A 115,343-nucleotide genomic window follows, 5' to 3' on the forward strand; every position below is an offset into this window, starting at 1 on the left:
CACTAAAAACAATGCTCAAGTATAAATGCGAGAACGCAGGCGTATTGTTTGAAGAAGTCCAAGAAGCCTATACCACCCAAATCTGTTCGTGCTGCGGTGAGATCACCTCAAGTAGTCCCAAAGGTAGTACAGATCTTGGAATAAGAGAATGGGAGTGCATGAGCTGTGGTACAGCTCATGATCGAGATATAAACTCAGCTCTAAACATTCTTGCGCTTGGGCATAAGCGTCTAGCTGTAGGAATCACCCTCTTTTAAGGGGGGGAGGATGTCAATTCTCCTGACTGTGTTTTCATCTGTTTGGTGCGAGTGGTTCAGCTGCATCTCGCAATCAATCGGTGTGCATTTTTTTGCATCCATCCCGCAAAAGACAATCTGAAATTGTGTTCATCTTGCCTAGAATTGTGTAGGCAGTGAGTGATGCATAAATTGTCGGCAGAGTATTGCTGTTTTGATAAAAAGCCTGTGAAAAACGTGCAGGAAGGTGCAAATTTTCATACAATAAGCCCACCTTGATATTGGTGCAGACCATGCTTGATACCCAATCAGATTTCCAAAGTGATGAATTTTTGTTAGATCATTATGTGGGCAAAACCCCATTGGTGCGTTTGCAGCGTTTGGCAAGTCATACGCAGGCAACGGTTTTGGCAAAACTGGAAGGCAATAACCCTGCGGGTTCTGTTAAAGATCGTCCTGCCTACAACATGATTATGCAGGCAGAAAAACGCGGTGAAATTCAACCGGGCGATACTTTAATTGAGGCAACCAGTGGCAATACCGGCATTGCTTTGGCGATGGTTGCAGCTATGCGTGGCTATAAAATGCAGCTGATCATGCCTGACAATATGAGCCAAGAACGTAAAGATGCCATGCGTGCCTATGGTGCAGAATTGATTGAAGTGACTAAAGCACAAGGCATGGAAGGCGCGCGCGATTTGGCTTTGCAAATGCAACGCGAAGGCAAAGGCTTGGTGCTGAACCAATTTGGTAACCCAGATAATGTTGAAGCACATTACCTGACCACAGGGCCTGAAATTTGGCAGCAAACGGGCGGTAAAATTACCCACTTTGTCAGCTCTATGGGCACAACAGGCACCATTATGGGGGTGTCTAAATACTTAAAAGAACAAAATCCAGAGATTCAAATTATTGGTTTACAACCTTCAGATGGTTCAAGTATTGCAGGGATTCGCCGTTGGCCTGAAGCATATTTACCAACCATTTTTGACCGTAGTCGTGTTGATCGTATTATTGATATTCCGCAAATTGAAGCGGAAAAAACCATGCGCAAATTGGCGCAAAAAGAAGGCATCAGCGCAGGCACATCATCGGGCGGTGCGGTATGGGCAGCTTTAAAAATTGCCGAAGAAAATCCAGATGCAGTGATTGTTTGTATTGTTTGTGACCGTGGTGATCGTTATTTATCGACAGGTTTGTTCTCTGTTCAAGATACTGAATTGTGATATTCATTTTTCTATCACCCATTGAGTAAGATTTTATGCGTTTACCTGTGCTGATTTTCGATATAGAAACCGTTACCGATTTGAAGTCAGGCGCGCATTTATATCAACTCGATTTACCCGAAGCAGAGCTTGAACAAGCATTAATGAAGTTGCGTCGCCAAGAGGCAGGAACCGATTTTCAGCGTTTGCCTTTGCATGAAATTGTGTGTATTTCAGGCTTGTGGATTGATGAACACGGCATGAAGCTGTTTTCCTTTAGCCGTGAACACGACAGCGAAGCGACAATGCTGAAAAAGTTTTTGTCTATTTTTGATAAGCGTCATCCGACTTTGGTCAGTTGGAACGGTTCGCAGTTTGACTTGCCAGTGATTTTATTCCGCGCCATGTATCACGGGCTGTCTGCACCAAGTTTATTTGATCAGGGCGAGATTGATCAGCAAAAGCGCTATAACAATTATCAAAACCGTTACCATCAGCGTCATGTCGATTTAATGGATGTGATGGCAATGTTTAATGGTCGTCATTTTCAAAAGTTGGATGACATTGCGTATTTGCTAGGTTTTCCGGGTAAACGTGTAGATGCGGGCTATCATGTTCCTGCATTTATGCAAAGCGGCGAATGGTCAAGGCTGACGCGTTATTGTGAAGGCGATGTCTTAAATACTTGGTTGATTTATTTGCGTTGGCTGCTGCTCAAAGGGCAATTGCTGCTTGAAGAGCATACTTTATGGGTACAGCATACCATTCAATATTTGCATACTCAGCCGCAGCATGCAGACTTTTTAAGCGTGTGGCAGCACAGTTCGCAGCAAACTGAATTTACCCGTACAGATTTTCCTGAACAAAGTGTCACCACGCCTTCAAATGAATCCGTGATGCCTTTTCAATCTTCCCCATCTTCCGATATTTAGACTGATATGAAACATCGCAGTAAAAACCGTACCACGCAGCAGGCTGAATATTGCTTTCAGGTGGAATCGTTGTCACATGAAGGGCGCGGGATTGCACACTACACAGCTCAGTCGGGTCATCCAGCCGAGAAGCAGGGGAAAACAGTTTTTATAGAGGGCGCATTGCCTGGTGAAACAGTACGCGCCAAAATTACGCATAGTAACAAACGCTTAGAAGAAGCCGAGTGTCTAGAAGTGCTGGGTGAGCCTTCGACATTACGGGTTACGCCACAATGTCCACATTATCAGCGTTGCGGTGGTTGTAGCATGCAGCATATTCAGTTGGATGAGCAGATTCATCTCAAACAACAGGTGTTGCAGTCGCATCTGCAACATTTTGCGCAAATTCAGCCTGAAGAATGGTTAGCGCCTTTGCGTTCACAGCGTGAAGATTATCGCCGCAAAGCCCGTGTTGGGGTGCGTTATATTGCCAGTCAAGACAAATTGGTGGTCGGTTTTCGTGAGCGCAATAGCAATAAACTGACCTCAATTGACCGCTGTATGGTGTTGGATCAGGCATTTGGTTCGTTAACACGAATCAAGCAGCTACTCCAAAGTCTAACAGGCAAGGCCCATATTGGTCATATAGAATTGGCGATGGGAGATCAAGAGATTGCTTTGGTGGTGCGGCATACAGAACAACTATCTGCAGCCGATATCAACCAGTTACAGCAGTTTGCGTTACAGAAACACTGGCAATTGTATTTGCAGCCTGAAGGTCCAGACAGTTTGCATCGGGTTGATGATCCGCATGCAGCAATGCGTTTGCATTATCGTTTAGATGATTTTGATGTGAGTTTTGGCTTTCATCCCCAAGACTTTACCCAAGTCAATTCTACAATTAATCCACAAATGGTTAAGCTGGCATGTGATTTGCTTAACTTAAAATCAGGTGATCGGGTGCTTGATCTGTTTTGTGGATTAGGCAACTTTTCATTGCCGCTTGCACGTTGTGTAGGTGCAACAGAAAAGGTGGTTGCTGTAGAGGGTTCAGAGCAAATGGTGCAGCGTGGTGCAGAGAATGCACAACGTAATGATTTAGACAATGTTAAGTTTTATTCACAAGATTTAACAAAAGATTTTTCGCATCATTCTTGGGCAAATCAAGGATTTGAGGCATTATTAATTGACCCTCCGCGTTCAGGCGCAGAGGAAGTGATGTATTATGTGCCCAAATTTGGCGCAGATAGAATCGTTTATGTGTCTTGTAATCCAGCCACACTCGCAAGGGATGCAGGTGTATTGGTCAAGCAGGGCTATCAATTGAAAAAAGCAGGCGTGATGGATATGTTTCCGCATACGGGGCATGTCGAATCCATTGCCTTGTTTGAGAAAGAAAAGCAAATAAACGATTTATAATATGAAGTACATAGAGGTAGGAGAAGGGTATGGTCACAGTACGTGAACAACTTCCTGGACGTTTAAATGAACTGTCTGAGGAAACGACTGTAGAACATGCCGAGCAAGCCCGACAGGATTTAGCAGAATGGCTAGACCGAGTACGCGGGATTTACGATGGGGCGGCACTTGAACAATTAGAACGCGTTGCCAATTACACCCTGAAAAAAGAGCTGGAAACAGACGTCAGTCATCCATCGCATACCTTATATACAGGTATTGAGATGGCGAATATTTTAGCGCACTTGCATGTCGATGAAGACACTTTGTCTGCAGCCATGCTCTATCGTAGCGTGCGTGAAAATGTCATGCAGTTAGATGAAGTGCGTGAAGAATTTGGTGAAGCAGTTTATGGCTTGATCAAAGGCACCTTGTCGATGGGTAAGTTGTCTGAACTGATTGAGAAAAATAAGCGTTTAGAAGACCATTTTAATAATAACCAGCGTGAACATTTAACAGGCATTTATAAAATGCTGATTTCCATGACGGAAGATGTGCGCGTGGTGCTAATTAAACTGGCAGAACGTACCTATTCATTACGTGAGTTGGCAACCGCTTCCAAAGAACGTCAGGAGCGTGTGGCGCGAGAAATTTTAACCATTTACTCGCCATTGGCACACCGTTTAGGCATTGCCCAACTGAAATGGGAACTCGAAGATTTAGCCTTCCGTTATTTGGCGCCAGACCGTTATAAAGAAATTGCGACGTTACTGAATGAAAAGCGTTTGGAGCGTGAAAACTACATTCAAAACGTAATTGAGCAATTGCGTACAGAGCTGGGCAATAATGGTATTCATGCCGAAATTAGCGGGCGGGTGAAACACATTTATTCGATTTATCGAAAAATGAAGAGTAAAAACCTCAGCTTCGATCAGCTCTATGACATTCGTGCTGTACGTGTTTTGGTGAAAACCATTCCAGAGTGTTACCACTCTTTGGGCATCGTACATCAATTGTGGCGGCATATTCCGCACCAGTTTGATGATTACATTACCAATCCAAAAGCCAATGGTTATCGCTCATTGCATACTGCCGTAATTGCAGAAAACAAGTCGCTTGAAGTGCAAATTCGTACCCTAGATATGCACGAAGAAGCCGAGCTTGGGGTATGTTCACACTTTAATTATAAAGAAGGTTCTAAAGCCACAGACCATTCGTTTAATCATCGTTTACATTCCTTACGTTCTGTTTTGGAGCACTATCAGGAACGTAACGATGCCAGCGCACATAAAGAAGATGACGATTCTGAAAACTTTGAACAAATCCAAGAGTTTGAAGATTTTGAGAAAATTTATGTGTTCAGCCGTGATGGTGATATTAAAGAATTGCCACGTGGCTCAACGGTATTGGACTTTGCTTATCATGTGCATACCGAAGTCGGCAATAAATGCTATGCCGCGCGGGTCAATCAGCGCTATGTGCCGCTTACCTATACCTTAAAAACAGGTGAGCAAGTCGAGATTCTAACCAAAAAAGACCGTGAACCGAACCGTGATTGGTTGGTGAATTCTTTAGGTTATATTAAAACAGCACGTGCGCGCGATAAGCTGCGTCATTGGTTTAGACAGCAAGACCGCAGTAAAAATCTGGAAGTCGGGCGTGAAGTGCTCAACAAAGAACTGTCACGTTTGGCGATTCATCCAAAAAGTATTGATTTAAATGATTATTGCAATCACTTTAACGTCAAAACAGGTGAAGACATTCTGATTGGTTTGGTGAATGGTGATATTAGCCTGCATGCCTTAATTAATCAGGTCAATCGTCACATGCACTTAGATCAGGATGAACCTGAACTGGTGTTGAAGCCAACCTTGAACCCACGTGCCAGCCATACCTTATCGGCACATGGCATTTTGATTGATGGTTTGGATAACGTTGAACTGCATATCGCACAATGCTGTCAGCCTGTGCATGGTGAAGCGATTGCGGGGTATATTACCCTGAACCGTGGTGTGAGTATTCACAAAGTGGCGTGTTCGGACTATGTGCGTATGATTGGCAACGAACCTGAACGTGCGGTAGAAGCCGATTGGGAAATGCAGCCAACCCGTGGTCAAAGCGTGCAAATTGTGGTGGAAGCCTATGACCGCCGTGGTTTGCTCAAAGACTTAACCCAAGTGATTTTTGCCGATCAAATTAACATTCGTCAGGTGAATACTATTTCTGAAAGTGATGGTATCGCCAATATGAAATTGTTAATTGAGGTTAAAGGCTTGGCGCAACTTTCTCGTTTGTTGGCACGTTTAGAGCAGCAACCAGGGATTATCAGCGCACGTCGTTTGGTGCAAGGCAGCTAAGCGAGCACGCTTTAAAAAACCAGCATGTTTGCTGGTTTTTTTCTATCGTATTTCAGCCAAAATGGAGAAGGGCGGATGAATAAAACACCTAAAAAAATTTGTGTGAATGTTAGCCGCATTCAGCAGATTTTTAGTCCCGATCCAAGTGCTGTACGCAGTGAACAGATTCAACAGCAAAAACAGGCTATTTATCGGCATCGGAATCAATTGCTTTCTGGATACTTAGAACACGATATTCAAAACAGCGATATTGAGCGTAACCCACATGGCAAGCCATTTTTGACAGCATTCCCTCAATTGCAGTTTAACCATAGTCATAGCCGTCAGCATTATGCTTTGGTAAGCAGTTTTGAATTACTCGATGTTGGCGTAGATGTCGAGGACTTAGACCGTAAGGTGCGTTTCGATGCCTTGGCACAACATGCGTTTCATCCCAATGAACTCCAATACTGGCAAGATTTGGAACACGACGCTGATTATTGGTTTCGTGTCTGGACAACTAAAGAAGCAGTGCTGAAAGCATCAGGTTTAGGGATTCGTTTAAGCCTGAATGAGTTGGATACTCGTATGCATCCCAATGCACAGGGCGGCATTTGTCATCATCCACAGATTGGGCATTTTGCCTATCAAAACTTTCGTTTATCAGATTGTATGTTGACCGTAGCATGGCGAGCAGCGCCATCTTGCGTAGGCTTTCAGTTTCCACAGATTCATATTATTCAGCATTAACATCGCAACGTCAGCGTAAATATCGCAATGCTAAGGCACAAAAAAGCCTATCCGAAGATAGGCTTGAATGTTGGTGTCAGCAGAAATGCATTAAGGAATTTCTTGCTCTTCACCTTCAAATTCAGGTTTGACTTGAACAATGAAGTCCTGACGGTTCAAACCGCGCCATAAGGCAAAGGCTGTACCAATGTAAATAGATGAATATGTTCCGACAAAGACACCCACAAACATCGCAATCGAGAACCATTTCAGACCATCACCACCCATGAGCATCATCGCGACTACAACCAATAATAGGGTCATAGAGGTGTGAATGGTACGACGTAAAGTTTCTGTCAGCGCAATGTTTACCACTTCAAGTGGTGTTGCACCACGGATTTTACGGAAGTTTTCACGAATACGGTCAGATACAACAATGTTATCGTTGAGTGAGAAGCCAATAATCGCCAATAACGCTGCCAATACAGTCAGGTCAAATGGCCATTGCATCATGGCAAAAATACCCAGTGTCACCACAATATCGTGGAACAATGACAGTACCGCACCCATTGCCAGTTTGAATTCAAAGCGAATGGTGACGTATACCAACATCAATAACAGCGCTAAAGCTACAGCGCCCGCAGAACGTACGTACAGCTCATTACCGACTTGACCACCAACCACATCTACCTTTGGCACAGTTGCCGTGTTATTTGGTAGTTGTACCGCAGCAGTAATTGCTTTGGTTAAGTCTTCTGCTTCAACATCTTCTTGCACAGGCATACGTACCATTAGGTCGCGGTCTGAACCAAGCGTTTGTACCACAGGGTCGTTAAAGCCTGCTTTGACCAATGCGTTAGAAACATCGGTGGCTTTTACTGGATTGCTATAGTTGAGTTCTGCAGCAATACCCCCAGTAAAGTCCAAACCTAAGTTTAAACCTTTGGTGGCAATGAAGAAGATACTGGCAACCGTTAATAGAATAGAAAGCAATGCCGCAGGCAAAGCAATCTTCATAAACGGAATCACGCGCTCATCATCAGGGCGGCCATATTTTTTTGAAGGCAGTTGAGTATTCTCAGTCATCAGTGATCTCCTTAAATGCTCAACTTTTTCAAGTTACGTTTTTTGCCGTAGATGATTTGTACAATTGCACGGGTCACTGTAATTGCAGTAAACATCGAGCAGACAATACCAATCATGAGCGTCACAGCAAAGCCTTTGATTGGACCTGTACCAATCGCAAACAGAATGAATGCCACCAAGAATGTGGTTAAGTTCGAGTCGAAAATAGTGTTATACGCTCGGTCATAACCCGCCACAATGGCTTGTTTGGGCGAGGCCCCCCACTTAATTTCTTCTCGTATTCGCTCACAAATCAAGACGTTGGCATCTACCGCCATACCAATGGTAATTACGATACCCGCAATACCCGGCAAGGTGAGTGATGCACCAATCCAAGACATGACGGTTAAAATCATGGCTAAGTTAAACACTAAAGCGAAGTTGGCAATCAGACCAAACAGACGGAAGAACACCACCATCCAGATTGCAACCAAAATGAAGCCAATCTGAGTCGACAATACGCCTTTATCAATGTTTTCTTGACCCAAGCTTGGACCAATCACACGTTCTTCGACAAAGTACATTGGCGCTGCCAAGGCACCTGCACGAAGCATTAAGGCCAATTCAGAGGCTTCTTGTGGGGAATCTAGACCTGTAATACGGAACTGCGAACCCAATACCGCCTGAATGGTTGCAGCATTAATGACGACAGATTCGGTATATGGGGTGCGTACTTCAGTTTGTGTGCCAGTTTCATCGGTCACATAGCTAATACGTTGTTTGTTCTCAATAAACAATACCGCCATACGTTTACCCACAGCGTTACGTGTCGCATCTGCCATGAGTTTACCGCCCGCAGCATCAAGGGTAATGTTAACTTCTGCACCGCCTGTATCTTGGCTAAAACCACTCGACGCATTTTGAACACGCTCACCCGTTAAAATACGGCTGCGGTTCAATAATAACTGACGACCACTGTCCAAAGATTCAAAGGCAAACGCTTCTGTGCCAGGTGGTACTGTACCTGTAGTCTGACCTGTGTACGGATCAATATATTGATCATTTAAGTCAGACACCAAACGGAATTCGAGGTTCGCAGTACGACCGAGTACACGCTTCGCTTCAGCCGTATCTTGTACGCCTGGCAATTCCACTACAATACGGTTGCTACCTTGAGTTTGTACCAAAGCTTCAGCCACACCTAACTCGTTAATACGATTACGTAAAGTAGTTAAGTTCTGATTGACCGCATACGACTGAATTTCCTGTTTACGGACATCGGTATAGTTCAGACGTAAGCTAGAGCCTTCTGTGGTGGCTACAGCTTGCTGTGTGTATTCATTGCCGTTACGACGTAAGAAATCCATCACTGCATCACGGTCTGCATTATTGGCAAACTGTAGGGTGATGGTGTTGTTATTCAGCGAAAGGCTATTAAATTTCAGCTTGTTGTCACGCAATTGACGGCGTAAATCGGTGGCTGAAGTTTCCATACGCTGGCTGATGGCCTTGTCCATATCCACTTCTAATAAGAAGTGCACACCACCACGTAAGTCCAGACCGAGTTTCATTGGTTTTGCACCAATTTTTTGTAGCCATTCTGGTGTGGTTGGCGCAAGGTTCAGTGCCACGACATAGTCATCACCTAAACCGCGACGTAAAGCTTCTTTGGCTTTGAGTTGGGCTTCTGAGGTGTCTAAACGCAACAATGCAGCATTGTTGGTAAAGCTGTTGTCATGACTGGCAATATTTTCTGATTGTAAAATTTGCTCTGCTTTTTGTATGATGCTTTGATCAATTTGGGTACCAGCTTTGGCACCTGAAATTTGAACAGCAGGTTCATCTGGATACAAGCTAGGCAGGGCATATAATGTACTCACCACAAGAACAACGAGGATGAGCAGATATTTCCATGCTGGGTAACGCATTTATTTTCTTCTTAAAATGAAAAAGTCGTGCGTGAGCACGACTCTTTTTGATTAGAGGTTGTTTAATGTGCCTTCAGGAAGAACTGAAATGACACTCGCGCGTTGTACTTTTACTTCTACACCACGGTTCAGCTCTACCACTGCAAAATCACCTTCAATTTTCGTGATTTTACCCATAAGACCACCTGCGAATACCACTTCACTGCCTACGCCCAAGCTTTCAATCAGTGTACGATGCTCTTTGGCACGCTTTGATTGTGGACGCCAAATCAGGAAGTAGAAAATTGCAATGAAGACTGCAATCATTAAAAGGTTAGCCACAAGGCTTGGTTGTTGTGCAGCTTCACCTGCTGCGTGAGCGGTCGAAATAAAAAGGCTCATTTCATTTTCCTAAACTAAAAACTGGCGATCAGTGATCTGATAATAAATTGGGTTTGTTCTGCAATTTACCTTGTCTTTTTACTCAGCGCAAATACTGAAAAGACTAATCTTCAGGACAAGGCGGTACTTGTAGGCCACGACGGGCATAAAAGTCCTGTACAAATTCATCGAAAGTGCCGTTATCTAAGGCATTGCGAATATCTTGGGTAAAGCGTTGGTAATAACGTAAGTTATGAATAGTGCCCAACATTGACCCCAACATTTCGCCACATTTTTCTAAATGAAACAAATAAGCGCGGGTAAAGTTCTTGCAAGTATAGCAATCACAATGCGGATCGAGCGGGCTTTGGTCATGACGATACTTACTGTTACGAATACGCACCAAGCCATCGGTTACAAAGTAATGACCATTGCGCGCATTACGGGTTGGCATCACGCAGTCGAACATATCGACGCCACGACGAATTGCTTCCACAATATCTTCTGGCTTGCCGACGCCCATCAAATAACGTGGTTTATCTTCTGGCATTTTAGCTGGCAAATAATCCAGTACTTTGATCATTTCTTCTTTCGGTTCACCCACCGAAAGACCGCCAATGGCATAACCATCAAAACCAATTTCAAGTAAGCCGTTTAAAGATTCAACACGTAAATCTTCGTACATACCGCCTTGAATAATCCCGAACAGCGCGTTGCTGTTTTGTAGTTCATCATGGTGATGTATTTTACAGCGTTTTGCCCAGCGTAAAGACAATTGCAAAGATTTTTGTGCTTCTTCATGCGTTGCAGGATAAGGCGTACATTCGTCAAAAATCATCACGATGTCAGAGTTCAAAGTTTTTTGAATTTCCATCGAGATTTCAGGCGAAAGAAAAACCTTTGAGCCATCAATAGGCGAACGGAAGGTCACACCTTCTTCTTTAATTTTACGCATTGCGCCTAAGCTAAACACCTGAAAGCCACCAGAGTCAGTCAAAATAGGCTTATCCCATTTGATGAATTCATGTAGACCGCCGTGTTGCTGAATCACTTCTAGCCCTGGACGCAAATATAAATGAAAGGTATTGCCTAAAATAACCTGTGCCTGAATTTCTTCAATATCGCGTGGCAGCATGCCTTTGACTGTGCCATACGTCCCCACAGGCATAAACACAGGGGTTTCTACCACACCATGAGCAAGTGTTAAACGACCACGACGGGCGCGCCCCGACTGACCTAATTTCTCAAACTTCATATATGTTCCAAATCAAGGCGAAAAAACAGTTCGCTGATTGTTCATGCTAAAAGTGCAATATTTTCCTAGATTCTGCACGGAATTGCCAGTTGAGATACGTTTTCCTTGGTAAAAATTGCGAGTAAATATTTTGTTCAAATCCATTGTGCTTACATGGCGTAAAATTGCTGAATACGTTGGGTAATTTCTTTATGTAAGGCAATTTCACCTTGTTCATGATTGTCCATTGCAGCAACGTGCTGAATTAAACGCTGAATATATAAATTACTGTCAATAAAACTCGGTTCTAATGTGAGCAAATAGGCTTCATGTGCAATGCTCAAATAATCATACGGTTCCACTTCTAAAAGTTGTGCCAGATCAATCAGCAAGTCTTTATCCACTTGTTGTAGTTTGAGCTTGGGTTGTGCGGTGGATTGTTCCATCGTGGTTTGAGGCGCTTTGTTGTGCAGGAATTCATCGAGCAAAGCACTTGGAGTGTTTAGAAATTGCGCTGAGTGGATCTCTACATCGACCTGTTTGGGCACATGAATAAAAAACAGAATTTGGCTTAAATCTAAGCCATAAGCGCCCGATAAAGATTGTTTAGCCTGCTGAAATATATCCAGTAAAAGTTCAAGATGGTTGTATTGCAGCGTGTCATTGGAATTCAGCAGAGGATTGCCATAGATATGTCGCTGTTTAAAATAATCTGCAAAAATATTTTTAAATTGATGCAGACCGCTAGAATTGTTGGCTTGAGTGCGATAACGCCATTTTTCTATATTCCATTTATTTACTTCAGATAAATATTGTGCTTCATCTTCCTGTTCATTAAACAGGCTGCGTTGGCTTGAAACAGCTAAATAATCGACCCCAAGATATTCATTAAAGACCAGTACACAGGCATAAATTTGGTCTTGTTCATATTGCTCATAGAGTTGGAAAAACTCTTGAATGAGGGTGTTTTTCAGGTTCTGAATATGTTCTAACATTTTATCGGCTTACTTTTTATTTTGGGATTTATGTTTTGAGCAATTGTTGTTTATATTTTGCTCAACCTCATGATTGTGTCAAAGCTGAGAAAAATGTCAATAAGACAAAACAAATTGTAGTCAAAGCTCACTTAAGTTGTTAAATTGTAATTAAAATCAATTCATAGAGGTGGGCTATGAGTGAATTAAACAGTGCACTAAAAGAAGACCAATTCTATAAAACACTTTTGGAAACCACGAATGCAATTCCGTGGCAGATTAACTGGAAAACCAAAGCTTTTAGCTATATTGGCCCACAAATTGAGTCTTTACTGGGTTGGACGCAAGACAGCTGGAAAACTGCACAAGATTGGATTGATCGGATGCATCCTGAAGATCGGGACAAGACCGTGAATATGTGTGTGAGTCTGTCCGATCAAGGCACAGACCACGAAGCGGATTATCGTGCCTTAACCGCTACAGGAGATTATGTCTGGATTCGTGATGTGGTGCATGTGATTCGTGAAAATAACGAAACTGTGGCGATTATTGGGTTTATGTTTGATATTTCTGCGCGTAAACAAATGGAGTTGGAACTCGAAGCGTTGAGTCGCAAAAATCTGGCTTTGAGCTTACAAGACCCGCTGACCTTGGTTGCCAATCGAAAGGCGCTCAGTGAGCGTATAGAAAACGAATTTAAACGTGCTGTGCGTCATCAACATGCATTGTCTCTCTTGTTTATCGACATCGACCATTTCAAGCCTTATAACGACAATTATGGACATTTACAGGGTGATCATTGTTTGATTAGTGTGGCGCAGTTGCTTAAACAACACTTTGAGCGTGCATCTGACTTTGTGGCTCACTTTGGTGGTGAAGAGTTTGTGGTGCTATTGCCTGAAACACCATTGGCAGATGCTGTACAACTTGCTGAAAACTTTAGGCAGGCAGTATATGCGCTGGAAATTCCACATACCAAGACAGGGGAGATTACCCAAGTCACTGTGAGTATTGGCGTAAATAGCTATCATCAAAATCAGCAATATTACAATGTGGTCGACTTTCTGCATTCAGCCGATGAGTTGTTGTATCTAGCAAAAAACAAGGGACGCAATCAGGTGCAGTATTTGACACAGTCTTTTGTTTAGTTGAAATCTAAAAAAACAGCAAGCTTCGTGCTTGCTGTTTTTATTTATGCGTTGAAAAATAATTTTAAATGAGCGGTTTAGAATTAAATGGCTTAAAAGTTTGGACGATAATCAAAACTTTGTGCTGCACCGTTGTCCCGAAAGGCACGCACAGGCTTTTTCGCTGTGGTTGCAGTGTTGATCATGTTGTTGGGAAAGACCTGAATATAGTTATTAAACAACTCGACATTGCGGTTATAAATAGTAATCGCAGCACCGACATTTTCGTTCTGCTCATCAATTTCATGCATCATTTTTAAATACAATTGGTCGGCTTTGAGTTCAGGATAATTTTCGACCACCACATTCAAGCTGCGCATCAATTCTTTGCTCAAGGCTTCAACACGTTGTAATTGGCTGACATCGGCATTGTTGATGTTTAGGTTCATAATATTTTGGCGCAGTTCAGTCACTTTTTCTAAAGTGCCTTTTTCCATACCTGCATATTGTTCGACCACTGGCGCAAGTTCTTCAAGCGTTTTTAACTTCTGTCGTTCAAAACTGGTCACATCTGCCCAAGCGCGGATGGTGGCGTTGTGGTGGCGTACGATGTTGTTACGAATCATGATGCCCAGCATCACCAAGACGATGACAACCAAAAGAAAAATTGCGATACCCATGTTTTGCCCCAAGATGATTTTCTTAGTCCAGAAAATCAACCAAATCTGTCTGTAATTGTTCTAAATAAGGTAATTTAAAAGTGCGTAAGTGTCCACGCAATGCGGAAATATCTTGAATATTTTTTGCTTTACTGGAAATTTCAAACAGGTTGCGATTGCCTAAAAAACAGAGCGTGTTCCGCTCAGGGTGAAATAACAAATCACCTTGCTGATGCTGAAAAAAATCATCCAGTTTTAACACCATTGCAGGGCTGAGGGTGCGCGCCAGTTGAATTGCATCACTACCAAAAAAGTTGAGTTTTTGATTCAGGCGAATGTCACTGGTATGCCACGGCACATGATAAGGAGCACCAAAAGTTTTATTATTTGAGGTAACGGCTAAACCTTGTAGCTGCACATCAAAGACAAATACGCCCGATAAATGCCGCACCACTTCACGCACTTTATAGTCATTGCCATTTTGATCTTTAATGCGGGTTTCACTGACATAGCGATATTCAAAGACCAAAACCTGATGTTGCTTGCCTTGTTGATCTTGCCAAACAGTACTGGCGTAACGGCGAATTTCATTGGACAGATTCCCCAAATTAAACAAGGGAAACAGACTTTTTAAATGAGCAATCAAATAAACGGGTTGTAGGGTTCGGGCAAGATGTTGCGGTGGTTGCTGCCATGCCAGTTGATAGCGCTGTGCAATGCTTTCTTGTTCTAAAAAAGTGATGACTTCTTCAATGGGGTCGTCTTGTTCATAGGTAATAAATGCCCAGAAGATACAGCCTAACCCAATCAGCAAGCAGAATTGCAGCCAAATATTACTCGGTTGAATCAAGAGCAATAAACAGAACAACACACCTATAATGCCAAGCAGGACAGGCAAAACATTTTCAAACTTGAGGGTGATGTCATCTTGCCAAGGGTGTAAGCCATCTAAAATATCTTGATGGCTTTGTGCTTTTTTTCCAATATCCCATAACCGCGCGATATTACGAAATACCCGTTGATTCTTCTTGCGTCGAATATGAATGGAGTGTTGCACGGTATCGAGCGGCATGGTGGTTTCTTTTACAGTTTGAAAATTAAGTCTGAGCTTGATCAATCAGCATGGCATCGCCATAGCTAAAGAAACGATAGCGTTCCGCCACAGCATGTTGATACGCCTGCATGACATTTTCACGGCTTGAAAGCGCAGATACCAACATTAATAAGGTGGATTCAGGCAAGTGGAAATTGGTGATTAGACGATCCACCACTTTAAACTGATAACCTGGGTAAATAAAAATTTGCGTATCACCCGACCACGCTGCAAGTTTGCCTGCATGGGCTTGGGCAGCACTTTCCACGGCACGGGTGGCAGTTGTGCCCACTGAAATAACTTTGTTGCCTCGTGCTTTGGTTTCACGAATCAGCGCTACGGCAGCTTCAGAAACTTCACACCATTCACTGTGCATGATGTGATTGGCAATATCATCGGTACGTACAGGCAGGAATGTACCTGCGCCCACGTGCAAGGTCACAAAGGTTTTTTGAATGCCTTTATCTGCTAGCTGTTGCAGTAAGGCTTCATCAAAGTGCAAGCTGGCAGTGGGTGCGGCAACACTAGCAAGTTTTGTTGGGTCGTTAAATACGGTTTGATAACGCTCGGTATCAATCGCTTCGGCTTCACGGTTAAAGTAGGGGGGAATTGGCAGCTGACCGTAGGCATCTAACACGTCTAAAATAGGCTGTGAAAATTCGACAATAAATAAGTTTTCATGACGTCCTTGAACGGTCACTTTTACAGCATCAGGCCCAATAAACAGTTCTGCACCTGCTTTTGGTGAGTTGCTGGCTTTAATATGACAATGGGCAATAAATTGATCTTGCAGACGTTCAACCAAGACTTCTACCGCACCGCCTGTGGCACGTTTACCTTTAAGACGTGCTTTCATGACTTTGGTATCGTTAAGTATCAGTAAATCGCCTGCTTCGAGTAAATTCAGTAGGTCGGTAAATTGATGGTCATGATACTGACCTTGAGCATCAAGATGCAGCAGACGAGAGGCGCTACGACTTGCTAGTGGGTAACGAGCAATGAGTTCATCGGGGAGATTAAAATTAAAGTCAGAAAGCTGCATGATAAAAACAAGTTAGAACACTGGGAAAACTGCGCCTAGTATATGCTTTTTTAGGTTTTATGGATGAAATTGGTCGATTATAAATCAAAAAAATGACAGCTGATTTAATTTTAAACAATTGCAAAAAACTTGCGTTGACAAGCTGTCAAAAAAGTTTATTATACCCATCAACACCTACCCGAGGTGGTGAAATTGGTAGACGCGGCGGACTCAAAATCCGCTGTCAGAGATGACGTGTCGGTTCGAGTCCGACCCTCGGGACCATATAAAGGAAAAGCCCTCAAGCATATTAAGACTTGGGGGCTTTTTTATTGTCTGTATATTAATGGGTTGTGCCATTTTTTAGCTCCAGTCTTAATGATTCCATTAGCCACAATTCAGGTGGTCACTTTGGAAAATGAGTACCCAAATGAGTACCTGATTTTTCATTGGTACTCATGGTGGAATCAGATGCTAAGCTTAAATTATTAGATCAATACAATAATCAAATGTGATTGATCGGGTGTCTTATAGGGCTTGTAGTACTTAAAAGCTTTATTCACTATCTAAAGCTACTTTGATGACATCTGCAATTGTCTCAGTGGTGATGCCTCTTTTTCGAGCATTCTCAGAATGGAGCCAAGTTGCTAAGTCTTTATTGCCTTTAGATGCATTGCAGCCAATACAGCACAATGCAATATTGGATAAGGTTGTAATTCTTATATCGTTGATAATGTGTTCCCAAGACTTCTTATTAGCTCTTTCAGTGCCAAACTTTTTGCCGCAATATACACAGCACAGGTCTCGCTCCGAGACCGCATCTTCTATGTGCTTTGGTATTCCCCACGAATTTGCCATTTTAGGTTTTCCTTATTTTATGGCTCTAGTTGAATGAAAAATCCTAACCTTTGATAACTCACATTCATAAAATTTAGATCTAAGCATAAAATGAAATAGTTGTCATAACACTATATAAATGAGGGTGTAAAAAAACCAGCGCCGAAGCGCTGGTTTTTTACATCACTAACTTAGGTTAGTTTTGCATCATCTTATTGAGCTGCATCAAGAGCAGCATTGAATGTTGCGCTTGGACGCATTACTGCATTCACTTTAGCTTGATCTACTGCGTAGTAACCACCGATATCAACCGATTTACCTTGTACTTCCGCAAGTTCAGCAACAATTTTGTCTTCGTTTGCAGCTAAAGCTTGTGCAAGTGGTGCAAACTTCGCTTTCAACTCAGCATCTTCATCTTGAGCAGCAAGTGCTTCTGCCCAGAATTTTGCCAAGTAGAAGTGGCTGCCACGGTTGTCCAGTTCGCCAGTACGACGTGATGGAGACTTGTCGTTATCAAGTAATTTGCTGGTCGCTTGATCAAGAGTTGATGCAAGTAATTTCGCACGAGTATTATCTTCTTTAATACCCATTTCTTCTAAAGAAGCAGCAAGCGCAAGGAACTCACCTAATGAATCCCAACGTAAGTGGTTTTCTTCAACAAGTTGTTGTACGTGTTTAGGCGCAGAACCACCCGCACCAGTTTCGTACATACCACCACCCGCCATTAACGGAACGATAGATAACATTTTCGCAGAAGTACCAAGCTCCATAATTGGGAACAAGTCAGTGAGGTAGTCACGTAAGATGTTACCTGTTACAGAAATGGTGTCTAAACCACGCGCAACACGCTCAAGTGTATAACGCATCGCACGAACTTGTGACATGATTTGAATATCTAAACCAGTCGTGTCGTGATCTTTTAAGTATTTTTGAACTTTCTTGATCACTTCGTTTTCGTGTGGACGGTACGGGTCTAACCAGAAAATTGCTGGCATACCAGAGTTACGTGCACGTGTTACTGCAAGTTTAACCCAGTCGCGAATAGGTGCATCTTTCACCTGACACATACGCCAGATGTCGCCTTCTTCTACGTTTTGAGTCATCAACACTTCACCCGTGTCAATGTCGGTGATGTTTGCAACACCTGCAGCAGGAACTTCAAAAGTCTTGTCGTGTGAGCCGTATTCTTCAGCTTTTTGCGCCATCAAACCTACGTTTGGCACAGTACCCATCGTACGTGGGTCGAAGTTACCATTCCACTTACAGAAATTGATCATTTCTTGGTAAATACGCGCGAAAGTAGATTCAGGCATTACTGCTTTACAGTCGTAAGGTTTACCGTCAGCACCCCACATTTTACCGCCACCACGAATCATTGCAGGCATAGAAGCATCTACAATTACGTCGTTTGGAGAGTGGAAGTTGGTGATGCCTTTTGCAGAATCCACCATTGCAAGTGCAGGGCGGTGTTCTTGGCATGCGTGTAAATCTTCGATGATTTCTTCACGTAAAGAAGTTGGTAAGGTTTCGATCTTTTCATAAAGACCTGCCATACCGTTGTTGACGTTAATGCCAAGTTCTTCAAACAATTTACCGTGTTTTTCAAACGCTTCTTTATAGTAAATTTTCACACAGTGACCGAATACAATCGGGTGTGAAACTTTCATCATGGTCGCTTTTACGTGTAAAGAGAACAAAATGCCTGCTTCTTTACAATCATCCAATTCTTTTTCATAGAAGTCGCAAAGCGCTTTCTTGCTCATGAACATAGAATCGATGATTTCGCCATCAAGTAACGCTACTTTTTCTTTCAATACAATGGTTTCACCAGAATGAGTGATGAGTTCCATTTTTACGTTACGTGCGCGGTCAAGCGTCATTGATTTTTCGCCATGGTAGAAGTCACCTTCATCCATGTGTGAAACGTGAGTTTGTGACCATTGCTTCCATTCACCCATAGAGTGAGGGTGTTTTTTTGCATAGTTTTTCACTGCAGCAGGTGCACGACGGTCAGAGTTACCTTCACGTAATACAGGGTTTACTGCTGAACCTAAGCATTTACCAAAACGAGCGAGTAAAGCTTTCTCTTCTTCAGTATCCGCATTTTCAGGATAGTCAGGAATTGCATAGCCTTTTGCTTGTAATTCCTTGATACATGCAATTAACTGAGCAACTGAAGCACTGATGTTCGGAAGTTTGATGATATTGGTATCTGGATCTTGCGTGAGACGTCCAAGCTCTGCGAGGTTGTCGGCTACCTTCTGTTCTTCGCTTAGGTATTCCGAGAATTCAGAGAGTACGCGTGCTGCGACAGAGATATCACTCTTGACAATCTCGATGCCAGCAGGCTTAGTAAAGGTCTCAATGATCGGCAGTAGAGAGTAGGTCGCCAACAATGGCGCCTCATCGGTCAGTGTGTAAATGATTTTTGACTTTCCACCAGCCATATATAGCCCCTTGCTTTGATTGAGTTTTTTAGGAGCGAGATGATGACTCAGCCCCTGCGAACCGATTTGCCTAATTTAACCTTGAGAGTATCGACTCTCAATGCATTTCAGTCAACGTAATTACAGTGATGACGCCATTTCGCTACGAAATGATGTGTCGCATTTGTGCGAGTCAAGACACGGCTTAATGTAAAAATGAGCCTATTTAAACCTAAAAATCGCCTTGAGTATTTAGTGTTGAAATACTAATCAAATCGTATGATGAAGATATGACATCAAAAATATATGTATATTTTATTATAAATTAACCAGTTGAGGGTTCGACTTAAGTCGAATGTTTGATAAATAACCGATGAAAATGATAGGTGGATATATTTATTCTATTTATTTTATAGGTTTATCAATATGTTGCTTCTATTTTTTACAGTGTGATGCAATGTAAACTCTTGTATAGAAGTTGAGATTTTCTTCAAAAACGGAGGGAAATCTACAGATAAAAAGCCTGATTTATATTTTAAAAGTTTAGATCTATTTTTATGGTCCAAATTTTACAAAAATAAGCGTATTTTTTAGCGGGTTTGTAGCACCGTTTGATCCATCAAAAATCATAATCAAGCGTGAGCTAAACCCTTGTTAATCCATAGATGAAAAAATCAAGTAGTAAAGAAGAAATGCCGAGTTGTTACGCAGTTTTTTAAATTAGTTTGAAAGCTTATGTTTTGTGTTAAAGTTTGTAGGTTAACTCTGAATTCAATGGACGAATTTTGAAGAGAAAATAATTCATAACGTGTCAAACTTTAATTAACGAGGCAAAAATGAAAATACAGTTGCTTGAAATTGGTCCCGAAACGGAGCAACTCAGTGCTTGCACACTCTCGTTATTATTGGGCGTACATACGCCAACTAACCAAATTGATGGTTTTTTGAAGTTTGCCCGTCAAATGTTGCAAGTCGATCATGCCATTTTGACTTTTAAAAATGAGCCATATATCTGGTATTCCACCAATCAAGTTTTTAAAGCTTTTCATGCCAATCCAACCGCACAGTTAGACGTTTTCTTTCAAGGTCAGCAACTGATTGAACCTCAACATCCTCAATATGCGAATTTTGTGCAGCATATTGCAAGTTTGGGGATAGAAGCGGCTCGTTTAATTGCACTGGATTTACTCAAAACCGATGGCGAGTCGATTGGGCAGTTGTTGTTATTTGATCATCGTGAAGAAGCGTTTAGTTTAGGTGCTTTGCCGACAGTGGCGGAGTTTGCTGCAGGTTTGGTGCGTTATATTGAATTAAAAGTTGATTATGCAAGCTTAAAAGAACTGTATGAACAGCAGTCTGCATTGAATTTTAGTAAAACCAAATTTTTCCAAATTATTGCGCATGATTTGCGCGCGCCATTTCATGGCTTATTGGGGTTTTCGGAAGTTTTAGCGCAAGAGCGCGAAACTTTGGATGATTCTAGTATTCAAAATATTGCCGACTATTTATTCGACACAGCACAATCGACCTATAACTTGCTAGAAAGTTTATTGAATTGGGCGATGGCAGAGGGTGGACGCTTTGTGTATCACCCAATTAATTTTGAGTTAAAGCAATCGACCAAAATTGTTTGCGATGTGTTGAAAAGTTTGGCAATCAAGAAAAATATTGAACTGATTGATCAAGTTGAAGAAGGCATTAAAGTTTATGCCGACATCAATATGATTACCTCGGTGATTCAAAATTTGGTGTCGAATGCGCTGAAATTTACCTTTACCGATGGCACAGGCAAAGTCATTTTACGTGCAGAGCAAACAGAAACCAGTGTGGATATTTATATTCAAGATACGGGTTTGGGCATGACTGCACAACAACTCGAAACGCTGTTCGAGCCTAAACTTACTGTTAGTTTTAAAGGCACTGCAGGTGAAAAGGGTATTGGTTTAGGTTTGGTGTTGTGTAAGCGTTTTGTCGATTTGAACCACGGGCAAATTGTGGTGGAATCGAAAGAAGGTGTGGGAACGACTTTTAAAGTCAGTTTGCCAATTGCGACCAGTAGCCATCAAGTATTAAGTAAAGAAGCGTTATTATCTGAGAAAACTTAATTTCAAAGTTTATATACAAAGCAAGCAAAAGCCTGTGGATGTTTAAAATCATCCACAGGCTTTTTTTATCGTGATCAATTTAGATCAACTCTTGCATTATTGAATGTTTTGAATCGGACTACCACCCAACGCTTGCAATAAAGTCACATAGGCGTTGTATTGGTTTTGCTTGGTCTGCAATAAACTTAAACGTGCATTGCGGGTGGTTTCTTGTGCATCTAGCAGGTTTTTTAAGGCAATCGCACCATGCCGATAACGCACCTCAGTTAAGCGTTCAGTTTTCTCTGCCAGTGCTAAATTGCGGCTTTGCAGCGCGACTTGTTGATTCAGCGCGGTTCGTGCTGACAGTGCATTTTCGACATCGGCAAAGGCTTTATATAAAGTTTGTCGATATTGCACAATGGCTTTTTCATATTCCAAAGCATTCACTTTTAGATCGCGCTGCATATCATTCCATTGCAAAAATGGCAGGGTTAAACCTGCACCTAAAGTGGCAATTGGGTTTTTTAGGGCATCGCTTAAAGAGGTATGCGCGCCTGTACCGACACCTGTACTGAGTGTGCCTGTAAGACTGATGGATGGGTAATAACTGGCTCGATTGGCATCTTTATTGGCCAAGGCTTTACGTAAACGTAATTCGGCTGCACGTAAGTCGGGACGACGTGACAGCAGTTCTGCAGGTAAGCCAGCAGTAATATTCGGTAAACGAACAGCGGCTAAACTCTGTGGTTCATTGATATTCAACATTTGCACAGGTTGATGCAGTAAAACTGCCAAGGCGGTGCGTGTTTCAACTTTTTGCTGTGCAATTTGGCTCAAGGTTGATTTTTGACTTTGCAGGGCTTGTTCGGCTTGGTTTAAATCCAATCCTGAAACTGCACCCGCGCGATATTGCGCACTGACCAATTGATACGTTTTTTGCGTACTGGCAAGGTTTTGTTGTGCGACAACATAGCGTTCATTTAAATAACCCAATTGCCAATATAAATTGGCAGTGGTTGCAATCAGGCTTTGTGCGGTGGCTTGTAAGTCTTGTTCGGTGGCTAAGGCTTCCCAACGTGCAGCTTCAGTCTGATTGGCAAGTTTACCGAATAAGTCCAATTCATAGCTCAGTCCAGGATAATTCAGCGAAATCCCACGCGCTGTATCACCATTGCCCTCTAAACTAAATTGATGCCCTGTAGAAATACCTGCATTGCCAATCCGGACACCTTGCTGACTTTGGCTTTGTTTGGCTTGTAATCTGGCTTGTTGTAAATTCAGTCCTGCAACCGCGAGGTCACTGTTACGCGCCAAGACTTGTTCAACCAATTGATTTAAAGCAGCATCGTGAAAGAGTGTCCACCAACGGTCTGTATTTAGTTGTGCAAGGACTTGCTGGCTTTTTTGCTGCTGCTCAAACTGTTGAGGAATATTTGCAGCAGGTGCCTGATAAGGTGTTTTGACTACGGCTGCACAACCCACTAAGCTGCTGCCAAGAAAAAGCGCAGTGACGAGTTGGCTGAATTGTCGTGACTTCTGGTTAAATCGCATCATCATTCCTTACTCTAATTCCTTATTCTCTAGATAGCGCATCGACAGGGTTCAGTTGGGCAGCATTACGTGCAGGAATAAAACCGAACACAATTCCAATCAGGCTTGAACAGACAAAAGCGGCTACAATCGAGGTGGTGGAGTACGCCATTTGAAAGGTTCCACCTGCCACATGATTAATCAATTGCCCAATTCCGAGTGCGAGCAAGACGCCAAGTACACCGCCTAAAATACACACTAAAATGGCTTCAATTAAAAATTGCTGCAAAATATCGCTTTGTCGTGCGCCGACTGCCATGCGTACCCCAATTTCTTGGGTGCGTTCTGTGACAGAGACCAACATGATGTTCATTACGCCAATTCCACCGACCACCAGTGAAATCACTGCAATAGCAGAAACCAGTAAGGTCATGGTGGCGGTAGTTTGTTGGATGGTTTCACGGATACTGTCGGCATTTTGAGTAAATACATCCTGCGCACCATGACGCTGTACCAACAGACTTAGGATGGCATTTTCTGCTGCAGCACTTGGATATTCATCTTTGACTCGTACAATAATGCTGCGCACATGGCTTTGGCCAAGCATGCGGCTCATTACCGTAGAGTAGGGCAAATACACATTTAAGCTGTCGGCATTGCCCATCATGCTTTTTTGTTCTTCGACCACGCCAATAATACGGCTGGGTACGCTGCCCAATAAAATTACTTGCCCGACAGGGTTGCTGCCATCACTAAAAAATGTATTTTTGGTGTTGTGATCAATCACCACATCTTGCGCTTGTTCCAGCACGCTGTGTTTGTCAAAAGGCTGACCCGACTGGAAGTTCATGCCGCGCACATAGAAAAAGTCTTCGCTCACACCATTGACTGTGGCAGAAGCCTCGGTGTCTTTAAAACGTACTGTGACGTTGCTATTGACCGATGGGCTGACCCCATCCACATAAGGTTGTTCTGCCAAAGCATCGGCATCGGCAGGAATTAGGGTTTTAAGCTGAGATGAGCGCGAGGTATCACCAAAACCACGCCCTTGAAACACGGTGATGGTATTGGTGCCTAAACTGCTGATGTTTTCTAAAATTTGTTTCTGTGAACCATTGCCCAGTGCCACAACAGATACAACCGAAGCGATCCCGATAATAATCCCGAGCATGGTTAAAAAGGTGCGCATGCGATGTGCATTCATCGCCAGTAGCGCCATGCGGAAGGCTTCACCTAAACGATCAAATACAGAACGCCAAGCTGAAGTTCTTTTTTGTGGCGGATGTTGCAAGGTTTGTTGGGTAATATCATCTTGATCGGCAGGTGTGTTGGGCTGATCAGAAATAATAAGCCCATCACTGATTTCAATAATCCGTGTGGCATTTTTAGCGACATTATGGTCATGTGTGACCAAGATGATGGTGTGACCTTTGGTATTTAGCTCACGCAAAATCCGCATCACTTCAATACCGCTATTCTTGTCGAGTGCACCTGTGGGTTCATCGGCAAGAATCACATCGCCACCATTCATCAAGGCACGTGCAATGGATACACGTTGTTGTTGCCCACCTGAAAGCTGACTTGGGCGGTTTTGGGTTTTATCGGCTAGACCTAAGTCACTGAGCAGCGCAGTCGCGCGTGCTTGTCGTTCTTCAACATCGGCACCTGCATAAATTGCAGGCACTTCGACGTTGCCTGCAGCGCTTAAATCGCCTAATAAATGATAGCGTTGGAAAATAAAACCAAAATATTCACGACGCAACTGTGCCAGTTCATCGGCTTCAAGTTGTCGGGTTTCGCGTCCTTTGACTTTGTAGCTGCCTGTGGTGGGTTGATCCAGACAGCCCAAAATATTCATGAGAGTGGATTTTCCCGAACCCGACTGACCTACAATCGCAACCAATTCACCTGGGTAAATCTTCAGATCAATGCCTTTGAGAATCTGCACTGTAGATTCACCCGCAGGGAATTCACGGGTCAGATTGGTGACCTCTAACAGAGGTTGTGACTGACTCATCTTACATTCTCACTGATGGGCCAACACGACCACCACGCTTCGCCGCATCGTTTGAGGTATCGGAGCCATCGGCAATAATGACTTGATCGCCCAGTTTTAAGCCACGAATGACTTGTACTGTTGCACGGTTATTTAAGCCAAGCAATACCGATTGAGGTCGAGCTGAGCCATCGGCTTGCAGTACACGTACCATGCCTAAAGAGGCTTTACCTTGATCAATCAAGGCTTTTTCATTGGCAGTCAATTCCAAACGGGCAGGGCGTTTGGCAGAACTGGCATCGGTATTGTCGCGCTCAGCACGTGCGTTGCTGTCAGAATTATTGCTGTTGCCACGACTGCGTGAACGGTTTGCACCTTGCACCGCAGCAGCAGGAATGGTCAGCACATTGCGCGCTTCTGCCAAAACAATGGACACTTGTGCGGTCATATTGATGCGTAGCTTGCCGTCTTCATTTGGTACGTCAAATAAAGCGTTGTAGTACACGGCAGAACTTGAAGATGATGAGGTGTTGTTATTGCTTTCGGTATTGATGGATTTGGGTGCAGGTTCTACCTGACGTAAAGTAGCGTAATGTTTTTTCTCACTGTTGCCCAAGGTGGTGAAATAGACCGTTTGTCCCTCTTCGACCTTCATTACATCCGCTTCAGAAATTTCTGCTTTTACAGTCATGGTGTCAAGTTTGGCTAATTTAACAATCGTGGGCGCACTTTGATTGGCGTTCACGGTTTGACCTTCTTCGGTCACAATTGCGACGACAGTGCCATCCATTGGGGCAAGAATACGGGTATAACCTAAATTTTCTTTAGACGTGTCTAAAGTTAGGCGTGACTGTTCAATTTGAGCGTTAATGGCAGCAATTTCTGCTTGTGAAGTTTTATAGTTGGCTAAGGCAGTTTCAAGTTCGGCACGTGAGGTCGCATCTTGCGCATACATGGCTTGTTGACGCTGATATTCTGCTGCGACTTTGGCGAGATTGGCTTGTCGAACCGCCAATTGTGCCTGTTGGTTTTTAATACTGGCCTGCGCTGTTTTAAACTCATTTTCCTGTCGTACGGAGTCAATTTGGGCAATCAACTGTCCTTGTTTGACTTGATCGCCTAACTGAACATACATTTTTTTGACTTGACCTGAAACTTGCGCACCAACACTGACCATTTTGGTGGCTTCAAGTACGCCTGTTGCCAACACCGCACTTTCAATATCTCCACGGCTCACTTCGGCAGTAATGTATTGCGGTTGTTGTTCTTTGGGTTTTAAAAAATACCAAGCGGCAAATGCCAGCATCAGCGCAATGATAATTCCCGCAATAAGTTTGGTCGATTTTATTTTTGGCATGAGTCAAAAAACAGAAAAAGAAATTAAAAGGATTATAGAAGTGAAATAAGGATAAATCGTGAATTTTTTGAAGAAACTGCAAATGAGAATTATTTATTAGTGGTTTGAGCTAGATTTAATACAGTCTGAGTACGGTATTACATCCATAAAAAAAGTGAAAATAGCATCTGTTAACGAGGTGGGGTAGTTTGTTTCATCTCTATGATAATTTTATGAATTTTTATGATAAATGCTGAAAAATACAACTATGGTCTAAGTTGCTTAAAAAACCTTATTTTCTATATGGATTTAAAAATTAAAAGCGGCTAGTATCAAATTCCATAAAATAATTATGGATTTAATCATTAGGATAATACGGCATCGGGACGATGCAATAAAACACGACTTTAAGCAAAAAATCTGAGGGGTAAATCATGGAATGGAGTGAGAAATTTAATATTGGAATTGATGTGATTGACAATCAACATCGACAAATTCTGGACTATATTAATGCGCTGGAAAAAATACGAGCGACAGGTGCGCGGGAGCAAATCAAAGAAGTCTTGGATGACTTGATTGACTATACGCAATCGCATTTTAGCTTTGAAGAAAACTTGTTGTCACAGGTCAATTATCAATACTTACCATCGCATCGCGGTATTCACGAACTCTTTGTGAAGCGTTTGAATGATTGCCGTCAACGTTTTGCCAATGGCGAATCGGTAGAACATGACTTGTATCGTTTATTGTCTAAATGGTTGATTAACCATATTCAGCATGATGATCAGGATTATGTCGATGCGGTACGCGACAATATGCTGCATTATTTGCGTTCACAGGAACAGAAAAAAGGCAAAAGTTGGTTTGCACGTTTCTTTAGCTAATCCTCTGAAAAGCAGATGATTTTAAAAATTATTTGATGAAGTCTGCTTAATTAAGCCGAGTGAGAAGCAAACAGCGTTTTACCACAGAGTTCTGTAATGGCTTGTAGCACCAAATGTTCAGGGTTTTCCTTGGACATCCCTTTGATGGCGGCATCAATACGCAATAATAGGGCGGGCCATTGCAAGAAACTATTTGGATTTAAACGTCGCAAAGCTTGCTGATAAACACTGACTTTGTTTTTCCAAATACCCAGTTGCAAAGCATTTTGTGGTTGTTCAAATAATTGCATCAGTAAGCGCATTTCTTTGCTGATGCTCCACAAAATTAAACTCATGGCTTCACCCGAAGCCATGAGGTATTGAAAAATTTTCATAGCTTGCGCTAGATTTCCCGTCAGTAAAGCATCATTTAAATCATAAGTGCTATAACGAGATTGATCTTGTAAACAGGCATGTAAATGTTCAATCTGAATCTGCTGAATTTCAGGAAAGGTGTCACTGACCCGCATCAAGCTGTTTTTGGCAGCCAAAAGGTTGTGTTCATGGTGTTGTTCCAACCATTGCCACGCATCATGTCCCAATTGGATGCCAAGCTTTTCTGCTTCCAAACCTAAAATCTGCTGCCGATCTTTAGGATAATTCGCCGTGAGTGCAACATTGACCCCATTGGCATCAATCAACTGAAAAAAACTGGATTTCAGACTATTGTTGTCTTGTTTCGGCATTACCACCAACAGCAAGTTTTGTTCATTGTGTTGAATATAACTTTTCAGTTGTTTTAGTGTGCTGGCATCAGGCTTGATATTGCCGTGTACTTCAACCGCCAATTGACTCGAAAACAGTGACAGACTGTTTAAGGCATTGAATACATTTTTCCAATCGCTAACGCTATTTAAATCATAACGCTGACGTTCAATATCCTGTTTTTGCCAACTGGCACGAAAAGCATCCAACAAGTTTTGTTCGAGTAAGGGTTCTTGACCATGCAAAATCCATGCGCCGCGTGCTTCATCGACACGTTTGAGGGCTTGTAGATAGTCAAGTTTCATAAAAAAATCGCACTCGAAAACTTATTTAGGGTTTGAATACACAGGTGGATTGACCAAAGGTAAACGATTAGATGAAATTTGACGCACAATTTGCTGTGCTACATCATCAATAATGACTTCTTTTAAGAATTTTTGTTCCTGATCATCGGTATTCACAGTTGCGACATCGTATTGATAACTGCGCGTTGCCATGACGGTACGAGGTTCGGTGATCGGGTTGCCTTGCGCATCTTCAATACGGAAAGTCACACTCAAACGTAATAAGGTTTCTACCAGTTTGCCATTCAATTCCAAGCGACGTGGCGTATAGTCAAGTACACGCAGTACATAGGCATTAGGGTCATTGCTGAGTTGTACGCCCGCTGTACCCATGTGAATGGAAAGTTTTTCTTCTAATTCTTCAGCATTGCTCGGTAAAGCCAGACTCATTTTTGAATAAGCCACAGGTGCAATGCTTGGATTGGTGCCTTTAAGATGAAAACCACAGCCGACTAAGCCAGCACTGAGTCCACAAGTTAAAACAATGACTGCTAGACGTTGGCTAAAGTGCATGTGCTGTCCTCTGTAATATTCTTGAAAGTTTAAAAGCGGAAGTTGAGAATATTTTGATTGTAGGTGCAAAGCCCATTGACTGACAACGGGCTTTGTTTGGAAATTGTTTTAATTCCTTTTTTGTAGGAGGGTTTAGGGGGATTGTTTTATAAAATCCCTCCAAACCTCCATTTAAAAAGGGAGGCTTAAAAGCACTTAAACCACCAAATTCACTAACTTATTCGGTACCACAATTTCTTTCTTGGTTGGCCCAGTCAAGAATGGTTGTACTTCAGGTAAGGCTTTGGCAAGTGCAAGAATGTCTTCTTTAGATGCATCTACTGCTACATCAAGCTTGCCACGTAATTTACCATTTACCTGCACCACAATCGTTTGAGTATTGCGGGTTAATGCAGACTCATCGACCACAGGGAATAGGGTGGAGGTTAATTCAATTCCGAACTCTGCCAACAAGGTTTGGCTCAAGTGTGGTGCAAATGGCGCAAGCAAGGTCAATAACGTCACAATTGCTTCGCGTTCAACCGCAAGGTCTTGTTCATTCTGTGCTTCAAACTTGTTGCAAGCATTCAAGAGTTCCATCAATGCTGCAATTGCAGTGTTGAACGCATGACGACGTTCAATATCATCGCCCACTTTTTGAATGGTTTCATGGGTTTTGCGACGTAAGTCTTGTGCTGCTGTAGCAAGTTTGCTGCTGTCTATTGCAGTTGCATTGCTGCCTTTTTCAAGGAAACCTGCCGCCAAACGCCAAACACGTTTTAAGAAGCGGTTCGCACCTTCAACACCTGCATCTGACCATTCTAAAGACTGATCAGGTGGTGCAGCGAACATCATAAACACACGTGCAGTATCTGCGCCGTATTGGTCAATAATGGCTTGCGGGTCGATACCGTTATTTTTCGATTTCGACATTTTTTCCTGACCGCCAACAATCACAGCTTGACCATCGCCCATGTATTTTGCAGAAAGAACACGACCTTTTTCGTCTTTTTCAAGCTCAATATCGGCAGGGTTGAACCAAGTTTTCTTGCCGCTTTCTGCTTCGCGATAGAAGGTGTCAGCCAAGACCATACCTTGGGTCAGTAAGTTGGTAAATGGTTCATTGCCTTGTACCACGCCTTCATCACGCATAAGTTTGTGGAAGAAACGTGCGTACAACAAGTGCAAGATGGCGTGTTCTACACCACCAATATATTGATTGACTGGCAACCAAGTTTGTGCAGCTTCAGGCTTGACCATGCCACCTGTAAAGTCTGGAGATGCGTAACGTGCGTAATACCAAGATGACTCTACAAAAGTATCTAAGGTATCGGTTTCACGACGTGCTTCGCCACCACAGCATGGGCAAGTGGTTTGATAGAATTCAGGCATTTTATTTAACGGGTTGCCTGAGCCATCTGGCACAACATCGGTAGGTAAAATGACAGGAAGTTGATCTTCTGGAACTGGAACTTGTCCACATTTTTCACAGTTGATCATTGGAATTGGGCAACCCCAGTAACGTTGGCGTGAAACACCCCAGTCACGTAAACGGAATTGTACTTTTACGTTGGCTAAACCTTGTGGCTCTAATTTCGCTAAAAGTGCATCAAAAGCCGCTTGGAAATCTAAACCATCAAATTCGCCTGAATTGACCAGTTTACCTTCTTTAGAACCGTACCATTCTTGCCATTGGGTTGTGTCAAAGTCCGCATCGTCTGCACCTTTGGCATCAATCACCTGAATAATTGGCAATTGGAATTTATTGGCAAACTCAAAATCACGCTCATCGTGCGAAGGTACAGCCATCACCGCACCAGAACCGTAAGACATCAACACATAGTTGGCAATCCACACTGGCAATTCTTTACCCGTTACTGGATGCTTCACAAACAAGCCAGTCGCCATACCTTTTTTTTCGGCAGTGGCAAGGTCAGCTTCTGCCACAGAACCCATGCGGCATTCTTCAATAAAGGCTTTTAATTGTGCATTATTTTCTGCTGCTTTTAACGCCATTGGATGTTCTGCAGCAACAGCCACATAAGTTGCACCCATTAACGTGTCAGCACGCGTTGTAAATACAGTCAGACCATCTGCATAAATTTCAGGATTTGCCGATGGGAATGTGATTTCCATCCCTTGCGAACGCCCAATCCAGTTGCGCTGCATGGTCAAGACTTGCTGTGGCCAACCATCTTTTAAAGTTTCTAAATCGTCTAATAATTCTTGGGCATAATCGGTAATGCGGAAGTAGTACATTGGAATATCGCGTTTTTCTACCAATGCACCTGAACGCCAACCACGACCATTTTCGACCTGTTCATTGGCCAAAACTGTTTGATCGACAGGATCCCAGTTGACTGTCGAGAGTTTGCGATAAATTAACCCTTTTTTATACAGTTGCACGAATAACCATTGTTCCCAGTGATAATACTCTGGGGTACAGGTGGCAAATTCACGATCCCAATCTACCGCCAAACCCAATTTTTTCAATTGGTCACGCATGTAGGCGATATTTTCAAAGGTCCATTTAGCAGGTGCAACCTGATGGGCAATGGCCGCGTTTTCAGCAGGTAAGCCAAACGCATCCCAACCCATAGGTTGTAATACGGTTTCGCCTTTTAAACGGTGGAAACGACTAATCACATCACCAATGGTGTAGTTACGCACGTGACCCATGTGCAGTTTGCCGCTTGGGTAAGGGAACATCGAGAGGATATAACGATGTGGACCTTCGACAGTGTCGGCAACTTTAAAGGCTTTGCGAGATTCCCAGTCATTCTGGACTTGAGGTTCAATCGCACTGGCTTGATATTCAGGGTCAATGTGAGTAGTCATAAGGTTAAATCAGGAATAAACGGTTAAAAAAGTGTGTTGCACAGCATAGCGCAAAATGCGGTAAAAAGTGAATTTTGCGCGCTGGATTGTGCAGGAAAATTTAAGTAGCCAATATTTTGCAGGCTAAAAATTAGAAAATGGCTGGATTGGCTCGTTCTTGTTGTGCCTTATTCAAAGCATCATTGGCTTCACGTTGCTGCTGATCCATTACGGGTGTGGGAGTAGTATTGTTGTTAACATTTGCAGGCGTTGTGCCATTTGCAGTTGCTGTCGTGGCATTTGTAGTTTGATTTGGAATGTTCGGCGCAGAATTTCTCCAGCCGTAGGTATCGACCTTTCCTTGTTTTTTTGCAGTTTTAGGTGGAGGTGTGGTGGTGTAATGCGTCGAACCTTTTGCATCGACCCATTTATAGTATTGTTTTGCAGATACCGCACTGGTGCCTAAAATTAACATCAAGCTTGCAGAAAGACAACTCAAGCGGATCATTGGCGTTTTCATGTTTGGAAGTCCTGAGCAAAAAAGAGTAATGGCAGAAAACCAATTACAAAAATCATGTTGGCTAAATTTTAGCAATAATTCCCCGTGAAGCTAGGGTTTGTTGACAATTTTTCGATGATTTTTATCTGCAATAGTGCCTATTTAAAATTGGAGCATTAGCTTGCCTATTTGCGAGTTAAAATAAGCTGAAATGCGTTGGCGAATCATAACCAAGTGATTTATATATTTTTTAATTCATTCTTTATTTTTATGTATGTGATATGAAAAAATTATAAAAAATTCAGCAAATATCTGAAATTATTTGTTTTATATGGAAATATTAGACTTTGGATTAAATTGTGATGGATGACACAAAGCGCAAAAAATACCCAGTTTATAAATAAAGCAGAAAAAGCCGATTTTTAAACTTGACTTTAGTCGGGTAAACTACAAAAATGCACACTTTAGTTTTATGTGCCTTAGATCGATCACCCTTCGAATAAGTGTCATGTCATGCAATGGGCAACTTCTCTAGCCGAGAAGCTGAACAAAGCTTATAAAATGTGTTTACCCCAACACGTTTTAGATCTCATATTGCTTATACGGTAATCAGATCAGAAATTTTTCCTATTGCCATGAAAACTATGAAATATGTGTGCTATAACAGTGCAGGAATTAATGAACAAAACACTGCAGGTGTCTCCCATTTTGCAGTGACAAGACTAGGGTGAATCACGTTGGAACTTTTATCTGGTGGTGAAATGCTCGTTCGCGCATTGGCGGACGAAGGCGTTGAGCATGTTTTTGGATACCCAGGCGGCGCAGTACTTCATATTTACGATGCGTTCTTTCAACAAGACAAAATTAATCATTATCTTGTGCGCCATGAGCAAGCTGCTGGTCATATGGCAGATGCCTACTCGCGCGTAACAGGTAAAACCGGTGTGGTACTGGTGACTTCAGGTCCTGGTGCAACCAACACGGTAACTCCAATTGCAACGGCTTATATGGACTCAATCCCAATGGTGATTTTGTCTGGTCAGGTTGCAACACACTTAATTGGTGAAGATGCCTTCCAAGAAACCGATATGGTGGGTATTTCACGTCCGATTGTAAAACACAGTTTCCAAGTGCGTCATGCAAGCGAAATTCCTTCAGTGATTAAGAAGGCATTCTATATTGCATCTTCAGGTCGTCCTGGTCCTGTGGTGGTTGATATTCCTAAGGATGCAACCAACCCAGCAGAAAAATTTGCTTACGAATACCCAGAAAAAGTGAAGATGCGTTCGTATCAACCACCGCATCGTGGTCACTCAGGTCAAATTCGCAAAGCAATTGATGAGCTATTAAATGCCAAACGTCCTGTGATTTATTCAGGCGGTGGTGTTGTACAAGGCAATGCTTCTGAGCAATTGACTGAACTTGCACACATCTTGGGCTTCCCTGTAACCAATACATTAATGGGCTTGGGCGCGTTCCCGGGTAATGATCCACAATTTATTGGTATGTTGGGCATGCATGGTACGTATGAAGCCAACATGACCATGCACAATGCCGATGTGATTTTGTGTATTGGTGCACGTTTTGATGACCGTGTAACCAATAACCCTGCAAAATTCTGTCCAAATGCCAAAGTCATTCATATTGACATTGACCCTGCGACAATTTCAAAAACCATCATGGCACACATTCCAATTGTAGGTGCGGTTGAACCTGTACTTCAGGAAATGTTGGTTCAATTGAAGCAATTAAATGTGTCCAAGCCAAACCCTGAAGCGATTGCTGCATGGTGGAATCAGATCAATGAATGGCGTAAAGTTCATGGTTTGAAATATGACAAACCAACCGATGGCACGATGAAGCCGCAACAAGTAGTTGAAGCTTTAGACAAAGTGACCAATGGTGATGCGATCATTACTTCTGACGTAGGTCAGCACCAAATGTTTGGCGCGAACTACTATAAGTACAAGCGTCCACGTCAATGGTTGAACTCTGGTGGTCTAGGTACTATGGGTGTAGGTTTACCGTATGCTATGGCGGCTAAACTGGCTTATCCAGATCAACAGGTTGTATGTATTACAGGTGAAGCATCTATTCAGATGTGTATCCAAGAGCTTTCTACCTGTAAGCAATATGGTTTAAACGTTAAGATCTTATGCTTGAATAACCAAGCTTTAGGTATGGTTAAACAATGGCAAGATATGAATTATGAAGGTCGTCACTCAAGTTCTTATGTTGACTCATTGCCTGACTTCCCTAAATTGATGGAAGCTTATGGTCACGTTGGTATTCAAATTAACCATGCCGATGAGCTTGAGTCTAAGCTTGCAGAAGCGATGGCGATTAATGACAAATGCGTATTCATTAACGTAATGGTTGACCGTACAGAGCACGTTTATCCGATGCAAATTGCGGGTCAATCCATGAAAGATATGTGGTTAGGTAAAGGGGAGCGCACAGAATGAGACACATTATTTCCGTTCTCGTTGAAAACGAATCAGGTGCGCTTTCTCGTTTAGTGGGTTTATTCTCTCAACGTGGTTATAACATTGAGACTTTAAACGTTGCGCCAACCGAAGACCCAACACTTTCACGTTTAACGCTTACAACTTATGGTGATGATCATAAAATTGAGCAAATCACCAAACAACTGAATAAATTGGTTGAAGTGGTTAAAGTGGTCGACCTGTCAGAAGGCCCGCATATTGAACGCGAATTGATGCTGATTAAAGTCAAAGCATCGGGTGCTGCACGTGCTGAAATTAAACGTACTGCAGACATCTTCCGTGGTCAAATTGTGGATGTCACACCAACGACTTATACGGTGCAGCTTGCGGGTACAACTGAAAAACTAGATGGTTTTATTGACGCGATTGCTGAAAACACCATTTTAGAAGTTGTGCGTTCAGGTGTGTCAGGTATCGCACGCGGCGAAAAAGTTTTAACCATTTAACTAAATTTCATAGTTAATTTTACTCATCGAATTCATTCCATCTCAAAGGATGGAGAGCTTACTGAAGTACTGAATAGACAAGTACTTGAGTAAGATAGGAATCCTAAGCATTTTAGCGGAGACAGCAATGCAAATTTTTTACGATAAAGACTGCGACTTATCTATCATTCAATCTAAGAAAGTAGCGATCATTGGTTACGGTTCACAAGGTCACGCGCACGCGCTTAACCTTAAAGATTCTGGCGTAGACGTAACTGTAGGTTTACGTGCTGGTTCTGCTTCTTGGAAAAAAGCTGAAAATTCGGGTCTTAAAGTTTCTGAAGTTCCTGCTGCTGTTGCTCAAGCTGACTTAGTTATGATTTTGACTCCAGATGAGTTCCAATCACAACTTTATCGTGACGTGATTGAGCCAAACATCAAGCAAGGCGCAACTTTAGCATTTGCTCACGGCTTCTCTGTACTTTATAACCAAGTTGTTCCACGTGCAGACTTAGATGTAATCATGGTTGCACCTAAAGCACCTGGTCACACTGTACGTTCTGAATTCCAACGTGGTTCAGGTGTTCCTGATCTTATCGCGATTCATCAAGATGCTTCTGGTAATGCACGTAACGTTGCACTTTCTTACGCTTCAGGTGTAGGTGGTGGTCGTACAGGTATCATCGAAACTTCTTTCCGTGAAGAAACTGAAACTGACTTATTTGGTGAGCAAGCAGTTCTTTGTGGTGGTGCTGTTGAATTGGTTAAAATGGGCTTCGAAACTCTTGTTGAAGCTGGTTATGCACCAGAAATGGCTTACTTCGAATGCTTACACGAGCTTAAATTGATCGTTGACTTGATGTTCGAAGGCGGTATCGCTGACATGAACTATTCAGTATCTAACAACGCTGAATATGGCGAGTATGTAACTGGTACTGAAGTGATTAACGAACAATCACGTGAAGCAATGCGCAATGCACTTAAACGTATTCAATCTGGTGAATATGCGAAAATGTTCATCCAAGAAGGTGCGTTGAACTACCCATCAATGACTGCTCGTCGTCGTCAAAACGCGGCTCACGGTATTGAAGTAACGGGTAACAAGTTACGTGCGATGATGCCTTGGATTCAAGCGAACAAGATCGTAGACAAAGAAAAGAACTAAGGTTGCGTTACGTGCCTTAAAAAATGGGAAAGCAGTGCTTTCCCATTTTTTTCGTACCTTGGTTTCAAGCAAATAAAATCGTAGACAAAGATAAAAACTAAGTTTTAGTTTAATCTTAAAAAAAAACCTTATTTGATATAAGATTTTTTTGCGTATGAAGTAAATATTGCTGCGTGCTTTGCGCTTCATTTAAAGCAGTGATTTGAATTCCTTGTGCTTCATTCACAGTAGGGTTTTGGGTCCTTGTGCATTAATTCTAATCATCCATCCCAAATACGTCGCGCGTATAGACCTTGTTATGCACATCATGAAGCAGTGAACATTTACGGTTACAGACAATTAAATCGGCACGTTGTTTAAACTCGGCTAAATCGTGAATCACTTTGGAATTCAAAAACTTTTTTTGATCTAATTCAGGTTCATAAATAATCACTTGTATGCCATAGGCTTTGAGATATTGCATCACGCCTTGTATAGCCGAGGCGCGGAAATTATCTGAACCACTTTTCATGGTCAGTCGATAAATTCCAACCACTTTGGGTTGTTGTTTACGAATCGATTCTGCAATAAATTCTTGACGGGTTTGATTGGCATCCACCACGGCTTTAATCAAGTTGCTCGGAACTTGAGCATAGTTTGCCAGTAATTGTTTGGTGTCTTTGGGCAAGCAATATCCGCCATAACCGAAGGATGGATTGTTGTAAAACTGACCAATTCGTGAGTCTAAACAGGCACCATCAATAATTTGCCGTGTGTCTAGGTTGTAGATTTGAGCATAGGTATCTAACTCATTGAAATAAGCCACACGCATCGCCAGAAAAGTATTGGCGAATAGCTTAATCGCTTCGGCTTCGGTAGCGTCGGTAAACAGCACCGGACAGTCTTTTTTGATTGCACCTTCTAACAGCATATTCGCAAAAAGTTTGGCACGTTCTGATTTTTCACCCACAATAATCCTCGAAGGATAAAGGTTGTCATGTAGCGCTTTACCTTCGCGCAAAAATTCAGGTGAAAAAATAATATTTTCGGTGTGATATTTTTGTTTGATGTGTTGGGTAAAACCTACAGGTACAGTGGATTTAATCACCATGGTTGCTAAGGGGTTAATAGACAATACATCTTGAATGACTGCTTCAACGCTTTGTGTATTGAAGTAATTGGTTTCTGGGTCGTAGTCGGTAGGCGTGGCAATAATCACAAAATCAGCATGTTGATAGGCATCGACTTTGCAATGTGTGGCTTGAAAATTTAATTCAGGTTTTGTTAAAAACTCAGAAATTTCTTGGTCGCGAATGGGCGAGATGCGTTGATTGAGTAATTTAATTTTTTCTGCTTGTAGATCATAAGCCACAACTTGATGATGTTGAGCAAAAATCATGGCATTAGATAAACCGACGTAACCTGTGCCTGCAATTGCGATTTTCATATTCAATCAAATTTCTTATTATTTATATGTGTTTAATGTGGTGAAAAAATATTCAAACCCTGTGACAGTTCAATGAAGTTTATATTTCGAGTCATTGAGGATATGTAGCTTTGCTTACTTTAAATGCTTTGATCTAGTAAAATGATGCTATTCGTGCTTTAGATCTGGTGGGTGAATATGCATATTTTATATGTGAGCGATGGTAAGGCAGGTCATCGCTCTCAAGCATTGGGTCTTTTTAAGGCAATGCAGAAGCAAACACATATTGAGCTCACTCTTGAAGAAATTTCGATTGATCAGTTAGCACTGTTGAGTTTGTTGACTGCATATAAAAAACAAAAACTTGCAGCAGTATCGCAGCCACCAGATTATATTTTTGGGGTAGGCAGTCATACCCAATTACGTGTTTTTTTGATGGGCAAGGTTTTTCCGCAAGCGAAAACCGTGATTTTAATGAAGCCAAATTATCCATTGTCTTGGTTTGATTATGTGGTTATTCCTGAACATGATGGTGTTGCTGAACAAGGTAATGTGATTGTTACACAAGGTGCGCTGAATCCAATTGAAAATGAGCAGCGACACATAGCAAACCGTATTTTGATTGCGTTAGGTGGTTCATCTAAACGGCATATTTGGAATGCAGATAAGGTGATGTCTGCGATTCAGCAGATTGTGCAGCAGAACATGCAGTGTGACATTATTTTGACGAGTTCTAGGCGTACACCTGCTGATTTTTTACCTGCAGTGGCTCAGCAAAGTTTTGCTTCACAACTGCAAATTTTTCCAGTTGAAGAAACGCCGCAGGGCTGGATTTTTGAAGAGATGCAAAAAGCGGAAGCTGTATGGGTGACTGAAGATAGTGTGTCTATGATATATGAGGCACTCACCGCAGGTTGTAAAGTCGGGCTTATTCAGATAGATCGAGCGAAAGAGGATCGTATCACGCGTTCGGTACAGCATTTGATTGATCAGAAACTTGTATCGAATGCTAGACAAATTGCTGAATTATATTCTACTACTGCTTTTAAAGAAGCTGAGCGTGTGGCAACATATCTTTTAATCAAGTAGCTGTGATTTAACCGTGATTTATATTCTGATTGTTTTATTTATCTTGTTGTTCGCATTCAGTTATAAGTACGCATGGTGGAAGCCAGCAGTAGATTGGGATAGACCACGAATTTTAATGTATCACATGGTACGTGAGCATATAGATGGTGCAAAGTTTAATAAATTACGAGTTAAGCCTACTGAGTTTGAAAAGCAAATAGCATGGTTAAAAGCAGAAGGTTTTAACTTTGTAACTATGCAGGAATTACAAGACCATTGGGGGGAGCATCCTGCAAAAACTGTTGCAATCACTTTTGATGATGGTTATTTAGATAACTTGGAAAATGCTTTTGCAATTTTAGAAAAATACCAAGCCAAAGCGACGATTTATGTAGTGGTAGACCGACATGATCGAGATTGGTCAACATATAAGAAAGCGCACCATAACAGTGGTGAGTTGGCGCGTGAACCAAAGCTGAGTGATGAGCAAGTCTGGTTTTTAGCAAATTCTGGTTTGGTGGAAATAGGTTCTCATACACTAACACATGCCAATTTGGATAAGCTGAATGATGAAGAATGTTTACATGAGCTGGTTGATTCGAAAATTCAGCTAGAGCATTTAACACAAAAATCTGTAAATAGTTTTGCTTATCCTTTCGGCATTTATTCTGAGGGCGATGTGCGTTTAGCTAAGCAGGCAGGATATAGCAATGCAGTAACAACACAAGAAGGTATAGATGAAAAAATGCCTGATTTTATGCAGTTACAGAGGATTAAAGTCAGCGGAAAAGATTCATTATTTGCTTTTAAATTGCGAATGAAATTGGGGAAGCGGGAAGGTTAGGTGATGAAAGTAACATTGGTCATGGCAGGTGATGAAGAAGGAGGGTTAGAAAAACATGTTGTTGAATTGGCTAACTGTCTAATGAAACATCACCAAGTCACAGTTGTTGCACATGAAAAGTACCGTAGTCGATTAAAAACAGAATTTATCGCAATTGATCTGTCGAAGAGCAGAAGAAATATTATTGTTCTGTTTCAAGTTTATAGAGCATTGAAAGCACTTCAATCTGATATTGTACATGTACATGGAAATAAAGCTGCTGCAATGGTGGGTAGTATTTTAAAATTTCTACCGACTAAAAGTGTTGCCACTTTACATAGCCGTAAAAAAAATACCAAAATGTTTAAGGGTTTTGATGCGGTGATTGCAGTGAGTCCCAATGCCGCAGAAACTTTAGAACATCCTAATAAGTACATTATTCTAAATGGAATTGAACCGCCTGAGCTTAATTCCGATATTAATAAAATAACTCCACCTGTCGTTTTGGCTGTAGGAAGATTAGTGCCCGTTAAGGGTTTTGATCTTTTAATTCAAGCATGGCAAGACATACCAAATGCACAGCTTTGGATTGTAGGAGAAGGTTTTGAAAAGCAAAAGTTGGCAACACTTATTAATGAGCTTGCTCTGGAAAAGAGTATAAAGTTACTGGGTTTTCGTAATGATATTACTGATTTGATGCAGCAAGCTTCTCTTTATGTGATGTCATCTCATTATGAAGGATGTCCATATACCATGATAGAGGCTTTGCTTTGTAAAACACCTATGGTATCAACAGCTGTAGGGGCAATGGCTCAAATTTTACCTAAGCAATATCTCTGTGCTGAAAATGATGCAAATGCATTGCATCATCTGATCGCATATGCTTTAGAAAATTTAAAGCAAGTAGAGCGGGATTTCATTCCAGTATTTGCTGATGCAGAAAAAAACCTAGTTTTAGATGGAATGGTCAATAATATTGAAATGGTCTATCGTGAGGTGTTAGATGGAAAATAGTCACCTGATGATTTTAGCTTTAACGGATGGTAAAGCAGGACATGAAACACAAACTAAAGGGATAGTCACCTTACTGAATAACGGCAACCAATATGAAGTGCAGTGGCTTAAGATATACAAAGTCAGTAAATTAACTAAGCATATACTCAAAGCTTTTTTGGCTATTGTAAGCCCGAAATGGGCATTAGGTTTTTATTTGGATACTGTTCAATTACAAGCTTTTCAGTCAGATAATATTCTCCTGGTTTCAGCTGGTGGGGAGACACTTCTGCCAAATGCCTTGCTTAAAAAGTATTTTCAGCAGCAGGGGAAAGCTACCAAGAATGTGATTGCAACCTCATTAAGAGGGATTCCAGCTTGTTATTTTGATGCTGTATTTACTATTGATGATAAATACAAAAATCAAAAACCTTTTATTTATTACCCAATTGCACCAAATAAACAACTTACTTTTCAATTGGAACATAGAGTTCAGCAAGCAAAGCAAAATCTGGATTGTATGGAACAGAAAGTACTGATTATTTTAATTGGTGCAGATACTAAAACATCCAAAATTGGGACTTCTTATGAATGGATTGAGTGGATTAAGTACCTGGCGCGGAACTATCCAAATTGGAAAATTCTGATCAGTACATCCAGGCGTACACCCGAAGATTTTGAGAAGGATCTACAGCAGGCCTTCACTAGAAATCCACAGATAGCTTTAACACTAGTCAATCATGGTCAGCAATGTGATATTGCTGATTATATTTATGCAGCGGACTTAATCATTTGTTCACCTGAATCAACCTCGATGATCAGTGAGGCGTTGGTGAGTGAAAAGAAAGTGTTGATTCCTGTATTCAAATCCAGTGTATTTGATAAGGAACTTGAAAATTATCTAGCTAAGTTTGAGCAAGAGCGATGGCTTAGTAAGGTTTATATAGATAAAATGGCAGACCTAATTGGAGTTGTTGAGAAGATTACACCACAGAAACATAGAATGAATTTGCTCGATCAATTCAAAAATATTTAACTCTCACCATAGAAGTTAACTATTTATGTCGATGTTCTAAAAATTCTTCTTTGATATGATTTGTGTGCTCTAGATTTTTTTGGGGGGAAAATGAGATTTTTAATTACAGGTGGTGCAGGCTTTATTGGATCTGCAGTGATTCGCCATATTATTCAGAATACAGAACATGAAGTCTTAAATGTTGATAAACTAACCTATGCCGGTAATCTAGAATCGTTAAGTTCCATTTCTAATTACTCTCGTTATCAATTCTCCCAAACCGATATTTGTAATCGTGCCGCACTAGATCAATTATTTACAGATTTCCAACCTGATGCAGTGATGCACTTGGCTGCAGAATCCCACGTAGACCGTTCGATTTCTGGGCCTTATGCTTTTATTGAAACCAATATCATCGGCACTTATCAAATGTTGGAAGCAAGCCGCGCTTACTGGTTAGGCTTAAATGAAAAAAAGAAGGCTACATTCCGTTTTCACCATATTTCAACAGATGAGGTCTATGGTGATTTAGAAGGAACAACGGATTTATTTACAGAAAAAACCCCTTATTCTCCTAGTTCACCTTATTCAGCAAGTAAAGCGAGTTCAGACCATCTGGTTCGTGCTTGGAATCGGACCTATGGATTACCGATTTTAGTGACCAACTGTTCCAATAACTATGGTCCTTACCATTTTCCAGAAAAACTCATTCCATTAATGATCTTAAATGCTTTGCAAGGAAAAGCACTTCCAGTCTATGGTAATGGCCAGCAAATTCGTGACTGGTTATTTGTGGAAGATCATGCCCGTGCACTTTATACTGTCGTGACTCAGGGGCAAGTAGGTGAAACCTATAACATTGGTGGTCACAATGAAAAAGCCAATATTGATGTAGTTCTTACCATTTGTTCTTTACTCGAAGAACTGGCTCCTAATAAACCACAAGGTGTTGAACGTTATCGAGACTTAATTACGTATGTAAAAGACCGCCCAGGCCATGATGTACGTTATGCGATTGATGCTTCAAAAATTGAACATGAATTGGGTTGGACACCGAAAGAATCATTTGAAACGGGATTACGTAAAACGGTTGAATGGTACTTAAACAATAATGAATGGGTTGAACACGTTCAAAGTGGTGAATATCAATCCTGGTTAAATAAGCAATACCAAGGATAAGCATGAAGATTTTATTGCTTGGAAAAAATGGTCAGGTTGGGTGGGAACTACAACGTGCTCTAGCTCCTTTGGGTGATGTTATTGCATTAGACCGGCATGGTCTAGCGGGACTGTCTGGTGATATGACCCAGCCACGGGCGATTTATAACACGATCATGACGGTAAAACCTGATGTGGTCGTGAATGCTGCTGCCTATACAGCCGTGGATTTAGCTGAAACAGAGCAGGATCAAGCCGATTTAGTGAATCATCAAACGGTAAAAGCTGCAGCTGAAGCGTGCCAACAAGTCAATGCACTGTTTGTGCATTACTCGACAGACTATGTTTTTGATGGCTTAGGTCAGACTTCATTTCTTGAAACGGATCGCATTGCACCCTTAAATGTTTATGGTCAAACCAAAGTGCAAGGTGAGCAGGCAATTATTGCAAGTGGTTGTGATTACCTAATTTTCAGAACCTCATGGGTCTATGCTGCTCGAGGAAAAAATTTCTTGAAAACTATGCTGAATTTGGCTCAGCAGCGAGAAGAACTCTCTATCATTGATGATCAAGTGGGTGCCCCTACCTCGGCTGAGTTGATTGCGGATATTACGGCACAGGCCATTCCACAAACAGCGGCTGACAGCATGAAAACAGGGGTTTATCACCTTGTAGCAAGTGGTGAAACTTCATGGTTTGGGTATGCCAATTATGTTTTTGAGCAGGCACGAGTCTTTGGATTGGAATTGGCTGTACAAAAGGTCAATCCCATTCCTACCATGGCGTATCCAACTCCAGCCACACGACCACATAATTCACGATTAAACAATCAAAAGTTACAGCAAACCTTCAGATTGAATTTGCCGCATTGGCAAGAAGGTGTAAAACGAATACTAGCGGAGCTATTAAGCAAATGAGTATAAAACGTAAGGGTATTATTTTAGCAGGCGGTTCCGGTACACGCTTACATCCGATTACCAAAGGTGTGTCCAAGCAACTTCTACCAATTTACGATAAGCCAATGATTTACTATCCGCTTTCTGTATTGATGCTGGCGGGTATTCGTGAAGTTTTAATTATTTCAACACCTGAAGACCTTCCAAACTTTGAAAAATTATTGGGCGATGGTTCCCAATTTGGTATTGAATTGAGCTATAAGGTGCAACCTTCTCCTGATGGTTTGGCACAAGCATTCCTGATCGGTGAAGAATTTATTGGTCAAGACAATGTCTGTCTAATTTTGGGTGATAATATTTACTACGGTCAGCACTTCAGTGAGCAACTTGAGGCCGCGAATGCACGTGAGCATGGAGCCACAGTCTTTGGCTATCATGTTACAGATCCTGAGCGTTTTGGTGTGGTTGAATTTGACAAAACTGGTAAGGTACTCAGTATTGAAGAAAAACCTGTACAGCCAAAATCTCCTTATGCGGTTACAGGTTTATATTTCTATGACAATCGTGTCGTTGAATTTGCCAAGCAAGTTAAACCTTCAGCTCGTGGCGAACTTGAAATTACCGACATTAATAATGCTTACTTGAAAGATGGTTCACTCAATGTCGAACTACTTGGTCGTGGCTTTGCCTGGCTGGATACAGGTACGCATGAATCTTTGCTTGAAGCAGGGCAGTTTGTTTATACCATTGAAAAACGTCAATCGTTGAAAGTGGCTTGTCTTGAAGAGATTGGTTTTAACCAAGGTTGGATTAGTAAAATTCAATTACTAGACAGTGCTAGTGCTTTAAAGAAAACAGAATACGGTCAATATCTGTATAAAATTGCGGATGAAGCACAATGAAAATTGAACAAACCAAAATTGAAGGCTTGCTGATTATACATCCACAAGTGTTTGGTGATGATCGTGGCTGGTTTATGGAAAGTTTTAATCATCAACGTTTTGCTCAAGCACTTGAAGAGTTAAATTTACCCGTACCAACATTTGTTCAGGATAATCACTCATTGTCGCAAAAGGGAGTGCTACGCGGTTTACACTTCCAAAAAACTCCATATGCTCAGGGCAAATTGGTTCGAGTTGTGCAAGGCCGGGTATGGGATGTGGCTGTGGATATTCGCCCTGAATCTAAAACTTATGGTGAATGGGTCGGTCTAGAACTTAGCGCTGAGAATAAAACCATGTTCTGGATTCCAGAAGGATTTGCCCATGGTTTTATTGCATTAGAGGATAATACCCAGTTCTTGTATAAAACTACCAATTACTATAATAAAGAAAGTGAAGATGCCATTATCTGGAATGATCCCACACTCGCAATTGATTGGCCTTTAAATCAGGTTGATAAAGTGTTGGTGAGTGAGAAAGATCAGCAAGCAAATCAATTCAAATAAAAAGAGGAGCAGTAGCTCCTTTTTTTATTTTGGTTTATTAAAAATAATTTTATAAGGTGCAACTAGGATGATTGAAATTAGAAATTGTATGCACAATTTTAGAATATAAAAAGGCACAACATAAAAGGGGATTGTACGTAAAGCAAGCATACTGGTTGGGATAATTCGGTCATAATATCTACGCCGTATTGCTAGAGATGCATTCTTGCGTAACTCTTTAGACAATGCCTTATTATTTTTTAAATAGATTGTATTGGCTAGAGGTTGTTTCTTTCTATACTCATTAAGAAAAGTATTCATACTTTCACGGAATAGAATGACCTGTCGACGGACCTCAAAGTGATCTTTCTTCTTTTTGGCTTGGGCAATGACACTCGTATCGTGGTAACGGAAATAATTTAAACATTCTGCTGTATAGAAAATATCACCTTGAGATATGATTTTAGCCCAAATTTGCCAATCTCCGATAAATCTTAAGCGTGGATTTGCTCCACCGACATCAAGATAGGTTTGTTTTTTAAAAACTACGGCACTCGCATTTGGAATAGTATTTCCTGTGTTTAAAAACTTTTCAAAATATTCTAAGCCGCACATCTCAAAATCATTTTCAAATAAAGTCGGGTTAAGATGATCTGTAGCATCTTTCCATGAACCTGTCACTATGCCATTTTCATTCATGCGATAAGATTGACTATAGGCTAAGACTAACTTTTTATTCTTATAAAATGGAGCAACCAGCTTCTCTAAAAAGTGTGGATCAGCAACATCATCTGATTCTGCAATCCAGATTAAATCTCCTTTTGCCAGTTCAATCCCTTTATTCCATTGAAAAAAAGTTGAGCCGGAGTTTTTTTCATTGATAATACAATGCGAAACTTTTGGGTGGTTGGAATATCTTTTTAATATTTCAGCACTGTTATCTGGAGAGAGATCATCAAGTAGAATAATTTCGAAGTCGGATAAAGTTTGATTAAGAATGCTTTTAATGCGTTCTTCTAAATATTTTTCATGGTTATAACAAGGAATAATGACGCTAACAAACACGGAATGGGTAACCTATCTAGATCTATTGTGAAATTTTTGAATCAAGTAACAATTCAACCAGAGTTTTTAACCTATTTTTATAGGTGTGGTGATAATGGACTTTATCTTTTGCTAATCTAGCATTAATTATGGTTTCTTTAAGTTTACTTTTCAATTCTTGGGGATTTGAAAAGTAAATAATTTCCTCATCAATTTTAAATACTAATTCTAAATCCTCAACATATTCACTGACTAATATACATCCACATGCAGGTGCTTCGAAGCATCGCATATTCATACCTTGCCTAATATTTTTTTTGTTAATCAGATTCAAAATATATTTATGTTTTCGGTAAAGATTTGCTACTTGCGTTAAAGGAATATTGTATGGATGAATAATACTATCTGCTTTTTTGAGTTTATCCCAACCTTTACCATAAATTGTAAGAGGAAGAGGAATTTGTTCAATCAGTTCCTGTCTGTTAGGTGACCACGCACCAATAAATAATAAGCGTTCAGCTTTCGACTCATTGCCTTCAAAAAAGATATTGGGATTATAGGCTAATGGCAAATACAGGCTATTTGTAATACCTATTTTTTTTGCATCCTCCATGAAGCTGGAATCTGTAAAGCAAAATAAATCGATAATCTCTTTAGATTTAGCTAATCTTTGATCAAAGAAGTCACCAATCCAATGCGCTTTTTTACATGGATATTTTGATAAAACCTTTATTAAAGAGGGTGAGAAGTAAAATAAATCGACAATTAAAATTAAGTCTGGTTGAAATGAATATAACTTTTTCTCTAGTAATTTCGCTGTGTATACGTCTTTGTTGGGAATAATTTTTTTTAAAAAACGTTCTAGTGTATTGTTATGATTGAGAGCAAAGCCTGAAATTACATAGTCAGCGCTTTGATCATTTGAGTCCAATATATTTTCATACCATTGGAGAATGCCATTTCGTTTGCCAATCACTAAAATCTTTAATTTTGCCATTATTATTTATCCAGATTCCTATTCAACACTATATAAACTATCCTATAAAATTACCAGTGCACCTAAAATACTCTTTAAGAAATAATAGACTAATGGGGTATTAGAGTATAAAGATATCATTCGCAAGTATAGAGTACATAAATAACCACTGAGCGACTAAAAAATCAGCATGATTCTATGGTTGTGTATGGCAATATAGCATCGCTATTTATCCAGTGCCTGAGATGTATAAAGATTTTTATTCCCTTCAACATTTCTAAACCGCTTATAAGACCAGACATATTGCTCGGGTGCGATATTAATCATGTCTTCTAAATTTTGATTCAAGCTATCCACTGAAGTTTGTAAATCTTTCGATAAAATCTGATCGGATAGTGGTGAGCAATACACATTAAAACCTGATGTTTCATCACGAATACAACTGAGGCCTACTATATTGCATTGGGTCTTACTGGCCAGTTTTGACACCAGCGTAGTAGATAAGGTCTTTTGCCCAAAAAATTCTGAATAAATACCTCCCGATGCTTTAGGAAGGTGATCCGGTAAAATGACCGTTAATCCTCCTTGCTTCAGATGTTTAAAGATGGCACGCACGCCATTTTCATCGGTGGGGACAAGCGTGGCATTCAATCGCTGGCGCGCTTCTAGCATAAAGCGATCGACCGCTTTATGCTTATTGGGCTTGTACATGATCATCGGGGCGGCATGTAAATTCAGCCATGCATTTAAAAACTCCCAGCAGCCCAAATGTGCAACCACAACTATAACGCCTTTTTTGTTGGCTAAGGCTTCTGTAAGATGCTGTTCTCCGTAAATATTTTTGATCTGATTTAAGCTGTATTCAGGTGGCATACCCCAACATTTGATTGATTCTATATACGTCATGCATTGACTTTTTAAGCTTTTTTTGAGGAGAGCCTGGTAGGCTGTTTCATCCAGTTCGGGATAAGCCAGCTTTAAATTGATGCTGGTAATTCGTTTGAGTGAGGAATTGAAGGAATACAGCAGAATTGCAATGCAGGATGCCAGAAGCTGTAAAAAAAACAACGGAAATCGGGAAATGACTTTGAGGAAAAAATACATAATGTTGTAACTCTTTGAAAACTACACTGGTTATAAGAAGAAAATTTTGCAAAGAGTTTTATTACAGCAAGGATGATGCTGCCCTTATGTCTAAATCACAGATAAGGAGTTAAACATTTTCAGAACAAAATAAAACGAGATAAAACCACTGAGGAAAGTCACCACTCAGTGGTTAAAGAAGGGAATTATTCGACTTTCTCTGCGTTGCCTTTTAAAACCATATAAATCAGCCCCACAAAAATCACAAATGCGCCGCCAATAGAACTTAAGCTAAAGTACAAAATACGGTCATTGGTGTCTAAGGCAAATAGGTTATTGGCCAGAATATAACGCATGAATAACCATTGAGCGACAGCAAATACAATTAGCATAATGCCACGATTACGAACTGCAGGACGCATAGCCATAGTAACGCTCAACTTAAAATTCAAAACGAAGCGCTATTATGCCACTAGCTAGATCATATCTCAATTCATAAAAAACCCTGCAAATTTGCAGGGTTCTTCTCACATTCTCAAAACTTATTCTTAAGATTCAGCTTTTGGTTTTTCACGTAGACGAATACCCAAATCACGCAATTGAGTCGCTTCAACTGGTGCAGGTGCTTGAGTCAATGGACATTCAGCTGTCTTGGTTTTCGGGAAGGCAATCACATCACGAATAGACGAAGCACCTGTCATCAACATCACCAAACGGTCTAAACCAAATGCCAAACCACCGTGCGGAGGTGCACCGTATTTCAACGCATTCAGTAAGAAGCTGAATTTCTCTTCGGCTTCTTCTTCTTCAATACCTAAAGCTTCAAAAATCGCTTTTTGCATTTCTAAAGTATAAATACGCAGTGAACCACCACCAATTTCAGTACCGTTCAATACCATGTCATACGCGACAGATAAAGCTTCACCAGGGTTGCTTTTCACATCTTCAACGCTTGATTTTGGTAAAGTGAATGGGTGATGCACAGAGGTCCATTTACCATCATCAGTTTCTTCAAACATTGGGAAGTCAACCACCCAAAGCGGTGCCCATTCACAAGTTGCAAGGTTTAAATCGTGACCGATTTTGACACGAAGTGCGCCCATCGCATCGTTGACCACTTTGGCTTTATCTGCACCAAAGAACACGATGTCGCCATTTTCTGCGCCTACACGTTTTAATAAATCAAGCACGATTGGCTCAATAAATTTCACGATTGGAGATTGTAAACCTTCAATGCCTTTTTCAAGTTCATTGACTTTAATATACGCCAAACCTTTTGCACCGTAGATGCCAACATATTTGGTGTATTCATCAATCGCACTACGTGGCAATGAACCCGCACCAGGCACACGAAGTGCAACAATACGACCTTTCGGATCTTTCGCTGGGCCAGCAAATACTTTGAACTCGACGTCTTGCATCAAGTCTGCAACATCTACCAATTTCAGTGGAATACGCAAGTCTGGCTTATCAGACGCATAATCTCGCATCGCTTCCGAATATGGCATACGTTGGAATTTGTCGAATTTCACGCCTAGAAGTTCATCGAACATCTTCACGGTCATGCCTTCCATCAAATCCATAATGTCATCGTCACTCATGAACGATGTTTCAATGTCGATTTGAGTAAATTCAGGCTGACGGTCTGCGCGTAAATCTTCATCACGGAAACATTTAGCGATTTGGTAGTAACGGTCAATACCGCCCACCATCAACAATTGTTTAAATAATTGTGGAGATTGTGGCAGGGCATAGAAGCTACCGTTAGATACACGGCTTGGTACTAAATAGTCACGCGCACCTTCAGGCGTTGCACGTGTTAAAATTGGTGTTTCAACATCCAAGAAACCATGATCGTCTAAATAGTTACGAATTAGGTTGGTGACTTTAGAACGGAAACGTAAGCGATCTAACATTTCTGGACGACGGATGTCCAAGAAACGGTATTTCAAACGAATTTCTTCTGAAATGTTGGTATTTTCATCGTTCAATGGGAACGGAGGCGTTTCAGATGCTGCAAGAACTTCAATTTCCTTGCCTAAAACTTCAATTTGTCCACTGACCATATTAGCATTTTCTGTGCCTGCATAGCGACGACGTACACGACCTGTGATTTTTAATACAAATTCTGAACGTGCTTTGTCTGCAGTTGCAAATGCTTCTGGAGTGTCTGGGTCAATTACGACTTGCACAAGACCATCGCGGTCACGCATGTCTAGGAAAATTACACCACCGTGGTCACGACGACGGTGTACCCAACCACACAGGGTCACGGTTTGATCAATTTGAGCTTCGGTTAAAGAACCGCAATAATGAGTTCGCATCATAGCGTTAAAAATCCAACTATATGGGTTAAGGAAGCGAATACGTAAACAGCGCACCGCCTTTAGCAAAGGTAGGATTATGCCTCTTTGGGCATGTGGCTACAAGAACCTGCTGCAAAAACAGTGGGTTTTTACAAGGAATGTGTCTGAAATAGGATAATGCAGCAAGATTCAGGATAAAGTGATGAGCTTTGACTTTATTTTATCTACCCTTACCGATCCAAAAACAAAAATAACAGACAACCTAAACTGAACATGAGTAATGCCCCTTGGCTAAACTCATTGATGGCACGTCCCATAAAGTAATACAGTTCGGCTTGCCAGGTCGCATCGGGGATATAACGCGCATAATCCCAAAGTGAAAACCCACCACATACAATCGACAAGAGAATGAGAGCGATGGCATAAACGCGAATTTTAGTGCTTACAGAACTGACCTGCCGATGCTTGCGATAATAATGCAGGCTCATCCATAACAAAAAAGGCAACGCCAAAATAGAACTGCCAATTTGTAGTACGCGATGCATCGGATAAATACCTGTGCCTAATTGTACCGATTGCGCTAAAAAATCCTGAAAGGCAAAACTACGAAAGTCGTGATGGGTTAAACCATCCCAAATTAAATGGGTGGCATTGCCAATCAGTAAGGCGAGAATCAAGCCACCTACAAACCCAAGTACAGATTTTATCGTGTTTAGATTTAACGGGTGATGGATTCCCACAAAGCGATACAATGCAGGGCGATAGAGTAAATACCACAGTGCACAAAAGACAAGACCCAATAATAAATTCGGATACAGCAATGCCGACCATAAATGTGGAGTGGGATCGTGACGCAAAGTAAACAGGCGGTGTAAATCTGGCAACATCGTGCCTATAGCGAGTGCAGCGATGGGCAGACGTTGTCCTGAAAGCTTGGCGAGTGGTGGGGCAAGTACCGCATGTGAGAGCGTAAAGGGCATACCAATTCAAAGTAAAGAATATAAAAAATCAAAATAAATTGTGCTGAATAGCTTAATTGAGAATACAGAATAACAATGTTTTTTATTGCAATGTTAATGAAATGTTATATTATAACATTAATTATTTTGCTAATTTGAGCATGGGTCATGTCGTTCCATAAAAATTTAATAACACTTTCCATTTTTTCAGTGCTGACACCTGCAGCATTCGCCAATACTGAAAGCAGTAGCACACAACTGGAAACCATTCAGTTACAAGCACATCCTTTGGTGCAAACTGCGGCAGATTTTGCAGTGGCAGATCATGTGATTGATCAAAAAACTTTGGCAGAACGTAGTACCACCATTGGTGATGCGATGGCAGATGAGCTAGGCGTATATTCCAATCAATATGGTTCAGGCTCTAGCCGTCCAGTAATTCGTGGACAAGATGGCCCACGGGTTAAAGTGCTGCAACATGCTTCAGAAACTGCCGATGTTTCTACACTTTCACCTGACCATGCCATTACCGTCGATCCAATTTTAGCCAAGCAAGTTGAAATTATTCGTGGCCCATCAACATTACTTTATGGTGCAGGAACGGTTGGTGGCTTAGTTAATGTGACCGATCAAAAAATTCCAACTCAAATGCCAAATAATGGTTTAGAAGGACAGGTGGGTTTACGTTACAACACGGGTAGCGATGAAAAGCTAGTGAGTGCGGGGGTAACTGCAGCACTCAGTGATCAATTTGCGCTGCGTATTGAAGGTTCAAAACGTAAAGCCAATGATTACATTACCCCAAACTATTGGGTAGAGCATCATCATACAGAAGTACATGTTGAACCAGATGGCTCAACCCATACACATGAACATGAAGAGTTGGTAAAAGAACGCCGTGTAGACAATACCTTTGCCGAAGGCCAAACGGTGAATATTGGTGGATCATGGATTCATGACCGTGGTTTTGTGGGGTTGTCGTACAGTAACCGTCAGGACAAATATGGTTTGCCAGGGCATAGTCATGAGTATCATGATTGCCATCCACATGGAAATAAATTGCATTGCGGAAGTCATGACCCTGCACCACAACCAGATCCACATGACGAACACGAACATACACATGGTGGCCCGTGGATTGATTTGGAATCACACCGTTATGATTTACGTACCGAGCTTGATCAGCCTTTTGCAGGTTTTGATAAACTACGTGCGCACGCCAGCTTTACTGATTATGAACATGATGAATTAGAAGAAAATAAAGTTATCAGTAACTTTAGAAGTAAAGGCTATGATGCGCGTTTAGAATTGGTGCATAAACCCCTTGCAGGTTGGGAAGGTGTGTTTGGTACACAGTATAGTCAGCAAAAAATTGATTTAACTGGACAAGTAGAACAACACGGCGATCATTCTCACGAAACCGTACCTATGCCTGATACCAAAACTCAAAAATATAGTTTATTCGGTTTAGAGCATAAACAATTTGGCGATGTGCATGTTGAACTCGGTGCACGGGTTGAACATCAAAAAATTGATGTCGATGCTCAGAAAAAAGATTATTCAGATACAGGTGTATCTGCTTCTGCCGCAGCCAACTGGCAGTTTGCACCGAACTATAAATTATCCCTTACAGGTTCACATCAGCAGCGTTTACCATTGGCGCAAGAGCTTTATGCCAATGGAATCCACTTTGCAACCAACACCTATGAGCGTGGGAATGCGAATTTAGATGTGGAAAAGTCGAATAATTTAGAACTTGGTTTGCACTATGAAGCTGACAAACTCGATTATTCATTACATGTGTATCATAACTGGTTTGATAACTATATTTATGGTGCGACTACTGACCATAAGGAAACTTTCCGTTTAATTGATTATCAACAAGACAAAGCCAAGTTTTATGGTACAGAAGCCAAGCTAGGGTATCAGATTAGCTCAGATTATAAACTCAGTGTGTTTGGTGATTATGTGCGTGGTGAAATTGACAATCAAAATGCACCACGTGTACCTGCAGGGCGTTTGGGGACTAAGGTGGATGCCAACTTTGCCGACGGTTGGTCGGGTATGGCGGAATACTACCGTGTATTCAAACAAGACAAAATTGCTGCTTATGAGCAAGAAACAGCAGGCTATAATATGGTCAATGTTGGTGTGGCTTATGCGGGCAACTATGCCAACAAACAAGATTACCGTGTGTATTTTAAAGCCAACAACTTGCTAGATGATGAAGTGTATTCACATACATCGTTCTTGTCGAATATTCCACAAGTGGGTCGTAACTTTACAGTCGGCGTGGAATTTGGCTTCTAAAATTCAATTTGCCTTGAGCAGGATGTCTGCGTGAAAACACAGAAATCCTCTTGAAAATCCAAACAATTAAACCTAGTCTGAGCGCATCGGACTAGGTTTTTTGTTATGCGTATCTTTCAGCGAATTCATCAAAAATTGAATTGGTCGCCTCGGGCGTATGTGGGACTTATTATAAGTTTTCTGGCTTTAGGTTATTTGGCGTCTGCGACCTACCACAGCTTAAAACCATTGCCCGAAGGGCTGAATTACACTGGAAAGTTACGTCATGCGCCTATTAAATTTATTGCCGATCAGACCTATATCGACGCGCAAGGTGTTCAGCAACAACAGCATCAAATTTTTAATGAAATTTTAGAGCTGGTTGATGCAGCACAAAGCACCATTGTATTGGATATGTTCTTGTTTAATCCTGAAGTGGGAACATCTAAACAGCAGCATCAGCCACTGACACAGCAACTCACCGATGCTTTAATTCATAAACGTCAGCTGCAGCCAAATATTGAAATCAAAGTCATTACTGATCCCATTAATTCGGTATATGGTGGCATTGCACCTGAACATTATCGTCAATTGCGTCAGGCAGGTATTGATGTGATTGAAACAGATTTAACCCCGCTGCGCGCATCGAATCCGCTGTGGTCGGGGTTTTGGTATCTCTGCTGTCAGGGCATTCCAAATAATGCTGAAAAGGGTTGGCTACCCAGTCCTTTCGGCAAAGATAAAATTACCTTACGTAGTTATTTCAGCTTGCTTAATTTTAAAGCCAACCATCGTAAAACCATGGTGGTCGATACCGCCGAAGGCTGGAAAGCATTGGTCACGTCGTTTAATCCACATGATGGCAGTTCACGTCATTCTAACAGCGCTTTATTGGTGACGGGCAATACCGCAGTAGATGTGTTGCAAACAGAACAAGCCGTCGCGCGTATGTCGCAGGGCAATCTGTCTGGGGTGATTGTGGGGGAGTTTGAGGCAGATTCGTCTTATCCTCAAGTGCAAGTCATCACTGAACAAGCCATTTTAGAGGGCAGTTTGACACTGATTCGGCAGACCAAAGCGCAAGAACATCTGGATTTGGCGATGTTCTATTTATCGGAGCGACAAATCATCAAGGCACTGATTGCTGCACAGCAACGTGGCGTACAGGTGCGGGTATTACTCGACCCGAATAAAGATGCTTTTGGACGTGAAAAAAATGGCATTCCAAACCGACAGGTGGCGGCAGAATTACATGCTGCAGGGGTGAAGGTACGTTGGTGTAATACCCAAGGTGAGCAATGCCACAATAAAATGCTGATGAAATCGAATGCCACACAGGCTGAGTTGATTTTAGGTTCTGCTAATTTCACCGCACGTAATTTAAAAAACTATAATTTAGAAAGCAACTTGCGTGTGGTCGGACAGGTGCAAGACCCTGTATTTCAGGATGCTCAACACTATTTTAATACCGCATGGTCAAACCTTGAGGGTAAAAATATGAGTGTGGATTATGCGGTTTATGCCGATGAGTCGAAGTGGAAATATGCGCTGTATCGCTTTATGGAATGGAGTGGTTTATCGACCTTTTGATTTTTTAATTGTATGCCTTGAACTCAAAAATCCCTCTTATTGAAAGAGGGATTTTTTTGAGCCGAATATTACTTTACAGGATTTGGCGGCACCATTTCATCCAAATCTTTATCACTCATTTGATCTAACTCGGCAATATCGGTTTTGATTTTCCATTGTGCTTCATCATCCACAGGATTCGGTAAACGCGCTTCTAACCAATCACAAACCACATCTGGGCTAAATTCTGGATGGTTGCATTGAATTACCCACGATAAAAAATCTTTGGCTTCACCATTCATATACGGTGGCGGTGAAACAGGTAAGAATTGAGTCGGCAAGCGCTCATCTCTGGAAATATAATTCAGCACATGTCCCAATTCCTGCACAGTTTGCCATGCTAACGGATGTTCTACATCAATTTGAAATTTGAACCACCATGCATGCTGACCGTCTGAACCATAAGCGTCTACACGGGCTTGCTGTACACTCGGAACTTTGCAGAAAAACTGATGAAGGCGGTCAAAATTTAATTCAGGCACGAGGTTTCATCCAATTTCAAAAAAAATGTATCTTAGCATAGGGGTTGGAGATATTTCATAAATGGCGAGCCGTGTCGGTGAAATCTGCGGAGACGAAAGTTTAAAATTGCTGATTTTTTATTCATTGTTTATCCTTAATTTGAGCTTAGAATAAAAATATGAAAAAAAATAGGAGTGCTAGATATGAAAGTGGCGATTTTAACTGCATTGAGTGGCATGCTATTTTTAGGTGTGTCGATGCAGAGCTTGGCCGAAACCAATCGTTGGGCAGGATATACAGGCGTCAATACACAGCGTGATCAGCATCGTCCTTATTCGCCACAACATCGTCCTGCTTATCCGCAGCATCGACCTTATCATTCACAGCAACCCTATTCCTATCCACCACATTATCCATACCATCAACGACCTGTGCCGCAGTGGGGGCAGCCCACGATTCGTAGTGGCATCAATATTCAATACAATGCGCCAAGTACTGTGCAATATAACCACCAAAGTTACAGTTGGGTAAATGGTGAGCCAAGTAGCGCACATATTGAAAGTTCGACCTATCGTGTGGTGACCGACTGGCAGCACTTGGGTTTACCCGCTCCGCCACGAGGTATGTACTGGATTTTTGAACATGGGCGTTATGTGTTGGTGGCAAATCGTTGAGAAAAAGTGAAATCATAGACATCAATGCTTCTAGATATTGAGTATCTAGAAGCATTTTTTTGACCTATTTTAGATTTTTACGCCAATTCATCATCTTCTGGGCGAGGGGTTTTGCCTTGTGCTAAAGGCTTTTCACTGTGCTTGTCTCGAATAACGGAAGGGTAATGCCAAGATGCAAAACGCACCACTAAAATTGCAGCGGCTAAAATTAAAATTGAACCAGTAATAATCACTAAGTCGAGATCAGCTTTATGGTCGTGTTGAATATCTGAAATTAGCAAACGGGTTAGTGCGGTAATGGCAATATAAATTAAAAAACGCACAGGCATGTGATTGGTTTTAAAATAAATACCCACCATTGCACCTAGTTCTAAATAGATAAAAAGCAATAAGATGTCATCAATAGTGGCATATTGTTTGATGGTGAAAATATCAATTACCGTATGTCCAGCAGACCAAATGACCATACAGCCAATGATAAAGAGCGCAAGATAATGAAAACTTTCTACAGCCCAATTGCCATATTTGTCTAATAGGCTTTCAACTGCTTGAATATTTTTATCTATTTTTGAACGACGTACTGCCATTTTCACCTCCTGTTTGAGTATGGATATTCAGACTTCAACAAAGGTGATGCAAATTTCATGCACAAATTAGAATAGGGATATAAAATTTAGTACAAAAAAACGCCTGATGATTCAGGCGTTTTTGCGATAATGTATTAATTAAGACTGGTTAGTGAAGTAATCTTCGCTGAAGTTCATCACCACTTCTGCACCCGCTTTCACTTTGGTAATGCGTAAAGTCAGTTCTGGCAAAATACGTTGTACAAAGTACAGTGCCAATGACAATTTGTTTTGATAGAACTCACCCTCTTTTTGTTTGGCTGCATTGGCAATGCGCGCAAACATATATGAGAAGCTGAGCAAACCTACCGCATGTAAATAATCAACCGCTGCTGCGTTCGGGAAATCTACATTTTCTTTAGCTGCATTTAAAACGTATTGTGTAACGGATTCAACTTCAGTCGCTGCATCTAAAGTTGCATCTTTAATGAAGTTGAGGTCTGCATCTAAACCATTGGTGAAATCACGGATTTCTGCAATGTATTCTGCAATAAATTCGCCATTACATTTAATGGTTTTACGACCAATCAAGTCTTGCGATTGTACGCCGTTGGTGCCTTCATAAATTTGGGCGATACGTAAATCACGAACACATTGCTCCATACCCCATTCACGGATATAACCATGACCACCGAAGACCATTTGCGCATCAAGTGTCGCATTGAAAGCAGTATCGGTTAAGTAGGCTTTGGCAATTGGAGTTAACAATGCAACACGGTCATTGGCTTTTTTCACAACTTCTGCATCGGTAGAGAATTTAGTGATATCCAATTGTTGACCCACATATACCGCAAATGCACGCGAAGCTTCATTATTGGCACGCGCATTAAGTAACATACGACGTACATCGCCATGTACCAAAATGCTGTCTGCAGCTTTGTTTGGTGATTTTACACCCGATGCACTACGACCTTGGATACGGTCAGTCGCATATTGTGCAGCATTTTGATAGGCAAATTCAGATGCACCTAAACCTTGAATTCCCATAGACAGGCGTTCGTAGTTCATCATTACGAACATGGCAGCCAAGCCTTCATTTTCTTTGCCGACCAAGTAACCTTTGGCGCCATCAAAGTTCATCACACAAGTTGCAGAGGCTTTAATGCCCATTTTGTGTTCGATTGAGCCTGGACCTACTGGGTTGCGCTCACCCAACGAACCATCTTCATTCACCAAGAATTTTGGCACGATGAATAAAGAAATACCGCGTGAACCTGCAGGAGCGTCTGGTGTTTTCGCTAAAACTAAGTGAATGATGTTTTCTGCGAGGTCGTGATCACCACCTGTAATAAAGATTTTAGTCCCTGTGATGTTGTACGTACCATCTGCATTTGGTTCTGCTTTGGTTTTAATAATCCCGAGGTCTGTTCCTGCATGTGGTTCAGTCAAACACATGGTACCTGACCACTCACCTGAGTAAATTTTAGGTAAATAGGTTTCTTTCTGTTCTTGTGATGCATAACTGCTTAATGCCATGCCTGCACCGACAGATAGCAGTGGATACAACATGAAGGATGGGTTGGTGGCAAACAGCATTTCATCTGACAATACTGTCAGCATTTTTGGCATGCCTTGACCACCCCATTCTTCATCTGCGCCTAAACCAATCCAGCCGCCTTCGGCATATTGTTTAAATGCTTCTTTAAATCCAGCAGGTGTGGTGACTTCGCCATTGTTATAGGTCGCGCCTTCTTCATCACCGCTACGGTTAATAGGCAACGTCACATTTTGGGCAAATTTTGCCATTTCTTCCAAAATTGCTTCAGCCGTTGCAGCATCAAGGTGAGCGAGGTTTTCATTGTTTTGCCAGAATTGTTCTGCATTGAATACATCATTTAAGATGAATTTCATATCGGCAAGTGGGGCATTATAAATTGGCATGTGAGTTCACCTGTTTATTGTTTGAATCTTGATTCGTTGAGTTCAGTGTAATCTACAATTGTGAATGTTGTAGGCGACTAAAGCGAAAGAATGCTTTATTTATAAAGAAAAAGGACTGTCAATGCTATGACCGTCCTTTCTCAATTTCTGTACTCAAGAGTACAACATTTTGAATATCCCGCTAAATATGTTCAATATTTAGCGAGTTTCAATTTTCGCTTAGAAAGCAAAGTGTTCAGCATCTAATGCAAATAGTGGCTCTACACCTGTTGCAATCACGTCTACGTGTGAGCGAACACGTGGCAAGATTTTCTTGAAGTAGAAACGTGCAGTCGTCACTTTCGCATTGTAGAAGTCTACATCGGTTGTGCCCGCTGCAAGTGCTTCTTGAGCGACCAATGCCATACGTGCCCATAGGTAAGCCAGTGTTACATAACCAGAGAAGTACATGTAGTCTACTGCTGCAGCACCTACTTCCTCAGGGTTTTGCATTGCACGCATACCAATTTGCATAGTCAAATCGCCCCATTCTTTATTGAGCGCTGCAAGCGGTTCAACAAATTCTTGCATTGCTGCGTTGTCTTTGTTAGCTTCTGCAAATTTATGGATGATTTTGGTGAAGTCTTTCAACATTGCACCTTGTGTACCCAAAACTTTACGACCTAACAAATCGATTGCTTGAATTTCAGTTGTACCTTCGTACAAGCATGAAATACGTGTATCACGCACAATTTGTTCCATGCCATGCTCAGAAATGAAGCCATGACCGCCGAAGACTTGCACACCATGTTTTGCAGATTCAGAACCTGTTTCAGTTAAGAATGCTTTTGCAATAGGCGTCAATAAAGACAAGATGTTGTCAGAGAACTTACGTTCTTCTTCAGTTGCACCTTGTTCAACGATATCTGCGTGTAGAGACAACAGATACACTAGTGCGCGACCACCTTCAGCAAACGCTTTTTGAGTCAATAGCATATTGCGTACAGCAGGATGCACAATAATTGGATCTGCTTCTTTTTCAGGAGCTTTCGGACCAGAAAGTGAGCGCATTGCTAAACGGTCTTTGGCATAAGTCAACGCACCTTGGAAAGAACCTTCAGATGCTGCAAGACCTTGTACCGCTGTACCGATACGTGCAGTGTTCATGAACGTGAACATGCAGTTTAGACCACGGTTTTCAGGGCCAATCAAGAAACCTTTCGCATTATCAAAGTTGATGACGCAAGTTGCATTGCCATGAATACCCATTTTGTGTTCGATTGAACCACAACGTACACCATTACGCTCCCCTAAAGAACCATCTGCATTCAGGTTGAACTTAGGAACGATGAACAGAGAAATACCTTTAGTTCCTTTAGGTGCACCAGGTAAACGTGCCAATACGATGTGCACGATATTCTCTGCCATGTCATGTTCACCAGCAGAGATAAAGATTTTCTCGCCCGAGATTGCATAGCTTCCGTCGGCCTGAGGTTCAGCTTTAGTACGGATAATACCCAAGTCAGAACCTGCATGAGATTCGGTTAAACACATGGTACCTGTCCACTCACCTGAAACAAGCTTTGGCAGATAGGTTGCTTTTTGTTCATCTGAACCGTGGTGTTCTAAAGTACGTACAGCACCATGAGAAAGACCTGGGTACATGCCCCATGCCCAGTTTGCTGTACCTACCATTTCTGAAATCACGTTTCCTAGAGAAACAGGTAGACCTTGACCGCCGTATTGTTCTTCAGCAGAAAGAGACGGGAAGCCAAGTTCGATATATTTTTGATACGCTTCTTTAAAGCCCGTTGGTGTAGTCACCACGCCATCATTCCAAGTACAACCTTCACGGTCACCCACTTGGTTTAACGGAGATAATTCGTTTTCACAGAAATCTGCTGCAGCTTCCAAATATTGGTCAACCAATTCACGGCTTACGTTTTCTTGGAATGCAGGTAATTTTGCATAGTGATCTTCGGCATTTAATAATTCATGCAAAACGAATTGCATATCACGTAAAGGCGCTTTGTATTGTGGCATATCGGTTTCCTCAATACTGGTTTGACCAGCGTTATATTTTAAATGGATTTCAGCGCATGCCTTCTCAGACATGCCATGTTGGAATGGTTGTAATCGTGCAACATCTTCTAATTCGGTACAAGCATCTGCATAGCATTTCTTGGTGACTGCAAAGTCAAAGATTTTTATCTTGAAATGGCTAAGTTACTTGAGTGTAAACAGTTTTGCTGAATTTGAAATGATACAAATAGTCAAAAAGCGTAAAGAGATATGTCTAAGTGAAGTGGATAAAAAGGTAAATAAAAAGGCACTCAATCGAGTGCCTTAGAGTCGTGTAAGTGTGTGCTCACCTGAATGCATTAGCGCGAAGTAGGTGATATTCTCATTTGTTGCATAGGTTGATTCGGCTGAAAACGAACCAAGCATTGTCCCTTGAGTTGTAGTTCGCCCAGTTTCACTTGAACGTGTTGTCCATGCATTTTTCCTTCACAGGCAGCACGCATGGCCTTTTGATGCGCTTGATGTTGTGCTAATCGTTGATCGTACCGTTTGGTCATTTCAGCACGTTGCGCATCGGTCAGCACTTCACCACGTTGTTGCATACGCGGCATTTTTGCACGCATGGCTTGGTGTTGTTGCATCGCATATTGGCGATGTTGTTTAAATGACTGGCGATCAGGCTGGAAACGCATCGTACAGGTACCTGCGAGTGTTTGATCACCTACTTTTAATTGTAGATTTGTACCTACTGCTTTGTTGTCACAAGCCTGTTGCATCTGCCCACGAAATGCGCGGTGTTCTGCACGCATGGCACGATATTGCTCGCGTTGTTCAGGACTGAAGCGTTGTCCATCTTGAGCATAATGTTGTTTAAACATACGTGTTTGTTGTCGTTCGGTCAGATCATTACTGGTTTGGCATGCAGTTAAAATCCCCATGCCCAAAACACTTGCCCCAAGTAATGCGATTTTCGTCATCTGTTTCATCTTCAAACTCCCCAACCTGCTTTTAACTTCACTCAGTTAAGATTAAATAATAAAGATGAAGAAACAATGGAGAGTTTTTTCTAGCACTGTTGGTTACAATGCTCAAAATCAATAAGAAAAGCTGAGATTGCGCTTTTGAAAATTCGCCGTATTCCCATCGCATTACGCCTGTTTCTCACAGTGCTGCTGACGACCTTACTGATCACCACGGTCAGTTTGGGGGTATTGCATGTCAATATGCAGCGTAATTTCAGTAAATACGTGGCTGATGTCGAAATGCAAAAGCTGGACTTAGTCATTCAAAACTTGGCAGAAGTCTATGCGGTATATCACGATTGGGGCAACGCCATTCAGGCGCAAATTCTCCAAATTGAAGGTGAAGCTGCGCCCGATGATTATGACCGTTTATCGCGGTGGTGGTTACGTCGTCAGTATGACATTGCTTTGCAGCAGCGTTATTTTCAGGAACACACCCTCGCCAATGTAAACTCAAGTGTAGTCGAGCCTGAGCCAGGCAAACGACAAGCCAATGCGGAAGAACTTCGCTGGTTAGAGCTGAATTTACCTTCACAATTTCAGCCATTTGAAGGTTTAGTGTTTCCTTTGAGTGCCAATCAGAATGCTTTCCGTCCTGATCGTAAAAATGAAGGACACCAAAACACGACAGAATCATCTGGAAAAAAACAATTTATTTCGATGCCTGACCGTTTAGGCTTGAGTTCACGCTTATCTTTATATGATGCCCAGCGGCAATTTGTAGTGGGAGAGCCTGCTGAAACTCAAATTTCCTTTCGTCCAATTATGGTCGGTGAAAAAATCGTGGGTTATCTGGGCTTAAAACCTGTGTTAGATCAGGAAGATGCTTTAAGTATTAATTTTTTTAGTAAACAAACTCGTTATTTATTATTGGCTTATGCTTTAAGTATTTTGGCGAGCTTGATTGCTGCCTTATTGTTGGCGACCTATTTTAAAAAGCCAATTCAGCGCTTATTAAATGGCACACGTGAATTAACCAAAGGCCATTATCAGCATCAGGTCAAGGTCAATCGTAATGATGAGTTGGGTGATTTATCTACCGAGTTGAATCATTTGGCGGTGATTTTAGATCAACATGAAACTTCACGTCGTCAGTGGGTGGCAGATACTTCGCATGAATTAAAAACGCCATTGGCGGTGTTGCAGGCGCAAATTGAAGCCATGCAAGATGGTATCCGCAAAGCCACACCAGAGCATTTGGCTGCGATGATGCATCAGGTCAATAATCTGAAAAAACTCACACAGGATTTATCGGACTTGGCGCAAGCCGAAGCCATGCAGCTGAAATGCTATTTCTCGAGCATTGATCCATGGCAAGTGATTGAGCAGGAAATCGAAAGCTTTAAGCCGAAATTTGAACAGGCGCAGTTGGACTTGATCGTGTCGGGTGAAGGCACGCAATTACAATTGGATATAGACCGTTTTAAACAAATTATGCTCAACTTGCTCAGTAATAGTATTCGTTATACCGAAGCGGGTGGGCAGGTGCATATTCACACCAGTCAAAGTGCAACAGAATGGACAGTGTATGTAGATGACAGTCCGTTTGGTTTAAGTGATGAACAATTGGCACGTTTGGGTGAGCGTTTCTATCGTGCCGATGATTCACGTACACGCGCCACAGGTGGGACAGGTTTAGGTCTGGCTTTATCGGTCAAAATTGCCAAAGCATTGGGCGGAGAGTTAAGTTTTGCACATTCACCGTTGGGTGGTTTACGCTGCAAATTAAGTTTTCCAAAAATCAAATCTTGAAGGACTTTAAGGAATCGTGCATGAAACATATCTTGCTGGTTGAAGATGAAATTGAACTTGCCCAATTGGTGCGAGATTATTTAGAAGCTGCTGGATTTGAAGTCAGTATGTTTCATGATGGACAAGAGGCCTATGACAGCTTTTTGCAGCGTAAACCAAGCCTGATGATTTTAGACTTGATGATTCCTCGTATGGATGGTTTGACCATTTGCCGCAAAGTGCGTGAACAGTCTGATGTGCCTATTATTATGGTCACGGCACGTACTGAGGAAATTGATCGGGTGCTAGGTTTGAACATGGGCGCAGATGATTATGTATGTAAGCCTTTTAGCCCGAAAGAGTTGGTGGCTCGTGTGCAGGCAGTATTGCGCCGTCTGGAACGTAAAAATGAGCCAGAAAGTAATGATTTATTCCGCATGGATAAAGCACAGCAGCGTATTTGGTATCAGCAAAAAACCTTGAATTTGACCCCAACCGAATTCCGTTTATTGGAATTGTTTTTAGAGCATGTCGGGCAGGTGTATTCACGTGCGCAGTTGCTAGACCATATTAACCCTGACAGTTTTGAAGTGGCAGATCGTGTAATTGATAGCCACATTAAAAACTTGCGCCGTAAAATTTCTGACGCTGCCGAAACGGGAAATCGTCATGAATGGATTCAGGCGGTGTATGGTGTGGGCTATCGTTTTGAGTATCCTGAAGAGTGATTTAGAATAAAAGATATATTTATAATATATTGTTAAGCGGTTGAAAAAGTGATATTTTTCAACCGTTTTTTTATAACAATTATTTTAGAGGGAAACTCATGATGAAAAAAACGATTTTAACTGTGTCTTGTGCCTTAATTTTGACAGCTTGTGGTGGTGGTGGTGGAAGTGACACTTCACCCAAAAATCCTGCAGATGGTAGTGTCATTCAACAACCAGCCAATGATTTGTCTAATGCAAAAGAGTTGATTCAGACGGTAAATAATATTGTTGCGTATTATGATGGCTTTGCTGATATTAGTGAACGTTATCAACAACCAATACAGGCGATTAATGGTACAACAAGTGATTTGATTGACGCTGCGGATATTGTTATTACATTAGTACGTTTGGCACAGGCAGATGCGGGTGGGAGTAATAAAACATATACAGCCAAAGATTTAGAAAAATTATTAGCATTAGGTGGTTTTACTCAAGAGTACAACATAAAAAATAATACGTTGCAGGTGGTAACGAGTGCAAATAGTGTAAAAGTATCGGGTACATTAAAAGCTGAAACTTTTCAGAATTTTGATTTTGATAAAGCTCAACAAGATAATTGGCCTGATGGTTGGTTTTCAAATCCAGAATATGCTATTTATGGTGATGAAATGGCTATTACTGTAGGTAATTTTACAGTTGAGGAACCTGTTTTAGATCAGGTAAATACTACTTTAAATGCGACAATTGGTGCTAACAGTATTTTAGAAGTACAAAACTTAGCTAATAATAAAAAAGCAAAATTAAGTTTTAGTAACACCAGTGCAATTGCAGTAACGTATGCGGATGCAATGAAAATGGATGAGCGAGCTGCAGAAGAATTACCACAAAATGCTCAATTAAAGTTTTTAAATGTACAGTTTGAAAGTGAAGGATTAACTGCTATTTTGACTGAGTTTTCAGCTCAAGCTAAAGTTGCAAAGTTGACTGATGGCGTAGCTAGTTATGATCAGTTAATACCTGCAGAAATTATTTTAAAAGGTAGTCTTGATCTCAATGATGAATTGCTTCAACTAGATGCAAAGTTAAACTTAAATAATGATTTTAATAAAGTTTATAATATTCTTGTAGAAACACCAGATAATTTTATGGATGCAAGCGTATATCTTAAATTAGCTGGTAATTTAAAAGGTGCTCAAGCTACGACAAAACCATTTGTGTTAAGTGTAAATGCAAAGCGTTCAGAACTCACTAAGGGAACAGCGAATATTGAAGTTGCCGTAGATAAGTCTGTACTAGATATTAATCTAGTAGCACAACAGTTGAATGCTGAACCATTTTTATCTGCTGTTATTAAAAATAAAACAGGTGCTTCGGTCACTATTGAAAATATTGATACATTTACTCAGGCAGATATTATGGTAAATGGAAAATCTCAAGGTAAGGTGACAAAAAACTCAACAGGAAACTATATCGCTTCATTTGTTGATAATCAGATTCTTGTTATAGCTCCTTAATATTATAAGGAAATGGTTTCTTGATACAGTGATGTCTATACAAATAGATTTTTCTGAAATTAAGAAACCATTTTATTTTTTATGAAATATCTATTTTTAATTCTATGTTTTTTTTCAGTTTTCACCTATGCTGCGAGCGTGGAATATCGAGCGGATGCGTCATTATATAGTGAGCCTATTGCTATTGATGCTTTTTTAGATGATTGGCAAGATCCTGATTTTAAAAGTGGCAAGTACGCCTTTGCTCATGGTTTGATGCAGCTTTCTGTGCAACAAGATCAATGGAATTTAGGTTGGTTGTGGCGTTATGATTACATTTTAAAATTTAGTCCAGATATGGCAAAGCTTTATTACCAAATTGAAAATGATTTGCCTTTAGATGCAGAGAGTATGTATGAATTAACACTACATGCACAACATTTAGAGCGTATTGGCGCACGTATAGCATATGACTGGGTGCCCCAATCAAATTGGATACTTACAGCCGGTGTAAGTGCATTATATGGTCGACATTTTGTAGACGGTCAATTTAATGCTTTTGGTGAAACTAATTTAATGCCTCGTTTAGCAGACCGTGTGCAATGGTTGAATGGACAACTTAATTATTATTATGACCAGCCAGCATTAAAAGAGGATGAGTTAGGTCTTGGAGATTTTAGAGCAAAAGAAGGTTATGGTTATGCTTTAGATCTTACTTTACAAGGGGAGTGGTTAGAAAAATGGTACTTGAAATTCCAATTGGAGGATATTTTTAGCTATATGTATTGGGATGAAGCTCCCTATAGCCAATACCAAGCAACATTTGATCAAAACTCTCGACCTCGAATTAATTTAACCGGCACAGTAGCTACAGATAAGAGTTATAAGCAAAAAATTCCATATAAAATTTCGACCGAATTACTTTACAATATTCATTCAGAAATCCAATTAGGAGTTAGTAGTTTTTCTAACCCGTTCACAAGTTTATGGCAAATGCACTTTTTATGGCAACCTGACTCATTGCAATTAGGTCTACATTTTGAGCCACAAACCAAAAGCTTAGGTGTTTCTTTTAGGCATGAAAATATTGGAATGAAGTATTTGACGGATAATTTAAACACAAATCAAGCGCATAGAATGGAAGCCTATTTATTTGCACAATATCAATGGTAAAACTTATTTATTATATTTTTTTCTTTAAATAGGTGTGAGATATAATGATTCCAAAAGAAGAATATTAGGGTGATTTTGTATGAAATGCTTTAATTAGCCCAACCCGTTGTTTTTCTACTTTCCTTAATTTTGCGACCACCAATTCATACGAGTTTAAGACCAAATCTTGCACCAATTGCTCATCTAAATTGTCATCTGCAAAAATTGAAATCCAATGTTGTTTATTCATGTGCCAGCCCGCACGAATATAAGGATAAAAATCACGTAACATCGCACCATGCTCAGGTTTAACTTTTAGATTGATGATGGCATGACCATTTAAATACAGACTCAGCATAAATACTTTATCGAAAATTTTATGCACCAAGCAGCCATCACCAAAAGGTTCGCTCAGGCTAACCGCAGGCAATTGTGTTGCAACCCTTGCTGCGATTTGATGCATAGATGACGGTGTTTGTGCCACTTATTTTCCCCGAAAAGTTTATCCTGTGGATAACCACAGCTTTTTCCACAGAAAATGTGTATAACTTTGTTGGAATTCTAAACGTCCTTTGGCGAGTGCATCAGTATTAAGATGAACAACTCACCATCACTTCTGGCACATCACTTGGTAAAGGTGCTAAATCTTCAGGTTTTTCCAATGCTGTTTGCTGAATATACGGCTGGCTGAGCAAGTTAAATAAACGCTCAACTTCTGAAAAATCATCACGTTCTGCTTGCTCAATCGCCTTTTGTGCCATGTGATTGCGCAAAATATAGTGAGGGTTTACCTGTTGCATTGCAGCATCTAAAGCATCGGTATCTTGATGTTCACGAATCTGTAAATACTGTGCCAAAAAGCTTTCCCACTGTCTACGATCCAAACAATCATCCAGTATTTTAGTATATTGTTTATTTTGTAGGCGGATGAAGCTCTGGGTGTAATCCAGTTGTTCACTTTGCAAAATGCGTAAGAAGTTGGTAGCGCAATCAAAACTGTCTTTATGGAAGCTTGGCAGTCCCATTTTTTCACATAAACCAAGTTTGTAATGCTCTAAAAAAGTCGGTTCAAAATGCTCTAAACATGCTGCCAGTGCTTGTTTCCAGTGTTCTTTCTGATCTGGGTTTTGTTCAAGCGGAATTAAATTGTTCAACCAAACCCACAAATTCCAGTGTGCCACACTCGGTTGTTGTTGGTAGGTATAACGTCCTTGATAGTCCGAATGGTTGTTGATCCAGTTGGGACGAAAACGCTCCATAAAGCCATAAGGGCCAAAATCGAGTGTTGAACCTGTAATATTTAAATTATCGGTGTTCATCACGCCATGCGCAAAACCGACCAATTGCCATTTGGCAATCATGACAGCGGTACGTTGAATGACTTGTGTAGCAAAGGCGAGTACAGGCTGTTCGGCTGTCAAGCATTCATGATAGTGCCATTCGATACACTTTTGCACAAATTCAGGCAGTAATTCAGGTTGATACTGATTGATCCATTCAAAATGTCCCAAACGAATATGACAGTCTGATGTGCGTAATAGCATTGCGCCAAGTTCTAATTTTTCACGTTGTACGCCTTGAGTAGATGAGGTAAATCCAACTGCATTGCTTGATGGCACACCCAGCGCATTTAAAGCATGACCTGCCAAATATTCACGAATCACTGAACGTAACACGGCACGTCCATCCCCCATACGTGAATAAAGCGTTGCACCTGCACCTTTTAAATGAAGATCAATTGTACGTTGTTGTGTGTCCAAAACTTGCGCAATAAGTAAACCGCGTCCATCGCCCAATTGACCTGCCCACTGACCAAATTGATGTCCCGCATAGACCATTGCCAAAGCAGGAAATTCTTTAAACGTGGTTTGTCCGCTGCAAATTTCAACCCATTGTTGTTGTTCCTCTGCTGTCCATTGCAGTTCTTTTGCCAATGCAGCATTAAAGTGTCCTGCTTTTGCACCTTTTAAAGGTAAAGGCTGCTGCATGTGATAAAGACGGGCGGGCAGGGTCGGATAACGTGGATTAAATTGCATGATGATGAAGCGCTTGGCACAAAGTGAGTTTCACTATAGCAAACTTGGACTTTAAAAACTGTAGCCTAACAATGCAGAAAGCCCTGAACAGGTCAGGGCTTTCGCAGTGCATCAGAACAGAGGTTTATTCAGATACAGGGTTCTTTTTTAGGTTACGCATCAGCAAGTTCAATGTTTCACGATGGTGTGAAAGACGCTGTTCAACCAACTGGAATTCAACTTTTAATTTGTCATCCATTTGGTGAATTTTTTCAGCTACAGACGCTTTTTTCGCCTGAATTTCTTGCTCTTTTAACTTTGCCCAATCGTTCAGGGTTTGGGTAAAGGCATCATATTCTTGCGCAAGACGGCTTTTAACTTGACCAATGTCATCATTTACATTGTGACCATAAACTGCCAAGTCTTGCTCTGCATATTTAAAACGCATCGCCAATTCTGCTTTTTTAATATTAAAGCTTGGAATACGACGCAAGTTTTTCGCTAAGCCCAACTTTGAGCATGTCCAAATTAACCATTTGGTTGGGTCATATTGCCACCATTTTACGCCATTACGATAATCATATTGGAAAATGTGGTGATAGTTATGATAGCCCTCGCCCCAAGTGGCAATTGCTAACCAGAAGTTATCACGCGCGGTATTTTCGTCAGTATAAGGACGCGAACCCCACATGTGGCACAGCGAGTTAATAAAGAAGGTAACATGGTGGCTTAAAATCAGACGCATTAAACCGCCCAATAACAACACGCCCCACATATCGCCCACAGCCCAACCAATTGGCACCAAAATGCCAACGTGAACTGCAATTACGAGCGGAATATAGTATTTGTGTTGGAACATCACCAACTTGTCATTTAACAAATCTGGCGCATTTTTAAAGTTTGGCTCTGCGGCAGGGTAGTCACGTAGCATCCAGCCCATGTGCGCAAACCAAAAACCATTATTAATTGAATATGGGTCTTTTTCGACATCATCAACATGGCGGTGATGGGTGCGGTGACCTGAACCCCAGAACAAAATACTGTTCTGAACGGCAAATGTTCCCATAATCATTAAAATGATTTTCAAGGGAAGGGTAGCTTCATAAGCACGGTGTGCCCATAAACGGTGATAACCTGCTGTAATACCCAAGCTACTTACGCCAAGTAATACAAACATGCTGATCCAAGCGGCTAAGCTAAAATCATGGTGATAGGCATACCAAGGAATCGCGATCACTGCAACAATAGGTAAGAAAACCAGTGCAAAGATGGCAATCCAGTTGATTGGGGCTTTGGGTAAGGGAGCATTCATCTCCAACAGCACTCCTAGAACCTTGGGAGGTATAAATGGACGCTTAATCCGTTATAACGCTATGACCGATCTATAGATTGAAATCATAGTATTAATTTTTTAGGGATTAATTTTTTCGCATATTAGCATGAGCGTATTCACGATCACAGCATTATTGTACAGTTGTATTGTACTGGGTGGTAACAGAATATAATGGTATCTGCGAGATTTTACGGAAATATGATATACGGTAGCCAAACAAGCACGATAAATCATTTATTTATTCATCAATATGCTTAAGGTTACCGCTTACAAGTGTTGCATCATCAGTTTAGGATAATCGGTAATTAAACCCTGAATCCCTAAATCTTTAAGCTGTTTGGCGCGTTCAATCTGGTTGACTGTCCAAACGCTGATATTCAGTTTGGCCTGTTGTGTGGCTTGAATGAGCGCACCGGTTGCGAGTTCGTTCATCCAACCAATTTGGCAACAACCTAATTCTAAAGCCTGATCAATGGCTTGATATTGCAGATCATCTTCAACCAATAAACCGCGTTTAAAGCGTGATTTTTGTTGTTGCAAAGCCCAGTGAATTTTCGGATCAAAACTGGTGATGATGGCGTTGTGTTCAAAACCCTTCAAATGTTGCTCTAAACTTTGGGTAATTTTTTCGGCAGCGGCATGCGAGTTGACCGCTTTGACTTCTACTTCAATATGATCAAAATTTTGAATAATGGTCATGGTTTGATTGAGTAGGGGCGTGGTTTCGACTTTATTCCAGTCCGACCACATCACCGCATGATTGTAATGGTTTAAATCTTCCAGACTACATTCATACAGTGCTTTGTCTTGTCCTGTGGTGCGAATGAATTGATCATCATGCATAACCACTAAGGCATTGTCTTTGAGTTGACGCACATCAAACTCAACCGCTCGAATGCCAATATTTTGAATATATTCAAAACCACCGAGTGTGTTTTCAGGCGCTTCGCCACGCGCACCACGATGACCAATTATGCGCATAATGTGCCCATGAATTGAAAGTTTGCTTTCATTTTGCAAGTACGACGTGACAAAGAGATGACATTTCTTATTTTGGTCGGATGGTGTGAAATTTCAAGCAGCATCCGACGTGATTTTTTAGATGCAAAATCAGGGCTTTATTTTAGTTTCCGATTCTAGAGTGTGATGTCAGTTACCAATACTGTCGTTGATGTTCTTTTGCCATAACACTTCGCTGCCTCTTTCGGCACGTTGCAAGCTGCGAGATGCCACAAATAGCCAGTCAGACAGTCGGTTCAGTAATTGCAAAGATGGTGCCTGAATATTTTGATCACGGTTGTGTACGGTCATTAAACTACGTTCTGCACGACGACATACGGCACGGGCTTGATGTGCATAACTGCATGCCAATGTACCTGCAGGCAGAATAAATTCTTTGAGCATTGGCAGGCTTTCATTCATGCGGTCAATGTCTTGTTCTAGGAACTCAATCGCAAGTGGTTGTACGAGATGGTAATTGGGGATACAGACTTCACCGCCTAAATCGAATAGCCAGTGCTGAATCAGGCTAAGCGATTTGTCCCAAGTGTTTTTGTCTTGAATGTTGCTATGTGTAATTTGTGAGCGCAATACGCCTATGCAGGCATTGAGTTCATCGACATCGCCCAGTGCATGAATGCGTAAGTCGTCTTTGGCGACACGTGAGCCATCGCCCAGTCCTGTTGTGCCTGAATCGCCTGTGCGGGTGTAGATTTTGCTTAAACGGTGGCCCATGATCGTTCCTTGTTTGAAAGTGAAAGTTGCGTTTACTTGGTTGTAAGAAATAAAAGCTGGCGCAATAAAAAAGGATAATGTCGGTCATTACATTATCCATAAACTGCGCTGTTTTAAAGTTTTTGTTGTTATGCGGGTTTTAGTAGCGGAAAGTTACACCTGCTGAAGCGAGGCGACCGCCGTTGATGTACCAACCATCACTAAAGTTATCTGCAATTTTGTATTCAACATCTCCGATATTTTGAATATTGCTAAAAACCTTAATATTCGGGTTAATATTCCAGTACATATTTAAATCAACTGTAGCATAACCAGGTACTTTAACTTTGTTTGCATGATCGGCATAAATGTCTGAACGTGCAATTACAGAAGCACTCACTCCATAAGAGGCATTTTCTAGACCGGTGGATAGAGTAAAGGTCTGTTTTGGTCGGTATGCAATATTATTGTTGGTTTTCTTATTTTTTGAATCTGCATAGGCATATTCAGTGGTTAAGAAGATATCTTGCTCTTTCCATTTAAAGCCAATTTCACCACCATTGACTTCAGATTTTTCTATATTAGCAAAGCTTGATTTGTTTTGCCCAAGATAGTTGGTAACAATAAGATTTTTAATGCGAGTGTGATAGGTAGAAAAATATGCTGTTAATTGGTTATTTATTTTTTGATCTACACCAATTTCATAGGCCATACTTTTTTCTGGTTTTAAATTGGGATTACCATAAGTTGGATAAGAACCCTCTACAAAATAATATAACTCTGTCAAAGATGGCGTTTTAAATGCAGAGCCAATATTTGCATAAATGCTTGTGGTTGGTAAAATTTGATAGCGAATAGCGCCTTGTCCAACAGTATGTGTTCCAAACAATTCATTATCTTCGGTGCGAATGCCTACTTGTGTATTTAATTTTTCAGATTTATGTTGATGTTGTAAATAATAACCAACTGAATCTATATCCTGTTTTTCATTTTTTATAGATTTGCTTTCAAAGTTGGACTTTAGATAAGTGCTACCTAATAAAATACTTTGCTGCGGTGTTAATGACCATCGAAGATTTAAATCCCCTTCTTTGTTTTCTGTGTCAAAATGACCAGGTTCGCTGTCTAAGACATATTGATTATCTATAAAGTTAGAAAGTCTTGCAGAAAGTGTTAGGTTATCTTGAAGATCAAATTCAGTATTTACGTTGATTAAACGATTTTCAAAAAAACGTTTAGCTTTATTTTGACTAGTTGCCCAATCATAGAACTGGTTCGTTCCTTCATTTTGGCTAATAGCAATATTCGCTTTTATATTATCTTTATTATCGTATCCGACCTTTGCACTGTATCCTTTTTGATCATAACTCGCTTTTTGGCTTTTATTTTGATAGTCGAGAATTTTTGTTCCATCCGTTTCTAGACGTTGGCCTCTAATCTGTGCATAAAAATTATCCTGTACAAGATCACTACCAATAATAGTTTTATATGTTTTATTTTCTGCATAAATACCAGTAATAAATCCAGAATTTTGGGTTGGAGTTGTTGTTATCATTTGTACAACACCACCAATGGCATCAGTACCATATTGTACTGATGCTGGACCCTTTAGAATTTCAATTTGTTTTAGGTCAGAGGTATCGATAAATGTCGGGAAAAGAGCACTAAAGTGGTTTTGGCTATTTAAACGGGCACCATCTTTAAGAACAAGGGTATGGTTGGATTTTGTACCACGAATTGAAATTTCTGTAGTTTGTCCCATGCCACCATATTGTTTCATAAAAACACTAGGGTCTTTTTGTACTTCATCTGACAAATTTAGAATAGGATTACGCTCAATACTATTTTGATCAATTACATTAATCCGTGCAGGCACATCTTTAATATTTTGTTCACTACGTGAAGCAGTAACAACAAGCGTATCTAAAGCAGCATTCACCACACGCTGATCTTGCGATTCTGCAGCAAAAACTGAAGTTGAAAAACCCATTGCAAGCGCAATTGCGCCCACTAAAGCAGTAGGCTGAAAAAGAGTAGACATGACTTTGCTCCATACATTCACCCCACGTGAATGATTGAGTTAAGGGCACAACAAGCAGGTCTCCGGACTTCAATGTGCCAAGCATCTTCTAATTTATGATTGCTTCGCTATATATCCACCTTCCCATATTGTTCATACAGTGGTGTAAATCATAAGATTTAAATTGATATACGTTTCATGGTTACCGTTGCGGGGGCAGTGTTGGACTTTCACCAACTTCCCTAAAGCTCAAAGCTAGGACTCGTTGCATTTGCGCGAAGTATAAAGTCTGTATGCCATTTAAACAACGGAAATGCAGAATAATCCGCCTGAACTTCACTCAACCCCTTAAAATTGCATTACAATGATTCGCCCCAATATCTGATTCTGTGAGTGTGAACAGACAATTTTAAAGTCACGCACAGCAAGATCAGCAAAATGAAGATTGAAAATCAGGATTAGAGTCCAAAACGATGCGTACCCGTGCCAAAATTTGCGGAATCACGCGAATTCAAGATATAAAAAGTGTTGTGCATGCGGGTGCAGATGCAATTGGCTTGGTGTTTTATCCTCCAAGTCCACGCAATGTGAGCATTGAGCAAGCACAAGGCTTGCTGCAACACATTCCCGCTTATGTGCAAGTGGTTGGTTTATTTGTCAATGCAACGGCAGAAGAAATAGCCGCTGTACTGAAACAAGTACCTTTAGATATTCTGCAATTTCATGGTGATGAAACACCCTTGCAATGTCAGCAAATAGCACAGCAAGTTGGACGTCGATGGTACAAAGCCATTCAGGTCAAACCTGATTTAAATGTGTTAGATGCGATAAAAAGCTATCAACAAGCAGGTGCAAGCGCAGTATTATTAGACGCGTGGCATCCTGAACTCAAAGGTGGAACAGGACACAGTTTTGACTGGTCAAAATTCCCCAAACTCGATATTCCTTTAATTTTGGCGGGTGGTTTAAACCCTGAAAATATTGAAGATGCAATTCAGACGACTCAAGCCTATGCCGTTGATGTCAGTGGCGGAGTTGAGTCTGCAAAAGGTATTAAAGACCAACAACTCATAGAAAACTTCATGCAAGGAGTCCAACGTGGATCAGCAAAGTACAAATCACAATAACTCAGTGATTGACTATACCCAATTCCCAGATGCAAAAGGGCATTTTGGTATCCATGGCGGACGTTTTGTGTCAGAAACGCTGATGGCGGCTTTACAAGATTTAGAGAAATTGTATTTCCGCATGAAAGATGATCCGCAGTTTTTGGCAGAATTCGACCGCGATCTCGCCTACTATGTAGGTCGTCCTAGTCCTTTGTATTATGCTGAGCGATGGTCAAAAGAGTTGGGTGGTGCACAAATTTACTTAAAACGTGAAGATTTGAACCATACTGGCTCACATAAAGTGAACAACACCATTGGTCAGGCACTGTTGGCAAAACTGTCTGGTAAAAAACGCATTATTGCCGAAACAGGTGCAGGTCAGCACGGTGTAGCAACCGCGACCATTGCCGCTCGTTTAGGCTTGGAATGTGTGGTGTTCATGGGTGCAGAAGACGTGAAGCGTCAGGCCATGAACGTGTACCGTATGCGTTTGCTTGGTGCAACTGTTGTACCTGTAGAAAGTGGCTCAAAAACCTTAAAAGATGCCATGAACGAAGCCATGCGTGACTGGGTCACCAATGTTGACTCTACATATTACGTGATTGGTACGGTCGCTGGCCCACACCCATATCCACAATTGGTACGTGATTTCCAGTCGATTATTGGTCGTGAAGCGCGTCGCCAAATTCAAGAGCAGGCAGGTCGTTTACCTGATGCATTAGTAGCTTGTGTAGGCGGTGGTTCTAATGCCATGGGCTTGTTCTATCCATTCTTGAACGATGCCGAAGTGAAAATGTACGGTGTCGAAGCTGCAGGTTTAGGCATTGAAACAGGCAAACACTCTGCACCATTGAATGCAGGACACGTGGGCGTATTACACGGTAACCGTACTTATTTAATGTCGGATGCACAAGGTCAGATCATTGAAACCCACTCTATTTCTGCAGGTCTGGATTATCCAGGTGTAGGGCCAGAGCACAGCTTCCTGAAAGATATGCACCGTGTCGATTACGTGCCAATCAATGACCAAGAAGCCTTGCAAGGTTTCCGTGATTTAACCCGTATCGAAGGGATTATTCCTGCTTTAGAAAGCTCGCATGCTATGGCTTATGTGAGCAAGCTTGCACCAACGATGGATAAAGACCAAATCATTATTGCGACTGTTTCAGGTCGTGGCGATAAAGACTTAATGACTGTTGCCCGCATTGATGGCGTGGAAATGGTGGATATGTAAATCGTAAACTGCTTGAAATAAAGTATGCTACATTTCAATTCAATCGTGCTGAAGCAATTCGGCACGATTTTTTATTTGGAGAATTAAAAAATTCTCGCTACTTTAAATGATCAAGCTTAAAAATCATCAACCCTTAAAGCGATCAAGCTTAGGATATTTGCGTAGGAGTCGGATATGCCCAGTTTATTTATTGTCATGTTAGGTGGGCGTCATGCGCGAGCCAATACTGAAGTGCATGATGTGGTACTCGCGGTAGGAGACTCTTTAGAACAGACCTATCCGCAACTCAAGCAGGCTTGGTTTGCAGAGCAGAAAGGTTTGCATATTGACGCATGGGCGCAAATTAACGGTGTTGAGTTTGAAGGCAAATCCTTCTATTTAAAATTTACCGATGCGCAGCCGAATCAGGCAGAAAACCGACTGTATTTAATTAATTTAGGTGGATATGACCCACGTGAATTTGGTGAGTTGCATCGTTATGTATTGGTGGTGGCGCAAAACCTAATGGTGGCAAAACAGCGTGGTAAATCCTATTTCGCTCAGCATTGGCAAAAACAACATACCGATCGGGTATTAGAAGTGGATGATTGTATTGCAATAGATCAGGTGCATGGTCGCTATGTGCAATTGGTTGAAGGGTCATTTTCTGGCAACCGCTGGGAAAATACCTATCTGACTTTGAATGCTGATGCTTAAATACCTTCAGAATATTGAGGGGAAGATATCTATTAATTTATATTTTGTATATTTAGTGAACGCTCAAGCCTTAAAATAGTAAAACAATCTATGCTTTTATAATTTTTTGAACAAAATCATAAGCTGCGGGTTTTTTGTACATGCATTTGTAGGCATAATACGACCAAAGATGAATTGTTTTTAGACAATAGGGAATGTCTTCAATGGATTTAATTCAGGCGAATGGACAACCGCATTATGGACGTTTTAGTGAACTTCCCAAAAAAATTGATTATCAGGCTTATCAATATAAATCACCGTATGGTGAAGTATTGTCGGGTTGGCGTAAACGCTTAAAATATAAAAAGTTTAAATTTTGTAGTATTCAGCACGAACACTATACCATTGGGCTTGCGATTGCCGATATTGCTTGGGCAGGGCACGGTTTTGTCTATATTTATAATCACATGACGGGCGAAGTGCAGGAATGGAATGCGATTAATTTTTTATCGCGTAATACGGTTTTAGATGAGCAACCGTTATTTAATCAAAGTTTTTTTGAAAAATCGCCATTTCAAATTGAAATTCAACATGCCAATGGTGTGCGTTATATCCGCGTGACCAAATATGGTGAAATTAAACTCAGTGCGCGGATATTTTGTGCAGGCACAGACCCGCTAAGTATGTGTAGCCCAACAGGTATTAATGGTTGGACTTACACCCAAAAACTGACCACACTCGGCTGTGAAGGCTATTTTGTTAATAAAACAGGACAAACCATTCAATTCCATGAACGCACCTTTGCTTCTTTAGATGATACCTGCGGTTTTTTACGCCCTGAAACAGCATGGTTTTGGTTGTCGTGCAACTTTTGGGATACCGAAGACCGTCGTGTAGGCTTGAATCTGGCTTCTGGTGTGAATGAAAGTTTTGGCAACGAAAACTGTTTGTGGATTAATGGCGTGCTGTATCCCTTAACAGATGTGTTGTTCCAACCTGAGAATGATGGCTCGTGGAGCATTCGCTCACTGGATCATCGTTTGAATTTAACTGTCAGCACAGGTTGGCGCCGTTATGAAAACCTGAATTTGCGTCTAGTCGGCAGTCAGTTCAGCCAATGGCAAGCTAAAATTAGTGGTACTATTCAACAAGACGATACCGAAATTATTTTGTTAAACGAATACGGCTTGCTTGAACAGCATTATGCCAAGTGGTAGGGCAAGTTTTTAACCAAGATTGTACGTCACCACTTGCAGATCATCATGTGACGTCATCTATCACTCACTTGAATCGCCATTGAGTTTTTACATAAACGGCAAAAAAAGGCGCATTATGCAATTTCACTATGCGTTCAGAATTGGCATGATACTGCGAAATATATCAAGGTGAGTTTCACATGGCACAAGGTCTTTTGGCGGGTAAGCGTTTTTTAATTGCTGGTATTGCAAGTAAATTATCTATCGCATTTGGTATTGCAGAAGCATTGCATCGTGAAGGTGCAGAATTAGCATTTACTTATCCGAATGAAAAACTCAAAAAACGTGTTGATGACTTCGCTGCACAATTTGGCTCAAGCATTGTATTGCCTTGCGATGTAGGCGTAGATGCAGAAATTGAGCAAGCTTTTGCTGACTTGGCAAAGCACTGGGATGGTTTGGATGGTTTGGTTCACTCGATTGGTTTTGCGCCTGCGCATACTTTAGATGGTGACTTTACCGATGTTACAGATCGTGATGGTTTTAAAGTTGCGCATGACATTAGTGCTTATAGCTTTATTGCGATGGCACGTGCTGCAAAACCATTATTACAAGCACGCCAAGGTTGCTTATTGACTTTGACTTATCAAGGTTCTGAGCGTGTGATGCCAAACTACAACGTCATGGGTATGGCGAAAGCATCTTTAGAAGCAGGTGTACGCTACTTGGCTTCAAGCTTGGGTGCTGACGGTATTCGCGTGAATGCAATTTCTGCAGGCCCAATTCGTACGCTTGCCGCATCAGGCATTAAATCATTCCGTAAAATGTTAGACCTCAATGAAAAAGTTGCACCTTTAAAACGCAACGTGACCATTGAAGATGTTGGTAATGCGGCATTATTCCTTTGCTCACCATGGGCGAATGGTATTACTGGTGAAATTCTGTATGTCGATGCAGGTTTTAACACGGTTGGTATGAGCGCAGAATTAATGCTAGATGCTGAATAAGCATTGCATCAAGCAGATAAAACCGAAGTTTAGGCTTCGGTTTTTTTATCGCTGCATTTTAAGCAAGAGGTATTTTGCAGATTGCTGTAATTTTATTTTCTTCTTTGACGCATCTGCTGCTATAAATAGATGAGTTGACAATATTTCAAAATAAAACTGGGTTTTAGGTCTTAAAAATGAATGCGGAACAATTGCAAAAAACGTTACATGCCAGTCAATATGCAGAACAAGTCTTGGCAAATCACGAAAGCCTGTTACAGCAGGATTATGCAATTGACCAATTCCTAAAACCGCTGAGCGCAGACTACATTCATCAACTGGTGATTTCGACTTTACAAGACATTCAAGATGAAACCTTGTGGATGAAAACCCTGCGAATTTTACGCGCGCGTTTAATGTTCCGCTGGATTTGGCAAGATGCCAACCAACTCACCGATGTGGTGACGTTGACGCAGGAACTTTCAGACTTTGCTGATATTTGTGTGCAAGTAGCCAAAGATTTTGCTCGGATTCCGTTGGTCGCCAAGCATGGCGAACCGATGGGGTATAACGGTAAAGTCCAAGACCTGATTGTGGTCGCCATGGGCAAACATGGCGCGCAGGAACTGAATTTATCCAGCGACATCGACCTGATTTTTGCCTTTGATGAACAAGGCGAAACCAATGGACGCAAGTGTATTGAAGTGCAGCAATTCTGCATTTTATGGGGACAAAAACTGATCTATCTATTAGATCATATCACCGCCGATGGTTTTGTTTTCCGCGTCGATATGCGTTTACGCCCGTGGGGCGATGGTTCTGCTTTGGCGATTAGCCATGTCGCACTGGAAAAATATTTAAGCCAGCATGGACGCGAATGGGAACGCTATGCTTGGATTAAGGCACGTATTATCACAGGTGGGCAAGAAGGTTATGAACTGCTGGAAATGACCCGACCTTTCGTATTCCGCAAATATGTCGATTACACCGCCTTTGAAGCCATGCGCGAAATGAAAGCCATGATTGAGCGCGAAGTGCAGCGTCGTAATATTGAAGACAATATTAAATTGGGCGCGGGCGGTATTCGTGAAGTTGAATTTATTGTGCAGGTTTTTCAGCTGATTTACGGTGGTTCAAAACTAGAATTACAAGACCGCCAGTGTTTGGTGAGTTTGCGCCATTTGGGCGAAGCTGAATTGCTAGAGCCACAAGCCGTACTGGATTTGGAAGATGCCTATTTATTCCTGCGTCGAGTAGAACATGCCATTCAAGCCTTGAATGATCAGCAAAGCCAAGCTTTACCGACTGAACCTGAGTTACGCGCACGCATTAGCGATACTTTGGGCTTTGCCGATTGGGACAGCTTTATGCAGACCCTAAATGAAAAGCGTGTCAAAGTCATTTATCAGTTTGAGCATTTAATTAAAGAAAATGAACCCGATTCTTTGCTGGAAAATTACAGTCAGCTAGAAAAACAGCTCGATGCGGTACTAGACGATCAAGCGAAAAATTTAGTGCATGAGTTCTGGTATGGACATGCCATTAAAAAACTCACCGCCAAAGCTTTACAGCGTTTAAAAACCTTTTGGCCACACTTGATTGAAGCAGTGTTGCAGTCAGAAAATCCACAAATGGCATTGATGCGTTTAATGCCACTGGTCGAATCTGTTCTGCGTCGTACCGTGTATTTGGTCATGCTGATTGAAAGCAAGGGGGCACTGCAACGCTTGGTAAAAATGGCCACAGTCAGCCCGTGGATTTGTGAAGAATTGACGCAATATCCTGTGTTGTTGGATGAATTTTTATCTATGGATTTTGAATTGCCAAAACGCAGCGATTTGGAAGATTCTTTGCGCCAACAATTGCTGCGCATTGAACTGGATGAAGTTGAAGACCTCATGCGGGTGCTACGTTTATTCAAAAAATCCAACGTATTAACAGTTGCGGCCAGCGATGTACTGGCAGAAAGTCACTTAATGAAAGTGTCAGATGCGTTAACCGATATTGCCGAAGTGACCGCAAATGCAGCCCTACAACTGGCCTATCAGATGATTGTCAAAAAACATGGTTATCCGCTAGACAGTGAAGGGCAGCGCTGCGGTTTGGAGCATAACGCTTTTGCCATTATTGGTTATGGCAAAGTAGGTGGCATCGAACTTGGTTACGGCTCAGATTTAGACGTGGTTTTTATTCACAACATGGATGAACAAGCCGATACTGATGGCATTAAACCGATCAGTGGCTTTGAATTTGCTATGCGGGTGGCACGTAAATTTGTATCTTTAATGACCACGCAAACTTTAGATGGTCGAGTTTATGATGTCGATACCCGTTTACGTCCTTCGGGAGATGCGGGTTTATTGGTGACCAGTTTACGGGCCTTTGAGCAATATCAACTGAAAAGTGCGTGGCTGTGGGAGCATCAGGCTTTAGTGCGTGCGCGCAGTATTGCGGGTGAGCAATGTTTACGTGACAAGTTTGAAGTGTTGCGTTGTCAGATTTTAACCCAGCCGCGAGATGAAGCTTATGTCCGCAGTGAAGTGCTGAAAATGCGTCAAAAAATGAAAGATCATTTGGGTTCATCTAAAGAGCAAAAAAAAGATGGAATTTTTCATTTAAAACAGGATGCAGGTGGTATCGTTGATATCGAATTTATGGCACAGTATGCGGTATTAGCCTGGAGTGGGTCGAATCCTGATCTCGCCCATTATTCCGACAACGTAAGAATCCTTGAAGATGCCGCAAAAACAGGTTGCTTATCCAGCGACGATGCGACAGCATTGATTCAAGCTTATCTCCGTGAACGAGCCGAAAGCCACCGCTTAGCCCTTGCAAATCAATCCATGCAAGTCAATGCTGCGGACTGGTACGATACCCGTGAGGTCGTTTGCAAGTTATGGCAAAGATTAATTGATCCGACTGCTATGTCTGCGTTGGATTAAAATGACTATTGTATAAACATTTGGAGTGTGTGCCATGAATTTGGCTGATCGTGATGGTTTTATTTGGCAAGATGGACAATTGGTTGACTGGCGTGATGCAAAAATTCACGTCTTAACGCATACCTTACACTACAGTATGGGTGTGTTTGAGGGTGTCCGCGCTTATGAAACGCCAAACGGAACTGCGATTTTCCGTCTTCAGGACCATACTAAGCGTTTGTTAAACTCTGCAAAAATCTATCAAATGAAAGTACCATTTGATCAAGCAGCTTTAGAACAGGCGCAAATTGATGTGGTACGTGAAAACAAACTTTCATCGTGCTATTTACGTCCATTAATTTGGATTGGTTCTGAAAAACTGGGTATTGCTGCAACCAATAACACCATTCATGCTGCTGTTGCGGCTTGGGGTTGGGGTGCATACTTGGGTGAAGAAGCGATGGCTAAAGGTATTCGCGTTAAAACTTCATCGTTTACGCATCATCATCCAAACGTGACCATGTGTAAAGCTAAAGCTTCTGGTAACTACACTTTGTCTATTCTTGCACACCAAGAAGTAGCGCAAGCAGGCTATGACGAAGCGATGTTGATGGATCCACAAGGTTATGTATGTCAAGGTTCTGGCGAAAACGTATTCTTAATTAAAGATGGCGTTTTACATACACCAGACATCGCAGGCGGTGCTTTAGATGGTATTACGCGTCAAACGGTGATCACCATTGCTAAAGACTTGGGATATGAGGTAGTTGAACGCCGTATTACGCGTGATGAATTCTACATTGCCGATGAAGCCTTCTTTACAGGTACAGCAGCAGAAGTTACCCCAATTCGTGAATACGATGACCGTGTAATTGGCTGTGGTTCACGTGGCCCAATTACTACTGAAATTCAAAAAACTTTCTTTGACGCAGTTCAAGGCAAGAATGACAAATATGCACATTGGTTGACTTACGTTAAATAAGTCACGCGTGTGTACCTGAGTCAACATGATTGACTCAGGTGTGATGACCCCGTTCAGGCAATAGTTTGAATGGGGTTTTATTTTGTCTGCTATTGCGTTATGAGTTAGCTAAACATCTTGCGAGGTTTATCTCTCACGTTACAGATATAGATGAATGATCAACTGTTTCTTCGTTGAGTTGGTGGTGTGCAAATTTGATCTTTTGGATAGATTCAGCCGCCCAAAACATGGCTTTTTTATAGCGAGAGGCAATCCCTGTAATTGGTGAGATTTGATGTTAAAAAACGCTCAGTCTGTTGAATGTGATAGGGGATAGTGAATTAAATACGTGAAAAGTGTAGTAAAAATTAGGCTAAAAACTGAATTTTGACCATTCTTTCAAAAATAAACCTACTTAAAATGTAACAAAAGTTAAAATAAAAATGTTGTTAAAGTTAAATAAAAACAATGTGTTGGTTTAAATGTAAATAAATATATTTTTTGGGTATCCCTAGAATTGGTATCACAAGTTTTAGGGAGTGGGCTGCTCCCTAGTTTTTTGCGATGTCATTTAAAACAGTACTTTAATCTCCTAATTAGCTGAATTCCAAGGTTTATTTAATATTGTGTGAATTAGGGCGTATAGATGGCTTTTTGTGAGAAATACCTAAAATGAAGAAGCTCGCTAAGGATTGAGTTTCAATAATTCTAACGATATCTCAAGTGAGTGAATGATTAAAAAATGGTTTTTTATAAGAGTTATGGAGAAGTGACATGTCTAAATTTATTAAAACTGCTGCTGCTTTGATGGTTTTCGGAGCTTTTTCAACGGTAACAATGGCGGGTGGTAATCATCATCCTAAACCAGACCCTAAGCCAACCCCAGTATGTAACGAAGGGCCATGTACAGGAAGTATTCCAATTCAAGTGATTGTGCCTAAGCGCTGTGAGCTGAAAGTGAAAACACCAAGTATCTCATTAAAAGATGGTGCAGAAGCTTCTGGTCAATTTATGGTTGGGGCGAATGCAAAGTACAACTTATTGGTCGATACCGACAACCGTGTTGGTGGAGGCAAAACAACCAAATCTGCAGCCAAATCAGGTAGCCATGCAGTGGGCTTAACAGTTGAAACCAAGCTTACGGGTTCATCGTCTGTGATTCAGTTAAATGATCAGCAAACCAACATTGCGCCAGGTAGCAATGGCTGGAATTCTTACAATGTCTTGGTTAAAAGTGAGGGCGTAGGTATTTCTAAACCAGCGGGTACTTACACCGATAAATACAACATTCGAGTGTCATTCTAATTCGCTTGAACTCAATCTAAATCAGTTGGCTTTACCGACAGGGTGGAGTCAACTTTTTAGTCTAAAGAAATACAAAATAAGACATTGCGGGGGGAAGTATGAAACGATTATTGAAATATATGCTGGTTGCAGGTTGCTTATGTGTAGAAGCTGTTTATGCAAACTTGGTCATTTCACCTACGCAAATGTATTTGGGCGATAAAGCACGACAACGCAGTGCAACAGTAGTCATGGAAGCCACCGATCTTACTGAACCGAAAAGCTTTGAAATGTCTGCCTATAAATGGTCGCAAAATGCACAGGGTGAAGATGTGCTAGAACCAGAACAAGACATCTTAATTAATCCTAAAAACTTTGTTTTACAACCGAATGCACAACAAGTGATACGCGTAGGTTTTAGCCGACCACTTTCTAAGGAAGAAATGGCGCAAGAAAAAACTTGGCGTATTGTTTTTAAAGAAATTGCCCCTGTGGTGGAAGAAGACGCCTTACAATTTTTATTTACGATTTCTGTACCGTTGTTTGTTGGTAAGCAAGATGCCATTCAGGTGACTGCAACCCCGCGTTACCAGAACGACCACTTATTTTTAGAGATAGAAAATCATGCTGCATCGCATGTGCAAATTTCTTCAATCAGCATTTTAAATCAACAAAAACAACCCATTGCAACCACACGTGAAATGAAATATTTGTTAAATCAACAAAAACACAGCTTTGATATGGGGCAAATCAAACTTAGTGATTTGAAAAATTACATACTCAAACTTGAAACAGATAAAAGTGAGCAAGCCATTGAGTTAAAAATGAAGGGCTAAATCATGCATAGAACTCGACTGTTTTTTGCGCTGCAATGTGTCCTGTGGGGGATACCATTACCTGCCAATGCTGCCAATGCTGCCAATGCTGAAATGGCGTTGAATAGTGTTTGGCTGAATGGCGTAGATCGTGTCATTGAAAGTTTGGTGTTGCAGCAGGATGGGCAACGCTATATGGAATGCGAGGTCTTGCAGCAACTTGGTTTACAGCAAGACCGTTTACAAAAACACAGTGCACAAACTCAGTTCTGTTCTGTAACCACCAATGAAATTCAGTCTGAACAAGACTTTGCGCTGCAAGCGATTAAATTGACCGTACCTGCCAGCTATTTTATAGATGCACAACTGAGCCAAACCCATGCGATTCCGTCTAAAGCAGAGTTGGGCGGTTTTTTAAATTATAATGTGCTGTATGCACGTTATGATAATTACAATGAATTAAATGGTTTGGCGGAGCTTGGTATTTTTAAAGATTACTGGATTTTTAAAAATGGCATGATGTATCGCAAAGAGGCAGAACAGGATCAAGATAAGCTACTGCGTTTGAATACCAGTTTTGAAATTGAATTTCCATCACGTTATCAGCGTTTAACTTTGGGTGATAACACCAGCGTTTACAATCCTTTATTAGATACATTCAGATTTGGTGGTGTGTCTTTTGGTTCAAATTTTAGTAGTTATCCAGACTTTATTTATTGGAATGTACCCACCTTAAGAGGCAGTGCTGTACTGCCATCCACCGTCGATTTATACATTAATGGCATCAATCTATATCAGCAACAAGTGACGCCTGGGCACTATACCTTAAATACGGGTGCAAATATTCAGCAGTCGGGCGAGGCGCAAGTGGTGGTGGAAGATGTATTGGGAAATCGTACCGTGCAATCTTTTCCAGTTTATGTCACCACGCAACTACTCAAACCAGGACTGAACGAATACAACTTTTCTGCAGGAAAGCTGCGTTATGACTACGACTACGTGTCGGATGATTATCGGGAGTTTTTTGGCAACCTTTATTTCAGACGTGGAATTACAGACAGCACGACTTTAGGAACCAATTTAAGTTATAGCAAAGATGTGCAGAATGTCGGGTTGCTATGGACGCAATCTCTCAGCAAATATGCCTTGTTAGATACGCATGCTGCGTCTAGCCACAGTGATTGGGGCGATGGTTATACCTTTGGCGCTTCGTTAAGCCGTAATGGAAGTCGGGTTGCACTTGGTGCAAGTCATAAATACTACAGTCCTGAATATCGTGGTTTGGGTTATAGCGATATGACACAAACAGTGGAATACGACAACTTAGCTTATGTCAGTATTTTCAATATTCCTTTCATTAATACCTTAAATGTGAACTATCTAGAGCGCCGTTATCATCCCAATGCAAATAATAGCTTTGCAGATAGCCAAATGCTTACAGTTGGTTTTTCTCGTATGTTTGGGCGTCAAACTTCACTGTCGTTTTCTTATTATAAAGATTTGAAAGTGCAGGATAGTGACGGGGCATATTTAACACTGAATTATCAATTTGACCAACGCCGCAGTGCGCAGCTTTCGCATAATTTTGATGAGCAAACCCAGTTGCGTTATGCACAGAGCAGCCTGACGCAAAATGGTGTGGATTACACTCTTGCTGTGCGTCACCAACAAACAGAAGGGGATATTGGGGTAAATGCCTATACCGCCCTGAAAATGCCGATGGGTAATTTATATTTAAGCCACGATGAAAGTGAACGCTTTAGCTACAGTCAAGCCAATTATCAGGGTGCAGTAGTGTGGTTAGACCGTAAATGGGCCATGACCAAATATGTAGACAATGCTTTTGCTTTGGTGAATGTTGGTGATATTCCAAATGTGGAAGTACAACGTGCCTTAACACCTGTTGGTAAAACCAATCAACACGGTTATGTGTTTGTGCACGACATTGTGCCTTACGTCAATTACGACGTGTCTTTTGATCAAGACCAGTTAGATTTGTATGACAGCTTTGAATATTCAAGCCAAAAAGTGATTGGTATGAATCAACGCGGCTATAAAGTGAATTTCCCTGTTCAGCGTACAGGATTGATCATATTGCGTTTACTCACGCCCGATCAGCAGACCTTTGTGCAGGGCAGTGAAGTGTATTTAAGTGATGATGCAACCGAATTTGTACCTGTGGGCAGCGATGGAAAAGTACATTTATATGGTGTGAAAGCAGGCAGTTATACGCTGAAGGTTAAAACCAAAGGTGGAAAAGTTTGCCATAGTTCACTTGAAGTCCCTCAAATTAAAGCAGGCACTGTTCCACAAACCAGACAGTTAGATTTGATTTGTCAGTAAGTATATCAGCAGGATGATTGAGGATGAGAACATGAAAAAATTAGGGATGGTAAAAAAATTAAGTCTAGTGCTGTGTGGATGCTGGATTTGTTTTCCTGCACAGGCTTGCACCATTGGTTCGGTCAGTGAGTCTTTATTGCAAATGAGCTCACAATACCGTAGCCAGACTGCAACCAGTTTTAATGTGCGCTGTGATCGAGGTTATAGCATTCAGTTCAGTAGTCGTAATTTACGTGACAAACATGGCAGCAGTTTTGTGAATAATGGCACACACCGTTTACGCACCAGTATGAGTATTATGGGAGCAAAAACAAATCTGTGGAACACGCCCATCGCAGGGCATGTTTCTACGACAGGACATAAATACAGTGTCGCGGTACGCTTGGATGAACAACCGAGTTTGACAACGCCAGCAGGTCGTTATACCGATGAGTTGTATATTAATTTACTTTTTTAGAGGGCTTCGATGTGCAGCAGATCAGGTATTCAGCAAACAAGATATTCAGCAGGCAGGTATCCAATATCTGCTTTTTTTATCTATTTAGGGTGAATGACAGCAAACGATTTACATTAAATTTATACATAAAACTATGTGTGCAAAACAAGGTATAGGCGATCATCGAGTTGTTAAAAAAATGACAAATGTGTCACCAAAGCATCATATTACTGCAATGCAGCTGCTCTATGCTAGCAAGCATAAAATAAGAATTGAGCAAAAAGGCGATGAGCAATGTATTGGCAAAGCAGAGCAGTAAATTAGAGCGTTACAGCGATGCATTTAAATTTCATTTCAAACAAGATCAAAAACAAAAAAGCAGCCAGCCTACCTCTGAACTCTCAGACCTTGTCCGCCCACGTTTAAAAATTGCCCTTGTAACAGAAACTTGGCCACCTGAAATTAATGGTGTGGCACGTTCACTGTTGCAGCTTTGCAAAGGATTGCAGGAACTTGGACACAAAATTTTATTGATTCGCCCTGAACAAAAACAAGCCTGCACTCAATTCCAACCGTATCAAGAATGTCTGGTAAAAGCACAAGCCATTCCTAAATATCATAATTTACAATTTGGCTGGCCGCAGTGGTCTAAACTTTCGCAGGCTTTAGATGAGTTTCAACCTGATGTGGTGCATATCGTCACTGAAGGCCCTTTAGGGCTTGCCAGTTTACATATTGCAAAATCAAAAAATATTCCAGTATCAAGTGGTTTTCACTCCGCATTTCAAGATTTTAGCCGTTTTTTCGATTTGGCATTTTTACTCAAGCCAATTCAGCACTATCTAAAATGGTTTCATAACAATACCTCGCTGACGTGTGTGCCAAGTAGCCATACTGAAAAATCATTGCGTCAGTTTGGTGTGCAAGGGCCTTTGGTGGTGGTTGGGCGTGGTGTCAATGTTGAATATTTTTCACCAGATTTTCGTTCTACCCAACTGCGAGCAAGCTGGGGTGCGAGTGAAAATACGCGGGTGATGTTGTATGTAGGGCGTTTATCACCTGAAAAAGAAGTCAATCTTATTATTAATGCCTATCAGCGTATGCCAAAAAATACCGAACAGCCTGTGAAATTGGTGATTGTTGGAGATGGGCCAGACCGTGAACGTTTAGAAGCCATGAACGCTCAGGGAGATATCATTTTTACAGGTAGTTTAAGTGGCACAGCACTTGCACAAGCCTATGCCAGTGCCGATGTGTTTGCTTTTGCCAGTCAGGTCGAAACCTTTGGCAATGTCGTGTTAGAAGCTATGGCCAGTGGCTTGCCTGTCATTGCTTATGACTATGCTTGCGCACGTTTACATCTAAAACCGAATGAAACAGGCTGGTTGAGTCCACTCGGTCAGCCAGAAGATTTGGTCGGTCATATCCACCGACTTCCCGATCTTACAACCCTTAGACAGATGGGCGAACACGCCCGCAAAGCGACTTTAAATATTGGCTGGCAGTATCCAGTCCAACAATTTGAGCAGGCGTTATATCTGGTGGCGAAGGAGCTACACATGCCATCTTAGCTATACGCCAAAGAGGAGAGAACTGATGAAGTTTAAAAATGCAAAAATAAGAATGCTGGATCTCGACTTAAAAGGCTGTTTGTATCTTAACCATTTTTCCCACTCTCAGCGGGTGGCACAATTTTTTAAAGTTATTAGCCGTTTGGGCGATGGTGTGTTCTGGTATGTCATGCTCGCAAGTGCATGGATGATGCAGGGCATTGGTTATAGTTTACAAATTATTTATCTGTTGTTAGGCGGATCTGTCGGCACAGGTATTTATAAATATTTAAAACAAAAAACCGTCCGTCCACGTCCGTATCAGGTACACCAAGTGATTCGTTTGGGTGAACGTCCCTTAGATCATTTTAGCTTCCCATCAGGTCACACTTTGCATGCAGTCATGACCACAACGGTTTTGGGTTATATCCAGCCAGTATTGTTGATGTTGATGTTGCCCTTTACGATTTTGGTGGCCGTTTCCCGTATGATTTTAGGCTTGCACTATCCGAGTGATGTGGCAGTCGGGGCGATGATTGGCGGTTCAGTGGCGAGTGCGATTATTTTGGCTGCACCTTATGTAAATATTGTTTTATAAGTCTGGATAAAACCAAATCGAAAATTCAGTGCAGTAATGGCAGGCAGCCCATGCGAAATTTGTTAAAGTAGTCGCTGTCTTGACTAGAATAGGGAATACACATGGGTTTACGTTGGACCGACAGCATCGACATTGCCATTGAGTTATATGAGGCGCATCCCGATGTCGATCCGCAATGGATTCGTTTTACCGATTTGCACGCTTGGGTCTGTGCTTTGCCAGAGTTTCAAGATGATCCCGAAAAATCGACTGAAGGCATCTTAGAAGCCATTCAAATGGCGTGGATTGACGAAGCACGTTAATCTAGCGGTGTGAAGCAAGATTGATTTGCCGATCAAGGTCCTGCACAATGCGCTTCATATCGAAAAAAGCAATTTTTTTACACATCAAAAGCAGAAAATAGCCCATTATTCGGTATAATGCGGCAAAATTTTCGCGTCAACATTGACTTAAGGAGCCAATCATGGCTATTGAACGTACTTTATCTATCGTAAAACCAGATGCAGTTGCTAAAAACCACATCGGTGACATCTTTGCTCGTTTCGAAAAAGCTGGTCTTAAAATCGTTGCGACTAAAATGAAACACCTTTCTCAAGCTGAAGCTGAAGGCTTCTACGCTGAGCACAAAGAACGTGGTTTCTTTGGTGACCTAGTTGCGTTCATGACTTCTGGTCCAGTCGTTGTTTCAGTTCTTGAAGGTGAAAACGCAGTTCTTGCTCACCGTGAAATTTTAGGTGCAACAAACCCTAAAGAAGCTGCACCTGGTACAATCCGTGCAGATTTCGCTGTAAGCATCGATGAAAACGCTGCTCACGGTTCAGACTCAGTTGCATCTGCAGAGCGTGAAGTAAACTACTTCTTTGCTCAAACTGAAGTTTGCCCACGTACTCGTTAATACGCAGTATTCAAACCAGATAAGTGTTATTATGCTTATCTGGTTTTTTATTCTCCGATTTTTATTTTCTGAATAAACCTTTGCTCACCTCTTGAGCTTCTCCTTTCATCTTTAGACATGGTTTAGGTATACACACATGAGTACAGAAGTCCTCGCTGCATCTGCGACAGATGTTCAGCAAGCATCTGCGTCCGCTCCTGCACAGTCTGCGACTGCAGAGAAAGTGAATCTCCTTGGCATGTCACGTCCACAAATGGAAAAATTTTTTGAAGATTTAGGCGAGAAGAAATTCCGTGCAGGGCAGGTGATGAAATGGATTCACCAGTTTTTTGTCACAGATTTTGCCGAAATGACCAATATTTCAGGCAAGTTACGTGAAAAACTGGAAAAGATTTGTGAAATTAAAGCGCCTGAAGTGGTGCATAAAAATTATTCTAAAGACGGTACTCGTAAGTGGGTATTCCGTGTCGGTGATGGTGAAGGCTCATTGGTCGAAACCGTTCTGATTCCTGCCGAAGACAAAACTGGCTCACGTAAAACCCTGTGTATTTCATCGCAAGTAGGTTGTGCACTGGACTGTTCATTTTGTTCTACGGGTAAACAAGGTTTTCAGCGTGACCTAACCCAAGCCGAAATTATTGGTCAGTTGTGGATGGCAAACTATTCCTATATGGAAGATGTGCCTGTGATTGAACGTGAGCGTTCTGTGACCAACGTGGTGATGATGGGTATGGGCGAACCGTTGTTGAATTACGATGCCGTCTTGAACGCCATGCGCATTATGCTAGATGACTTTGCCTATGGTATGTCTAAGCGTCGTGTGACTTTATCGACTTCGGGTGTTGTACCTAAAATTGACCAATTGGCACAAGATATTGATGTGGCTTTGGCAATTTCTTTGCACGCCACCAATAACGAACTGCGTGATGAACTTGTTCCAATCAATAAAAAATATCCATTGGAACAATTAATCGCAGCTTGTCAGCGTTATATTGGCAAAGATGGCAACGAAAGTGCGCGTAAACACGTGACCATTGAATATGTCATGTTAGATGGTGTAAATGACCATCCTGAACATGCGCAGCAAATGATTAAGCTACTCAAGAACCTGCCAAGCAAGATTAATTTGATTCCATTTAACCCATTTCCGCACGCGCCGTATGGACGTTCAAGCCGAAATCGAATTATTTCTTTCCAAAAAACTTTGTCTGATGCAGGTTTTGTGTGTACGATTCGTCAGACACGTGGTGATGATATTGATGCTGCGTGTGGGCAATTGGTCGGACAAGTGGCAGACCGCACCCGCCGTGCCGAACAGTGGAAAAAGAAAGTTGCAGCGCAAAATGAAATCATACGCTCGCAAGGATAATGACTTGTATAGATAACTAACTTGCATCGAACGAAGACGCAAAGGGGATGTCCATTGAATAAGCCTGTATTTAAAATCGCACAAATTACAACTGTTTGTATTTCGGCAATTTTTGCTGCAGCTTGTCAAACCACAGCTCCAACCTTAGGGCAAAAAGACCCTGAAAAAGCGGTGCAAGTACGTACGCAGTTGGCAGCAGAATACTTAAAAAATGGCGATTTAGACTCAGCCAAACGCGCACTTGATCAAGCTTTGGAAAGCGATTCACGTGATTCCACCGCTAATATGATGATGGGCGTGTTGCTGCAACAAGAAGGCAGCAAGCTGAATTTAGAAAAAGCCGATGCGTATTTTAAGCGTGCCATTGCCGCTGACCCAAAAAATGCACAAGCGCGTAACAACTATGGTACGTATTTATATCAAGTAGAACGCTATAATGATGCGATTGAGCAGCTCAGTATTGCAGGTGCAACACTGGGTTATGATCAACGCTTTAGAGCATTGGAAAATGTAGGTCGTATTTACTTGAAATTAGGCGATATAGAGAATGCCGAAAAGTCATTCAAACAAGCCTTGCAAGCCAATCGCGATTCTTATGTTTCAATGTTAGAGTTGTCGGAAATTTTATATTTAAGACAACAATTTGCACCCGCGCGACAATTGTATGAACAATTTGTACGTGCTGTGGGGCAAAAAAATCAGGGTGCGCGTGCCTTATGGATTGGGATTCGTTTAGCACGTGCCAATGGCGATCAATTGGGAACTCAGGTTTTAGTGAACCAGCTGCGTGCATTATTTCCCAATAGCCAAGAATACCAACGTTATTTGCAATTACAGTACAGTACTGAGGCCGTATGGAAGTAAATCCTAATTCACCGCAACCCACACAGGGGACAACGCCTGTACCCCATGCATTAGGAAATGTTCAACGTCCAGGTGAGTACCTTCGTCAAATTCGCGTCAATCAAAAACGCGAACTGGATGATGTTTCAAAAGATTTGAAAATTCCATTAAAAACGCTGATGGCGCTAGAGCAAGACGAATATACCGCTTTGCCAGAAGCGACCTTTATTAAAGGTTATTATCGTACCTATGCCAAATATTTGCAGGTCGATGCTTCTGCGATTATTCAGCGTTTTGATGAAATTTATGCCAACGATACAGGTTTGTTACCGAACCATGCCTTGAACAACTCACCCATCAAAATTATGGGGAAACTGCCTGGTTCCAACCGTGATCGTAATAAGAAGTGGCTGACCCGTATCGCGATTGCAATTGCCGTCTTATTGCTCCTGTGGGCTTTGGTGGCATTGATTCAGAACTGGATGTCTTCTAGTCAAGACACTGCTGAACCTGAAATTGCAGTGCTGCAATCTGATGTGCAAATCATTTCAGACAATGCAACAGTTGGCACAACCTCACTTGCTTCAGGTGATCAATTGAATTTGCAATTTGTACGTCCAACTTCAGTGCATATTGCTGACTCTGCAGGCAATGTATTGGCAACGGGACGTCAGGCATCAACTTTAAATTTACAAGGTGAAGCCCCATTCCAAATTCGTTTAGATGATGCCACTGCTGTGTCATTAAGTTTGAACAATGAGTCGATTTCATTATCGCCATATACTGTAAACGGAAAAGCCGAATTCCGTTTGTCTCGATAATGCAGCAAGGTAGAGCGATATCATGATTGTGAATCCAATTCAACGCCGTCCGACCCGTAAAATTCGTGTGGGTTCTGTTTATGTCGGTGGTGATGCACCCATTAGTATTCAGAGTATGACCAATACAGAAACCTGTGATGTAGCGGCGACTGTGGCGCAAATCCAGCGTTGTGTAGATGCGGGTGTAGACATCATGCGTGTTTCTGTGCCAACAATGGAAGCCGCAGCTGCATTTGGTGAAATTCGTAAGCAAGTGTCTGTACCCTTAGTTGCAGACATTCACTTTGACTATAAAATTGCTTTGGCCGTTGCAGATGCTGGCGCAGACTGCTTGCGTATTAACCCAGGGAATATTGGCTCAGAAGCTAAAATTCGTGAAGTGGTGGCTGCCGCAAAACATCACGATATTTCCATGCGTATTGGTGTAAATGCAGGATCGCTAGAAAAAGATATTCAGAAAAAATATGGTGAGCCAACAGGCGCAGCATTGCTAGAATCTGCCATGCGTCATATTGATATTTTAGATCGCTTAGATTTTCAGGAATTTAAAATTTCAGTTAAAGCATCGAATGTGTTTTTAACCATGGATGCTTACCGCCTGTTGTCACAACAAATTGATAATCCATTACATTTGGGTGTAACCGAAGCAGGCATTTACCGTACAGGTACGGTTAAGTCAGCAATTGCTTTGGGTGGTCTGCTCATGGAAGGCATTGGCGATACCATGCGTATTTCGCTTGCGGCAGAACCTGAAGATGAAGTCAAAATTGGTTTTGATATTCTTAAATCTTTAAGCTTACGCTCAAACGGCATTAATTTCATTGCTTGCCCAAGCTGTTCACGTCAGGAATTTAATGTGATTTCTGTGATGCAGGCTTTGGAAGAGCGTTTGGAAGATATCCGCACGCCTATGGATGTATCGGTTATTGGATGTAAAGTGAATGGCCCAGGTGAAGCCAAAGAGGCGGATATTGGTGTCGTGGGGGCAAGTCCACGTTCGTTGGTATATCGCAATGGTGAAAAAAGCCATTTAATTGATACCAACCAACTTGTTGATGAAATCGAAAGCATGGTTCGTCAACGTGTGACAGAGCTTGAAGAAGCTAAATCTAAAGAGATTATTCGTACAAATTTTTCTGAGTAAGACATGAGTTCAATTGTTGCAATCAAAGGTTTTAATGACATTCTACCTACGCAAACTCCTGCGTGGAGACGTCTAGAGCAACATTTAGCATCACTAATGGATGCTTATGGTTATCAACAAATTCGTTTGCCAATGGTCGAGCAAACCAATTTGTTTAAGCGTTCAATTGGTGATGCGACCGATATTGTTGAAAAAGAAATGTACACCTTTTTGGACAAAGGCAATCCGCCAGAGTCTTTGACTTTGCGTCCTGAAGGTACTGCGGGCTGTGTACGTGCCATGTTAGAGCACAATTTACTACGTGGCGCGACCCCGCGTGTGTGGTATATCGGCCCGATGTTCCGCTATGAAAAGCCGCAAAAAGGCCGTTACCGCCAATTTCATCAGTTTGGTGTAGAAACCTTTGGGGTTGCAACGCCAGACATGGATGCCGAACTGATTTTAATGACCGCACGGTTATGGAAGCGCATGGGCGTTGCCGATAAAGTTCGCTTAGAGTTGAATACTTTGGGTGAGTCGGATGAGCGTGCTGCGTATCGTGTTGCTTTGGTTGAGTTTTTAGAAGCTCACAAGGCCGATTTAGATGAAGATTCTCAGCGTCGTTTAAGTACTAATCCACTGCGTATTTTGGACTCTAAAGATGCTAAAACACAAAGCATCTTAGAAAATGCACCGAAATTACATGATTTTATGGGTGAAGACACCCTAAATCACTTTGCCCAGTTACAGCAATATTTAACAGATGCAGGCATTGATTTTGTAATTAATCAAAAATTGGTACGTGGTCTAGATTATTACAACAAAACAGTATTTGAATGGACAACTACGCATTTAGGTTCACAAGGCACAGTCTGTGCAGGTGGACGTTATGATGGTCTGGTTGGGCAATTGAAAGGCAAAGCAGATCAGTCTGTACCTGCCGTGGGATTTGCCATGGGTATTGAGCGTTTGTTGTTGCTACTTGAGCAAGTCGAAGACAATACACCAGTACGTGATTGTGAAGTGTTCTTGTTGGCAGACCCAAATACGCAAGGCAAGGCTATGGTTTTGGCTGAGCAAATTCGTGACCAGTTGGAACAGGCAGGCAGCCAAATTCGCCTGAAAGTCGGTTCACAAGGTTCAATGAAAAGCCAAATGAAAAAAGCCGATCAGTCAGGTGCAATCTACGCATTGATTTATGGTGAGCGCGAAGCGGAAGCACAGCAATTGGCAGTCAAAACTTTGGCAACTGCCGAGCAAACTGCAGTCGCTGTTGCTGAAATTGTGCCTTTCATCATTGAAAAATTTTCTTCACAATAAGCCAAATAACATAAGGAAAAGGGTAATCCAATGAGCGCATTGAGTGATGACGAACAACTTGATAGTTTAAAATCGTTTGCGAAAAAGTATGGCTCGGCCATTATTAGCGGGATTTTAATTGCGTTGATTGCCTTTTTCGGATGGCAATATTGGCAGAAAAAAAACTTGGCTGAGCATCAAATGAATACAGCCAAAGTGCAGCAACTGATGGATGATGCACGTAACGCAGAAGCGAATCCAGATGCTTTTAGTCAATTGTCTGCAACTGCCGATAAAATTGTGAAAGAAGCGCCAGACTCTGCGCAGGCCATTCAAACTCAGTTTTTAATGGCAAAACTGGCTTATGATCAGCAAGACTTTGCTGCAGCGGAAAAAGCTTTAAAGAAAGTTGAAAACTCTAAAGTGAAAGATCAGGGCTTGGTGCAACTGGTCAAGTTGCGTTTGGCGTATGCACAGCTGGCTCAAAAGAAATATGACGAAGCTATTCAAAGTTTGGCCGCGGTGACTGATCCTGCATTTAAAGCGACTGCAGATGAAGCGCGTGGCGATGTTTATGTCGCGAAAAATGACCGTGAAAATGCCCAAAAAGCGTATCAAAGTGCATGGGATACTTTGGTGGAACGTAAACAAGAACGTCAAATTTTACAAATAAAACTCGAAAGTGTTGGTGTTTTGGTGGATGATCCTGAAATTGAACGCCCAGTATTAGACACACAAGTGGATGAGAGCTAATGAATAGAAAGTATAAAATACCGTTTGCACTGACCGTTTTAACCCTTGCTTTGGCGGGGTGTTCCACCAATAAAATTAAAGTTGCAGAAGTTAAGCCAAATCCACTGCCAAAACTTGAGCAAGCTCAAAGTCTAGTTCCTGTATTTTCACAAAGCGTTGCATCGACTACAGCAGCCGATCCATTGCGCCTGCAATTAGATGCCGAAAACGGGGTAATTTATACTGTTGATCCTAAAGGTGAGATGGCTGCCTATCAAGGCAAACAACGTCTTTGGCAAAAACAAGTGTCTAAGCAAGGCTTAACGGCAGGTGTCAATGCTGCTGATGGCATTGTGGTTGCAGGAAACAGTAAAGGACAATTGTTTGCTTTAGATCAGCAAACAGGTGAGCAAAAGTGGGTTGCACAGTTAACAGGTGCAATTCTTGCGCCATCGTTAATTCAGGCGGGTCGTGTGGTGACTGTAAGTAATGACGGCACGGTATATGCACACAATGCCGAAACAGGTCAGTTGGTGTGGACTTACAACTTGCCAAACGTGCAATTTAGTTTGCGTGGTATGGCTGCACCTGTGGCGCTCGATTCACGTACTGTACTGATTGCTTCTGCAAATGCCTATGTCTATGCACTGGATATTGTTACAGGCGTACCACGTATGCAGCGCCGCGTTGCCATTAGTGAAGGCCGTTCAGACATTCAACGCTTAAATGACATTGATGGCGACCCTGTGGTTGCAGGTCAATTCTTAGTGACCACAAGCTATCAAGGTCAGGTCACCGTATTGGACTTAGCTTCACAACAAGTGATTTGGAGTGAAGACGCAAGCAGTACCAAACGCCCAGAAGTTGCGGGGAATGGTGTATTTGTCAGCACTGCAGATGGCAAAATTGCAGCTTATGAAATCACATCAGGACAAGCACTTTGGGAAAATGACAGTTTGCTCAACCGTCGTTTATCTAATCCTGTATTGTTTGGACAATATTTAGTGGTCGGTGATTTAGATGGTGTCTTACACCTCATTGATCCAAGTTCAGGGCAACTGGTTGGACGTTCAAAAACCAATGGCGAAGTCCGTTCATTGCGTGTAATTGACAATCAACTCTATGTCGCAACGCAAAAGGGCGCATTAAGCGTTTGGCAGAACCGCTAATTTTGTTCTGACTTTTATGCTAAAATAGTTGTCCGTATTTTTACGCGGGGTAATTGAATCATCAATGCCCCGTGTTTTTATTTAATAGAGTGGTCGATGTTCTCTCTGTCGTTTGCGTGGTCGCAACGCTGAACCCAACATCCATACTCTGTTCTTTCTTCCACAGTTTCGGATGTACAGACCATTGAAACTGACTGATCTTGAATAAAGGTTAATCTATGAAACCCGTAATTGCGCTCATTGGTCGTCCGAACGTCGGAAAATCAACGCTGTTTAACCAGATTACCAAGAGCCGTGATGCACTTGTTGCTGACTTTGCAGGTCTGACACGTGACCGCAAATATGGTGATGCAACCTATCAAAATAAATCTTTCATTGTGGTCGATACTGGCGGTATTGGCGAAAGTGAAGGTGGCATCGACTCTTACATGGCTGAACAATCTAAAACAGCCATCCATGAAGCCGATATGATCATTTTTGTGGTCGATGCACGTGCAGGCTTGTTGGCATCGGATGAGCAAATTGCGCGTGAATTGCGTACTTTGGGCAAAAAAGTATTCTTGGTGGCGAACAAAGTAGATGGCGTACATGCCGAAGCCGCTTTGGTTGAGTTCTTTAAACTGGGTATGGGCGAGCCATTGCAAGTGGCTGCCAGTCATGGTCGAGGCGTTCAGCAAATGCTGGAAGACGTTTTGGCAGATGTTCCTGAAGATGAAAACCCAGATGCACACGATCAAGACACAGGTTTGCGTTTAGCCATTATTGGACGTCCAAACGTGGGTAAATCGACACTGGTCAATCGTTTATTGGGCGAAGAACGTGTAGTGGCATACGATCAGCCAGGTACGACACGTGACTCAGTCTATATTCCGTTTGAGCGCAACGAACGTAAATACACCTTGATTGATACTGCAGGTGTGCGTCGTAAAGGTAAGGTCGATGAAATGATCGAGAAATTCTCGATTGTGAAAACCTTGCAAGCCATGAAAGATGCACACGTGGTGGTGATTGTAGTCGATGCACGTGATGGTATTGTCGAGCAAGATTTACACTTGATTGGTTACGCACTTGAAGCAGGGCGTGCCATGGTGATCGCAATTAACAAATGGGACAATATGTCCGAATATGATCGCAAACAATGTAAGTTAGATGTTGAGCGTCGTTTTGACTTTATTCCATGGGCAAAAATCCACCTAATTTCTGCCTTGCATGGTACAGGCGTGGGCGATTTATATCCTTCTATTCATCGTGCTTATGAATCATCACACTTAAAAGTGTCACCTGCGAAACTGACTCAAATCTTGAATGATGCAACAGATGCACACCATCCACCCAAAGTGCAAGGTCGCGCCATTAAAATGCGTTATGCACACATGGGTGGACAGAATCCGCCAACCATCGTGATTCATGGTAATAAGGTCGATAAAACACCTGCAGATTACCGTCGTTATTTAGAAAACGTGTTCCGTAAAGTTTATAAGCTAGAAGGTACGCCTGTAAAAATTGAATTTAAAACTTCTGAAAACCCATTTGAAGGACGTAAGTCACAAGTGGATGAACGCACAGCCGCACGTCGTCGTCGTTATGTGCAGAAGTTTAAGAAAGCCGAGAAGAAGTTCAAGCGAGGCTAAGGCTTAAACTTTGACGTGTTTAATAAAAAATCCCGAATGTAAATTCGGGATTTTTTTTGAGCAACTTAATTTAAATATAGATAGATGTAGAATTAATGACGCTTCGCCAACAAGCTATTCGACAGACGATTTAACCATTGTGGGCTAATACTCGAAAGTTGCATTAGGGTTTTGGCTTTTAAACCGACCGCACGATGCGTATTGGTCAGAATCGAATCTTTAACCGTCGCTTGTTGATACACCACCTGGGCGACATCTTCTGTCGATAAATGCACGCCCATGTTTTGAATGGTGGCTGCATCCATATCTTTCACCATTGCAGTTTGTACAAATAGCGGCATGACATCTAAGACCCGAATGCCGTATTTTTGCCACTCTATATCTAAACCTTCCGTAATGCCACGTACTGCAAATTTGGAAGCAGAATAAGAAATTAAATCGGCTTGTCCATAAATCGCAGATGCCGAAGACAGGTTAATCACCCGTGCAAAACTTGCTTGTTTTAAATAAGGCAAAGCCGCATGACAACCGTTTAATACACCATTCACATTCACTGCCATAGTCCGATGATGCGCTTCTATGGGTGTGTCTTCAAATGCGCCTGAGTAGAGAATTCCTGCATTATTCACCAAAATATTCAATTCACCTGCCCATTGGCAAAAATCGGATAACGCAGCTTGCCAACTGGCATAGTCTGCTACATCAAGCAAACCTGCATGTGCACGCTCACCCAATTGTTCTGCTAATTGCTGTGCTTGTGCGAGATGAATATCATAAATACCGACACGGTAACCTTGTTGATAAAACAATTGTGCGATTGCCGCACCAATGCCTTGTGCAGCGCCACTAATCAAGATACTGTGCATTTGAACTTGCTCCCTGATGTTATTTTTGTTGTGCATATCGTCCTTGCCGTCTGAGCATAACAAAAAAATGGTGCATTCGTGCAATAAATTGAAATAAGGAACAACCCATGCAGCAATTGCTTTCAATCATGCAACAGTTACGTCAACAATGCCCGTGGGATCAAAAACAAACCCCAGAAAGTTTGACTCAATACGCAATTGAAGAAGCTTATGAAGTTGAAGCAGCAGTGCGTTCAGGCAAGGTGGATGATGTACGTGATGAGCTGGGTGATTTGTTGTTGCAAGTGGTGTTTCAGGCACAAATGTATAGCGAGCAAGGTGCATTTGATTTTCAAGATGTGGTACAAGCCATTTGCGATAAATTAATTCGTCGGCATCCACATGTGTTTCAGGCAGAACAGTTTGCGCAGCTTAGCGCAGAAGATGTCGCTGCCTTATGGAAAACCATCAAACAACAAGAAAAACAGGGTAAAGCAAAGTCACGTTTAGATGAGGTGAAACATGCACCCGCTTTGGTGCAGGCACAGCAAATTCAGCAGCATGCGGCACAATTGGGCTTTGACTTTCATACCGTGCAAGATGCGTATGGCAAGTTAGAAGAAGAATTGCAAGAATTACAACAGGCGATTCAACAGCAACAATCCGATGAAATACAGGATGAGTTAGGGGATTGTTTGTTTTCTTTAATCAATGTTGGGCGTAAACTTGGCGTGTCCAGTGAGTTGGCATTATTGGGCACAATTCATAAATTTAGAACACGCTTTGCTTACATTGAAGATCAGGCCGAATTACAACAAAAAACAATAGAAGATATGACTTTAGAAGAAATGGATCAACTTTGGGAGCAGGCAAAACAACAATTAAAATGACAGGTTTTGCGGCAACATGAATATATCGCAGCAATTAAAAGTTTCTTTTCGCTTTTTTTCTTTCGGATGGCAGTACTGGCTTGCATTGCTGTTATGCAGTATCAGTGTATGGACTACAGCACAAAATGTGCAATCTAAGCCTGCGCAGGTGGGTGGGCACAGCTATGATCAAAACTATTTAAAATGGAAAGCGCAGCAAGCCGCGCAAGATCAGCGTTTAAGTGCGGCTCAAACCACATCATCAAGCGCAGAACATTATTTAGCACGTCCTACTCAGCAAAGTGCGCATACAAATCAAGTGCGTTTAAATAGCGCTTCACTAGAACAATTGCAGCAATTGTCTGGGGTGGGCATGAAAAAAGCACAAGCGATTGTGGAATATCGAAAACAAAATGGAAAATTCCAAAGTATTGAAGAACTTCAGCAAGTCAAAGGGATTGGGTCTGCCTTATTTGCCAAGAATAAACACAAGTTGGCATTGTAGCTGCAAGCAGAATTTTAGCACTGCACATTGCAAAATTAGCATGTGAATCAAATTGCCCTTTGATTGTGTTAGAGATATGATTAGCGACATCTTATCTGTTTTACGTTCAGACGTAGGAGACAGCGTCTTTTGCAAACTTTGCGCGCGTCAAAATGTGGTTTATCTACCGCTCAATTACCTTCTTCCATTTTAGATGTTCTAGATGCTTTAACCAAAGCAGGCTATGAAGCTTATATCGTCGGTGGTGGAGTTCGTGACTTAATGTTAGGGCTAAATCCGAAGGATTTTGATGCCGTAACCAATGCCACACCCTCACAAGTGAAAGAAGTTTTCGGACGACGTTGCCGAATTATTGGACGACGTTTTGAGCTGGCGCATGTCTATGCAGGGCGTGAACTAATTGAAGTGGCCACTTTCCGTGCGCCACCGAAAAAAGCTGTGACTTCTGCGGCGGGGATGATTCTGCGCGATAATAACTGGGGCACAATCGAGCAAGATTTTGCCCGTCGTGACTTTTCAATCAATGCGTTGTATTACCAGCCACGCAAAGGCATCGTGTTAGATTTTTGCAATGCCGTAGATGATATAAAGCACAGAAACTTGCGTTTATTGGGCGATCCAACTTTACGTTTTGAAGAAGACCCAGTGCGTATGCTGCGTACTTTGCGTTTTGCTGCCAAATTAAATTTCAATATTGATCCAAAAATTCTTAAAATTTTTACGCCTGAAATGACGCAGTTATTGCGTGATGTATCGCCACACCGTTTATATGATGAGTCGCAAAAACTCTTTACGATGGGACATTTAAATAAAGTCTTGCCGATGTTGATTGAGTTTGGTATTTGGCGTCAGTTATTTGCCGACATCAAGCCAGACATCAACTCATTTATTGAACGTGCAGCAAAAAATACCGATCAACGGATTACGATTGGTAAAACCATCAACCCTGCATTTTTCTATGCGGTGCTGTTGTGGCAACCGTTTTTAGAGCGTTGTGACTTTTATCTTTCTAAAGGTGTGGTGGCAGCCGAAGCGCGAGCCCAAGCAGGTTTAGATGTACTGAAACGTCAGGCGACACGTACCATTATTCCTCGTTTTGCTGAAACTTTTATTCGTGAAGTTTGGGAAATGCAAACCCGTTTATTGCAACCGAAACCACAGCAAATTGAAGCATTGTCTGGGCATGCGCGTTTCCGTGCAGGTTTTGACTTTTTATTACTGCGTGAAAAAGCAGGCGATAGCTCGACTTTAGGAATGGGTCAGTGGTGGGATGCCTACCAGCTTATGAGCACCGATGAAAAAGAACGTGCGATTGCCCAATATAACCGATTACGTGCCAAGAGCCGCCGTAAAACAGCGCAAGAACCTGTTGATGTGGCACCAGCAACACATGCTGCCGATATGCAGATTGAACCCTTGGTGAATGAGCCTGAGCCTCGTAGTCGACGTGCGCGTAAAGCCAAACAGTATGAAGAAAATCGGGCGCAATTGACTGCTACAGCAAACGGTTCAGGTATTGGTGCAGATCATCCGATTTTAAAACGTAAACGTGTGCAACGTGATTTAAGCCAAGTGATTTTTGGGCCAACACAATGAGCAACATCACCTATATTGGTTTAGGCAGTAATTTGGGCGATTCGCGTCAAATTTTGACTGAAGCGGTGCAAAAACTGGCAACTTTGGGGCAAGTGCAGACTTCTAAACTGTATCAAAGCCCACCAATGGGGCCACAAGATCAGCCTAATTATTTGAATGCTGTGGTACGTTTAGATACCGAACTTGAAGCCTTGGCATTGTTAGATGAATTACAGCGTTTTGAACAAGAGTCGGGTCGGGTGCGTTTACGTCATTGGGGTGAGCGTACGCTAGATTTAGACTTGTTGATTTATGCTGATGCCAACATTCAAAATGAACGTCTGACTGTACCGCATGTGGGGGTGTTAGAACGTGATTTTGTCGTCATCCCGTTGTTAGATTTGGATGCTAACTTAAGCGTTAAGGGACAATTATTAAAACACTCGCCATTGCTTGAACATCCGAGCTTAACTGTTGTAGATGCCAGCAATTGGGCAGGGCTATAAAGTTTTAAATTAAGCATGCGTGATGCTTTTTCCATAGAGGAATATTTTCATGATTAGTTTAAGTGACCTAAGAAAATTTAAAGCGGAAGGTCGAAAATTCTCCTGCCTGACTTGCTATGATGCAAGCATGGCGAAAGCAATGGAAATTGCTGAAATTGATACGATTTTAATTGGCGATTCTTTGGGGATGTCCATTCAGGGGCGTGACTCAACCTTGCCTGTCAGCGTGGCGGATATGGCTTATCATACTGCGGCGGTGCGTCGTGGTAATCAACATGCTTTTATTTTGACTGACTTGCCATTTATGAGTTATGCCACCTTAAATGATGCATTGCAAAGCTCGAAAGAGGTGATGCAAGCGGGTGCACAAATGGTCAAAATGGAAGGTGGTGCATGGCTCAGCGAAACCGTTGCAACACTGACCCGTAATGGTATTCCTGTCTGTGTACATTTAGGTTTAACGCCACAATCGGTGCATGTATTTGGCGGTTATAAATTACAGGCACGTACCCGCGAAGCTGCAGATAAACTGATTGCTGACTGTAAAGCTGTGGTAGAAGCAGGCGCGGCGATTCTGTTACTAGAATGTGTGCCAGCACAGCTAGGTCAAGAAATTTCTGCCTTGTTCCCTGAAATTCCAGTGATTGGGATTGGTGCAGGTGCAGACACTGACGGTCAGGTACTAGTGGTGCAAGACATGCTGGGGCTGACTTTTGGTCGTGTCGCAAAATTTGTACGTAACTTTATGAAAGAACAAGCGGGTGAAACTGCCATTTTGGATGCGTTTAAAGCCTATCATGCTGCAGTTCAAGATGGTTCTTTCCCAGCACGTGAACAAACTTTCCAAGTCGAGTTGTAATATGAAAACTGAAACCACAATTCAAGGCTTAGCGGCTTCATTACAGCCTGCACGCGCTGCGCGTAAAACCATTGGTTTTGTTCCGACCATGGGCAATTTGCACGAAGGGCATTTGACCTTGGTGCGCGAAGCGAAAAAAATATGTGATGTGGTGGTGGTCAGTATTTTTGTCAATCCAATTCAATTTGGCCCTAATGAAGACTTTGACAGTTATCCGCGAACTTTAGACCAAGACAGCCAATTGTTGGCAGAGGTCGGTTGCGACATTATTTTTGCGCCTTCAGTTGAGCAAATGTATGGTAACAAACCACGTTTGACCAATATTTCAGTGAGTGAGATTACGGCAGACTTGTGTGGCTTGCAGCGTCTTGGACACTTTGATGGTGTTGCGGTGGTCGTGACCAAATTATTCAATATGGTACAGCCAAACTATGCTTTCTTTGGTGAAAAAGACTATCAACAACTGGCAGTCATTCGTCAGTTTGTACGTGACTTGAATATTCCGCTAGAAGTGATTGGTGTGCCAATTGTACGTGCAGCAGATGGTTTGGCACTTAGTTCACGCAATGGGTATTTGAGCGCTGAACAGCGTCAAATTGCACCGACAATCTATCAAAGTTTAAAGGCTGCTGCACAAGCATTACAGCAAGGTGAAACTTTGTCACAAGTGTTAGCGAATATTAAAGCAACATTGACAGCAGCAGGCTTTGTTGTGGACTATGTAGAGGCGCGTACAACAGAATTGCAGAAAATTGAAGCATTTAGTGAAGATCTGGTGTTGTTCGTTGCAGCAAAATTGGGCAATACACGTTTAATTGATAATTTGCAGGTCAAACATTCTGCATAGCTGGCAATAGAAGGGTTGCATGCCATGAAACGTATTTTGATCGTGACAGGTCAATCGGGTTCAGGAAAATCTTCGGCATTACAAGTGTTGGAAGATTTGGGTTATTACTGTATTGATAATTTACCTTTGGCATTGCTTCCCGAAATTGTGGATAAACTGGATCAGGAAAATAACTTGGAACAGTTGGCATTGGGGGTAGATGTACGCAGTACCCGTGCCGACTTGCAAGAGTTTGATTTGGTATTTGAGCAACTGCAAAAGCATGGTTCAGTCGATATTATTTATCTGACCACGCAAGATCAGGAATTGATTGCCCGTTTTAGCGCATCACGCCGTCCGCATCCACTCTCTAGCCGTTTTAAAAGCTTGAATGAATGTATTCAAGAAGAAAAAAACTTGTTGATGCCGATTCAGTTCCGCTCTACGGTTCATATTGATACCACTGACAAAAGCGTGCATGATTTAAAACATGTGTTGTTGTCTAAGCTTGGGCAAACTGACAAATTGATTGTAATTTTACAATCCTTTGGCTATAAGCACGGAATCCCCTTAGATGCCGATTATGTGTTTGATGTGCGTCATTTGCCCAATCCACATTGGGATTTGGAGCTAAGAAAACATTCAGGCTTAGATGCACCTGTGCAGAAATTTTTGCAACAAAGTCCGCAAACCCATGAAATGTTTCAGGACATCCATCAGTTTTTAGAAAAATGGTTGCCAGCCTTTGCCGAAGGACATCGACACTACATCACCATTTCAATTGGCTGTACGGGTGGGCAACACCGTTCCGTTTATATCGTAGATAGACTAAAAAAAGCACTTGAGGCAAAATGGTCTATTCAAGTCTTACACCGAGAAATGAAGCACTGGTCATGATTGACACAACTGTTGACGTAATTAATAAACTAGGTTTACATGCACGGGCATCTGGGAAACTGATTGAAGTGACCACCAAATTCCGTTCGTCAATCCAAATTGGTAAAGGCGACAAATTGGTTGATGCCAAAAATATTATGTCCTTGCTCATGTTAGGTGCAGGCAAGGGAACTACTTTACGCTTGGTGATTGATGGTGCAGATGAAGAAAAAGCTTTATCTGATATTCAAGCACTGTTTGCAGCAAAATTTTACGAGGCAGATTAATCGTGGCACGTCGACCGCAACGTTTTACCGAAGATGACTTTGAATCTTTAGAAGGGCGTGCAAGTAAAACCGAACAGAAAAAAGCCGTACAACGTATGGCTGCACTGGGCGAACAATTGGCGCAGTTAAGCGCCAAACAAATTCAGAAACTTCCAGTAGAAGAGCGTTTAATTGATGCTTTACTGGAATTGCAAAGCATTACTTCACATGAAGCACGTCGTCGTCAGTGTCAGCGTATTGGTAAATTGTTGCGTAATGAAGATGAAAGCGTAATTTTGTCTTATTTGACGCCGCAGCAAGGTGCGAAAAAAACCGCACAGTTACAGCGTTGGGTAGAGCGAATTATTAAAGACGGCGACCCTGTGATTAATGATTTTAGTAAAACCTATAAAGCAGCTGAGCGTCATACGCTGCGTCAGCATGTGTTGCGTATCCACCGTGATATGAAACAGGAAGTGTCTGCGGAAGAACTTGAAGCATCTAAGCTCAAGTTGTTTAACTATGTGCAGCAAGTGGCTTTGCTGTCAGAAAACTAAGCTATCAGAGAACCAAGTGATCAAACGCGAGCTTGTCTGATTGCAATAAAAAACGACTCATAACGAGTCGTTTTTTATTGTCTTTTATGTGTAAGGATTTTCAAATTTTAGCCGAACTCACCGACTGAACGCTCTTTGGCCCATTCACGCAGTACAAATTTTTGTAATTTACCTGTCGATGTTTTTGGAATTTCAGTAATCACCACATCCTTTGGTACTTTAAAACGCGCCAAATGTTGACTGCAATAGGCAATAATTTCTTCAGGGCTGACCTGCTTGCCTTCTTTCAGTTCAATAAAGGCACACGGGACTTCCTGCCAACGTGGATCTGGTTTTGCCACCACTGCAGCAGTCAAAATTGCAGGATGTTGATACAACACCTCTTCCACTTCGAGTGAAGAAATATTTTCACCACCTGAAATAATCACATCTTTAGAGCGGTCAGTAATTTTGGCGTAGCCATCGGGTTGGCAGACAGCTAAATCGCCCGTATGGAACCAGCCACCTGCAAATGCTTCTGCGGTGGCTTCTGGGTTTTTCAAATAACCTTTCATCACGATATTGCCACGGAACATAATTTCGCCCATGGTTTTGCCGTCTTTTGGTACAGGTTGCATGGTTTCTGGGTCTAAAACTTTCATGCCATCTTGCAGCGGATAAGGCACGCCTTGACGCGAATGTAATTGTGCTTGTTCTTGAATGGATAGGTCGCTCCAGCCTGCTTGAGAAGCACACAGCGCAGATGGGCCATAGGTTTCAGTTAAGCCATAAACGTGAGTTACGTTAATGCCAATATTGCGCATACCTTCAATAATTGCTGCTGGCGGTGCAGCACCCGCAACCATCACTTCAACACGGTGATCAAACTGAGTCTTTTTCTCCTCAGGGGTGTTGATGAGCATCGACAAGACAATTGGCGCACCGCAGAAATAATCGACTTTGTGCTCTGCAATTAATTTAAAAATCAGTTCAGGGTCGACTTTACGTAAGCAGATATTGGTGCCACCGTTGGCTGCCATCGTCCATGCAAAGCACCAGCCATTACAGTGGAATAGGGGCAGTGTCCATAGGTAGGTTGCACGTGGGGTCATCCCGCAGGCAATAATATTACTGGCTGCATTAATGTAGGCACCGCGATGATGATAGACCACGCCTTTCGGGTTGCCTGTCGTGCCAGACGTATAGTTCAGGCTAATTGCATCCCATTCATCTTGTGGCAAATGCCATTCAAAATTTGGGTCACCTGCAGCCAGCCAAGTTTCGTATTCAATCTGTCCGATGCTAAGGGCATTGGCAGCATGCTCATATTCTGCATCGTTGACATCAATCACGTAAATTTCATGATTGACCATCGCTAAGGCTTCTTGTGCCAAAGCCGCAAATTCAGGGTCAACCAAAAGCACTTTGGATTCTGCATGATCGAGCATAAACGCCAGTGTTTTGGCATCTAAACGAGTGTTTAGTGTGTTCAGCACTGCACCCGCCATTGGCACAGCAAAGTGTGCTTCTAGCATGGCAGGAACATTCGGAAGCAGCACCGAAACAGTGTCATTTTTGCTGATGCCTAAATTTTGAAGTTGATGTGCAAATTGGCAGCAGCGCAAATAAGTTTCGCGCCAGGTAATTTGACGTGAACCGTGAATAATCGCGTTTTGGTGCGGGTAAATATAAGCTGCCCGTTCTAAGTAACGTAACGGGGACAAGGCGACAAAGTTCGCAGGGGTACGCGGTAATTCATCGTATGCGCTGACCATTGTTATTCTCCATAATATGTGTCGTTATTTTATCCAACTTAAAAAGATAGGGATTTTATGGCAGCTTTGCAGTTATGCTTTAGTCGAAAATCTGTTGTTTTTGTTTTGAATCGCTTGTAAGTACATTTAAAAAATAGTTTAAGTAAAATTTAGCAGCTATTTTTTATTCAATAAAAATAGTAGCTTATTGGAAAATATTAACTTATTCTGTCATTTGGCTTTTATAGAGTGATGGGCTGAGACCTGTCCAACGCTTAAATGCACGTCGAAATTCGCGTAATTCACTAAAGCCAAGTTGTTGGCTAATTTCAGTCATGCTCAAAGGCTGTTGTAGCAGTTGTTTGGCTTTATTTTCCAAAACGTGTTGGCGCAGGTTTTGGAAGTTGCAGCCTTCGGCAAGTAATTGTCTGCGTAAATGTCTTTCGCTCATTTGAAAATGTTGTGCCGCTTGGTGCATATCAAAGTGCTGAGGTAAATGCTGTTCGATTAGATAACTCAACACGTGTGCATATTGCTGTTGATTAATCGCCTGCATATCCTGATACGCTTGTTGGCAGACACGCAGGGCGGTGCTGTAATTGGCGGCACTAGAGGTTTTAATTTGGCGTCCTAAAATCTCTGGTCGGAACACCAAAGCATTCATGTATGATGAAAAGTGCAGAGGACATTGATAATGCACCTGATAAGCCTCTAAATAGTCGGGTTGGGCAAAACTAAAATGCACTTCGACCAAATCTTGATGATTGCCAAGCATGACGTCTAAGCAGCTAACAATACTGGAGAGGACTTCATCGCAAAAAAAGCGCAGTAAGTTCCCCGTGGGATAACGCTCTTTCATCACCAGTGTAGGAGAGGTCGAGGAAAAATCGTACTCCAAATCCATCACACTGCCTGAAATGGGATGGTACTGCAGTCCTGTCTGTAAGGCTTCTACAACATTTTGACTGGACACCATGGCAAAACCGAGCATGCCCATGGAAATCAGCCCCTTGTCACGTCCAATTTCTAAGCCTAAATGTGCACATTGAGTGTCTTGCAGGGCGCGTGTCACCACTTTGCAAATATCTTGAAATGAAACAAAACCATTGCCTTGGACGATTTGATCAAGATCTTGAGAAATTCCCTGAAACCATGGTTGATAGGGGATCTGTTGTTCTTTGGCGTAATGAATCAGACCTGACAATAAGGCAGGCGGCACGTGCTGCAGCAAGTAGTTTGAAGTTGCTGACATAAGTCCGATTATCCCCCCATGCCATTGTCGCTTTGACCCTTATTTGCCGTGATGCAATTTTGTTTAATGGCGTTGATCAGCGTCATGACTGATTGTATAGATGAAAAGGAATACGATTGCAATGTATTTGGTGGGTTGGGATAAACAGGAAATTCATATTCAGCCAAAAGGGCTTGCCATGTTTGGTTATGGCAACTGGAAACATCGTGCCTATGAACAACGAACAGCTTTATTTGCCCGCAGTATTTGTATTCAAACCTTAGACAATGACTTATTAATTTTTTGCTGTCTGGATATGGGGTGTGTGACCTATGCCATGCGTCATTTAGCGATACAGCGTTTACAGCGTAAACTGGGGGAGCGTTTTCAGCCGCAGCGTTTGGTATTGATGGCAACGCATACTCATTCTGCACCTGGCGGTTGTGCACATGAAGCGTTGTACAATATGCCCACACCTGGTTTTGTGCCTGAACATTTAAATGCAGTGGTCGATGCGATTGTGGGCAGTGTGCTCAAAGCTTTGGCGACCCAGAAAAAACCGATATTTATATGAGCAATGGTCGTTTTGCAGAAGAAACGCCAGTGGCATGGAATCGCTCTTTAACAGCGTATAACCGTAATCCTGATGTATCTCGTAGAACGCTGGAACAGGCACATTTGGCCTTAGATCGTGATATGCAATTGCTTGGTTTTTATCGCGAAGGTAATTTACAGGCAGTTTTTTCTTTATTTGGGGTGCATGCTACCTGTTTAAGCAGTCGTTTAAGCGCTCATGATGGTGATAACAAAGGTTATGCCGCACTTTGTACCGAGCGTGCACTGCAACAACGTGGGGTCAAAAATCCTGTGGCAATTTTTGCCCAAGCCGCAGCGGGTGATGTTTCTCCACATTATCATGGCCCTGAGCAGTCACAGGTACGTGCTGCAATGCGCGATGAAAAAGAATACGAATATACACAGCAAAATGGTCGCTATCAAAGTGAATTGGCACTGAAAGCTTTGGCACATAGAGGTACGCCGTTAATGGGAGCTTTAGATGCTGTGTGCCATTATGTCGATTTAAGCAATATTGAAATTCCAGTTGAATTTGCGATGGGGCAAACAGATGCAAAAACCAGTGCAGCCTGTCATGGTGCAGCATTTTTTGCAGGAACACCTGTAGATGGTGCAGGTGTGGCACAACCGATTTTTAAAGGTATGCAATGGTTAGCGCAGCGAGTGAAAAAGAAAAAGTTGAGTAATCCTCAAGCCGCAGATTATACCTATTATCAACAGCTATATGCCTCACAAGGCCCCAAAGATATTGTGCTGGAATGTGGTTCTAAAACCATTTTTGGCAAGCCACTGAATCATTATCCTAAATTTTTAGACAAACTGATTGCAGAAATGAACAAGCAGGCCAGTGTAGGCGCAATTGATCATAGCTTGTTGGTACCGAATGTAGTGCCATTACAATTAATTAAAATTGGCGACTTAACCTTGCTGTGCTGTCCTGGGGAAATTACTACTGTTGCAGCTAAGCGGCTCAAAGTAACCGTACAACAAGAATTGGAATCGACTCAAAAAGTATGGTTGGCTTCATATTGCAATGATTATATGGGCTATGTGACCACCTTCGAGGAATATCAACAACAAGCCTATGAAGGTGGTCACACTTTATATGGACAGTGGACTTTGGCAGCGTTGCAAACTAAATTTCAATATTTCGCAGAGCAATTGAATTTGCCTATTCCACAACGCGATACAGCATCGTTATTACCGCCCGCTGTACCTTTGGATGAATTAGAAAAAAGAACATATCGTGACAGTTTGAAAGCTAATGCGCTAAATGAATTGTAGTTTTTTTATACATTGTTCCATGTGAAACATATTCTAAATCATGTACTAGTCAGGAGGTTAATCTAAATCAATATGGATAGAGAGGTCATTTATCTCATCCATGTGTCTCTATTTTTTTAATGCGGTACTTTAAAAAGTAACGCAAAACAAACTGCAATAAAAATAAATGCCACGCAGAAAAAGGAAGGATTATGAAACAGCGTTGGAGTAACTGGTCTGGAAAGCAAACAGCCTATCCAGACTTTTTACAGCCGAAAAATGTAGATGAACTGAAAAAAATTGTGCGAAAGCACGACAAAATTAGAATGGTCGGAGCAGGGCATTCCTTTAGCCCCTTAGCCACAACCGATGATGTGATGGTGAATTTAGATCATATTCAGGGGGTGCATCAATTTAATGCACAAAAGCAGCAATGCACCTTACATGCAGGGACTCGGCTGTACAAACTGGGTGAATGTCTAGCTCCGATTCATCAGGCGCTGCAAAATCAGGGCGATATTGATCATCAGAGTTTGGCAGGTGTGGTTGCAACAGGAACACATGGCACAGGTGTGGATTTACCTTGTCTATCGGCTTTGGTGACTGATTTTGAACTGCTCATAGCAGAGGGTGAGGTGTTGCAATGTTCACCTGAACACAATGCTGAAATTTTTCAGGCAGGTCGGGTCGCGCTGGGCAGTTTTGGGGTGATGACCAAAATCACTTTACAAAACCGTTCGCGCTATAAACTCAAAGAGCAGCTACGTTTATGTGCCTTGAGTGATATTTATCAATATATAGACCGTTGGAAGCATCAACATCGCCATATTGAGTTTTGGGCATTTTTACACAGTGATCAGGTGATTTTAAAAACCTTAGATGAGAGCCGAGGATTGACGGATCCTCGTCCGCAACATTGGTTATCAGAAGACCGTTTATTAAATTTTTGTTCGGAAATAACCCGTGTTTTTCCACAGTTAAATCCGTATTTACAATCTTTGTTGGGCGTGTTTATCAAACCGAGTACTCATGTCGATTGGTCGAGTCAAATTTTCCCAACGCCACGCAATACCAAATTTAACGAAATGGAATACCAATTGCCTGCCGAGCAAGGTTTGGCGTGTTTAGAAGAATTATTGGCGGTTTTGAAACAACAGCGTGTCGCCATGTTTTTCCCAATCGAGTTTCGCTATGTCAAAGGCGATGATATTTGGCTGAGTCCTTTTTATGGACGGGATTCGGTGTCTATTTCAATCCACCAATTTTATAAACAAGATTGCCAACATATTTTTAAATGGGTCGAACCGATTTTACAAAAATATCAGGGACGTCCACATTGGGGCAAATTGCACAGTATGCAAGCGGATCAATTACGTGAGTTATATCCAAAATGGGATGATTTTATGCAACTTCGTGAGCAGCTTGATCCACAGCAAAAATGGATTAATCCATATTTAAGACAAATTTTCACGATTCCAAGTTTGAGTGCGGCGTGATGTTCAATAAACAACTCAAGCAATCGCAAAATAAGAGCATTCAATTAGGGAGCGTGACATGCAAAGTGATTATTTTCAGCAACTCACCCACAGTTTGCAGCAACAGGGTACAGGAACACCGCAACTGATTGTGGATATGGCACGTTTTCAGCATAACTTGGATTATGTTGCAGCCCATTTGCCTGCACGGTTGCAACCACGACTGGTGGTGAAATCGCTAGCGTGTTTGGAGATATTGCAACACGCAAGCCAAAGTCTGAATACGCAGCGTTTTATGTTGTTTCATCTGCCACATTTGTATGAAGTGATGCAGCACTTTCCACAAGCAGATGTACTGTTTGGCAAGCCAATGCCAATACGTGCGGTAGATGCTTTTTATCAGCAGGTGATGGCGTCTGCTGAGAATATCCAATTGCATTTACAATGGTTGGTTGATCAACCTGCACGTTTACAACAGTATTTACATTTGGCACAACAACGCCAGCTTTGTTTGAATATTAATCTTGAAATTGATATCGGTTTGCATCGTGGTGGGGCGCAAGATCATGCTGGATTTATGCAAATGCTGGAATTGATTCAGCAGCATCCACAACATTTAAAACTGTCAGGTTTGATGGGGTACGATGCGCATGTGGTGAAATTACCAAATGTATTTCATGCACAAGCCAAAGCCTATCAACACTCACAGCAGCAATATAGAAATTATAAACAACTGATTCAGCATCATTTTCCAAAGTTGTGGCAGGATGACTTGTGTTTTAACGGTGGTGGTAGCCTGACATTTATGCAGCATTGTCAGCACAGTGAATGTAATGATCTGGCTTTTGGTTCGATGTTGCTTAAACCCAGTGATTTTGATTTAAAAATCTTGTCAGATTTGCAATCGGCTTTGTGGATTGCAACACCTGTTTTAAAGGTATTGGCTGCGGTACTAGTGCCAGGCTTAGATCGTTTGCAGTCCTATTTGCCACAATCCAATCAAGCCGTTTTTGTTTATGGTGGCTATTGGATGGCAGATTATGTTTATCCTGAGAGCAGTCATCCACATGCTTTATACGGACGCAGTAGCAATCAAGAGTTGATTCAAGTACCCAAACAGCAT

Annotated in this window: 99 protein-coding genes, 1 tRNA gene, 1 pseudogene and 1 riboswitch (1 of these 102 running past the window's edge); of the genes and pseudogenes, 63 read left to right on the forward strand and 38 right to left on the reverse strand. The window is 41.7% G+C overall.

The features are described 5' to 3' along the window. The 6 genes from FTT70_RS07140 to FTT70_RS07165 all read left to right on the forward strand — a co-directional run. Nucleotides 1–257, forward strand: a 257-nt coding sequence (locus FTT70_RS07140) for a zinc ribbon domain-containing protein (protein WP_179988826.1), incomplete at its 5' end; no start/stop codon positions are given. A gap of 272 nt (nt 258–529) precedes the next feature. After that, nucleotides 530–1,462, forward strand: coding sequence for a cysteine synthase CysM (gene cysM, locus FTT70_RS07145; RefSeq protein WP_179988696.1), 933 nt, complete (start codon nt 530–532; stop codon nt 1,460–1,462). Nucleotides 1,463–1,497: 35 nt separating this feature from the next. Beyond that, nucleotides 1,498–2,373 (forward strand): 3'-5' exonuclease, encoded by an 876-nt coding sequence (locus FTT70_RS07150; RefSeq protein WP_004974933.1) that lies wholly within the window; start codon nt 1,498–1,500, stop codon nt 2,371–2,373. Nucleotides 2,374–2,379: 6 nt separating this feature from the next. Then, nucleotides 2,380–3,771, forward strand: coding sequence for a 23S rRNA (uracil(1939)-C(5))-methyltransferase RlmD (gene rlmD, locus FTT70_RS07155; protein WP_180168447.1), 1,392 nt, complete (start codon nt 2,380–2,382; stop codon nt 3,769–3,771). Between the two features lie 29 nt (nt 3,772–3,800). Continuing rightward, the gene (locus FTT70_RS07160; RefSeq protein ID WP_004974935.1) at nt 3,801–6,107 is read left to right on the forward strand and encodes a bifunctional (p)ppGpp synthetase/guanosine-3',5'-bis(diphosphate) 3'-pyrophosphohydrolase; all 2,307 of its coding nucleotides are present in this window, start codon (nt 3,801–3,803) and stop codon (nt 6,105–6,107) included. A gap of 75 nt (nt 6,108–6,182) precedes the next feature. Further along, the gene (locus FTT70_RS07165; protein ID WP_096902676.1) at nt 6,183–6,836 is read left to right on the forward strand and encodes a 4'-phosphopantetheinyl transferase superfamily protein; all 654 of its coding nucleotides are present in this window, start codon (nt 6,183–6,185) and stop codon (nt 6,834–6,836) included. A gap of 90 nt (nt 6,837–6,926) precedes the next feature. Here FTT70_RS07165 and secF read toward each other — a convergent pair whose 3' ends face one another. The 5 genes from secF to FTT70_RS07195 form a co-directional block, all read right to left on the reverse strand. After that, nucleotides 6,927–7,904, reverse strand: coding sequence for a protein translocase subunit SecF (gene secF / locus FTT70_RS07175; RefSeq protein WP_171525035.1), 978 nt, complete (start codon nt 7,902–7,904; stop codon nt 6,927–6,929). A gap of 8 nt (nt 7,905–7,912) precedes the next feature. Next, nucleotides 7,913–9,808 carry a protein translocase subunit SecD gene (gene secD, locus FTT70_RS07180; protein ID WP_104852524.1) on the reverse strand — a complete coding sequence of 632 codons (1,896 nt, stop codon included), beginning with the start codon at nt 9,806–9,808 and terminating at the stop codon, nt 7,913–7,915. Between the two features lie 51 nt (nt 9,809–9,859). Beyond that, nucleotides 9,860–10,189, reverse strand: a complete 330-nt coding sequence (gene yajC / locus FTT70_RS07185; RefSeq protein WP_004974939.1) for a preprotein translocase subunit YajC — start codon at nt 10,187–10,189, stop codon at nt 9,860–9,862. A gap of 103 nt (nt 10,190–10,292) precedes the next feature. Continuing rightward, on the reverse strand, nt 10,293–11,423 hold the full coding sequence (tgt, locus tag FTT70_RS07190; RefSeq protein WP_180168448.1) for a tRNA guanosine(34) transglycosylase Tgt: 1,131 nt from the start codon (nt 11,421–11,423) through the stop codon (nt 10,293–10,295). A 149-nt stretch (nt 11,424–11,572) separates the two neighbouring features. Beyond that, complete coding sequence (locus FTT70_RS07195; protein WP_180168449.1) at nt 11,573–12,397, reverse strand: DUF4303 domain-containing protein; 825 nt, start codon at nt 12,395–12,397, stop codon at nt 11,573–11,575. A gap of 176 nt (nt 12,398–12,573) precedes the next feature. Here FTT70_RS07195 and FTT70_RS07200 point away from each other — a divergent pair, with 176 nt between their 5' ends. Further along, on the forward strand, nt 12,574–13,524 hold the full coding sequence (locus FTT70_RS07200; protein ID WP_180168450.1) for a sensor domain-containing diguanylate cyclase: 951 nt from the start codon (nt 12,574–12,576) through the stop codon (nt 13,522–13,524). A gap of 92 nt (nt 13,525–13,616) precedes the next feature. Here the strand turns inward: FTT70_RS07200 and FTT70_RS07205 are convergent, their stop codons facing one another. Genes FTT70_RS07205 through queA form a run of 3 tightly spaced genes read right to left on the reverse strand, consistent with a single transcriptional unit; the run spans nt 13,617 to nt 16,297 of the window. After that, nucleotides 13,617–14,183, reverse strand: a complete 567-nt coding sequence (locus FTT70_RS07205) for a LemA family protein (protein ID WP_154320335.1) — start codon at nt 14,181–14,183, stop codon at nt 13,617–13,619. Between the two features lie 22 nt (nt 14,184–14,205). Beyond that, on the reverse strand, nt 14,206–15,234 hold the full coding sequence (locus tag FTT70_RS07210; protein WP_004974951.1) for a hypothetical protein: 1,029 nt from the start codon (nt 15,232–15,234) through the stop codon (nt 14,206–14,208). A 25-nt stretch (nt 15,235–15,259) separates the two neighbouring features. Then, on the reverse strand, nt 15,260–16,297 hold the full coding sequence (gene queA / locus FTT70_RS07215; RefSeq protein WP_180168451.1) for a tRNA preQ1(34) S-adenosylmethionine ribosyltransferase-isomerase QueA: 1,038 nt from the start codon (nt 16,295–16,297) through the stop codon (nt 15,260–15,262). 177 nt (nt 16,298–16,474) lie between these two features. Between queA and FTT70_RS07220 the strand changes: the two genes are divergently transcribed. Then, a tRNA-Leu gene (locus FTT70_RS07220) sits at nt 16,475–16,561 on the forward strand. A 270-nt stretch (nt 16,562–16,831) separates the two neighbouring features. On the opposite strand, the gene FTT70_RS07225 is transcribed toward FTT70_RS07220, so the two are convergent. Together FTT70_RS07225 and FTT70_RS07230 are read right to left on the reverse strand one after the other, a co-directional pair. Beyond that, entirely contained in the window at nt 16,832–17,134 is a 303-nt protein-coding gene (locus tag FTT70_RS07225; RefSeq protein ID WP_180168452.1) for an HNH endonuclease, read from the reverse strand. A gap of 191 nt (nt 17,135–17,325) precedes the next feature. Then, nucleotides 17,326–19,560, reverse strand: a complete 2,235-nt coding sequence (locus tag FTT70_RS07230) for an NADP-dependent isocitrate dehydrogenase (protein WP_167846287.1) — start codon at nt 19,558–19,560, stop codon at nt 17,326–17,328. 815 nt (nt 19,561–20,375) lie between these two features. Here FTT70_RS07230 and FTT70_RS07235 point away from each other — a divergent pair. Next, nucleotides 20,376–21,644 carry a sensor histidine kinase KdpD gene (locus FTT70_RS07235; RefSeq protein ID WP_180008998.1) on the forward strand — a complete coding sequence of 423 codons (1,269 nt, stop codon included), beginning with the start codon at nt 20,376–20,378 and terminating at the stop codon, nt 21,642–21,644. Nucleotides 21,645–21,740: 96 nt separating this feature from the next. On the opposite strand, the gene FTT70_RS07240 is transcribed toward FTT70_RS07235, so the two are convergent. From FTT70_RS07240 to FTT70_RS07250, 3 genes are read right to left on the reverse strand one after another with little or no spacing between them, the layout of a single operon-like run. Beyond that, on the reverse strand, nt 21,741–23,177 hold the full coding sequence (locus tag FTT70_RS07240; protein WP_131262023.1) for an efflux transporter outer membrane subunit: 1,437 nt from the start codon (nt 23,175–23,177) through the stop codon (nt 21,741–21,743). Between the two features lie 22 nt (nt 23,178–23,199). Next, nucleotides 23,200–25,173, reverse strand: a complete 1,974-nt coding sequence (locus FTT70_RS07245) for a MacB family efflux pump subunit (RefSeq protein ID WP_104852515.1) — start codon at nt 25,171–25,173, stop codon at nt 23,200–23,202. A 1-nt stretch (nt 25,174) separates the two neighbouring features. After that, nucleotides 25,175–26,509: an efflux RND transporter periplasmic adaptor subunit gene (locus tag FTT70_RS07250; RefSeq protein WP_131262020.1), complete on the reverse strand. Its 1,335-nt coding sequence runs from the start codon at nt 26,507–26,509 to the stop codon at nt 25,175–25,177. A 413-nt stretch (nt 26,510–26,922) separates the two neighbouring features. Between FTT70_RS07250 and FTT70_RS07255 the strand changes: the two genes are divergently transcribed. Then, nucleotides 26,923–27,372: a bacteriohemerythrin gene (locus tag FTT70_RS07255; RefSeq protein WP_004974971.1), complete on the forward strand. Its 450-nt coding sequence runs from the start codon at nt 26,923–26,925 to the stop codon at nt 27,370–27,372. 50 nt (nt 27,373–27,422) lie between these two features. Here the strand turns inward: FTT70_RS07255 and holA are convergent, their stop codons facing one another. The 4 genes from holA to FTT70_RS07275 all read right to left on the reverse strand — a co-directional run bounded on the left by holA (nt 27,423) and on the right by FTT70_RS07275 (nt 32,244). Continuing rightward, complete coding sequence (holA, locus tag FTT70_RS07260) at nt 27,423–28,421, reverse strand: DNA polymerase III subunit delta (RefSeq protein ID WP_131261819.1); 999 nt, start codon at nt 28,419–28,421, stop codon at nt 27,423–27,425. Nucleotides 28,422–28,442: 21 nt separating this feature from the next. Beyond that, nucleotides 28,443–28,973: an LPS assembly lipoprotein LptE gene (gene lptE, locus FTT70_RS07265; protein ID WP_004974973.1), complete on the reverse strand. Its 531-nt coding sequence runs from the start codon at nt 28,971–28,973 to the stop codon at nt 28,443–28,445. Nucleotides 28,974–29,168: 195 nt separating this feature from the next. Continuing rightward, nucleotides 29,169–31,790 carry a leucine--tRNA ligase gene (leuS, locus tag FTT70_RS07270; protein WP_131261820.1) on the reverse strand — a complete coding sequence of 874 codons (2,622 nt, stop codon included), beginning with the start codon at nt 31,788–31,790 and terminating at the stop codon, nt 29,169–29,171. Nucleotides 31,791–31,920: 130 nt separating this feature from the next. Next, nucleotides 31,921–32,244 (reverse strand): DUF4124 domain-containing protein, encoded by a 324-nt coding sequence (locus FTT70_RS07275; RefSeq protein WP_373685743.1) that lies wholly within the window; start codon nt 32,242–32,244, stop codon nt 31,921–31,923. A 761-nt stretch (nt 32,245–33,005) separates the two neighbouring features. Here FTT70_RS07275 and FTT70_RS07280 point away from each other — a divergent pair. From FTT70_RS07280 to ilvC, 3 genes are all read left to right on the forward strand, one after another. After that, complete coding sequence (locus tag FTT70_RS07280) at nt 33,006–34,733, forward strand: acetolactate synthase 3 large subunit (RefSeq protein WP_096902629.1); 1,728 nt, start codon at nt 33,006–33,008, stop codon at nt 34,731–34,733. Next, complete coding sequence (ilvN, locus tag FTT70_RS07285; protein WP_004974986.1) at nt 34,730–35,221, forward strand: acetolactate synthase small subunit; 492 nt, start codon at nt 34,730–34,732, stop codon at nt 35,219–35,221. Before FTT70_RS07280 ends, ilvN begins: the two co-directional genes overlap by 4 nt. Before the next feature lie 127 nt (nt 35,222–35,348). Then, entirely contained in the window at nt 35,349–36,365 is a 1,017-nt protein-coding gene (ilvC, locus tag FTT70_RS07290) for a ketol-acid reductoisomerase (protein ID WP_004974988.1), read from the forward strand. Nucleotides 36,366–36,621: 256 nt separating this feature from the next. On the opposite strand, the gene FTT70_RS07295 is transcribed toward ilvC, so the two are convergent. Then, the gene (locus tag FTT70_RS07295) at nt 36,622–37,791 is read right to left on the reverse strand and encodes a nucleotide sugar dehydrogenase (RefSeq protein ID WP_180168453.1); all 1,170 of its coding nucleotides are present in this window, start codon (nt 37,789–37,791) and stop codon (nt 36,622–36,624) included. Between the two features lie 177 nt (nt 37,792–37,968). Here FTT70_RS07295 and FTT70_RS07300 point away from each other — a divergent pair, with 177 nt between their 5' ends. The 8 genes from FTT70_RS07300 (at nt 37,969) to rfbC (ending at nt 45,170) form a co-directional block, all read left to right on the forward strand. Beyond that, the gene (locus FTT70_RS07300; protein WP_180168454.1) at nt 37,969–38,859 is read left to right on the forward strand and encodes a mitochondrial fission ELM1 family protein; all 891 of its coding nucleotides are present in this window, start codon (nt 37,969–37,971) and stop codon (nt 38,857–38,859) included. Between the two features lie 13 nt (nt 38,860–38,872). Next, entirely contained in the window at nt 38,873–39,682 is an 810-nt protein-coding gene (locus FTT70_RS07305; RefSeq protein ID WP_179993903.1) for a polysaccharide deacetylase family protein, read from the forward strand. Between the two features lie 3 nt (nt 39,683–39,685). Continuing rightward, complete coding sequence (locus tag FTT70_RS07310; RefSeq protein ID WP_179993904.1) at nt 39,686–40,675, forward strand: glycosyltransferase; 990 nt, start codon at nt 39,686–39,688, stop codon at nt 40,673–40,675. Beyond that, on the forward strand, nt 40,665–41,690 hold the full coding sequence (locus FTT70_RS07315) for an ELM1/GtrOC1 family putative glycosyltransferase (RefSeq protein ID WP_096901153.1): 1,026 nt from the start codon (nt 40,665–40,667) through the stop codon (nt 41,688–41,690). Before FTT70_RS07310 ends, FTT70_RS07315 begins: the two co-directional genes overlap by 11 nt. A 90-nt stretch (nt 41,691–41,780) precedes the next feature. Continuing rightward, entirely contained in the window at nt 41,781–42,848 is a 1,068-nt protein-coding gene (gene rfbB / locus FTT70_RS07320) for a dTDP-glucose 4,6-dehydratase (protein WP_096901154.1), read from the forward strand. A gap of 2 nt (nt 42,849–42,850) precedes the next feature. Next, nucleotides 42,851–43,744 (forward strand): dTDP-4-dehydrorhamnose reductase, encoded by an 894-nt coding sequence (gene rfbD, locus FTT70_RS07325; protein ID WP_096901155.1) that lies wholly within the window; start codon nt 42,851–42,853, stop codon nt 43,742–43,744. Next, on the forward strand, nt 43,741–44,625 hold the full coding sequence (rfbA, locus tag FTT70_RS07330; protein ID WP_179993906.1) for a glucose-1-phosphate thymidylyltransferase RfbA: 885 nt from the start codon (nt 43,741–43,743) through the stop codon (nt 44,623–44,625). The genes rfbD and rfbA overlap by 4 nt, the downstream gene beginning before the upstream one ends. Next, entirely contained in the window at nt 44,622–45,170 is a 549-nt protein-coding gene (gene rfbC, locus FTT70_RS07335) for a dTDP-4-dehydrorhamnose 3,5-epimerase (protein WP_180168455.1), read from the forward strand. Before rfbA ends, rfbC begins: the two co-directional genes overlap by 4 nt. A 24-nt stretch (nt 45,171–45,194) precedes the next feature. Here rfbC and FTT70_RS07340 read toward each other — a convergent pair whose 3' ends face one another. From FTT70_RS07340 to FTT70_RS07365, 6 genes are all read right to left on the reverse strand, one after another. Beyond that, the gene (locus tag FTT70_RS07340; RefSeq protein WP_096901544.1) at nt 45,195–46,214 is read right to left on the reverse strand and encodes a glycosyltransferase; all 1,020 of its coding nucleotides are present in this window, start codon (nt 46,212–46,214) and stop codon (nt 45,195–45,197) included. Nucleotides 46,215–46,236: 22 nt separating this feature from the next. After that, nucleotides 46,237–47,190 (reverse strand): glycosyltransferase, encoded by a 954-nt coding sequence (locus FTT70_RS07345; RefSeq protein ID WP_096901543.1) that lies wholly within the window; start codon nt 47,188–47,190, stop codon nt 46,237–46,239. Nucleotides 47,191–47,394: 204 nt separating this feature from the next. Further along, the gene (locus tag FTT70_RS07350; protein WP_179993908.1) at nt 47,395–48,273 is read right to left on the reverse strand and encodes a lysophospholipid acyltransferase family protein; all 879 of its coding nucleotides are present in this window, start codon (nt 48,271–48,273) and stop codon (nt 47,395–47,397) included. Nucleotides 48,274–48,458: 185 nt separating this feature from the next. Continuing rightward, entirely contained in the window at nt 48,459–48,680 is a 222-nt protein-coding gene (locus FTT70_RS07355; protein WP_096901541.1) for a hypothetical protein, read from the reverse strand. A gap of 120 nt (nt 48,681–48,800) precedes the next feature. Next, nucleotides 48,801–50,579 carry an aspartate--tRNA ligase gene (gene aspS / locus FTT70_RS07360; RefSeq protein ID WP_180168456.1) on the reverse strand — a complete coding sequence of 593 codons (1,779 nt, stop codon included), beginning with the start codon at nt 50,577–50,579 and terminating at the stop codon, nt 48,801–48,803. Between the two features lie 209 nt (nt 50,580–50,788). Further along, complete coding sequence (locus FTT70_RS07365) at nt 50,789–51,538, reverse strand: DUF4184 family protein (protein ID WP_131260777.1); 750 nt, start codon at nt 51,536–51,538, stop codon at nt 50,789–50,791. 147 nt (nt 51,539–51,685) lie between these two features. Between FTT70_RS07365 and znuD the strand changes: the two genes are divergently transcribed. Then, entirely contained in the window at nt 51,686–53,827 is a 2,142-nt protein-coding gene (znuD, locus tag FTT70_RS07370) for a zinc piracy TonB-dependent receptor ZnuD (RefSeq protein WP_180168457.1), read from the forward strand. 105 nt (nt 53,828–53,932) lie between these two features. Then, nucleotides 53,933–55,396 (forward strand): phospholipase D family protein, encoded by a 1,464-nt coding sequence (locus tag FTT70_RS07375; protein ID WP_131260775.1) that lies wholly within the window; start codon nt 53,933–53,935, stop codon nt 55,394–55,396. 68 nt (nt 55,397–55,464) lie between these two features. Here FTT70_RS07375 and FTT70_RS07380 read toward each other — a convergent pair whose 3' ends face one another. Beyond that, complete coding sequence (locus FTT70_RS07380) at nt 55,465–55,917, reverse strand: hypothetical protein (protein ID WP_004975032.1); 453 nt, start codon at nt 55,915–55,917, stop codon at nt 55,465–55,467. Between the two features lie 183 nt (nt 55,918–56,100). Between FTT70_RS07380 and FTT70_RS07385 the strand changes: the two genes are divergently transcribed. After that, nucleotides 56,101–56,571, forward strand: a complete 471-nt coding sequence (locus FTT70_RS07385; RefSeq protein WP_004975035.1) for an RcnB family protein — start codon at nt 56,101–56,103, stop codon at nt 56,569–56,571. 77 nt (nt 56,572–56,648) lie between these two features. On the opposite strand, the gene FTT70_RS07390 is transcribed toward FTT70_RS07385, so the two are convergent. The 4 genes from FTT70_RS07390 to FTT70_RS07405 form a co-directional block, all read right to left on the reverse strand. Beyond that, nucleotides 56,649–57,158: a phosphate-starvation-inducible protein PsiE gene (locus tag FTT70_RS07390; protein WP_004975036.1), complete on the reverse strand. Its 510-nt coding sequence runs from the start codon at nt 57,156–57,158 to the stop codon at nt 56,649–56,651. A gap of 138 nt (nt 57,159–57,296) precedes the next feature. After that, a complete protein-coding gene (locus FTT70_RS07395; protein WP_180168458.1) occupies nt 57,297–59,078 on the reverse strand; it encodes an acyl-CoA dehydrogenase C-terminal domain-containing protein in 1,782 nt (593 codons plus the stop codon). Nucleotides 59,079–59,297: 219 nt separating this feature from the next. Then, nucleotides 59,298–61,100, reverse strand: coding sequence for an acyl-CoA dehydrogenase C-terminal domain-containing protein (locus tag FTT70_RS07400; RefSeq protein WP_026438352.1), 1,803 nt, complete (start codon nt 61,098–61,100; stop codon nt 59,298–59,300). Between the two features lie 338 nt (nt 61,101–61,438). Then, a complete protein-coding gene (locus tag FTT70_RS07405; protein ID WP_004975043.1) occupies nt 61,439–62,065 on the reverse strand; it encodes a hypothetical protein in 627 nt (208 codons plus the stop codon). A gap of 135 nt (nt 62,066–62,200) precedes the next feature. Between FTT70_RS07405 and baeS the strand changes: the two genes are divergently transcribed. From baeS to FTT70_RS13620, 4 genes are all read left to right on the forward strand, one after another. Next, nucleotides 62,201–63,853 carry a sensor histidine kinase efflux regulator BaeS gene (baeS, locus tag FTT70_RS07410; RefSeq protein WP_004975048.1) on the forward strand — a complete coding sequence of 551 codons (1,653 nt, stop codon included), beginning with the start codon at nt 62,201–62,203 and terminating at the stop codon, nt 63,851–63,853. Between the two features lie 20 nt (nt 63,854–63,873). Further along, nucleotides 63,874–64,560, forward strand: coding sequence for a response regulator (locus FTT70_RS07415; protein WP_131260771.1), 687 nt, complete (start codon nt 63,874–63,876; stop codon nt 64,558–64,560). Between the two features lie 101 nt (nt 64,561–64,661). Then, nucleotides 64,662–66,056: a hypothetical protein gene (locus FTT70_RS07420; protein ID WP_131260770.1), complete on the forward strand. Its 1,395-nt coding sequence runs from the start codon at nt 64,662–64,664 to the stop codon at nt 66,054–66,056. Between the two features lie 138 nt (nt 66,057–66,194). Next, nucleotides 66,195–67,208, forward strand: coding sequence for a hypothetical protein (locus FTT70_RS13620; RefSeq protein WP_225543645.1), 1,014 nt, complete (start codon nt 66,195–66,197; stop codon nt 67,206–67,208). A gap of 64 nt (nt 67,209–67,272) precedes the next feature. Here the strand turns inward: FTT70_RS13620 and FTT70_RS07430 are convergent, their stop codons facing one another. The 6 genes from FTT70_RS07430 to FTT70_RS07455 all read right to left on the reverse strand — a co-directional run bounded on the left by FTT70_RS07430 (nt 67,273) and on the right by FTT70_RS07455 (nt 74,289). Continuing rightward, nucleotides 67,273–67,650 carry an MmcQ/YjbR family DNA-binding protein gene (locus tag FTT70_RS07430; protein ID WP_131260790.1) on the reverse strand — a complete coding sequence of 126 codons (378 nt, stop codon included), beginning with the start codon at nt 67,648–67,650 and terminating at the stop codon, nt 67,273–67,275. Nucleotides 67,651–67,777: 127 nt separating this feature from the next. Next, on the reverse strand, nt 67,778–69,223 hold the full coding sequence (locus FTT70_RS07435; protein WP_180168459.1) for a YdiU family protein: 1,446 nt from the start codon (nt 69,221–69,223) through the stop codon (nt 67,778–67,780). Between the two features lie 124 nt (nt 69,224–69,347). Beyond that, nucleotides 69,348–70,514 (reverse strand): acyl-CoA desaturase, encoded by a 1,167-nt coding sequence (locus FTT70_RS07440; protein WP_104852484.1) that lies wholly within the window; start codon nt 70,512–70,514, stop codon nt 69,348–69,350. 288 nt (nt 70,515–70,802) lie between these two features. Then, nucleotides 70,803–71,516 (reverse strand): glycerophosphodiester phosphodiesterase, encoded by a 714-nt coding sequence (locus FTT70_RS07445; RefSeq protein ID WP_004975054.1) that lies wholly within the window; start codon nt 71,514–71,516, stop codon nt 70,803–70,805. Between the two features lie 168 nt (nt 71,517–71,684). Continuing rightward, entirely contained in the window at nt 71,685–72,269 is a 585-nt protein-coding gene (locus tag FTT70_RS07450) for a cob(I)yrinic acid a,c-diamide adenosyltransferase (RefSeq protein ID WP_004975056.1), read from the reverse strand. A 139-nt stretch (nt 72,270–72,408) separates the two neighbouring features. After that, nucleotides 72,409–74,289: a TonB-dependent siderophore receptor gene (locus FTT70_RS07455; RefSeq protein WP_004975058.1), complete on the reverse strand. Its 1,881-nt coding sequence runs from the start codon at nt 74,287–74,289 to the stop codon at nt 72,409–72,411. A gap of 35 nt (nt 74,290–74,324) precedes the next feature. Beyond that, a riboswitch (cobalamin riboswitch) is annotated at nt 74,325–74,549 on the reverse strand. 192 nt (nt 74,550–74,741) lie between these two features. Between FTT70_RS07455 and FTT70_RS07460 the strand changes: the two genes are divergently transcribed. The 23 genes from FTT70_RS07460 (at nt 74,742) to der (ending at nt 100,258) form a co-directional block, all read left to right on the forward strand. Then, the gene (locus tag FTT70_RS07460) at nt 74,742–75,395 is read left to right on the forward strand and encodes a phosphoribosylanthranilate isomerase (RefSeq protein WP_180168460.1); all 654 of its coding nucleotides are present in this window, start codon (nt 74,742–74,744) and stop codon (nt 75,393–75,395) included. Next, nucleotides 75,367–76,611, forward strand: a complete 1,245-nt coding sequence (gene trpB, locus FTT70_RS07465) for a tryptophan synthase subunit beta (protein WP_004975067.1) — start codon at nt 75,367–75,369, stop codon at nt 76,609–76,611. Before FTT70_RS07460 ends, trpB begins: the two co-directional genes overlap by 29 nt. 174 nt (nt 76,612–76,785) lie before the next feature. Then, nucleotides 76,786–77,307, forward strand: a complete 522-nt coding sequence (locus tag FTT70_RS07470) for a DUF1543 domain-containing protein (protein WP_180168461.1) — start codon at nt 76,786–76,788, stop codon at nt 77,305–77,307. A gap of 203 nt (nt 77,308–77,510) precedes the next feature. Then, nucleotides 77,511–78,503 (forward strand): DUF2804 domain-containing protein, encoded by a 993-nt coding sequence (locus tag FTT70_RS07475; RefSeq protein ID WP_180168462.1) that lies wholly within the window; start codon nt 77,511–77,513, stop codon nt 78,501–78,503. A 179-nt stretch (nt 78,504–78,682) separates the two neighbouring features. Beyond that, entirely contained in the window at nt 78,683–79,489 is an 807-nt protein-coding gene (locus tag FTT70_RS07480; protein ID WP_004975071.1) for an enoyl-ACP reductase, read from the forward strand. Nucleotides 79,490–79,665: 176 nt separating this feature from the next. Next, nucleotides 79,666–82,410 (forward strand): bifunctional [glutamate--ammonia ligase]-adenylyl-L-tyrosine phosphorylase/[glutamate--ammonia-ligase] adenylyltransferase, encoded by a 2,745-nt coding sequence (glnE, locus tag FTT70_RS07485; RefSeq protein ID WP_096901524.1) that lies wholly within the window; start codon nt 79,666–79,668, stop codon nt 82,408–82,410. A gap of 34 nt (nt 82,411–82,444) precedes the next feature. Beyond that, entirely contained in the window at nt 82,445–83,371 is a 927-nt protein-coding gene (locus tag FTT70_RS07490; protein WP_004975074.1) for a branched-chain amino acid transaminase, read from the forward strand. A 753-nt stretch (nt 83,372–84,124) separates the two neighbouring features. Then, complete coding sequence (locus FTT70_RS07495; protein ID WP_004975075.1) at nt 84,125–84,655, forward strand: hypothetical protein; 531 nt, start codon at nt 84,125–84,127, stop codon at nt 84,653–84,655. A gap of 98 nt (nt 84,656–84,753) precedes the next feature. Beyond that, on the forward strand, nt 84,754–85,470 hold the full coding sequence (locus FTT70_RS07500; protein WP_004975079.1) for a molecular chaperone: 717 nt from the start codon (nt 84,754–84,756) through the stop codon (nt 85,468–85,470). 3 nt (nt 85,471–85,473) lie between these two features. Then, the gene (locus tag FTT70_RS07505) at nt 85,474–87,792 is read left to right on the forward strand and encodes a fimbria/pilus outer membrane usher protein (RefSeq protein ID WP_179997080.1); all 2,319 of its coding nucleotides are present in this window, start codon (nt 85,474–85,476) and stop codon (nt 87,790–87,792) included. A 31-nt stretch (nt 87,793–87,823) separates the two neighbouring features. Next, a complete protein-coding gene (locus FTT70_RS07510) occupies nt 87,824–88,249 on the forward strand; it encodes a hypothetical protein (RefSeq protein WP_004975083.1) in 426 nt (141 codons plus the stop codon). A gap of 266 nt (nt 88,250–88,515) precedes the next feature. Beyond that, on the forward strand, nt 88,516–89,799 hold the full coding sequence (locus FTT70_RS07515) for a glycosyltransferase family 1 protein (RefSeq protein WP_180043967.1): 1,284 nt from the start codon (nt 88,516–88,518) through the stop codon (nt 89,797–89,799). A 25-nt stretch (nt 89,800–89,824) separates the two neighbouring features. Continuing rightward, nucleotides 89,825–90,376, forward strand: a complete 552-nt coding sequence (locus FTT70_RS07520; protein WP_004975087.1) for a phosphatase PAP2 family protein — start codon at nt 89,825–89,827, stop codon at nt 90,374–90,376. 101 nt (nt 90,377–90,477) lie between these two features. Next, entirely contained in the window at nt 90,478–90,678 is a 201-nt protein-coding gene (iscX, locus tag FTT70_RS07525) for a Fe-S cluster assembly protein IscX (RefSeq protein ID WP_004975089.1), read from the forward strand. A 161-nt stretch (nt 90,679–90,839) separates the two neighbouring features. After that, the gene (gene ndk, locus FTT70_RS07530; RefSeq protein ID WP_004975092.1) at nt 90,840–91,271 is read left to right on the forward strand and encodes a nucleoside-diphosphate kinase; all 432 of its coding nucleotides are present in this window, start codon (nt 90,840–90,842) and stop codon (nt 91,269–91,271) included. Between the two features lie 136 nt (nt 91,272–91,407). Then, nucleotides 91,408–92,640, forward strand: a complete 1,233-nt coding sequence (gene rlmN, locus FTT70_RS07535; RefSeq protein ID WP_004975094.1) for a 23S rRNA (adenine(2503)-C(2))-methyltransferase RlmN — start codon at nt 91,408–91,410, stop codon at nt 92,638–92,640. A gap of 75 nt (nt 92,641–92,715) precedes the next feature. Next, complete coding sequence (gene pilW / locus FTT70_RS07540; protein ID WP_371971077.1) at nt 92,716–93,504, forward strand: type IV pilus biogenesis/stability protein PilW; 789 nt, start codon at nt 92,716–92,718, stop codon at nt 93,502–93,504. Beyond that, nucleotides 93,495–94,304, forward strand: a complete 810-nt coding sequence (locus tag FTT70_RS07545; RefSeq protein ID WP_180168463.1) for a DUF4115 domain-containing protein — start codon at nt 93,495–93,497, stop codon at nt 94,302–94,304. Before pilW ends, FTT70_RS07545 begins: the two co-directional genes overlap by 10 nt. Nucleotides 94,305–94,326: 22 nt before the next feature. Then, entirely contained in the window at nt 94,327–95,448 is a 1,122-nt protein-coding gene (gene ispG, locus FTT70_RS07550) for a flavodoxin-dependent (E)-4-hydroxy-3-methylbut-2-enyl-diphosphate synthase (protein WP_179995009.1), read from the forward strand. 3 nt (nt 95,449–95,451) lie between these two features. After that, entirely contained in the window at nt 95,452–96,747 is a 1,296-nt protein-coding gene (gene hisS, locus FTT70_RS07555; RefSeq protein ID WP_180168464.1) for a histidine--tRNA ligase, read from the forward strand. Between the two features lie 30 nt (nt 96,748–96,777). After that, nucleotides 96,778–97,479, forward strand: coding sequence for a tetratricopeptide repeat protein (locus tag FTT70_RS07560; protein ID WP_180168465.1), 702 nt, complete (start codon nt 96,778–96,780; stop codon nt 97,477–97,479). Further along, on the forward strand, nt 97,479–98,627 hold the full coding sequence (bamB, locus tag FTT70_RS07565) for an outer membrane protein assembly factor BamB (protein ID WP_180079997.1): 1,149 nt from the start codon (nt 97,479–97,481) through the stop codon (nt 98,625–98,627). Before FTT70_RS07560 ends, bamB begins: the two co-directional genes overlap by 1 nt. A 218-nt stretch (nt 98,628–98,845) precedes the next feature. Beyond that, complete coding sequence (gene der, locus FTT70_RS07570; protein WP_004975107.1) at nt 98,846–100,258, forward strand: ribosome biogenesis GTPase Der; 1,413 nt, start codon at nt 98,846–98,848, stop codon at nt 100,256–100,258. Between the two features lie 92 nt (nt 100,259–100,350). Here the strand turns inward: der and FTT70_RS07575 are convergent, their stop codons facing one another. After that, nucleotides 100,351–101,124: an SDR family oxidoreductase gene (locus tag FTT70_RS07575; RefSeq protein ID WP_104853255.1), complete on the reverse strand. Its 774-nt coding sequence runs from the start codon at nt 101,122–101,124 to the stop codon at nt 100,351–100,353. A gap of 107 nt (nt 101,125–101,231) precedes the next feature. Here FTT70_RS07575 and mazG point away from each other — a divergent pair, with 107 nt between their 5' ends. From mazG to yjgA, 9 genes are all read left to right on the forward strand, one after another. Beyond that, the gene (gene mazG, locus FTT70_RS07580) at nt 101,232–101,993 is read left to right on the forward strand and encodes a nucleoside triphosphate pyrophosphohydrolase (RefSeq protein ID WP_004975111.1); all 762 of its coding nucleotides are present in this window, start codon (nt 101,232–101,234) and stop codon (nt 101,991–101,993) included. A gap of 16 nt (nt 101,994–102,009) precedes the next feature. After that, nucleotides 102,010–102,477, forward strand: coding sequence for a ComEA family DNA-binding protein (locus FTT70_RS07585; RefSeq protein ID WP_096901517.1), 468 nt, complete (start codon nt 102,010–102,012; stop codon nt 102,475–102,477). A gap of 129 nt (nt 102,478–102,606) precedes the next feature. After that, nucleotides 102,607–104,073 carry a polynucleotide adenylyltransferase PcnB gene (gene pcnB, locus FTT70_RS07590; RefSeq protein ID WP_131260755.1) on the forward strand — a complete coding sequence of 489 codons (1,467 nt, stop codon included), beginning with the start codon at nt 102,607–102,609 and terminating at the stop codon, nt 104,071–104,073. Next, the gene (folK, locus tag FTT70_RS07595; RefSeq protein WP_004975118.1) at nt 104,070–104,558 is read left to right on the forward strand and encodes a 2-amino-4-hydroxy-6-hydroxymethyldihydropteridine diphosphokinase; all 489 of its coding nucleotides are present in this window, start codon (nt 104,070–104,072) and stop codon (nt 104,556–104,558) included. Before pcnB ends, folK begins: the two co-directional genes overlap by 4 nt. Before the next feature lie 49 nt (nt 104,559–104,607). Continuing rightward, nucleotides 104,608–105,417: a 3-methyl-2-oxobutanoate hydroxymethyltransferase gene (gene panB / locus FTT70_RS07600; RefSeq protein ID WP_004975120.1), complete on the forward strand. Its 810-nt coding sequence runs from the start codon at nt 104,608–104,610 to the stop codon at nt 105,415–105,417. A gap of 1 nt (nt 105,418) precedes the next feature. Then, entirely contained in the window at nt 105,419–106,264 is an 846-nt protein-coding gene (panC, locus tag FTT70_RS07605) for a pantoate--beta-alanine ligase (protein ID WP_131260754.1), read from the forward strand. A gap of 24 nt (nt 106,265–106,288) precedes the next feature. Beyond that, nucleotides 106,289–107,140 carry an RNase adapter RapZ gene (rapZ, locus tag FTT70_RS07610; RefSeq protein ID WP_104852463.1) on the forward strand — a complete coding sequence of 284 codons (852 nt, stop codon included), beginning with the start codon at nt 106,289–106,291 and terminating at the stop codon, nt 107,138–107,140. Then, complete coding sequence (locus tag FTT70_RS07615) at nt 107,137–107,406, forward strand: HPr family phosphocarrier protein (RefSeq protein WP_026438354.1); 270 nt, start codon at nt 107,137–107,139, stop codon at nt 107,404–107,406. The genes rapZ and FTT70_RS07615 overlap by 4 nt, the downstream gene beginning before the upstream one ends. Before the next feature lie 2 nt (nt 107,407–107,408). Continuing rightward, complete coding sequence (gene yjgA, locus FTT70_RS07620; RefSeq protein ID WP_131260753.1) at nt 107,409–107,942, forward strand: ribosome biogenesis factor YjgA; 534 nt, start codon at nt 107,409–107,411, stop codon at nt 107,940–107,942. Between the two features lie 107 nt (nt 107,943–108,049). Here the strand turns inward: yjgA and FTT70_RS07625 are convergent, their stop codons facing one another. Both FTT70_RS07625 and FTT70_RS07630 read right to left on the reverse strand, forming a co-directional pair. Next, on the reverse strand, nt 108,050–109,696 hold the full coding sequence (locus FTT70_RS07625) for an acyl-CoA synthetase (RefSeq protein ID WP_131260752.1): 1,647 nt from the start codon (nt 109,694–109,696) through the stop codon (nt 108,050–108,052). 202 nt (nt 109,697–109,898) lie between these two features. Then, nucleotides 109,899–110,927, reverse strand: a complete 1,029-nt coding sequence (locus tag FTT70_RS07630; RefSeq protein ID WP_004975134.1) for an AraC family transcriptional regulator — start codon at nt 110,925–110,927, stop codon at nt 109,899–109,901. A 121-nt stretch (nt 110,928–111,048) separates the two neighbouring features. Between FTT70_RS07630 and FTT70_RS07635 the strand changes: the two are divergent. The 3 genes and pseudogenes from FTT70_RS07635 to FTT70_RS07645 all read left to right on the forward strand — a co-directional run. Beyond that, a pseudogene (locus tag FTT70_RS07635) lies at nt 111,049–112,766 on the forward strand (neutral/alkaline non-lysosomal ceramidase N-terminal domain-containing protein). 191 nt (nt 112,767–112,957) lie between these two features. Further along, a complete protein-coding gene (locus tag FTT70_RS07640; protein WP_180168466.1) occupies nt 112,958–114,241 on the forward strand; it encodes a D-arabinono-1,4-lactone oxidase in 1,284 nt (427 codons plus the stop codon). A 58-nt stretch (nt 114,242–114,299) separates the two neighbouring features. Then, nucleotides 114,300–115,343, forward strand: the 5' portion of a protein-coding gene (locus FTT70_RS07645; protein ID WP_104852460.1) for an alanine racemase. The gene runs 126 nt beyond the window's last position; 1,044 of the gene's 1,170 nt are visible here — the first part of the coding sequence; its start codon is at nt 114,300–114,302; its stop codon lies beyond the right edge, outside the window.

Origin of the sequence: Acinetobacter sp. YH01003, from assembly GCF_013420525.1 — a bacterium.
In the GTDB taxonomy this organism is placed as follows: Bacteria; Pseudomonadota; Gammaproteobacteria; order Pseudomonadales; family Moraxellaceae; genus Acinetobacter; species Acinetobacter towneri.

Bases quoted from the DNA above. Each gene is read 5' to 3' on its own strand.
- cysM (WP_179988696.1), top strand. From the start codon at position 530: ATGCTTGATACCCAATCAGATTTCCAAAGTGATGAATTTTTGTTAGAT.
- FTT70_RS07150 (WP_004974933.1), top strand. From the start codon at position 1,498: ATGCGTTTACCTGTGCTGATTTTCGATATAGAAACCGTTACCGATTTG.
- rlmD (WP_180168447.1), top strand. From the start codon at position 2,380: ATGAAACATCGCAGTAAAAACCGTACCACGCAGCAGGCTGAATATTGC.
- FTT70_RS07160 (WP_004974935.1), top strand. From the start codon at position 3,801: ATGGTCACAGTACGTGAACAACTTCCTGGACGTTTAAATGAACTGTCT.
- FTT70_RS07165 (WP_096902676.1), top strand. From the start codon at position 6,183: ATGAATAAAACACCTAAAAAAATTTGTGTGAATGTTAGCCGCATTCAG.
- secD (WP_104852524.1), bottom strand. From the start codon at position 9,808: ATGCGTTACCCAGCATGGAAATATCTGCTCATCCTCGTTGTTCTTGTG.
- yajC (WP_004974939.1), bottom strand. From the start codon at position 10,189: ATGAGCCTTTTTATTTCGACCGCTCACGCAGCAGGTGAAGCTGCACAA.
- tgt (WP_180168448.1), bottom strand. From the start codon at position 11,423: ATGAAGTTTGAGAAATTAGGTCAGTCGGGGCGCGCCCGTCGTGGTCGT.
- FTT70_RS07195 (WP_180168449.1), bottom strand. From the start codon at position 12,397: ATGTTAGAACATATTCAGAACCTGAAAAACACCCTCATTCAAGAGTTT.
- FTT70_RS07200 (WP_180168450.1), top strand. From the start codon at position 12,574: ATGAGTGAATTAAACAGTGCACTAAAAGAAGACCAATTCTATAAAACA.
- FTT70_RS07205 (WP_154320335.1), bottom strand. From the start codon at position 14,183: ATGGGTATCGCAATTTTTCTTTTGGTTGTCATCGTCTTGGTGATGCTG.
- FTT70_RS07210 (WP_004974951.1), bottom strand. From the start codon at position 15,234: ATGCCGCTCGATACCGTGCAACACTCCATTCATATTCGACGCAAGAAG.
- queA (WP_180168451.1), bottom strand. From the start codon at position 16,297: ATGCAGCTTTCTGACTTTAATTTTAATCTCCCCGATGAACTCATTGCT.
- FTT70_RS07225 (WP_180168452.1), bottom strand. From the start codon at position 17,134: ATGGCAAATTCGTGGGGAATACCAAAGCACATAGAAGATGCGGTCTCG.
- FTT70_RS07230 (WP_167846287.1), bottom strand. From the start codon at position 19,560: ATGGCTGGTGGAAAGTCAAAAATCATTTACACACTGACCGATGAGGCG.
- FTT70_RS07235 (WP_180008998.1), top strand. From the start codon at position 20,376: ATGAAAATACAGTTGCTTGAAATTGGTCCCGAAACGGAGCAACTCAGT.
- FTT70_RS07240 (WP_131262023.1), bottom strand. From the start codon at position 23,177: ATGCGATTTAACCAGAAGTCACGACAATTCAGCCAACTCGTCACTGCG.
- FTT70_RS07245 (WP_104852515.1), bottom strand. From the start codon at position 25,173: ATGAGTCAGTCACAACCTCTGTTAGAGGTCACCAATCTGACCCGTGAA.
- FTT70_RS07250 (WP_131262020.1), bottom strand. From the start codon at position 26,509: ATGCCAAAAATAAAATCGACCAAACTTATTGCGGGAATTATCATTGCG.
- FTT70_RS07255 (WP_004974971.1), top strand. From the start codon at position 26,923: ATGGAATGGAGTGAGAAATTTAATATTGGAATTGATGTGATTGACAAT.
- holA (WP_131261819.1), bottom strand. From the start codon at position 28,421: ATGAAACTTGACTATCTACAAGCCCTCAAACGTGTCGATGAAGCACGC.
- lptE (WP_004974973.1), bottom strand. From the start codon at position 28,973: ATGCACTTTAGCCAACGTCTAGCAGTCATTGTTTTAACTTGTGGACTC.
- leuS (WP_131261820.1), bottom strand. From the start codon at position 31,790: ATGACTACTCACATTGACCCTGAATATCAAGCCAGTGCGATTGAACCT.
- FTT70_RS07275 (WP_373685743.1), bottom strand. From the start codon at position 32,244: ATGTTAATTTTAGGCACCAGTGCGGTATCTGCAAAACAATACTATAAA.
- ilvN (WP_004974986.1), top strand. From the start codon at position 34,730: ATGAGACACATTATTTCCGTTCTCGTTGAAAACGAATCAGGTGCGCTT.
- ilvC (WP_004974988.1), top strand. From the start codon at position 35,349: ATGCAAATTTTTTACGATAAAGACTGCGACTTATCTATCATTCAATCT.
- FTT70_RS07295 (WP_180168453.1), bottom strand. From the start codon at position 37,791: ATGAAAATCGCAATTGCAGGCACAGGTTACGTCGGTTTATCTAATGCC.
- FTT70_RS07300 (WP_180168454.1), top strand. From the start codon at position 37,969: ATGCATATTTTATATGTGAGCGATGGTAAGGCAGGTCATCGCTCTCAA.
- FTT70_RS07310 (WP_179993904.1), top strand. From the start codon at position 39,686: ATGAAAGTAACATTGGTCATGGCAGGTGATGAAGAAGGAGGGTTAGAA.
- FTT70_RS07315 (WP_096901153.1), top strand. From the start codon at position 40,665: ATGGAAAATAGTCACCTGATGATTTTAGCTTTAACGGATGGTAAAGCA.
- rfbB (WP_096901154.1), top strand. From the start codon at position 41,781: ATGAGATTTTTAATTACAGGTGGTGCAGGCTTTATTGGATCTGCAGTG.
- rfbD (WP_096901155.1), top strand. From the start codon at position 42,851: ATGAAGATTTTATTGCTTGGAAAAAATGGTCAGGTTGGGTGGGAACTA.
- rfbA (WP_179993906.1), top strand. From the start codon at position 43,741: ATGAGTATAAAACGTAAGGGTATTATTTTAGCAGGCGGTTCCGGTACA.
- rfbC (WP_180168455.1), top strand. From the start codon at position 44,622: ATGAAAATTGAACAAACCAAAATTGAAGGCTTGCTGATTATACATCCA.
- FTT70_RS07345 (WP_096901543.1), bottom strand. From the start codon at position 47,190: ATGGCAAAATTAAAGATTTTAGTGATTGGCAAACGAAATGGCATTCTC.
- FTT70_RS07350 (WP_179993908.1), bottom strand. From the start codon at position 48,273: ATGTATTTTTTCCTCAAAGTCATTTCCCGATTTCCGTTGTTTTTTTTA.
- FTT70_RS07355 (WP_096901541.1), bottom strand. From the start codon at position 48,680: ATGGCTATGCGTCCTGCAGTTCGTAATCGTGGCATTATGCTAATTGTA.
- aspS (WP_180168456.1), bottom strand. From the start codon at position 50,579: ATGATGCGAACTCATTATTGCGGTTCTTTAACCGAAGCTCAAATTGAT.
- FTT70_RS07365 (WP_131260777.1), bottom strand. From the start codon at position 51,538: ATGCCCTTTACGCTCTCACATGCGGTACTTGCCCCACCACTCGCCAAG.
- znuD (WP_180168457.1), top strand. From the start codon at position 51,686: ATGTCGTTCCATAAAAATTTAATAACACTTTCCATTTTTTCAGTGCTG.
- FTT70_RS07375 (WP_131260775.1), top strand. From the start codon at position 53,933: ATGCGTATCTTTCAGCGAATTCATCAAAAATTGAATTGGTCGCCTCGG.
- FTT70_RS07385 (WP_004975035.1), top strand. From the start codon at position 56,101: ATGAAAGTGGCGATTTTAACTGCATTGAGTGGCATGCTATTTTTAGGT.
- FTT70_RS07390 (WP_004975036.1), bottom strand. From the start codon at position 57,158: ATGGCAGTACGTCGTTCAAAAATAGATAAAAATATTCAAGCAGTTGAA.
- FTT70_RS07395 (WP_180168458.1), bottom strand. From the start codon at position 59,078: ATGCCAATTTATAATGCCCCACTTGCCGATATGAAATTCATCTTAAAT.
- FTT70_RS07400 (WP_026438352.1), bottom strand. From the start codon at position 61,100: ATGCCACAATACAAAGCGCCTTTACGTGATATGCAATTCGTTTTGCAT.
- FTT70_RS07405 (WP_004975043.1), bottom strand. From the start codon at position 62,065: ATGAAACAGATGACGAAAATCGCATTACTTGGGGCAAGTGTTTTGGGC.
- FTT70_RS07415 (WP_131260771.1), top strand. From the start codon at position 63,874: ATGAAACATATCTTGCTGGTTGAAGATGAAATTGAACTTGCCCAATTG.
- FTT70_RS07420 (WP_131260770.1), top strand. From the start codon at position 64,662: ATGAAAAAAACGATTTTAACTGTGTCTTGTGCCTTAATTTTGACAGCT.
- FTT70_RS07430 (WP_131260790.1), bottom strand. From the start codon at position 67,650: ATGCATCAAATCGCAGCAAGGGTTGCAACACAATTGCCTGCGGTTAGC.
- FTT70_RS07435 (WP_180168459.1), bottom strand. From the start codon at position 69,223: ATGCAATTTAATCCACGTTATCCGACCCTGCCCGCCCGTCTTTATCAC.
- FTT70_RS07440 (WP_104852484.1), bottom strand. From the start codon at position 70,514: ATGAATGCTCCCTTACCCAAAGCCCCAATCAACTGGATTGCCATCTTT.
- FTT70_RS07445 (WP_004975054.1), bottom strand. From the start codon at position 71,516: ATGCGCATAATTGGTCATCGTGGTGCGCGTGGCGAAGCGCCTGAAAAC.
- FTT70_RS07450 (WP_004975056.1), bottom strand. From the start codon at position 72,269: ATGGGCCACCGTTTAAGCAAAATCTACACCCGCACAGGCGATTCAGGC.
- FTT70_RS07455 (WP_004975058.1), bottom strand. From the start codon at position 74,289: ATGTCTACTCTTTTTCAGCCTACTGCTTTAGTGGGCGCAATTGCGCTT.
- FTT70_RS07460 (WP_180168460.1), top strand. From the start codon at position 74,742: ATGCGTACCCGTGCCAAAATTTGCGGAATCACGCGAATTCAAGATATA.
- FTT70_RS07470 (WP_180168461.1), top strand. From the start codon at position 76,786: ATGCCCAGTTTATTTATTGTCATGTTAGGTGGGCGTCATGCGCGAGCC.
- FTT70_RS07475 (WP_180168462.1), top strand. From the start codon at position 77,511: ATGGATTTAATTCAGGCGAATGGACAACCGCATTATGGACGTTTTAGT.
- FTT70_RS07480 (WP_004975071.1), top strand. From the start codon at position 78,683: ATGGCACAAGGTCTTTTGGCGGGTAAGCGTTTTTTAATTGCTGGTATT.
- glnE (WP_096901524.1), top strand. From the start codon at position 79,666: ATGAATGCGGAACAATTGCAAAAAACGTTACATGCCAGTCAATATGCA.
- FTT70_RS07490 (WP_004975074.1), top strand. From the start codon at position 82,445: ATGAATTTGGCTGATCGTGATGGTTTTATTTGGCAAGATGGACAATTG.
- FTT70_RS07495 (WP_004975075.1), top strand. From the start codon at position 84,125: ATGTCTAAATTTATTAAAACTGCTGCTGCTTTGATGGTTTTCGGAGCT.
- FTT70_RS07500 (WP_004975079.1), top strand. From the start codon at position 84,754: ATGAAACGATTATTGAAATATATGCTGGTTGCAGGTTGCTTATGTGTA.
- FTT70_RS07505 (WP_179997080.1), top strand. From the start codon at position 85,474: ATGCATAGAACTCGACTGTTTTTTGCGCTGCAATGTGTCCTGTGGGGG.
- FTT70_RS07510 (WP_004975083.1), top strand. From the start codon at position 87,824: ATGAAAAAATTAGGGATGGTAAAAAAATTAAGTCTAGTGCTGTGTGGA.
- FTT70_RS07515 (WP_180043967.1), top strand. From the start codon at position 88,516: ATGAGCAATGTATTGGCAAAGCAGAGCAGTAAATTAGAGCGTTACAGC.
- FTT70_RS07520 (WP_004975087.1), top strand. From the start codon at position 89,825: ATGAAGTTTAAAAATGCAAAAATAAGAATGCTGGATCTCGACTTAAAA.
- iscX (WP_004975089.1), top strand. From the start codon at position 90,478: ATGGGTTTACGTTGGACCGACAGCATCGACATTGCCATTGAGTTATAT.
- ndk (WP_004975092.1), top strand. From the start codon at position 90,840: ATGGCTATTGAACGTACTTTATCTATCGTAAAACCAGATGCAGTTGCT.
- rlmN (WP_004975094.1), top strand. From the start codon at position 91,408: ATGAGTACAGAAGTCCTCGCTGCATCTGCGACAGATGTTCAGCAAGCA.
- FTT70_RS07545 (WP_180168463.1), top strand. From the start codon at position 93,495: ATGGAAGTAAATCCTAATTCACCGCAACCCACACAGGGGACAACGCCT.
- ispG (WP_179995009.1), top strand. From the start codon at position 94,327: ATGATTGTGAATCCAATTCAACGCCGTCCGACCCGTAAAATTCGTGTG.
- hisS (WP_180168464.1), top strand. From the start codon at position 95,452: ATGAGTTCAATTGTTGCAATCAAAGGTTTTAATGACATTCTACCTACG.
- FTT70_RS07560 (WP_180168465.1), top strand. From the start codon at position 96,778: ATGAGCGCATTGAGTGATGACGAACAACTTGATAGTTTAAAATCGTTT.
- bamB (WP_180079997.1), top strand. From the start codon at position 97,479: ATGAATAGAAAGTATAAAATACCGTTTGCACTGACCGTTTTAACCCTT.
- der (WP_004975107.1), top strand. From the start codon at position 98,846: ATGAAACCCGTAATTGCGCTCATTGGTCGTCCGAACGTCGGAAAATCA.
- FTT70_RS07575 (WP_104853255.1), bottom strand. From the start codon at position 101,124: ATGCACAGTATCTTGATTAGTGGCGCTGCACAAGGCATTGGTGCGGCA.
- mazG (WP_004975111.1), top strand. From the start codon at position 101,232: ATGCAGCAATTGCTTTCAATCATGCAACAGTTACGTCAACAATGCCCG.
- FTT70_RS07585 (WP_096901517.1), top strand. From the start codon at position 102,010: ATGAATATATCGCAGCAATTAAAAGTTTCTTTTCGCTTTTTTTCTTTC.
- folK (WP_004975118.1), top strand. From the start codon at position 104,070: ATGAGCAACATCACCTATATTGGTTTAGGCAGTAATTTGGGCGATTCG.
- panB (WP_004975120.1), top strand. From the start codon at position 104,608: ATGATTAGTTTAAGTGACCTAAGAAAATTTAAAGCGGAAGGTCGAAAA.
- panC (WP_131260754.1), top strand. From the start codon at position 105,419: ATGAAAACTGAAACCACAATTCAAGGCTTAGCGGCTTCATTACAGCCT.
- rapZ (WP_104852463.1), top strand. From the start codon at position 106,289: ATGAAACGTATTTTGATCGTGACAGGTCAATCGGGTTCAGGAAAATCT.
- FTT70_RS07615 (WP_026438354.1), top strand. From the start codon at position 107,137: ATGATTGACACAACTGTTGACGTAATTAATAAACTAGGTTTACATGCA.
- FTT70_RS07625 (WP_131260752.1), bottom strand. From the start codon at position 109,696: ATGGTCAGCGCATACGATGAATTACCGCGTACCCCTGCGAACTTTGTC.
- FTT70_RS07630 (WP_004975134.1), bottom strand. From the start codon at position 110,927: ATGTCAGCAACTTCAAACTACTTGCTGCAGCACGTGCCGCCTGCCTTA.
- FTT70_RS07640 (WP_180168466.1), top strand. From the start codon at position 112,958: ATGAAACAGCGTTGGAGTAACTGGTCTGGAAAGCAAACAGCCTATCCA.